Source organism: Niallia oryzisoli (genome assembly GCF_043641075.1).
Taxonomy (GTDB): Bacteria; Bacillota; Bacilli; order Bacillales; family Cytobacillaceae; genus Bacillus_BD; species Bacillus_BD oryzisoli_A.
Map to the genome: position 1 here is coordinate 1,774,076 of NZ_JBHZRC010000001.1, position 107,456 is coordinate 1,881,531.

Annotated in this window: 102 protein-coding genes, 4 tRNA genes and 1 riboswitch (1 of these 107 cut by a window edge); of the genes, 39 read left to right on the forward strand and 67 right to left on the reverse strand. The window is 38.2% G+C overall.

Annotated features, from left to right (window positions below; genetic code table 11):
- From ACHUFV_RS08970 to ACHUFV_RS09045, 16 genes are all read right to left on the reverse strand, one after another.
- Nucleotides 1-69: the 5' portion of a Spo0E family sporulation regulatory protein-aspartic acid phosphatase gene (locus ACHUFV_RS08970; RefSeq protein WP_394233230.1), read on the reverse strand. Its footprint begins 150 nt before the window's first position; only the first 69 of its 219 coding nucleotides appear in the window; its start codon is at nt 67-69; the stop codon falls past the left edge of the window.
- A 127-nt stretch (nt 70-196) separates the two neighbouring features.
- Nucleotides 197-1,030 carry a fumarylacetoacetate hydrolase family protein gene (locus tag ACHUFV_RS08975; protein ID WP_394233231.1) on the reverse strand — a complete coding sequence of 278 codons (834 nt, stop codon included), beginning with the start codon at nt 1,028-1,030 and terminating at the stop codon, nt 197-199.
- A gap of 34 nt (nt 1,031-1,064) precedes the next feature.
- Complete coding sequence (locus tag ACHUFV_RS08980) at nt 1,065-2,531, reverse strand: MmgE/PrpD family protein (RefSeq protein WP_394233232.1); 1,467 nt, start codon at nt 2,529-2,531, stop codon at nt 1,065-1,067.
- Nucleotides 2,497-3,303 (reverse strand): enoyl-CoA hydratase/isomerase family protein, encoded by an 807-nt coding sequence (locus ACHUFV_RS08985; RefSeq protein WP_394233233.1) that lies wholly within the window; start codon nt 3,301-3,303, stop codon nt 2,497-2,499. Before ACHUFV_RS08985 ends, ACHUFV_RS08980 begins: the two co-directional genes overlap by 35 nt.
- A gap of 26 nt (nt 3,304-3,329) precedes the next feature.
- A complete protein-coding gene (locus tag ACHUFV_RS08990; protein ID WP_394233234.1) occupies nt 3,330-4,490 on the reverse strand; it encodes an acyl-CoA dehydrogenase family protein in 1,161 nt (386 codons plus the stop codon).
- Between the two features lie 42 nt (nt 4,491-4,532).
- Nucleotides 4,533-5,501 (reverse strand): hydroxymethylglutaryl-CoA lyase, encoded by a 969-nt coding sequence (locus tag ACHUFV_RS08995; protein WP_394233235.1) that lies wholly within the window; start codon nt 5,499-5,501, stop codon nt 4,533-4,535.
- A 10-nt stretch (nt 5,502-5,511) separates the two neighbouring features.
- Nucleotides 5,512-6,705, reverse strand: a complete 1,194-nt coding sequence (locus tag ACHUFV_RS09000; protein ID WP_394233236.1) for a CaiB/BaiF CoA transferase family protein — start codon at nt 6,703-6,705, stop codon at nt 5,512-5,514.
- A gap of 24 nt (nt 6,706-6,729) precedes the next feature.
- Nucleotides 6,730-7,701 (reverse strand): electron transfer flavoprotein subunit alpha/FixB family protein, encoded by a 972-nt coding sequence (locus ACHUFV_RS09005; protein ID WP_394233237.1) that lies wholly within the window; start codon nt 7,699-7,701, stop codon nt 6,730-6,732.
- Nucleotides 7,702-7,741: 40 nt separating this feature from the next.
- Nucleotides 7,742-8,509, reverse strand: a complete 768-nt coding sequence (locus ACHUFV_RS09010) for an electron transfer flavoprotein subunit beta/FixA family protein (protein WP_394233238.1) — start codon at nt 8,507-8,509, stop codon at nt 7,742-7,744.
- A gap of 169 nt (nt 8,510-8,678) precedes the next feature.
- A complete protein-coding gene (locus ACHUFV_RS09015) occupies nt 8,679-9,860 on the reverse strand; it encodes an MFS transporter (protein WP_394233239.1) in 1,182 nt (393 codons plus the stop codon).
- Between the two features lie 94 nt (nt 9,861-9,954).
- The gene (locus tag ACHUFV_RS09020) at nt 9,955-11,388 is read right to left on the reverse strand and encodes an aldehyde dehydrogenase family protein (protein WP_394233450.1); all 1,434 of its coding nucleotides are present in this window, start codon (nt 11,386-11,388) and stop codon (nt 9,955-9,957) included.
- Between the two features lie 51 nt (nt 11,389-11,439).
- Nucleotides 11,440-12,945, reverse strand: a complete 1,506-nt coding sequence (locus tag ACHUFV_RS09025) for a tripartite tricarboxylate transporter permease (protein WP_394233240.1) — start codon at nt 12,943-12,945, stop codon at nt 11,440-11,442.
- Between the two features lie 12 nt (nt 12,946-12,957).
- A complete protein-coding gene (locus ACHUFV_RS09030; protein ID WP_394233241.1) occupies nt 12,958-13,410 on the reverse strand; it encodes a tripartite tricarboxylate transporter TctB family protein in 453 nt (150 codons plus the stop codon).
- Between the two features lie 92 nt (nt 13,411-13,502).
- Complete coding sequence (locus ACHUFV_RS09035) at nt 13,503-14,522, reverse strand: tripartite tricarboxylate transporter substrate binding protein (protein ID WP_394233242.1); 1,020 nt, start codon at nt 14,520-14,522, stop codon at nt 13,503-13,505.
- Between the two features lie 112 nt (nt 14,523-14,634).
- Nucleotides 14,635-16,401: a thiamine pyrophosphate-requiring protein gene (locus ACHUFV_RS09040; RefSeq protein WP_394233243.1), complete on the reverse strand. Its 1,767-nt coding sequence runs from the start codon at nt 16,399-16,401 to the stop codon at nt 14,635-14,637.
- Nucleotides 16,402-16,423: 22 nt separating this feature from the next.
- Nucleotides 16,424-18,496 (reverse strand): (Fe-S)-binding protein, encoded by a 2,073-nt coding sequence (locus ACHUFV_RS09045; protein WP_394233244.1) that lies wholly within the window; start codon nt 18,494-18,496, stop codon nt 16,424-16,426.
- Nucleotides 18,497-18,775: 279 nt separating this feature from the next.
- On the opposite strand from ACHUFV_RS09045, the gene ACHUFV_RS09050 reads away from it, so the two are divergent.
- Nucleotides 18,776-19,654 carry a LysR family transcriptional regulator gene (locus ACHUFV_RS09050; protein WP_394233245.1) on the forward strand — a complete coding sequence of 293 codons (879 nt, stop codon included), beginning with the start codon at nt 18,776-18,778 and terminating at the stop codon, nt 19,652-19,654.
- Between the two features lie 68 nt (nt 19,655-19,722).
- Here the strand turns inward: ACHUFV_RS09050 and ACHUFV_RS09055 are convergent, their stop codons facing one another.
- The 4 genes from ACHUFV_RS09055 to ACHUFV_RS09070 all read right to left on the reverse strand — a co-directional run bounded on the left by ACHUFV_RS09055 (nt 19,723) and on the right by ACHUFV_RS09070 (nt 23,205).
- Entirely contained in the window at nt 19,723-20,355 is a 633-nt protein-coding gene (locus ACHUFV_RS09055) for a phosphatase PAP2 family protein (protein WP_394233246.1), read from the reverse strand.
- Between the two features lie 103 nt (nt 20,356-20,458).
- Nucleotides 20,459-21,184, reverse strand: a complete 726-nt coding sequence (locus ACHUFV_RS09060; RefSeq protein WP_394233247.1) for an EcsC family protein — start codon at nt 21,182-21,184, stop codon at nt 20,459-20,461.
- 73 nt (nt 21,185-21,257) lie between these two features.
- Nucleotides 21,258-22,472, reverse strand: coding sequence for an ABC transporter permease (locus ACHUFV_RS09065; RefSeq protein WP_394233248.1), 1,215 nt, complete (start codon nt 22,470-22,472; stop codon nt 21,258-21,260).
- Nucleotides 22,465-23,205, reverse strand: coding sequence for an ABC transporter ATP-binding protein (locus ACHUFV_RS09070; protein ID WP_394233249.1), 741 nt, complete (start codon nt 23,203-23,205; stop codon nt 22,465-22,467). Before ACHUFV_RS09070 ends, ACHUFV_RS09065 begins: the two co-directional genes overlap by 8 nt.
- A 1,227-nt stretch (nt 23,206-24,432) precedes the next feature.
- Between ACHUFV_RS09070 and ACHUFV_RS09075 the strand changes: the two genes are divergently transcribed.
- The 3 genes from ACHUFV_RS09075 (at nt 24,433) to ACHUFV_RS09085 (ending at nt 26,746) form a co-directional block, all read left to right on the forward strand.
- Nucleotides 24,433-24,852, forward strand: a complete 420-nt coding sequence (locus ACHUFV_RS09075; protein WP_394233250.1) for an HIT family protein — start codon at nt 24,433-24,435, stop codon at nt 24,850-24,852.
- Nucleotides 24,853-25,018: 166 nt separating this feature from the next.
- Nucleotides 25,019-26,101, forward strand: coding sequence for a 3-phosphoserine/phosphohydroxythreonine transaminase (serC, locus tag ACHUFV_RS09080; RefSeq protein WP_394233251.1), 1,083 nt, complete (start codon nt 25,019-25,021; stop codon nt 26,099-26,101).
- Nucleotides 26,102-26,215: 114 nt separating this feature from the next.
- Nucleotides 26,216-26,746, forward strand: a complete 531-nt coding sequence (locus ACHUFV_RS09085; RefSeq protein WP_394233252.1) for a tryptophan transporter — start codon at nt 26,216-26,218, stop codon at nt 26,744-26,746.
- 48 nt (nt 26,747-26,794) lie between these two features.
- On the opposite strand, the gene ACHUFV_RS09090 is transcribed toward ACHUFV_RS09085, so the two are convergent.
- Nucleotides 26,795-26,974: a hypothetical protein gene (locus ACHUFV_RS09090; protein ID WP_394233253.1), complete on the reverse strand. Its 180-nt coding sequence runs from the start codon at nt 26,972-26,974 to the stop codon at nt 26,795-26,797.
- Between the two features lie 245 nt (nt 26,975-27,219).
- Between ACHUFV_RS09090 and ACHUFV_RS09095 the strand changes: the two genes are divergently transcribed.
- Together ACHUFV_RS09095 and ACHUFV_RS09100 are read left to right on the forward strand one after the other, a co-directional pair.
- Nucleotides 27,220-27,576 (forward strand): YtxH domain-containing protein, encoded by a 357-nt coding sequence (locus ACHUFV_RS09095; RefSeq protein ID WP_394233254.1) that lies wholly within the window; start codon nt 27,220-27,222, stop codon nt 27,574-27,576.
- A 251-nt stretch (nt 27,577-27,827) separates the two neighbouring features.
- Complete coding sequence (locus tag ACHUFV_RS09100) at nt 27,828-28,403, forward strand: HTH-type transcriptional regulator Hpr (protein WP_394233255.1); 576 nt, start codon at nt 27,828-27,830, stop codon at nt 28,401-28,403.
- Nucleotides 28,404-28,406: 3 nt separating this feature from the next.
- Here the strand turns inward: ACHUFV_RS09100 and ACHUFV_RS09105 are convergent, their stop codons facing one another.
- Nucleotides 28,407-28,745: a DUF1878 family protein gene (locus ACHUFV_RS09105; protein WP_394233256.1), complete on the reverse strand. Its 339-nt coding sequence runs from the start codon at nt 28,743-28,745 to the stop codon at nt 28,407-28,409.
- Nucleotides 28,746-28,925: 180 nt separating this feature from the next.
- Between ACHUFV_RS09105 and ACHUFV_RS09110 the strand changes: the two genes are divergently transcribed.
- Both ACHUFV_RS09110 and ACHUFV_RS09115 read left to right on the forward strand, forming a co-directional pair.
- Nucleotides 28,926-29,483, forward strand: a complete 558-nt coding sequence (locus ACHUFV_RS09110; RefSeq protein WP_394233257.1) for a DUF3267 domain-containing protein — start codon at nt 28,926-28,928, stop codon at nt 29,481-29,483.
- A 152-nt stretch (nt 29,484-29,635) separates the two neighbouring features.
- The gene (locus ACHUFV_RS09115; protein WP_394233258.1) at nt 29,636-29,818 is read left to right on the forward strand and encodes a hypothetical protein; all 183 of its coding nucleotides are present in this window, start codon (nt 29,636-29,638) and stop codon (nt 29,816-29,818) included.
- A 119-nt stretch (nt 29,819-29,937) separates the two neighbouring features.
- On the opposite strand, the gene ACHUFV_RS09120 is transcribed toward ACHUFV_RS09115, so the two are convergent.
- Together ACHUFV_RS09120 and ACHUFV_RS09125 are read right to left on the reverse strand one after the other, a co-directional pair.
- Nucleotides 29,938-30,027 carry a YjcZ family sporulation protein gene (locus ACHUFV_RS09120; RefSeq protein WP_044022974.1) on the reverse strand — a complete coding sequence of 30 codons (90 nt, stop codon included), beginning with the start codon at nt 30,025-30,027 and terminating at the stop codon, nt 29,938-29,940.
- Between the two features lie 73 nt (nt 30,028-30,100).
- Complete coding sequence (locus ACHUFV_RS09125; protein ID WP_394233452.1) at nt 30,101-30,184, reverse strand: YjcZ family sporulation protein; 84 nt, start codon at nt 30,182-30,184, stop codon at nt 30,101-30,103.
- Nucleotides 30,185-30,366: 182 nt separating this feature from the next.
- On the opposite strand from ACHUFV_RS09125, the gene ACHUFV_RS09130 reads away from it, so the two are divergent.
- Nucleotides 30,367-31,224, forward strand: a complete 858-nt coding sequence (locus ACHUFV_RS09130) for a peptidylprolyl isomerase (protein WP_394233259.1) — start codon at nt 30,367-30,369, stop codon at nt 31,222-31,224.
- Nucleotides 31,225-31,304: 80 nt separating this feature from the next.
- Here the strand turns inward: ACHUFV_RS09130 and ACHUFV_RS09135 are convergent, their stop codons facing one another.
- Nucleotides 31,305-31,493, reverse strand: coding sequence for a sporulation YhaL family protein (locus ACHUFV_RS09135; protein ID WP_394233454.1), 189 nt, complete (start codon nt 31,491-31,493; stop codon nt 31,305-31,307).
- A gap of 197 nt (nt 31,494-31,690) precedes the next feature.
- Here ACHUFV_RS09135 and ACHUFV_RS09140 point away from each other — a divergent pair, with 197 nt between their 5' ends.
- Nucleotides 31,691-32,923: an HD domain-containing protein gene (locus ACHUFV_RS09140; RefSeq protein WP_394233260.1), complete on the forward strand. Its 1,233-nt coding sequence runs from the start codon at nt 31,691-31,693 to the stop codon at nt 32,921-32,923.
- A 69-nt stretch (nt 32,924-32,992) separates the two neighbouring features.
- On the opposite strand, the gene ACHUFV_RS09145 is transcribed toward ACHUFV_RS09140, so the two are convergent.
- The 8 genes from ACHUFV_RS09145 to ACHUFV_RS09180 form a co-directional block, all read right to left on the reverse strand.
- Nucleotides 32,993-34,174: a NupC/NupG family nucleoside CNT transporter gene (locus tag ACHUFV_RS09145; protein ID WP_394233261.1), complete on the reverse strand. Its 1,182-nt coding sequence runs from the start codon at nt 34,172-34,174 to the stop codon at nt 32,993-32,995.
- Nucleotides 34,175-34,248: 74 nt separating this feature from the next.
- Entirely contained in the window at nt 34,249-34,647 is a 399-nt protein-coding gene (locus ACHUFV_RS09150; RefSeq protein ID WP_394233262.1) for a cytidine deaminase, read from the reverse strand.
- 69 nt (nt 34,648-34,716) lie between these two features.
- Nucleotides 34,717-35,391: a deoxyribose-phosphate aldolase gene (deoC, locus tag ACHUFV_RS09155; RefSeq protein WP_394233263.1), complete on the reverse strand. Its 675-nt coding sequence runs from the start codon at nt 35,389-35,391 to the stop codon at nt 34,717-34,719.
- A gap of 18 nt (nt 35,392-35,409) precedes the next feature.
- On the reverse strand, nt 35,410-36,711 hold the full coding sequence (locus tag ACHUFV_RS09160; protein ID WP_394233264.1) for a pyrimidine-nucleoside phosphorylase: 1,302 nt from the start codon (nt 36,709-36,711) through the stop codon (nt 35,410-35,412).
- Nucleotides 36,712-36,969: 258 nt separating this feature from the next.
- Nucleotides 36,970-39,951, reverse strand: a complete 2,982-nt coding sequence (locus tag ACHUFV_RS09165) for an ATP-binding protein (RefSeq protein WP_394233265.1) — start codon at nt 39,949-39,951, stop codon at nt 36,970-36,972.
- A 14-nt stretch (nt 39,952-39,965) separates the two neighbouring features.
- Nucleotides 39,966-41,183, reverse strand: a complete 1,218-nt coding sequence (locus ACHUFV_RS09170) for a metallophosphoesterase family protein (RefSeq protein ID WP_394233266.1) — start codon at nt 41,181-41,183, stop codon at nt 39,966-39,968.
- 135 nt (nt 41,184-41,318) lie between these two features.
- Complete coding sequence (locus tag ACHUFV_RS09175; RefSeq protein ID WP_394233267.1) at nt 41,319-42,575, reverse strand: ABC transporter permease; 1,257 nt, start codon at nt 42,573-42,575, stop codon at nt 41,319-41,321.
- On the reverse strand, nt 42,568-43,470 hold the full coding sequence (locus ACHUFV_RS09180) for an ABC transporter ATP-binding protein (protein WP_394233268.1): 903 nt from the start codon (nt 43,468-43,470) through the stop codon (nt 42,568-42,570). Before ACHUFV_RS09180 ends, ACHUFV_RS09175 begins: the two co-directional genes overlap by 8 nt.
- A gap of 149 nt (nt 43,471-43,619) precedes the next feature.
- Between ACHUFV_RS09180 and ACHUFV_RS09185 the strand changes: the two genes are divergently transcribed.
- Nucleotides 43,620-43,805: a YhzD family protein gene (locus ACHUFV_RS09185; RefSeq protein WP_394233269.1), complete on the forward strand. Its 186-nt coding sequence runs from the start codon at nt 43,620-43,622 to the stop codon at nt 43,803-43,805.
- Between the two features lie 54 nt (nt 43,806-43,859).
- Here ACHUFV_RS09185 and ACHUFV_RS09190 read toward each other — a convergent pair whose 3' ends face one another.
- The 3 genes from ACHUFV_RS09190 to ACHUFV_RS09200 all read right to left on the reverse strand — a co-directional run bounded on the left by ACHUFV_RS09190 (nt 43,860) and on the right by ACHUFV_RS09200 (nt 46,931).
- Nucleotides 43,860-45,377 (reverse strand): coproporphyrinogen III oxidase, encoded by a 1,518-nt coding sequence (locus ACHUFV_RS09190; protein ID WP_394233270.1) that lies wholly within the window; start codon nt 45,375-45,377, stop codon nt 43,860-43,862.
- Between the two features lie 167 nt (nt 45,378-45,544).
- Complete coding sequence (locus tag ACHUFV_RS09195) at nt 45,545-46,411, reverse strand: Cof-type HAD-IIB family hydrolase (protein ID WP_394233271.1); 867 nt, start codon at nt 46,409-46,411, stop codon at nt 45,545-45,547.
- Nucleotides 46,412-46,577: 166 nt separating this feature from the next.
- The gene (locus tag ACHUFV_RS09200) at nt 46,578-46,931 is read right to left on the reverse strand and encodes a YlbF/YmcA family competence regulator (RefSeq protein WP_394233272.1); all 354 of its coding nucleotides are present in this window, start codon (nt 46,929-46,931) and stop codon (nt 46,578-46,580) included.
- A 176-nt stretch (nt 46,932-47,107) separates the two neighbouring features.
- Between ACHUFV_RS09200 and ACHUFV_RS09205 the strand changes: the two genes are divergently transcribed.
- Nucleotides 47,108-47,305 (forward strand): hypothetical protein, encoded by a 198-nt coding sequence (locus tag ACHUFV_RS09205; RefSeq protein ID WP_394233273.1) that lies wholly within the window; start codon nt 47,108-47,110, stop codon nt 47,303-47,305.
- A 41-nt stretch (nt 47,306-47,346) separates the two neighbouring features.
- Here ACHUFV_RS09205 and ACHUFV_RS09210 read toward each other — a convergent pair whose 3' ends face one another.
- Complete coding sequence (locus tag ACHUFV_RS09210) at nt 47,347-47,589, reverse strand: hypothetical protein (protein WP_394233274.1); 243 nt, start codon at nt 47,587-47,589, stop codon at nt 47,347-47,349.
- A 339-nt stretch (nt 47,590-47,928) separates the two neighbouring features.
- Here ACHUFV_RS09210 and ACHUFV_RS09215 point away from each other — a divergent pair, with 339 nt between their 5' ends.
- The gene (locus ACHUFV_RS09215; protein ID WP_338451316.1) at nt 47,929-48,129 is read left to right on the forward strand and encodes an alpha/beta-type small acid-soluble spore protein; all 201 of its coding nucleotides are present in this window, start codon (nt 47,929-47,931) and stop codon (nt 48,127-48,129) included.
- 326 nt (nt 48,130-48,455) lie between these two features.
- On the opposite strand, the gene ACHUFV_RS09220 is transcribed toward ACHUFV_RS09215, so the two are convergent.
- The 3 genes from ACHUFV_RS09220 to ACHUFV_RS09230 are packed head-to-tail and all read right to left on the reverse strand — an operon-like array spanning nt 48,456 to nt 50,861.
- A complete protein-coding gene (locus tag ACHUFV_RS09220; protein WP_394233275.1) occupies nt 48,456-48,614 on the reverse strand; it encodes a FeoB-associated Cys-rich membrane protein in 159 nt (52 codons plus the stop codon).
- Nucleotides 48,615-48,630: 16 nt separating this feature from the next.
- Nucleotides 48,631-50,637: a ferrous iron transport protein B gene (gene feoB / locus ACHUFV_RS09225; protein WP_394233276.1), complete on the reverse strand. Its 2,007-nt coding sequence runs from the start codon at nt 50,635-50,637 to the stop codon at nt 48,631-48,633.
- Nucleotides 50,637-50,861 (reverse strand): FeoA family protein, encoded by a 225-nt coding sequence (locus ACHUFV_RS09230; RefSeq protein WP_394233277.1) that lies wholly within the window; start codon nt 50,859-50,861, stop codon nt 50,637-50,639. Before ACHUFV_RS09230 ends, feoB begins: the two co-directional genes overlap by 1 nt.
- Nucleotides 50,862-51,286: 425 nt before the next feature.
- Between ACHUFV_RS09230 and ACHUFV_RS09235 the strand changes: the two genes are divergently transcribed.
- Entirely contained in the window at nt 51,287-51,853 is a 567-nt protein-coding gene (locus ACHUFV_RS09235; protein ID WP_394233278.1) for a GNAT family N-acetyltransferase, read from the forward strand.
- 24 nt (nt 51,854-51,877) lie between these two features.
- Here ACHUFV_RS09235 and ACHUFV_RS09240 read toward each other — a convergent pair whose 3' ends face one another.
- Nucleotides 51,878-52,948 carry an ATP-binding protein gene (locus ACHUFV_RS09240; RefSeq protein ID WP_394233279.1) on the reverse strand — a complete coding sequence of 357 codons (1,071 nt, stop codon included), beginning with the start codon at nt 52,946-52,948 and terminating at the stop codon, nt 51,878-51,880.
- 374 nt (nt 52,949-53,322) lie between these two features.
- Here ACHUFV_RS09240 and ACHUFV_RS09245 point away from each other — a divergent pair, with 374 nt between their 5' ends.
- From ACHUFV_RS09245 to cydC, 6 genes are all read left to right on the forward strand, one after another.
- Nucleotides 53,323-53,715, forward strand: a complete 393-nt coding sequence (locus tag ACHUFV_RS09245; protein ID WP_394233455.1) for a MerR family transcriptional regulator — start codon at nt 53,323-53,325, stop codon at nt 53,713-53,715.
- 64 nt (nt 53,716-53,779) lie between these two features.
- Nucleotides 53,780-55,159, forward strand: coding sequence for a hemolysin family protein (locus ACHUFV_RS09250; protein WP_394233280.1), 1,380 nt, complete (start codon nt 53,780-53,782; stop codon nt 55,157-55,159).
- A 296-nt stretch (nt 55,160-55,455) separates the two neighbouring features.
- The gene (locus tag ACHUFV_RS09255; RefSeq protein WP_394233281.1) at nt 55,456-56,859 is read left to right on the forward strand and encodes a cytochrome ubiquinol oxidase subunit I; all 1,404 of its coding nucleotides are present in this window, start codon (nt 55,456-55,458) and stop codon (nt 56,857-56,859) included.
- On the forward strand, nt 56,846-57,859 hold the full coding sequence (gene cydB, locus ACHUFV_RS09260; RefSeq protein WP_394233282.1) for a cytochrome d ubiquinol oxidase subunit II: 1,014 nt from the start codon (nt 56,846-56,848) through the stop codon (nt 57,857-57,859). The genes ACHUFV_RS09255 and cydB overlap by 14 nt, the downstream gene beginning before the upstream one ends.
- Entirely contained in the window at nt 57,859-59,586 is a 1,728-nt protein-coding gene (cydD, locus tag ACHUFV_RS09265; RefSeq protein ID WP_394233283.1) for a thiol reductant ABC exporter subunit CydD, read from the forward strand. The genes cydB and cydD overlap by 1 nt, the downstream gene beginning before the upstream one ends.
- Nucleotides 59,583-61,316, forward strand: coding sequence for a thiol reductant ABC exporter subunit CydC (gene cydC / locus ACHUFV_RS09270; RefSeq protein WP_394233284.1), 1,734 nt, complete (start codon nt 59,583-59,585; stop codon nt 61,314-61,316). Before cydD ends, cydC begins: the two co-directional genes overlap by 4 nt.
- 173 nt (nt 61,317-61,489) lie before the next feature.
- Here the strand turns inward: cydC and ACHUFV_RS09275 are convergent, their stop codons facing one another.
- A complete protein-coding gene (locus ACHUFV_RS09275) occupies nt 61,490-62,785 on the reverse strand; it encodes an NCS2 family permease (RefSeq protein WP_394233285.1) in 1,296 nt (431 codons plus the stop codon).
- 116 nt (nt 62,786-62,901) lie between these two features.
- A riboswitch (purine riboswitch) is annotated at nt 62,902-63,003 on the reverse strand.
- Nucleotides 63,004-63,277: 274 nt separating this feature from the next.
- Here ACHUFV_RS09275 and ACHUFV_RS09280 point away from each other — a divergent pair.
- Nucleotides 63,278-64,162: a YitT family protein gene (locus ACHUFV_RS09280; RefSeq protein WP_394233457.1), complete on the forward strand. Its 885-nt coding sequence runs from the start codon at nt 63,278-63,280 to the stop codon at nt 64,160-64,162.
- A gap of 20 nt (nt 64,163-64,182) precedes the next feature.
- Here ACHUFV_RS09280 and ACHUFV_RS09285 read toward each other — a convergent pair whose 3' ends face one another.
- Nucleotides 64,183-65,217 (reverse strand): AI-2E family transporter, encoded by a 1,035-nt coding sequence (locus ACHUFV_RS09285; RefSeq protein WP_394233286.1) that lies wholly within the window; start codon nt 65,215-65,217, stop codon nt 64,183-64,185.
- A 352-nt stretch (nt 65,218-65,569) separates the two neighbouring features.
- On the opposite strand from ACHUFV_RS09285, the gene ACHUFV_RS09290 reads away from it, so the two are divergent.
- A complete protein-coding gene (locus ACHUFV_RS09290; protein WP_394233287.1) occupies nt 65,570-66,901 on the forward strand; it encodes a hemolysin family protein in 1,332 nt (443 codons plus the stop codon).
- A 101-nt stretch (nt 66,902-67,002) separates the two neighbouring features.
- On the opposite strand, the gene ACHUFV_RS09295 is transcribed toward ACHUFV_RS09290, so the two are convergent.
- Entirely contained in the window at nt 67,003-68,409 is a 1,407-nt protein-coding gene (locus ACHUFV_RS09295; protein WP_394233288.1) for a SpoVR family protein, read from the reverse strand.
- A gap of 212 nt (nt 68,410-68,621) precedes the next feature.
- Between ACHUFV_RS09295 and ACHUFV_RS09300 the strand changes: the two genes are divergently transcribed.
- Complete coding sequence (locus ACHUFV_RS09300; RefSeq protein WP_394233289.1) at nt 68,622-68,876, forward strand: YhdB family protein; 255 nt, start codon at nt 68,622-68,624, stop codon at nt 68,874-68,876.
- A 63-nt stretch (nt 68,877-68,939) separates the two neighbouring features.
- On the opposite strand, the gene ACHUFV_RS09305 is transcribed toward ACHUFV_RS09300, so the two are convergent.
- The gene (locus ACHUFV_RS09305; RefSeq protein WP_394233290.1) at nt 68,940-70,682 is read right to left on the reverse strand and encodes a phospho-sugar mutase; all 1,743 of its coding nucleotides are present in this window, start codon (nt 70,680-70,682) and stop codon (nt 68,940-68,942) included.
- A 229-nt stretch (nt 70,683-70,911) separates the two neighbouring features.
- Here ACHUFV_RS09305 and ACHUFV_RS09310 point away from each other — a divergent pair, with 229 nt between their 5' ends.
- Together ACHUFV_RS09310 and ACHUFV_RS09315 are read left to right on the forward strand one after the other, a co-directional pair.
- On the forward strand, nt 70,912-71,346 hold the full coding sequence (locus ACHUFV_RS09310; protein ID WP_394233291.1) for a disulfide oxidoreductase: 435 nt from the start codon (nt 70,912-70,914) through the stop codon (nt 71,344-71,346).
- A gap of 2 nt (nt 71,347-71,348) precedes the next feature.
- Nucleotides 71,349-71,822 carry a thioredoxin domain-containing protein gene (locus ACHUFV_RS09315; protein ID WP_394233292.1) on the forward strand — a complete coding sequence of 158 codons (474 nt, stop codon included), beginning with the start codon at nt 71,349-71,351 and terminating at the stop codon, nt 71,820-71,822.
- A 33-nt stretch (nt 71,823-71,855) separates the two neighbouring features.
- Here the strand turns inward: ACHUFV_RS09315 and ACHUFV_RS09320 are convergent, their stop codons facing one another.
- Nucleotides 71,856-72,254: a YhcU family protein gene (locus ACHUFV_RS09320; RefSeq protein ID WP_394233293.1), complete on the reverse strand. Its 399-nt coding sequence runs from the start codon at nt 72,252-72,254 to the stop codon at nt 71,856-71,858.
- Between the two features lie 162 nt (nt 72,255-72,416).
- Between ACHUFV_RS09320 and ACHUFV_RS09325 the strand changes: the two genes are divergently transcribed.
- Nucleotides 72,417-73,337 carry an RluA family pseudouridine synthase gene (locus ACHUFV_RS09325; protein ID WP_394233294.1) on the forward strand — a complete coding sequence of 307 codons (921 nt, stop codon included), beginning with the start codon at nt 72,417-72,419 and terminating at the stop codon, nt 73,335-73,337.
- Nucleotides 73,338-73,380: 43 nt separating this feature from the next.
- On the opposite strand, the gene ACHUFV_RS09330 is transcribed toward ACHUFV_RS09325, so the two are convergent.
- Nucleotides 73,381-74,205, reverse strand: a complete 825-nt coding sequence (locus ACHUFV_RS09330) for an aldo/keto reductase (RefSeq protein ID WP_394233295.1) — start codon at nt 74,203-74,205, stop codon at nt 73,381-73,383.
- Between the two features lie 249 nt (nt 74,206-74,454).
- On the opposite strand from ACHUFV_RS09330, the gene ACHUFV_RS09335 reads away from it, so the two are divergent.
- From ACHUFV_RS09335 to ACHUFV_RS09345, 3 genes are all read left to right on the forward strand, one after another.
- Nucleotides 74,455-75,072 carry a DUF47 domain-containing protein gene (locus tag ACHUFV_RS09335; protein WP_394233296.1) on the forward strand — a complete coding sequence of 206 codons (618 nt, stop codon included), beginning with the start codon at nt 74,455-74,457 and terminating at the stop codon, nt 75,070-75,072.
- Between the two features lie 14 nt (nt 75,073-75,086).
- Nucleotides 75,087-76,085, forward strand: a complete 999-nt coding sequence (locus ACHUFV_RS09340; protein WP_394233297.1) for an inorganic phosphate transporter — start codon at nt 75,087-75,089, stop codon at nt 76,083-76,085.
- A gap of 195 nt (nt 76,086-76,280) precedes the next feature.
- Complete coding sequence (locus ACHUFV_RS09345; protein ID WP_394233298.1) at nt 76,281-77,582, forward strand: NCS2 family permease; 1,302 nt, start codon at nt 76,281-76,283, stop codon at nt 77,580-77,582.
- A gap of 76 nt (nt 77,583-77,658) precedes the next feature.
- Here ACHUFV_RS09345 and ACHUFV_RS09350 read toward each other — a convergent pair whose 3' ends face one another.
- Nucleotides 77,659-78,603 (reverse strand): alpha/beta hydrolase family protein, encoded by a 945-nt coding sequence (locus ACHUFV_RS09350; RefSeq protein ID WP_394233299.1) that lies wholly within the window; start codon nt 78,601-78,603, stop codon nt 77,659-77,661.
- Between the two features lie 12 nt (nt 78,604-78,615).
- Nucleotides 78,616-79,149, reverse strand: coding sequence for a helix-turn-helix domain-containing protein (locus ACHUFV_RS09355; RefSeq protein ID WP_394233300.1), 534 nt, complete (start codon nt 79,147-79,149; stop codon nt 78,616-78,618).
- 203 nt (nt 79,150-79,352) lie between these two features.
- On the opposite strand from ACHUFV_RS09355, the gene ACHUFV_RS09360 reads away from it, so the two are divergent.
- On the forward strand, nt 79,353-80,018 hold the full coding sequence (locus ACHUFV_RS09360) for a spore coat protein (protein ID WP_394233458.1): 666 nt from the start codon (nt 79,353-79,355) through the stop codon (nt 80,016-80,018).
- A 45-nt stretch (nt 80,019-80,063) separates the two neighbouring features.
- Here ACHUFV_RS09360 and ACHUFV_RS09365 read toward each other — a convergent pair whose 3' ends face one another.
- Entirely contained in the window at nt 80,064-80,666 is a 603-nt protein-coding gene (locus ACHUFV_RS09365; RefSeq protein ID WP_394233301.1) for a YczE/YyaS/YitT family protein, read from the reverse strand.
- 178 nt (nt 80,667-80,844) lie between these two features.
- Here ACHUFV_RS09365 and ACHUFV_RS09370 point away from each other — a divergent pair, with 178 nt between their 5' ends.
- Nucleotides 80,845-81,879: a lactonase family protein gene (locus ACHUFV_RS09370; RefSeq protein WP_394233302.1), complete on the forward strand. Its 1,035-nt coding sequence runs from the start codon at nt 80,845-80,847 to the stop codon at nt 81,877-81,879.
- A gap of 40 nt (nt 81,880-81,919) precedes the next feature.
- On the opposite strand, the gene yhbH is transcribed toward ACHUFV_RS09370, so the two are convergent.
- From yhbH to queG, 8 genes are all read right to left on the reverse strand, one after another.
- Complete coding sequence (yhbH, locus tag ACHUFV_RS09375; RefSeq protein WP_394233303.1) at nt 81,920-83,092, reverse strand: sporulation protein YhbH; 1,173 nt, start codon at nt 83,090-83,092, stop codon at nt 81,920-81,922.
- 273 nt (nt 83,093-83,365) lie between these two features.
- Nucleotides 83,366-84,391 carry a TRAP transporter substrate-binding protein gene (locus tag ACHUFV_RS09380; protein WP_394233304.1) on the reverse strand — a complete coding sequence of 342 codons (1,026 nt, stop codon included), beginning with the start codon at nt 84,389-84,391 and terminating at the stop codon, nt 83,366-83,368.
- 39 nt (nt 84,392-84,430) lie between these two features.
- Complete coding sequence (locus ACHUFV_RS09385) at nt 84,431-86,122, reverse strand: methyl-accepting chemotaxis protein (protein WP_394233305.1); 1,692 nt, start codon at nt 86,120-86,122, stop codon at nt 84,431-84,433.
- 201 nt (nt 86,123-86,323) lie between these two features.
- Nucleotides 86,324-88,219 (reverse strand): PrkA family serine protein kinase, encoded by a 1,896-nt coding sequence (locus ACHUFV_RS09390; RefSeq protein ID WP_394233306.1) that lies wholly within the window; start codon nt 88,217-88,219, stop codon nt 86,324-86,326.
- Nucleotides 88,220-88,883: 664 nt separating this feature from the next.
- A complete protein-coding gene (nfsA, locus tag ACHUFV_RS09395) occupies nt 88,884-89,633 on the reverse strand; it encodes an oxygen-insensitive NADPH nitroreductase (protein WP_394233307.1) in 750 nt (249 codons plus the stop codon).
- Nucleotides 89,634-89,793: 160 nt separating this feature from the next.
- Nucleotides 89,794-90,267, reverse strand: coding sequence for a tRNA (uridine(34)/cytosine(34)/5-carboxymethylaminomethyluridine(34)-2'-O)-methyltransferase TrmL (trmL, locus tag ACHUFV_RS09400; protein ID WP_394233308.1), 474 nt, complete (start codon nt 90,265-90,267; stop codon nt 89,794-89,796).
- A gap of 66 nt (nt 90,268-90,333) precedes the next feature.
- Nucleotides 90,334-91,227 carry an amidase domain-containing protein gene (locus ACHUFV_RS09405; protein ID WP_394233309.1) on the reverse strand — a complete coding sequence of 298 codons (894 nt, stop codon included), beginning with the start codon at nt 91,225-91,227 and terminating at the stop codon, nt 90,334-90,336.
- A 112-nt stretch (nt 91,228-91,339) separates the two neighbouring features.
- The gene (gene queG / locus ACHUFV_RS09410) at nt 91,340-92,461 is read right to left on the reverse strand and encodes a tRNA epoxyqueuosine(34) reductase QueG (RefSeq protein WP_394233310.1); all 1,122 of its coding nucleotides are present in this window, start codon (nt 92,459-92,461) and stop codon (nt 91,340-91,342) included.
- Between the two features lie 196 nt (nt 92,462-92,657).
- On the opposite strand from queG, the gene ACHUFV_RS09415 reads away from it, so the two are divergent.
- Entirely contained in the window at nt 92,658-93,323 is a 666-nt protein-coding gene (locus ACHUFV_RS09415; RefSeq protein ID WP_394233311.1) for a B3/B4 domain-containing protein, read from the forward strand.
- A gap of 127 nt (nt 93,324-93,450) precedes the next feature.
- Here the strand turns inward: ACHUFV_RS09415 and ACHUFV_RS09420 are convergent.
- Nucleotides 93,451-93,521 (reverse strand) — tRNA-Gly (locus tag ACHUFV_RS09420).
- A gap of 248 nt (nt 93,522-93,769) precedes the next feature.
- Here ACHUFV_RS09420 and ACHUFV_RS09425 point away from each other — a divergent pair.
- The 5 genes from ACHUFV_RS09425 (at nt 93,770) to ACHUFV_RS09445 (ending at nt 99,312) form a co-directional block, all read left to right on the forward strand.
- Nucleotides 93,770-94,864, forward strand: a complete 1,095-nt coding sequence (locus ACHUFV_RS09425; protein ID WP_394233312.1) for a hypothetical protein — start codon at nt 93,770-93,772, stop codon at nt 94,862-94,864.
- 98 nt (nt 94,865-94,962) lie between these two features.
- Nucleotides 94,963-96,081 carry a glycosyltransferase family 4 protein gene (locus tag ACHUFV_RS09430; RefSeq protein WP_394233313.1) on the forward strand — a complete coding sequence of 373 codons (1,119 nt, stop codon included), beginning with the start codon at nt 94,963-94,965 and terminating at the stop codon, nt 96,079-96,081.
- Nucleotides 96,074-96,853 carry a HipA family kinase gene (locus ACHUFV_RS09435; protein ID WP_394233314.1) on the forward strand — a complete coding sequence of 260 codons (780 nt, stop codon included), beginning with the start codon at nt 96,074-96,076 and terminating at the stop codon, nt 96,851-96,853. The genes ACHUFV_RS09430 and ACHUFV_RS09435 overlap by 8 nt, the downstream gene beginning before the upstream one ends.
- 244 nt (nt 96,854-97,097) lie before the next feature.
- Entirely contained in the window at nt 97,098-97,997 is a 900-nt protein-coding gene (galU, locus tag ACHUFV_RS09440; RefSeq protein WP_394233315.1) for a UTP--glucose-1-phosphate uridylyltransferase GalU, read from the forward strand.
- 1 nt (nt 97,998) lies between these two features.
- Nucleotides 97,999-99,312 (forward strand): UDP-glucose dehydrogenase family protein, encoded by a 1,314-nt coding sequence (locus ACHUFV_RS09445; RefSeq protein ID WP_394233316.1) that lies wholly within the window; start codon nt 97,999-98,001, stop codon nt 99,310-99,312.
- Nucleotides 99,313-99,385: 73 nt separating this feature from the next.
- On the opposite strand, the gene ACHUFV_RS09450 is transcribed toward ACHUFV_RS09445, so the two are convergent.
- The 3 genes from ACHUFV_RS09450 to garR all read right to left on the reverse strand — a co-directional run bounded on the left by ACHUFV_RS09450 (nt 99,386) and on the right by garR (nt 103,222).
- Complete coding sequence (locus tag ACHUFV_RS09450; RefSeq protein ID WP_394233317.1) at nt 99,386-100,705, reverse strand: gluconate:H+ symporter; 1,320 nt, start codon at nt 100,703-100,705, stop codon at nt 99,386-99,388.
- Nucleotides 100,706-100,888: 183 nt separating this feature from the next.
- A complete protein-coding gene (locus ACHUFV_RS09455) occupies nt 100,889-102,325 on the reverse strand; it encodes a four-carbon acid sugar kinase family protein (RefSeq protein ID WP_394233318.1) in 1,437 nt (478 codons plus the stop codon).
- 3 nt (nt 102,326-102,328) lie between these two features.
- A complete protein-coding gene (garR, locus tag ACHUFV_RS09460) occupies nt 102,329-103,222 on the reverse strand; it encodes a 2-hydroxy-3-oxopropionate reductase (protein ID WP_394233319.1) in 894 nt (297 codons plus the stop codon).
- Between the two features lie 253 nt (nt 103,223-103,475).
- On the opposite strand from garR, the gene ACHUFV_RS09465 reads away from it, so the two are divergent.
- On the forward strand, nt 103,476-104,099 hold the full coding sequence (locus tag ACHUFV_RS09465; protein ID WP_394233460.1) for a GntR family transcriptional regulator: 624 nt from the start codon (nt 103,476-103,478) through the stop codon (nt 104,097-104,099).
- A 63-nt stretch (nt 104,100-104,162) separates the two neighbouring features.
- Here ACHUFV_RS09465 and ACHUFV_RS09470 read toward each other — a convergent pair whose 3' ends face one another.
- The gene (locus ACHUFV_RS09470) at nt 104,163-104,798 is read right to left on the reverse strand and encodes a class II fructose-bisphosphate aldolase (RefSeq protein WP_394233320.1); all 636 of its coding nucleotides are present in this window, start codon (nt 104,796-104,798) and stop codon (nt 104,163-104,165) included.
- An 8-nt stretch (nt 104,799-104,806) separates the two neighbouring features.
- Nucleotides 104,807-104,998 (reverse strand): class II fructose-bisphosphate aldolase, encoded by a 192-nt coding sequence (locus tag ACHUFV_RS09475; RefSeq protein WP_394233321.1) that lies wholly within the window; start codon nt 104,996-104,998, stop codon nt 104,807-104,809.
- Between the two features lie 308 nt (nt 104,999-105,306).
- On the opposite strand from ACHUFV_RS09475, the gene ahpF reads away from it, so the two are divergent.
- Nucleotides 105,307-106,833 carry an alkyl hydroperoxide reductase subunit F gene (ahpF, locus tag ACHUFV_RS09480; protein ID WP_394233323.1) on the forward strand — a complete coding sequence of 509 codons (1,527 nt, stop codon included), beginning with the start codon at nt 105,307-105,309 and terminating at the stop codon, nt 106,831-106,833.
- Between the two features lie 285 nt (nt 106,834-107,118).
- Here the strand turns inward: ahpF and ACHUFV_RS09485 are convergent.
- The 3 genes from ACHUFV_RS09485 to ACHUFV_RS09495 all read right to left on the reverse strand — a co-directional run bounded on the left by ACHUFV_RS09485 (nt 107,119) and on the right by ACHUFV_RS09495 (nt 107,378).
- Nucleotides 107,119-107,200 (reverse strand) — tRNA-Leu (locus ACHUFV_RS09485).
- A 20-nt stretch (nt 107,201-107,220) separates the two neighbouring features.
- Nucleotides 107,221-107,294: transfer RNA gene (locus ACHUFV_RS09490), tRNA-Cys, on the reverse strand.
- A gap of 9 nt (nt 107,295-107,303) precedes the next feature.
- A tRNA-Gly gene (locus tag ACHUFV_RS09495) sits at nt 107,304-107,378 on the reverse strand.
- Nucleotides 107,379-107,456 lie beyond the last annotated feature (78 nt).

The following is a 107,456-nucleotide window of genomic DNA, read 5'->3' on the forward strand; positions in this document are numbered from 1 at the left end:
TTCTTCTCTCAATTGATTGATCTTATGTTCCAATCTATCCATTTCTGTATATTTCTTTTGAATTTTCATAGTCACCATTCCATTCTGCTATAAATCTATAAAGCTACTAAAAATTTTCTTTTTTACACTTCATTTAGGGTTTTAGAAAATCTTATCTTTTGATTTCAAAATCGATTTCTTTTTGTCTTTATCTCTATTAGATTCCTGGCTTGTAGTCCACCTGTACAGAAAATTCGCCGATTCTTTCGATGTGGATGCGTACGGTATCTCCTTGTGTAATAGGAGCTACGCCTTCAGGTGTTCCTGTTGTAATAATATCTCCCGGAAGCAGGGTCATGACACTGGAAGCCGCCTCAAAGAACTTATAGCAATCATAAATAAGATCACTCGTGTTGGCTGATTGTCTAATTTCATCGTTCACCCACAAATTCATTTGTAATTGATTCGGGTTCTCCACTTCGTCCCCTGTCACAATCCATGGACCGATTGGTGTAAAGGTATCGAAGGATTTGCGCCATGGACGATCTTCCTTACCACGGACCGTAATGTCCATTAAAGCAAGATATCCGAATATGTACTGGGACGCATCCTCTGCTTTGACATCCTTTGCTTCCTTACCAACTACGAAAGCAATTTCCGCTTCATGATCCACTCTTCGGTCTCTGAACGGCAATAGTACCGTTTGGGCCGGTCCAATAATCGAAGAAGGCGACTTAAGGAAAAAGCCCAGACCGTCTACCGTTAACGCGGTATTCATCTCTTGTTTATGCAGAATATAATTGATAGGAGCTGCTACGATTTTACTCGGATTTGGAACAGGGGCACGAAGCGCAACATCAGAAACTTGGTATACAGGACAAGATGCTAGACCCGCCTCAATCTTTGGTTTCAAAGCTTCAAATTCTCCCATCAGCTTGATTAGGGATGCTTGCGGTTCCTCACTGTTCCATGCAGTTAATTCAGTAATATCGATCACACTGCTGCCATCGACAACACCAACAAGATTTTCGTTGAACAATGCAATTTTCATTATGATACTCCTTCCACTTGATTCCCTTATTGAATCAAATCATCTGTTTTGGTTTATAATCATTCAATTGGTTGTGTATCCTGTTAATCCAATCACTAAAGTTTGTGTATGAGTCTATTTTCAAACCTTGGTCATACAGCTCATGAGCGATGTGCTCTATACTGCTATGTTTAAGTGAAGACTGGGCATAGTGGCTCAAGCAGCTGACCCACTTCTCTCGATGCTCTGCTTCACTCAATGGCTTTTCTTTGGAGCCTGGTGCGTGTTGTACCGTTTTTTCATACACTTGCCCATTCGTTGTTTTTATTCTAATTTCTACAGCTAATCTTCGATTAAGCCGCTTGTCTTCATCAGATTCCTGCAATTCCAACACCTTGACTGCAGGCATCAGCTTCTGAATATCTGCACGGAGCACTTGATTGTCCTCAAAGCTGCTCAGTCTCACATATCCGTCGGCTATTGCTGCCAGTACGGTATATTCCGCACTGAACTTTCCTTGTAGTCCAGTTACAGGACGGGAATGAACTAATGGCAATAGACTTCTCGGCTGTGCCTGAAGCACAATTTCTTCTACATCCTCTAAGCTCAACTGATACTCATCCTTGAGATCAAGCGCTCCTTGGATAAAGCGATGCGTACCGAAGCAGCAAGGGAATTTTTTAACGGATAGTCCTTCTAGCATATCGTAGGGCTCTCCGAATACGATGGAGTCCATCGTATTTTGTAGCTCCTCCTCGTCGGCACCGCCGCTAAATGCCATGAAAAAGCCGCGCTTTCCAAAAATATCTTGATTCCCAGTAAAGCCCTGTTCAGCTAAGATGGCCGCTTGAATGCCATGAGAGGCGGATAATCCTACGTGCAGCGACTTTGTCATGGAACCGAAATTCTTCTGCAGCCCGCCTGTCATTGATGCAGCGATGGCAATGGCATGAGAGCATTGCTCTTTATTAAGATGAAGCAAATAGGAGGAAGCTGCCGCCGCTCCAATTGTGCCCAATGTATCGGTTGCATGCCAGCCGAGATTATAATGCCGGATCCCCATCACTTGCCCAATCCGGATCATGACTTCCGTGCCAATGCTGTAGGCCGTAATGACTTCCTTACCCGAGCTTTTAAGCTTCTCGGCAAGAGGTGTTATCGCAGACAGAATCGGAGCGCTAGGATGGATGACGACACCAACAGAAGCATCGTCATAATCCAGCACATGGGAAGCCGTTCCATTAATGATGGCTGCTTTATCGCAATCAGCCTTTACTTGCTCCCCCCAAAGCGAGGAGACACCAGCAAGCCCGCTTTCCTGCGGCGAGACATATACATTTTTAGCTTTTTCTACGGCAGGTTCATTCCACCCGGCTATGGCCACCCCAAGGGTATCAATGATTGCCTTCTTGGCTAATTCCACCATTTCCTCTGGAAGCTTTTCATAGGATGATTCCGTAATAAAGGTAGTAAGCCTTGACATCAAATTATTGATTTTTCCATCTTGGTTTACGCTTTTCATTAAAAGCTGCCACTCCCTCTAACCGGTCTTGTGATGTTACCAACTGGTTGTATGCAGAAATATCCAGAGCATATGCAGTTTGATAATCTGTGTCAGAACCTTTATTGATTGAGACCTTTGCTGCTCTAACGGCCATTGGAGCGGTTTCTGCTATTTTTTCCGCTAATTCCAGTGCAGTTTCCAGCGCCTTTCCTTTGGAGACGACTCGATTGACCATGCCCCATTCATATGCTAATGCCGCATCAATTTTACGGCCTGTGTAGATAAGCTCCTTTGCTCGTCGTACACCAATCGCCCTGGCTAAATTTTGCAGGCCTCCACCACCCGGAAGAATCCCTCTTAATGCTTCTGACAAGCCGAAAACAGCTGTTTCCGAAGCGATGATAAAATCAGTTGACAGTGCCAATTCACATCCACCGGCAAGGGCATAGCCTTCCACTGCAGCGATAACAGGTACCGGAAAATCCCGTGTTAACAGAACTAAGTCCTCAATAATATGATGCTGACGTTTCCAAGTGCCGTCGCTCATTCCGTTGCGTTCCTTTAAATCTCCTCCAGTACTGAACGCTCTCTCTCCTGCACCTGTAATAACAACACATCTTAAATCTTCGTTGTAGGCTTGCTCACGGAAAAGCCTTAGCCTTTCCTCGAGCATTTGAGTATTCATCGCATTCATTACTTCTGGTCTATTTAACGTAACAACCAAAATTTCGTTATTTTCACCCTTATATTCAACCTTCAACATTTCGTAGGATTCTAGCACAATACTCACAAAAGTCGCCCTCCCTTCCTAACTTCTTAATATGATCTTGGCATTTTCAATACGTGCTGACCTACATAGCTTAAAATTAAGTTTGAGGAAATTGGAGCAATCTTCATCATTCTAGCTTGCATCCACTTACGGTTGATGTGGTACTCATTTGCTGCAGCATAGCCGCCGTGCGTTTGCATACACGCTTCAGCTGCATGATAGGCAGCCTCAGAGCACAAGTACTTCGCCATATTTGCTTCTGCACCAGCCTGTAATTTGTTATCGAATCTTGTTGCTGCTTTATACATCAACGCCTCCGCAGCTTGAAGCTCCATATAGGCTTGCGCAATTGGGAACTGAATGCCTTGGTTTTGACCGATAGGGCGGTTAAATACAACACGCTCGTTTGCATACTTGACTGCCTGATCAATAAACCACTTACCGTTACCAAGCGCAGAACCGGATACAAGAATTCTTTCTGCAACCATTCCGTCCATTACGCAATAAAGTCCTCTTCCTTCTTCACCAATTAAGCATTCCTCAGGTACTTCAAGGTCGTTGAAGAACAACTGATTCGTATCCCCGCCTAGCATTGTAGAAATTTTCGTTGATTCAATCCCGTTTCCAACTTCACGGGTATCAATCAGGAACAAGCTGATGCCATGTGTTCTCTTTTCTACTTTGTCGAGCGGTGTTGTACGAGCAAGAAGCAGCATCAAATCTGTGTTGTTAAAACGGGAGATGAAGATTTTTTGACCGTTAATAATATAACGATCTCCCTTTTTCTCAGCAAAGGTTTTAATTTTAGTAGTGTCCGTACCAGCATCTGGCTCAGTAACAGCAAACGTTTGCAATCTTAAGGAACCATCTGCAATTTGCGGTAAATATTTACGCTTTTGTTCCTCACTTCCGTGTCTTAGAAGAGCACCCATTGTATACATTTGGGCATGAACTTGGTTGGAATTTCCACCAGAACGGTTAACTTCTTCTAAGATAATAGCCCCCTCAGTAAAACCTAACCCAGAACCACCGTACTCTTCCGGAATTAATGCACCTAACCAGCCTGCGTCACTCATAGCTTTTACAAATTCTGTCGGATAGGTATGTTCCTCATGGGATTGTCTCCAATAATCTAAATCAAACCGAGAACAAACTTCTCTCACTCCCGCGCGAATATCATTTTGTAGGTCAGTAAATTCAAAATCCATCTTTCGTTCCTCCATGTTCTATGATTATATTTTTCTAGTAGTTTATGATCCTTGTACCTGCATCCACGAATGCGGTCTAATACCTGAGAGTACACCGCCTTTTGACAGATGCCCAGGGAGCTCTCGTCCTACAATCTCTTCAGCCATTTTGGCGCATTCAACCAAGGATTCTAAGTTAAGTCCTGTATCAATGCCCATTTGTTCGCATAAAAATGCAACATCCTCTGTAGAAATATTCCCTGGTGCACCCTTTACTGCAGCAAAGGGACATCCTCCAAGTCCTGCAACTGCCGTATCGAATTCCCACAGGCCTTCCTGTAGCGCGGCGTAAACGTTTGCAAGTCCCAGCCCGCGTGTATCATGCAGATGTAAATGTATATTTAGTTCCGGCCATTTATCTTGTATCGCACGAACGGTTCGCTTAATCTGTTCCGGGTTGGCCCAGCCCATCGTATCAGCTAATTTAACTTTCTGAATCCGTTCTCCATAGCTTTCCGCTAAGGAAATAACCTTGCCCATAATGTCTAACAAATGATCCAAATGAATATATCCTTCAAAGTTACAGCCAAAGGAGGCCATAAATCCCATCTGTTTTACAGGAATATTTGCCTTTTGATAGGCCTCAATCCATTCTGGCAGTGTTTCGAGCATGTCACTTGTCGATTTATTCATATTCCGCTTCGAAAAGGCATCGCTAGCGGATAGAACTAGACTTCCGTCTAATGTAACATTGTTGGCTAGCGCACGCTCAAGTCCTTTCAAATTTAAATATGCCGCCCGATAGGCCACCCCTGGCACTCTATCAATCCTTGTCAGCACCATTTCTGCATCTGCCATCTGCGGTACCCATTTCGGACTGACAAAGGATGTAGCCTCAATGTTTCTAAGTCCCGCATGGCTCAATGCGTTAATCAATGCTATCTTGTCCTCCGTCGGAATCGTGTTTGCTTCCGATTGAAAGCCTTCTCTTGGCCCTACCTCATACAATTCAACGCGTTGGGGTAAATTCATCGTCTGCCTCCTAACCAATAATGCTCTTGCTCTTGAGCTGCTCCAAAACTTCTTTTGAGTAATTTAAAGAGCTAAGAATTTCATCCGTATGCTCCCCTAGCAGCGGCGGCAGTGATTGAAGGTTACCTCTTTCTTCATTGATTCGGAATGGAAGATCAACCATTCGGAAATCAGAAACTCGAAAATCTTCAACAGGTTTAATCAGTGAAAGAGCATTTATTTGTTCATCGCGGAGTACCCGATCCAATGTATTGATTGGTGAGCTTGGTACATTGTATTCCGCCATTAAGTTGACAAGTTCATCTACCTCATAGCCTAAGGTGACTTCTTCTATTAATCGATGTAGCTCTTTACGGTTTTGGACCCTTGTTGAATTGGATTCAAATCTAGGGTCCTCGACTAGCTCAGGCATTTGAAGCGCTGCACATAAATTTTTGAACAGTCGATTATTACCAGCCGCAATGATTGCCCATTGATCACCCTTCGTTTTAAAAGCCTCATAAGGTGCCGTCGTCGCCATTCCCGTTCCCATCTTCTTCGGTAGATTTCCAGAAGCCATGAACGTAGAAAGCTGTAATGTAACCCATGCAACTCCCGTTTCTAACAGACTGTTTGCTACTTTGCAGCCTTTTCCAGTTTCATTACGTTGGTGAAGGGCGCTTAGTATACCAATCAAAGACCACATACCTGTTGCCATATCCACAATCGATACGCCAACGCGTGCTGGGTCATCCCCTTCATTCCCTGTCAAACTCATAATGCCGCTGTACGCTTGTATAAGCGGGTCATAGCCTGGCTTGTTTTTCATTTTCCCTTTATCACCGAACGCACTAATTGCAGCGTATATTAAGGAAGGATTGATTTCAGATAGTGTCTCATAGCCAAGTCCGCGAGAGTCTTCACTCCCTGGCTTCAAGCTATGGATAAATATGTCTGCCTTTTCGACTAATTCATGAACAATTTTCTGTCCGTCTGGATGATTAAGATCAACGCAAAGGCTTTTCTTATTGCGATTTAACGCTAGAAATGTGGAGGATTCTCCTCCCCATAACGGCGGATGCCAATGCCTCGTATCATCTCCATGTCCCGGACGTTCAATCTTGATAACTGTTGCTCCTAAATCACCTAGCATTTGTGAACAAAACGGACCTGCCACGTTTTGCGTAATATCTACAACTGTAAGACCCGAAAGAATATTAGCCATCTGTTTTCTCCTCTCTCTTTCTCTTTATACCGGAACCTTTTTGAACTCTTCGGTTAACATTGGTACTACTTCGAATAAATCTCCGACTATTCCATAATCAGCCACTTTGAAAATAGGGGCTTCCGGATCCTTATTGATCGCTACGATAATTTTGGAATTAGACATCCCAGCCAAGTGCTGAACTGCACCGGATATGCCGCATGCAATATATAAATCAGGTGTTACGACTTTCCCTGTTTGACCAACCTGCATCGAGTAATCACAATAGCCTGCGTCACAAGCCGCACGGGATGCACCAACAGCCGCCCCCAGTACATCCGCTAGCTCTTTAATCGGGTTGAAGCCTTCTGCGCTTTTCACTCCGCGTCCACCTGAAACAATAATTTTAGCCTCTGTTAAATCAATGGTACCTGCTGTTTTTCTTACAACATCTTTAATAATAGTGCGAATATCCTTTATGTCCGCTTTATATTCAATCGTGTCTGCTGTACGCCCCGCATCCGGTTCACCTTTGGCAATATTATTCGAACGAATCGTAGCAAAAATGATTCCGTCCGTTATTTTTTTCTTTTGGAACGCTTTACCTGCATAAATTGGGCGAACAAAAACTACTTCATCCCCATTCACTTCAACATCTGTACAATCGGATACTAAGCCAAGTCCAAGACGAGCAGCTACTCTTGGTGCCAAATCACGCCCCAAAGCTGTGTGACCGAGCAGTATGGCATCCGGATTTACGTTATGAAATACCTCTGTAAACGCTTGCGAGAATGCATCCGTTGAATAAGTATTCAGTTCCTCGTTGGTAACCAGGTAGACTTGATCTGCTCCATATTGCGCCAGCTGCCCCGCATCACTGTGATCTCCCTGGCCAAATAATACCGCCGTCACTTTCCCGCCGTCCGCTATTTTTTTGGCAGCAGCAAGTGCTTCAAATGATACATTTCTCAAACCACCGTTTCGTTTTTCTGCAACAACTAACACATCTTTACTCATTGATGCCTTTCCCCCTTAATTGTTTATTATCCCGATTTGATTACACGACTTTTGCTTCAAAGCGAAGCGCTTCTATGAGCACAGAGACCTGTTCAGGAAGTTCACCTTGGAGAATTTTCCCTGCCGTTTTTTGCTGTGGTAAATATTGTTCAAGTACTTCTGTCTTCGAAGAAATCTCTTCAATGTTTAAACCTAAGTCAGTTGCAGTAAGCCGTTCGATTGGTTTTTTCTTTGCCTTCATAATTCCCGGAAGTGAAGGGTAACGCGGTTCATTTAAGCCCTGCTGTGCAGTGACCAGTACAGGCATGCTTACTTCAATGATTTCCACATCGCCTTCCACATCTTTATCCACTTTTACAACGGCTCCATCCACTTCCATATTTGTAATGGTAGAAATATGTGCGATCCCCAGCTCTTCGGCTAAGCGTGGGCCAACCTGTGCAGCTCCATCATCAACCGCCATATATCCGCCTAATATCAAATCATAGGTATCTCTTTTTGCCACAGCCGCTAATACTTTAGAAATCATATATTCATCACCGAAAACAGATTCATCATCCACGATAATTGCTTTATCAGCTCCCATCGCCAAAGCTGTACGTAATGCAGCCTCGGCGCGTGACGGGCCAATTGTCACAACCGTTACTTCTCCACCGTGTTTTTCCTTAATAGCCACTGCCTCCTCGACAGCGTATTCATCATAAGGATTGATGACGTATTTCACTCCGTCTTCACTTACTTTTCCATTGGAGAGTACAATTTTCTCTTCTGTGTCAAATGTTTGCTTAAGCAGCACCAAAATATTCATGTGAACCTCCTGAAAGTAAAATTATCATTATTCGCTTAGAAAAAAACATTTTTGAATAATCTGTATATTTAAAATTTAACACACGATCACACATATTACTAATATCTATAAAATAGTCTTCCCATATGATTTATATATGGTTTTTTCAGCAGTTTATCGATCATAAAAACTATAAATGCTGTCTCTGATTCTTAGGCTTATCGACAGGCACAGGCAAGGGGCGCGTTATATACCCAAAGGCCGTAAGAACAAGCCCACTGCCCCAAAAAATAGCGGAAACGCCAAGCAATCCGCCCAGTCCTCCAAAGATGACCGGAATAGCAAATTGGGAGACGCGATTAATCATCATCTGAACGCCTAGTACTTCTCCATGACGTTCGGGTAAGGTTCCTTCCAGAAGTGCCGCAGTGCTAAGCGGCTGTGCAAGACCTAGACCTGCTCCTAAAATACCAACCAACACAAAAAGAACGACAATCCAAGGGAAAAAAGGAGTGACAAGATAAATCATACTAGTAACGAGAAGAGACCATGTAAGAATTCTCATCCGGCCAAAAGAGCGAACGAGAGACGCTTGGGTAAATCGAATAACGAGCATGGCCAGACCGCTGAATGAGAGGAGAGCCCCTGTCATAGTAGGACTGATGCCCATATTGCCGGCAAGCAAAGGAAAGTACACAGTAAACAGCTCTCGATATGAAAAAATCAATCCTCCAATAATAATTGCATTCCTTATATCACGGTTTTGCATAAGGATCCAAATCGATTCGCTGCTCTGTAAATTTGCTTGTTGGCTTTCAACTGTTTTTTGTAAGTTCTCTTTATCTAAATTCCTCATTCCCACCTCGCTGCACAAAGCGATGGCAATGAGCAGCATATTAAAAAAGATACAGATATGATACCCGTAGTAATCATACAGAAAGGAACTCATAATGGGGCCAATCATTGCCCCAAGAGAGCCAAACAGACTGTAGTTGGCTACCACCCGATCGATGTCGCCTCCTAAGTTGCCAATTCTCTTTTGCAAGGCAAGCATTAGGCAGGTAGAAGCAACCCCAACCATAGCCAACTGGATTAAAAAAATGAAAAAGGATGGGAACATGATACTTAACAATAAGGCAATCAAATACATGATATTCCCTATGATCACCATGAGACGTGTTCCAATTTGATCTACCCATTTGCCAATCAGTAAGGCCAATAAGGCTGGAAAGATTGCAGAGCTAGCGATGATCATACTGATTTCTTGAGGGGAAAGACCTAAGGAATAGGCGTATAGAGAAACAACAGGCTTAATCCCCGTAATCGTAGTAATAAGGATCGTATTCATTAGGATAATAATGTAATAATTCAATAGATTCACCGCCAGAATATAAGTACAAGCTAAAAAAAATAGTAAATAAAAAAGGACTCCCCAAATCTGGAGAGCTTTTATTAACTAGCAATCATTATCTTTTTTTATGATAATTAATCCCATGATACTCAATAAATTCATCAAAAACCTCGATGGACTTTTCTCTTCCAATTCCACTTTGCTTGATCCCGCCGAACGGAATGTATTTTGAACCTAATGGTGTTTGTCCATGGCCATTAATGAAGGTCATTCCTGCTTCAATTTGGTTCGCAACGCTCAATGCCCGATCAAAATCCGAAGACCATATGGATGAACCTAAACCGAATTCTGAATAGTTGGCCATATGAATAACCTCTTCTTCCGTATGATATGGAATCAATGGGAGCACTGGACCAAATTGCTCACAGGTTACAATCTCCGCGTTTGGATCAACATCTCGTACGATCACTGGTTGAAGATAATATCCATTATCCCAATTTTCAGGTTCTAACTGCTTGCCTAACTTGACTAAATTGGCCCCGCTTTGCTCTAGTCTTTTGATGAGCTCACTAATCCTTTGATATTGAAGCTGGTTATTAATTGGCCCCATTGTCGCTTCTTCGTTTAATTGATGACCGATTTTATAGGAGTCAGTCAATTCACAAGCCCTTTCATAAAACTTATCATATAGATCATAAGGGACGTAAACGCGCTTAATCGCAAAGCAGAATTGACCTGTTCTTCGGAATGCGCCTTCTACAATTTTTGGAACAACTTCATTCAAATCGGCGTCGGCTAGTACAATGGCTGGATCGTTACCCCCTAGTTCAAAGTGAACCCCTTTGAGTGTGTCGGCAGCAGATTTCATGATCGCCACGGCCGTATTCCCACCGCCAGTAAAGGAAATTTTACGAACAAGATGATGAGAGGTTAAAGCACTTCCTACATCACCGCCTCCAAGAACAACATTAATGACTCCAGGAGGGAAGGCTTTCGCCATTGTTCTTAATATCGTAACTACACCCATTGAAGCAGTTGGGGACGGTTTTAATACAATTGTATTGCCCGCAAGAAGGATGGGCGTTATTTTTTGTAAGGTTAGTATTATAGGTGCATTCCAAGGAACGATACAAGCAATCACACCCATCGGTCTTTTCACTACGCTGACCCAACCGCTTTCATCCTCTATGATCCGTTGTTGAAAGGCAGAAGGCGCCAATTCTATCATATTTCTCATATCCATCAACCCTAACTTGACTTCATCAACAGTTCTGCTAAGCAGGATGCCGTTTTCTTTAGCGGTTACGCTGGCGATGGAAGACGCATTTCTCTCAATCTCTTCAGCAGATTTCAATAGGATAGACATTCTTTCATCAAGTGTAGTTTGGCGCCAGGAGTGGAAGGCTCGATGTGCAGCCTGTACTGCACGATCGATATGGGTTGCGTCACCTTTAGCGATATAGCCAACAACTTCACTTAATCTACCTGGGTCCCTCACTTCATCATAATGTTCTGTTGTCACATCTTCATTGTTAATAAACAAGTTCACCTTCAAGTACATTCACCTCGTTGTTTCCGATTCAATTCATTCTTTCCTATATTACATTTCAACATCGTCTGCCAAATTCCCACGTTTATTTTTCACTCCGCTATAGATGCTAATGGCAAATATAATGAGGGCAATGCTCATGATAACAGCTGAAATTGGCTGCGTAAAAAAGATAAGAAAACCATCAGTTGATATAGAGAGGGATTGCAGCATTGAGGTTTCTAATTGTGATCCCAATATAAAGGTTACAATCATCGCGGACATCGGAATATCCAATTTCTTTAAAATATAGCCAATAACCCCAAATATCAGCATCAGCCCGACATCCCAAAGGCTGCCATTTAGACTGTAGGTTCCAACCAAAATGACCATCAGGATAATTGGAAACAATAATTTATACGGGATCATCGCAATTTTAGCCCACATACCAACTAAAGGCATGTTCATAATTAGTAATAAAACGTTTCCAATAAACATACTAGCAATTAGGCCCCATACAAAGTCCGGATTCTTCGTAAACAGGGCTGGCCCTGGCGTTAATCCGTGCATAATGAACGCCCCTAAAATGACCGCCATGGTAGGAGAGCTTGGCAGTCCTAAGGAAAATAAAGGAATTAAGGCTGCACCGCTGTGAGCGTTATTCGCCGTTTCAGGTCCGGCTACCCCCTCGATCGCTCCCTTTCCAAAGCGAGATGGATCCTTTGCAACCTTTTTTTCTAAAATATAGGAAAAGGTTGACGCAATAATGGAGTTTGCACCAGGAATAACTCCTAGAAGCATTCCAATACCAGTTCCCCTTCCGACAGATTTAAGAGTTGGTCCCCATTCTTCCCGTTTAGGAAGAAGACCTTTGACCTTTTCTGGTTTGGTCACTTTTGCGGGATTTTCCGCATTAAGCAAGATTTCAGAAATTCCAAACAGACCCATGGCCATGACCGCAAAATCGATTCCATCCATCAGCTCTATAGAGCCAAATGTGAAACGAAATTCTCCAGTGACCATGTCTTGTCCTACCATAGCCAGCAATAAACCTAGGACAGCAGCAATTAATCCCCTGACCAACGATTTTCCCATTAATGCCACGATCATCAGCATGCCAAGCAGCATAATCGCAAAGAATTCCGGAGGACCAAATTTCAACGCAAATTTAGACAGAGCAGGACCTACAAATGTTAGCGCCGTTACAGCAACAACCCCACCGATAAACGAACCAATGGCAGACACCCCAAGGGCCGCTCCCGCACGCCCCTTCTTCGTCATTTCGTACCCGTCAATACATGTAATAACCGATGCTGCCTCACCTGGTACGTTCACTAATACAGATGTAATGGTTCCTCCATACATCGATCCGTAAAAAATTCCGGAAAGCATGATAATAGCAGAGACCGGCTCCATCCCGAAAGTAATGGGAATAAGCAAAGCAGTTCCTGATACGGGACCAAGACCAGGGAGTACGCCGATGACCATCCCAAGCATTACCCCAATAAGGCAGTAGAGAAGATTCGACCAAGTCAGTGCCGTTTCAAATCCCTGCATAAGCAAAAAGAATGAATCCATTTAACCGTCCTCCTAAAATAGAATCCCACTTAATGGTAAGTACACCTTTAATATCGAATTAAACAGCCAGTAAATGAATACTGTTATCCCGCCCGACATTAATATGGTGGTGTACCATCTATACTCTTTGTAGAACAAAATAGCTAGAAAGATAAATCCAGCTATGAGGAATCCGAAAAAAGTAAAGAGAATGATAAAGAGGACCAAACTGATAATGATAAACAAAATATGCTTTAAAGAACGTCCAGTTGGCCACGATTCACCGCTTACATTTTTCCCTTTCACGCTTTCATAGATATACCAAATCGAGAGGGCCATCAGGATACCGCTCAACCAAGTAGGAAAAAAGCCCGGCCCAGGTCCAAGAACACCGGAATAGCTATATCCTAAGGACAGTACAAACAAGAAAAGAGCTAGAAGGAAAATGACTGCCCCAGCCCAAATTCCTGACCTGTATTTACTCATGATAGAAATTCATCCCCTTCCACAAACCAATTGATAATGGTGGGCATTCAGGAGTTAACCCGAATACCCAATGATATTTCAATGATGCGGTTTTATTTAATTAAACCGAGTTCTTTTAACATTTTTCCAAATCTCACATTCTCGTCATTAACCTCTTTTTGTACAGCCTCAGGACCACCATAATTTGTCTGTAGAGAGGCTTTCTCGAATTCTGCTAATACTTCAGGGTCTTCCATTGTTTTCTTAAGTGCTTCTTCTAGCTTCGTAACGATTTCTTCTGGCACACCCTTCGGTGCGAAAAGAGAAGTATTGCTGTCAATTGCAACATCAAAGCCATTATCCTTCAATAGAGGAATATCTGGAAAATAAGGGACAGGTACGCTTGCAACATTAAATAATCCACGAAGCTCGCCAGATTCAATTAGCGACTTTGCATCACTCGGTTGTACCATGGCTCCCTGAACATGACCGCCTAAAACTGCTGTGATGGCTGGAGGCGTGCCTTCAAATGATACTGCCTTTGCCTCAAAGCCTGCTTGCTTTTCCAATTCTGCCACCGGTATATGAGCACCTGATCCAAGTCCCCCAGCTACTCCGTATGAAAACTTACCAGGATTTTTCTTCACATAATCAAGCCATTCTTCAAATGTTTCCCATGGAGCATCTGCTTTCACAATCATAATTTGCTGGTTGCCGAATACTTTTGCGATTGGTTGAAAACTGTCATGGGAGTATTTCACATTCCCATACAATGGCTGCATAGAAATCGCACGGTGTGTAGACATCGCAAGGGTATATCCATCAGGCTTGGAGTTAAACAAATCCGTGATCGCAATCGATCCTGCTCCACCTGGTTTATTTACAATCACTAGCTGGGCACCAGGCAAATATTTAGGAAGGTATTTTTCTAGAATTCTGGCTCCAATGTCTGTGGAGCCACCCGCAGCAAACGGTACAATCACTTCAATTGGTTTTGTCGGATACTCAATTTTGGACTGTTTTTCGCTACCTGCTGCTGCAGTTTCCTTCGATCCTGTTGATTGTGAAGATTGAGAACAACCTGCCAATACAATAAGTAAAACTGACAAAAATAGCATAACGAATTTTTTCATTTTCCAATTTTCCCCCTACCTATTAATTTCACAGCTTCACAGTCTTAAAATAATTCAATTATCTATCCGTTCATCACCTCCCAATGAAATCAAACACATCGAAAATAGTAAATTAATAATCTATCTGATTCGATATGTTAGCTAGGCGGACATCCACTACAGCTGATTTTCCACTTTTCACTTCATCCATAGCCTGCTGTAATACTTCAGGTAATTCTCTTGGATCTGTTACCGTCCTGGCGTATGCTCCACCTGCCGCCTCAGCAATTTTTGCTAGATCGGCAGATTGATCAAAATTCACCCAGTAACTGTCCGTTTGTTTGGCGATACCATTTGGATAGCGCTTTAATAGATTCATCTTCGTTGCATTCCAGCCCTCATTGTTGTAGATGACGGTTAAGAATGGAGCTTGATATCTGCGCGACATCCAGTGAACGGATGACGGAACGCTGAATAAGTATGAACCGTCACCGGTTAAGGTCACAACCGTTTTTGTTGGATCAGCAAGCTTGATACCAATAGCTGCACCTCCATTCCAACCTAAGGATGTACCCCCACTTCCAAACATGGTTCCTGCCTTGGAGCGCGGTAAGTGTTTGGCAACTGTCATGGTATTCGTAATCGTCTCATCTAATATGATCGTTTCATCATCCACAACATTTCGCAAACAAGCTGTCAGCCATTCCGGCGTGATCGTGTTCCCTTCCACCTTTTCTTCCTGCTTCCAGGCTGCACGCTGCTCCACATGATGCTTGGCTAAACAGTGATAACGTTCTTGCACTAGCTCCTCATTAATATCCCTCTTGGCTAGAGCATCATTTAATTGAACTAAGGAGGCATAGGCATCAGCACGATAATTCTTAACCGCGGAGATATGCCACAATGGGATTTCTTCCTTTATTGGATCTAAATCTATAAAGTAGACTTTACATTCTTCCTTTGGCTGAACTTGTGTAGTGACCCAAGGGACATCTGTATCAATCGCAATAATGCAGTCCGCATCAGGAATAAATGGATTGGGGTCATATCCTAGATGCAAAGAGTGGTCTCTCGGAAAATTTACATAAGTAGGAATTTGCTCTACCACAGGAATAGCTAATTTTTCACAAAATTCAATCAATTTGGAAGCTGCTTTCGTCTTTCTGCCTAAATAAGAAGTGATCAACAATGGATTTCGGGCTTCTAATAAAGCACTTACAATTTCTTCAACCCCCCATGGAGGCAAGGAGGACGATTCAATTGACGCCCATTCCCCCCAAGAGTCCGGTAGCTTTTCCACATTTTCCTCTAGAACCTCTCTCGCACCTGTCAAATAAACCGGTCCGGCCGGGTCGCTTTTAGCCATCTGCATCGCACGGTAAATAAGCTGTTTCACGTTCTTCCCTGTTCTAATATCTGCTTCCCATTTGACATAGGACCTTAGAATCCCACGCTGATCGTATACATTTTGCAGGTAATTCACATAGGAATTACGACTGCCCGGAAGTTCTCCATCCATTGTGAACGGTGTTTCTCCAGCGAAAATGAACACCGGAACACGAGCGCGGAATGCATTATGAACTGCACCTCCTAGATTTTGAGTTCCTACATCTGTATGAATGATAACGCCTTGTGCCTGACCGGACAGCATTGCATACCCTTGAGCTGCAGATAAAGCGACACTCTCATGCGGACAAATGATAGCTTTAGGAAGCTCTTTCCCTTCCACCTTAGCCTTTGCCATGGCCTCAATCATCGAGGGATGATCGCTGCCCAGATTGCAAAACAAGTAGGAAATGCCGACTTCCTGCAGCGCCTCCATTAATGCGTCAGACGTCGTGTAGCTTTCGACTAAAGTGTCCGACGTTCTGTAACCTTCAACCTTGTAGACATCTTTCATGAGTTCCTCTCCTTCATACCTTTTAAAATTCAATTGATTTTTCAATGATTTCAGCAATATCGAGCGTCCGCACCTGTTCCTCGACTTCCTTGGCCTTTGTCCCATCGGAAAGCATTGTCAAACAATATGGACAGTTGCTTCCAATAACAGTTGGATTTACTTGCAGCGCCATTTCAGTACGAGCAATATTGACCCGTGTCCCTTCACGCTCTTCCATCCACATTCTGCCTCCACCGGCACCACAGCAGAGAGCATTTGCCCGATTTCGTTCCATCTCGAGCAGCTCCATTCCCGGAATCGCACGGAGGATATCCCTTGGCGAACCATAGATATCGTTGTAGCGTCCAATGTAGCATGAATCATGGTAGGCAACTTTCTCTTCAACCCTCTTAGTTGGCTTGAGCTTTCCTTCCTTTAATAAATTAGCTAAAAGTTGGGTATGGTGAACGACCTCCGCTTCCAGCCCAAATTCAGGATATTCATTTTTAAAGGTATTGAATGCATGCGGGTCAATCGTCACAATTTTGCGCACTCCATACGTCTTAAAAATCTCAATGTTTTCTGTACATAGTTCCTGGAATAAGTACTCATTCCCCAGCCTGCGCGCCGTGTCACCCGAGTTCTTCTCTTCATTGCCAAGAATCGCAAACCTCACCCCAGCCTTGTCCATGAGACGGGCAAAGGATCGGGCAATCTTCTGGCTGCGCATGTCAAAGGAGCCCATTGAACCAACCCAGAATAAAACATCGAATTCAGGGGTTTCTTCAACAGTCTTGATAATATCCTCCATGCCTTCCCGCCATTTGATACGTTCATTACGGTTTGAGCCCCAAGGGTTTCCCTGTCTCTCAATATTATGGAAATAGCGTGAAGCCTCAGCCGGCATCTCACCCTGCGTCATAACCAAATACCTGCGCATATCGATTATTTTGTCGACATGCTCATTCATCACCGGACATTGATCCTCACAGTTACGGCATGTGGTACACGCCCATAGTTCATCCTCTGTAATGACATCCCCGATTAGATTTGGCATCTCTACAGCCGCAGCCACCTCGGAATTTCCACCCATACCTTGTAATGCCAATTGATTGGCTCGCGCATCCTTAAACGCGAAGACCGGCATCCAAGGCGTACGTGATGTGATTGAAGCTCCCTTTTCCGTCAGGTGATTTCGCATTTTTAATATAAGCTCCATTGGTGAAAGCATCTTTCCTGTTCCGGAGGCAGGACACATATTTGTACATCTTCCGCATTCTGCACAGGCATACAAATCAATTAGCTGCTGTTGGGTAAAATTCTCAATCTTTCCAACACCAAATTCTTCAGCCTCCTCATCCTCGAAATCTACCTTTCTCAATTTCCCAACAGGGCCAACCTTCTTGAAAAACAAGTTAAACAACGCGAATAGCTCATGTGCTTGCTTCGACTGAGGGACAAAAACCATAAAGGATAACACGGTCAGAAGGTGCAGCCACCAAAAAATGAAGAAAAATACAGTTGCTGTCGTTTTACCAATGCCGGAGAACACCGTCGCTATTACCCCGGAGAATGGAGCATAGACGAAATTTGGATCATGGCCAAGCATCACGGTTTCAAACCCCAGCGTAAACAGGATGGACAATGTTAATGTGGTCAGTGCAATGTAGACAACAGCAGCTTTGACATCTCTTCTTAACTGCAAACGCTTTAGTTTTTCACCGTAACGACGATAAAGAGCATACAATATACCGCATAGCATGAGGAAGGTTGTCCATTCCTGCATCAGGCTGAAGTATTTATGAATGGTACCAAGGGGGAATTCGTATCCTATGATAAATCCCTTAATGATAATTTCGATAAGCCCTATTTGAATAATGAAAAAACCATAGAACAAGATGAAATGCATCAGACCGCTTTTCTTATCTTTAAATAATTTTCTTTGACCAAACCCATTGACTAAAACACTATTCAATCTCTCTTTAAGGTTCAGTTCAAATTCGGGCTTCTTGCCGAGCTTCACAAACAAATATCGACTATATACGATTTGAAAAAATAAATAAAATGCATATCCTGTCACAGCTAGAACAGCTGCCAAATTCAAATATATAAGCACCGATCCACTTCCTTTCCTAATTCATTTATATCTGAAGCATCCACCAATCATTTGCTTTACACGTCGGATTGTATGGGCTTTGTTCCCTTCAATCTTCATACTTCTTGCATTTGAAACCATGCGCACGGTCTCTTGCTAGATTACCTCCAGCAACGGTTGTTTGAATTTTTATTATTCTGAATATTATTTATTTAAATAGTATCATTTGGTATACTAATACTTCAAATATCTATTTAATAGATTTGCGATATGATAAAAATATGGATAGGTGATTAGCAGATGGATATACGTCAATTACGTTACTTTGTGACCGTATCAGATGAAGGTCAAATTACACGAGCTGCAAAAAAGTTAAATATGGCTCAGCCACCCTTAAGCCAACAGTTAAAGCTAATCGAAGAAGAGCTCGGGACCGCTTTGTTTATTCGAAACAGCAGGAGCGTCGAATTAACGGAGGCTGGAATGTTACTCTACCAACGTGCAGTTAGTATTCTAACTCAAATCGATGACACGGTAATGGAAGTGAAAGAAACGGGAGATGGTTTGCGGGGGCAGCTCTCAATCGGTACAGCCAAAACCTGTGCCGTGGCCTATTTACCGGAAAGAATTCAAGCTTTCCATAAACAATTTCCACTCGTTACATTTCGTATAGAGGACGGCCATCCTCATGAAGTGGTCAAGTTTTTAGAGGATAGATTAGTAGAATTAGCAGTCGTTCGCTTCGTTTCAGATCTGCATTTAGGTTATGAATCAAAAACCTTACTCGTTGAGCCTTATGTATTATTCATTCCAAGTAAATGGGAGTGGAATGCATCTAGAACCTCCATCCAGATGAAGGATCTTGAAGACATTCCGCTTATCATGTTCGTACGAGAAAACAAGTTTGGTAAATACACCGCCTTCCAAGATGCCTGTATAAAACAAGGCATCAAACCGAACATCATTTGTGAATCACATGATGCCGGCATTATTTTTTCCTTTGTCGCAACCGGGATGGGTGCGGCTGTTATGCCAAAATCAACCTTTTCCATTCACCCGTCAGATGATATTAAAATTGTTGAAATAGAGGATTGTCCTCTTCGGAATAAAATCTCTCTCATTTGGGACCAAAATCGTCCCCTATCAAAAGGTGCCCAGCGGTTTATCGAGATGTTTTGATTGAACTATTTATTAGAGATTACACCCATTACCTGAGGCACAATGATAAAAAAGAAGCTAACCTGTTGTTAGCTTCTTTTTTTAGGAAATCGTTTATATAACCATTCATATAGGAGAATCCATAGCATACTCCAAGTAATCCCAATCGTAAATCCGCCTAGTACATCTGTTGGAAAATGGTCTTGAAGGACAATCCTGCTTAGGCCGATTAAAAGGATAAGGATAACCGTAATCAACCCTATTACCCATTTAAGGCTGGCTGTTCTTATACTCCTATTTACTAGATAGGCGGCAAGCATATAGAGTATCAGTCCTACCATGGCATGTCCGCTGGGGAAGCTCAATGAATCTGCATCTATAGCGGTAACTGGTCTCTCTCTCCCCACAAGCTCTTTTATCCATTTATTTAATTCGTTGCCCAATGCAACTGCAAATACTAATACTGCCATTCCGAAATAATCACGTTTTTTGATCCATAGCCAAAGAACCATAGTTAAGACAATAATACCGATTCCAATTTTATCTCCCAGCTCTGTTACAGCCTTGAAAAAAGGATAGGTTTGTCCTTTAAAAATACCTGTTACCCCTTCACTTACTATACTGTCCAGAAATAATGGTCCATTACTTTTGACCGCAATGACAAAATAGATGGATGCCAAAATGGCTATCCCAAAGATTATTAATCCTGCTTTTGTTTTCAATATTCCAACTCCCTATCAATACAATGAACAGGAAAATTATACTATATATTAGTTTTTAATAGGGGAAATTGTTTTAATGTTTTCTCCCTTACAAAAAACCCCCCTAATGGTCTTTAGGGGGCTGTGTTAACAAACGAAGACGATAGCAATTTTGTGCTGTTTCTCCCAGCTGATCTAGTAGATTATAATTGGCAAAGGCACCAACAACGGCACCAATCCCAGGTACGAGCTGGAGCATTTTGACAAAATCGATGTGGTCACGGTATTCCTGCTGGAACTCCTGCCAATTCAATTCAATAAGCTCAGCTTTTCTGTCTTCCCAATTCTCAATAATTTTCATGGTTTCGGCTCTTTTTTCAGCACTGGAAAAAGCCAGCTGAAAGACCTGCAGCATAAAAATTCGTTCTTCATATTCCTTCGTATCAAAGCCATAAATTGTTGCAGCTTCAAATAAAAATTTCATTTTAATGGATAACAGGAGCGGAAAGTCAGCCAATCCCAATAATATGCCTCCTGCCCCAGTTCCTGCTCCTTCAATAACCGCTGTCCTTCGATATGTGGAAAGTTTCTCATTCAATAGCCTATCCCGCTCCTCAAGTGACCGGTGGGACTCCTCACTCTTTCTCGTCATAAACTGTGAACCGGTTAAGGTCATTTTCACAAAGTTTTTAATCGCATCTGTTATGACTTCATGTGCTTTATCTGGAATTTTTTCATTAATTTTGATTTGAACCTGTTTGGTCAAGCGCTGAACCATTTTTGGACGTTTCAACAGCTTATGTTTCCAAGCCTGGATTTCCTGATAGGCCTGATTTTCATACCTATTCATTCTTACCACTCCTTCACATAACAACTACGTATGAAAAGACAGATAGGTTTCATAGGATGTACAGGCCATTCAATTATGAACCTTGTATTTTTCTTTTACTGTAGTAGGAAACAAAATAAACACTAAAAACAAACCCCGCTGCCAATGAACCAAGTGCAAACATAAAATCACCCTTGATTACTAAGACAAGCGATAAAAGAACGGATTGTGTCCATAAAACATTACGGAGGAAATCTAAAAATGATTTCTCCTTTACCTTTCCATTAATCGGATATAATTCCAGGAGTGAATGATTTTGATGATGCTTCCATAACGGGAGCAGCTGGAATCCTGTTAAATAGATAAATAATACGACCAGAACAATCTGACCAATCCCCCAGGTTAAGAAATAAATTCCGACTACACCAATTAACGTCAAACGGACAAATAATCCCCAATAATCGCCAGACCTCAAAAATGTTCTCATGAATAAAAAGGTAAAGGATGCACCTTGGCGAAATGGAATTCGAAGTAAAAGGCCATCAAGCCATTCTCTTCTTTTAATTCGATTTTTTAGCTTTGGTACGTCAGTGAATAAATTCGCCAGTCGATAAAAGGATGTCATCCTTCTCTCATCCTGTTCAATCAAGTATTCCCATTTTAGACCTTTCCCTTTTGCCTGCATCTTATAATAACCGCTTAAACCAATTAATATGAGCACACAGACCAGGACTAGGTAAAGAACGGCATTGGAAAATAATAGGTATAGGAAAACCAGGTTTACAAAAAACCTTATTAGTGAATCAGCTCGATGCACAGACGTTTCGCGATAATATTGAACGTACCATCTTGCCACTAAGTTAATTCCCTTCATAATAAGAATGAACGCCAAGAAAGGAATAAAGGTATTAAACTTTCCTTCATTTTCCGCTGCATACATTGGCATAAAAACCGCCAGGCCGATAATCAGTAAATATATCTGCCCAAAAAAGCTGATGATCAATGATTTTCGAAAGTAACCAGTCAGCTTGGTTTCAAGCGGCAGCAAAAAGATACGGTCTGCGTCTGACATAAAGGTAAAAATCGGGCTGTAGGTTAATAGAAAAGCAAGACATAGCGCCATAATCAAGGCAGATGGAAATGCATCCGGTATTGTTTTTAACCACTCCTGGTAATAGTAAGCAGCCGTTCCAATTAAAAAGACAAACACAATTACAAGATGCCCATTAAATATATAGCGCAGGTATCGGGAAAACTCCTTGCTTGTACGGCCGAACCGTTCCTTCCACAATAACTTTTCGTCAAACATTTTCTTCTTCCTTTGTTAACTGAATATAAAGGTCATCAAGAGTTGCCCCCGGCATAGCAAACTCCTGGCGTAATTGTTCAAGTGTTCCATGTGCACGCACTTTACCTTCATGTAATATAACAAAGCGGTCACAGTAGCGTTCGGCAGTAGCTAAAATATGGGTAGACATCAAAATTCCTGCACCATTTTCTTTCATCTGCTTCATTAAATCTAATAAGGACTGTATACCAAGCGGGTCTAGCCCTACAAATGGTTCATCCACAATATAGAGAGACGGCTGGACTAGAAAGGCACACATAATCATCACTTTCTGCTTCATTCCCTTTGAGAAATGAGCAGGAAACCATTTCAGCCTTTTGGCCATTCGAAACTCCTCTAATAAGCCTTTAATCCGTTCACGATAGATTGATTCTTCAAGGCCGTAAGCCATTGCAGTTAACCTCAAATGTTCATCAAGTGTTAACTCTTCGTACAGAACAGGTGTCTCAGGAACAAACGTAAACTGTCTTCTATAGCCTTCACGATCATCTTCAAATTTTGTTCCATTGATGGTAATCTCTCCGCGATGCGGCTCCATCAATCCAATAATATGTTTAATCGTTGTACTTTTTCCGGCACCATTTAATCCAATTAAGCCGACAAGTTCACCTTTATTCACGGTAAAGGAAACGTCCTTCAACACAGGGTTCCTTGTGTAGCCACCTGTAATATTATTAATTTCTAACAAAGACATGTAAAACGTCCTTCCTATACTATTATCGAAGCATGAAATGATCCTCATACTTCCCTTCTCTACATATTGTAAGAAATCGGTTTATATGTTGTCCAGTTTAGAGAAGTGAGTTACCTTTAACTTATGCTGCGTTCAGATAGGTTTATTTAATTTTTCGGAATCACTGTGTATATATTTTTCAACTGCGGACATTCTAATCTATGTAGGGGAAAGCAATTGATGATTTAACATCAACCAATTGAAATGAGGTGTCTGTCAAAGACAATGTCATTCAATAAAACCCATATGCACTAACGTTTCTATAAGGGGATGGTTGTAATGCACAAGTTGTATGAAAACCAAGATGATCTTTTGCACCGATAATTTCAAACCTATTTGAAAATGAGGTGTTTATCAAAGGCCAGTCAACCGAATTTTTATATGTTTATTAAAACTATAAAAAATAGGGGATGGTTAGCTTGAACAAAGGATCTGTTTTCTAAATAAACACAAACATTTAACTTATAAATGAGGTGTTTACGGCAGAAAAGTACCTGTAATAGAACGTTGTATATGACTAGTGATTGTTTATCATCAACCAATTGAAATGAGGTGTCTGTTAAAGACAATGTCATTCAATAAACCCATATGCAATGAAACGTTCCTATAAGGGGATGGTTGTAATGCACAAGTTGTATGAAAACCAAGATGATCTTTTGCACCGATAATTTCAAATTGAAAATGAGGTGTTTATCAAAGACCAGACAACCGAATTTTTATATGTTTGAAAAAACTATAAAAAATAGGGGATGGTTAGCTTGAACAAAGGATCTGTTTTCTAAATAAACACAAACATTTAACTTATAAATGAGGTGTTTACGGCAGAAAATGGTTGAATGCACAAAAAATTGTATAAAAACCAAATGATCTTTTGCACCAATCATTTCAAACCATTTGAAGATGAGGTGTTTATCAAAGACCAGACAACCAACTTTTTATATGTTTGAAAAAACTATAAAAAATAGGGGATGGTTAGCTTGAACAAAGGATCAGTTTCTAAATAAACACAAACATTTATCCTATAAATGAGGTGTTTACGGCAGAAAAGTACCTGTAATAGAACGTTGTATATGAATATTCCCCTGCAATCGGGCGGGATTCCTTGCGAATCCTGCCCTTTTCTTTTGTAAAGCTTTGAGCTATGTTACAATATTAGGAAATCCACTACTTTTGAAAGGGTTGAAAAAAATGAGTGATTGTATTTTCTGTAAAATTGTCAATGGAGAAATTCCATCTGCAAAGGTTTTTGAAAATGAACATGTCGTTGCCTTTCTTGATATCAGCCAGGTGACAAAAGGTCATACATTAATTATTCCGAAAATACATAAAGAAAATCTTTTTGAATTAACACCTGAGATCGCAAAGAATATTTTTGAGGTTGCACCACAAATTGCAAATGCATTGAAAACAGCCTATAACCCAGTTGGATTAAATGCAGTAAATAACAACGGTGAAAAAGCCGGTCAATCTGTGTTTCATTTTCATCTGCACCTAATTCCTCGTTACGGTGAAGGTGATGGATTTGGAGCCGTTTGGAAAAACAATCAAAGTGATTACAGTTCCTTTGATTTACAGCAAATGGCCGAAAACATCAGCAGTCATTTGTAAAATTCTCCTTTTGGGAGAATTTTTTTGCCCTAATTCTAAATATTTAAAATCAGTTTTACATTTCGACAATTTCTGATAATATTAAATAAAAATATTTCCCTTACTGTATGCTCTCGTGAATGAACGAACATAATACAGTAATAGAAAACTTAGGAGGAATTTCTTGATGAACCGCGCACTAAATTTTAATGCTGGTCCAGCCGCCCTTCCAGAATGGGCGCTGAAGGAAGCTCAAAATGACTTATTAAACTTTAGAAATACCGGCATGTCTGTTATGGAGCTTAGTCATAGAAGTAAGGATTATGAGGCTGTTCATAATGAAGCCCAAAGCCTATTACGTTCTTTACTTTCAATCCCTGATCAGTATGAAATTCTTTTTTTACAAGGCGGTGCAAGCCTTCAATTTTCAATGATTCCAATGAATCTGCTTACAGAAGGAAAGACAGCTTATTATGCATTGACTGGCTCTTGGTCTGAAAAAGCATTAAAAGAAGCCGTTAAGGTTGGTAAAACAGAGATTGCTGTCTCCAGCAAGGACAATAATTACAAAAACATTCCTGTTCTTGATGCTTCTTCCATCCCGAGCGATGCTGCTTATGTACACATTACAAGCAATAATACCATTTATGGTACTCAATGGAAGCAGTTCCCAACAGGATTAAAAGCGCCGCTAATCGCTGATATGTCCAGTGATATCCTATGCAAGCCATTAAATATGGAACAATTTGACCTTATTTATGCCGGTGCACAGAAAAATCTAGGACCATCAGGCGTTACGGTAGTCATCATGAAGAAAGAGCTATTAGAGCGTTCAAGCGATAGCCTTCCAACCATGTTAAACTATACTACCCATGCAAAAAATAATTCCTTATACAACACACCGCCAACCTTTGGTATTTATTTATTATCACTTGTCTTAAAATGGGTTACTGAAGAAGGTGGACTTGAAGCGATCGAGAAGAAAAATGAACGTAAAGCTTCCCTTCTCTATAATGAAATTGATAATAGTAACGGCTTTTATAATGGTCATGCAGCGCTTGACAGCAGATCAACAATGAATGTTACGTTTACATTAAATTCAGAAGATGCAACGAAAAGCTTTTTAGCACAAGCGAAGGAAGCAGGCTTTGTTGGCTTAAACGGACACCGCTCTGTCGGCGGATGCCGTGCATCCATTTACAATGCAGTACCATTTGAGAATGTTGAACGACTTGCCCAATTTATGAGTGACTTTAGAAAAAATTATTAATCTAACAATAAATGATTTAATATGCTATAATAATAGCAACTTTTCGCTGCAGGCAATGAGTGCACTGCAGGAGAAGAAATACATTAGCTTAGTTTAGAAGAGGAGAGATTAGAATTGAATACAAAAAACCTTGTGGCACTTGCCCTATTGGTAGGAATGGGAACTGTTCTGCACGCTGTTGTTCCAGGATTTTTTCTTGGCATGAAACCAGATATGATGTTAGTGATGATGTTTTTAGGAATTGTTTTATTCCCTGATAAGAAAAGTGTTTTGCTTCTTGGTCTTGCCACTGGTATTATTTCCGGCATTACTACCACTTTTCCGGGAGGTTTGTTTCCTAATATTATCGACAAGTTTGTTACATCATTCGTATTTTTTGCTTTGTTCCTTGCGTTCAGCAAATTCAGCAGATCAATCATTTCGACTGCAATCTTAACAGCTGTCGGTACAATTATTTCAGGCATTGTCTTTTTAGGATCTGCCTTTCTAATTGTCGGTCTTCCAGGACCATTTGCGGCCCTTTTTGCTACGGTGGTATTACCTGCTGCAGCCGTTAATACAATCGTTATGATAGTCCTGTACCCTGTTGCCACATCAATTCTTAAGAGAACAAAGATTACAAATCAGCAGACAATCAGTCAATAAGACATGATTAAACCCGTCCATCCGACGGGTTTTTTTCTGCATTCGTAATCAATGAAAAAGGCTGATGATACATCCAATAAGAAAAAAGAGCAGGCCTCCTGCCGCCATTGTTGCTGAACGTCTTTTCAATATATATTTTGGCGGGTAAACTCCTGGTTTTTTAATCGATGTTACAAAATAAATACTTGCTAAAAAGGACAGAATGCTTAAGGAAAAAAATAGTTTCATCATACGATAGCGACTGCACTCCTTTTAAAAGACAAGGGTTAACTAATTGTATGCTAGTTACTTTGAAGATATAACGAACCCTTTGAAGCAGGTCGAATAAACAGCTGCTATACCAGCATAGTTCAGTACCATCACTAAAAAAGGCTATTCTTTTCTTAACAATTAAATAAAAATAATGATTTTGAAAAGGATTCTATTTCATTTATATAGAAGTAATGTTTATAAAATAAGATGAGGTGGTTTTGATGAAAGGAAAGTCTTTCTTAATCGGCTTTTTGATAGGCGGTGTCTCTGCAGGTATCAGCACGCTGCTTACAGCACCAAAATCAGGAGAGGAAACTCGAAACAGCCTTAAAGAATCCAAGGAAGCGGTCCTTAAACAACTTAGTGAACTGAAGGATAATCTTAAAGAATTAAATCGAGGGATAAAAGCAGCATCTTCAGAAGGAACTGAAACGCTAAAGGATTTTGTATTAGATATTAAGCATACTGTTTCTAATTGGCAAGAAGAAATAAAGCCACATCAACGGGAATTGCAAAAGGAACTTGCCGAAATTGAAAGGAATATTCAAGAACTTGAATCAGAATTAAGTAAAAAATAAGACTATTTTGAATAAATTTTCAAAAAATTTAAAAAATCCTTTTTAAAAAGAAGGATTTTTTTATTTTTGAATCGAAAACAAATATATTATAAAAATAGTGATAAAAATCAACATGTTTAAAATGGCCTTCAAACAGCTATTCTACACAAGAATTTAAGGATATTCTAAAAATTTGGTAAATTTATATCTTTATTAATCTTTATTTTATTGGCATAATGAATATACAGATAAAAAAAAGGGTGATTAAGAGGATGGAAGAAAAAGAGTATACAATAAAGGAAGCTCTGTTATTTAGTCAAAGAATTGGTCAACTTAGTAAGGCACTGTGGAAATCAATCGAAAAGGATTGGCAGCAATGGATCAAGCCATATGATCTAAATATTAACGAGCACCATATTTTATGGATTGCTTACCATTTAAATGGAGCATCTATTTCGGATGTTGCTAAATTTGGGGTTATGCATGTTTCAACAGCGTTTAATTTTTCGAAAAAATTAGAAGAACGCGGTTTTCTGCAATTTTCTAAAAAAGAAAACGACAAGCGAAATACTTACATTCAGCTTACTGAAAAAGGGGAAAATATCTTTCTAGAAATTATGGAAGCATATGATCCTTCTCAAAATGCAGCATATTCTGCCTCACTGCCTTTAAAGGATATTTATGGGAAGTTCCCAGAAATGCTGGAGGTAATGGCTATCGTCCGTAATATTTATGGCGATGACTTCATGGAAATTTTCGAAAAGTCTTTTAATAATATTGATAAAGAATTTATGGAATCAGAAGGAAAACTTCAACAGAAACTCCCGCAAAAGACAGAGCTAATCTAAACTTTATAGATACTTTTTTAGCTCTGTCATCAGCGGGAGATATAATTCCTGGGTTATACAGGCAGCAATGACATCCTCAGCATGTAGCCCGCAGGTTTGCAATTTCATAGAAAATTTATTGAAAAGCGGATGAAAATTCAAAAAACCCTCCGCTTTCTGTTCTTTCAATTCCTTGCTCAACTCATCACAAAGATTGTATAATTTTTGTACTTCTCTTTCCCCTATTCCTTTTTCAATAATTAATTTATAAAATGCAAACTTTGTTGTTTGATTCATTTCCAACAGTAAGGACTGATGGAATTCAAGTCGTTTAATCCTCTCTAATAATGCTCCTAAATCCATTTTCTTTCCCCTCTTTGTTTATCTATGTTTTCAACGGACAACCTACTCCTTATTTTGGGCAGAAAGTCGATATAATACTGTGAAAAGAAGCAATTGTTTTTCCTATTGATTTTTTTTTGCTTTCATCGTACATTAACTTAGTAAGTTCATAACCACTTGCTCCTGCTGGAGGCTGATAGAATGAATTGCTGGAAGGAGATAAATCTCAATAAGAAATACAACACACAACGTGTATGTATCCTATCCATCTTAACCATGCTATTCACTTTTATTTTTTTATATGTACCTGCAACCTATTTATTCGTACCGTCTTCATTAGGTGATAAATATTTCTTATTATTGATTGTTGGGTTGTTGCTTATGTATCCAATCCATAAAATTATACACTTTTTCTCACTTGTACATTTAAAAAATAAAATAAAAACAACTATATCAATTAAATATTTCATTTTTCCTATCATTCAAATTCGAATTATTGAACCCATCTTAAAGTGGCAATATATAATGACTTTAATTGCTCCTTTTATTATCATTAACGGATCCTTGTTTGCAGCTTGCTGGGTAATAAATAATTATGTTCATTATTTTACCATTTTACTAGCTTTTCATATAGGCTTATGTGTTTCCGATTTTATTTATATCAAAAATGTTTTAATGGCACCTAATCAAGCATATATTGAAGAGAATGAGAATGGCTTCGAAATATTAGTCAATCCCTCCATCTATAAAAATAACTAATCCCTCCTTAATGAGGGTATTTTCAACGCAAATAAATTTTTACATTAAATTAACCTATCTTTTTTTGAATTTTTTTGCTAATGTAAATATCATACTATTCCATTTAGGTAGCTTTTAAGTATAATCTGCCTCTCAAAAGGAGGAAAACATTAATGATCTACATTTTTATCCTATTTGCTTGCTTTATATTATTTAATATTAATAGGATGACAAATACTCTTTGTTTGCAAAAAGAGATTCCTGAGGAAAGACAAGCAACTGTCTTCCATACAATTAATATTCTTGTGACAATCTTATTAATTTCTTCCTACGTTGAACTTCTGTTTACGGTTTAGAATTTCAGCAACCATATTTTTCATGACCAAAAAGCGGTGAGATGATTCTCACCGCTGCTTTTTTTTACATAAGTTAGAGACTGTTAATCTTTTGCTATACTCATCGGACTAAGAATGGCTTATAGCCAAGCTGCACCAACGATGATTAAAAGGATGAATAGAACAACGATTAACGCAAATCCTCCACCATATCCGTAAGAACCACCCATGGTATCACCTCCTTTAAATCAAAAAATCAGTTAGTAACGCTAGGCTGTATTTGCACCAATATTTTATTTAGACTTAATAAAAGGAAGCCCCTACAATAATCAATAAAATGAACAAAACAACAATTAACGCGAATCCATTGCTATACTGTCCCATCATCTTACCTCCTTTCGCTTTCGTTTTATCATATGTACGAATGGCGAAGTCGGGATGGTCAAATACCCATTTTTATAAAAATATCCATCGTTAAAGGACTGTAATAATTTGTTCTGCATCCAATTTATGTTATAGTAATGTTTGTTGAATCAATTGAATCATACTAATTTTAGGAGTGTTTATACGTGAAAAAATGGATAATAGCCACAACGCTTGCAGCAGGAATACTTACTTTAAGTGCATGTAACGGAGGATCTGATTCAGTTGCTGAATCGAAGGCAGGCAATATAACAAAGGACGAGTTTTATGAAGCAATGAAGGACAAGCAAGGAGAAATGGTGCTCCAGCAGCTTCTATACACAAAAGTCCTTTCTGACAAATATGAAGTGACAGATAAAGACTTAGATGCAAAGGTTAAAGAATACAAGGAGCAGCTAGGTGATACATTCTACCAGCAATACGGATTTGCGGATGAAGCGGCTTTTAAAAAGGATGAAAATGTAAAATTAGAGGTTCTTATTGAAAAAGCGGTATTGAAGGATGTAAAAGAAGCGGATATTAAAAAATACTACGAAGAAAATTACAAACCAGAAATTAAGGCCCGTCATATTCTTGTAGCAGATGAAGAAACAGCTAAAGAAGTAAAGTCAAAGCTTGATGCAGGCGGAAAATTTGAGGATTTGGCTAAAGAATACTCTACAGATGGTTCTAAAGATCAAGGTGGAGACCTTGGCTGGTTTGGACCTGGTGCAATGGTACCGGAATTTGAAGAGGCTGCCTATGCTTTAGATGTCAATGAAATAAGCGAACCTGTTAAATCACAGTTTGGTTATCATATCATTCAAGTGACAGAGAAAAAGGAAGCAGAGCCGTTTGATAAAGTGAAGGATGAAATGGAAACAAAATACAAGGCAACGAAAATGACACAGGAAAATATCATGAGTGTCATCAATAAAGAAATGAAAGCTGCAGACGTTAAAATTAATGATAAAGACCTAAAAGGAATTTTAGCAGATGATACTGCAAAAAAAGAAGAAAAATAATACGATATAACACAACCTTTTTCGTGTGAAAAAGCCCAGTTTTCTAATGACGAAAACTGGGCTTTTCTTCTATTCCACTCTCAACCAGCTGAATTTTGTGTTTTCTTTTTATCTTCCCTCTCCTTCTCTAATCGCTCCATATAGATTTCTCCTTCTCTCTCTATTATTTCCTCTTCCATCTGCCTTTCCTCTCTTCCAGTCCGAATAACCATATAGGCACTTAGAATAATCCCTGCGACAACAAAGTAAATCCAAAATGGAATATCGATATTTTTCACCTCTTTACCCTTCGTTAATTTGGATAATCTATTATATGTACAGCAGCATATCGTTATGACCAATTAGAAACTATAGGAAATAAATCAATTTAATCGCAAAAGCATCATGAAGTGAGTTAAAATGATAACTAGATTACTATATTAAATAACTTATCAGTTACTGGTTTATAAATGTAGGGGTGATATACGTGACTAATGAAGCCACATATTTTTATGATTTTATTCCGGTTCGATTTGAGGCCTCTGAAATGGAACGGGAGCAAATACTAAAGGAATTTCCTCCACCGCTCTTACCTGCAGGAGAAGAAATGTTTCAATTACAGGATGAAGTAAGCGGAAATACAGTGCGCGTTCGATTGCTCCTTAATGATTATAGTGTTGAAACAACGAAAACAGGTAAACAATTTTTAAAAGTTAGATTTAGCAATAATGCAGGTACGATTAATGCAAAAATGTGGGATAATCAAGGTGCTGTGGAGACAACCGTACCGCTGCTTGATGAATTTTCTCTATTTGATGTGGAAGCAAAGATAGAGGATTATAAGGGTCATAAATCCTTAACCATTAACAAGATTAAACCATGTAAAGAAGATATTAATCCCTTTACATTACTAGCTTACACAAAGCAAAGTATCGACGATTTGACAGTTGAACTATTTTCCTATTTGAATGAGCTTGAATCACCTTTTAAGGATATTTCCTTAGCAGCCATGCACAGGTTTTGGGATCAATTTTGCCTTCGCCCCGCCGCAAAGGGATATCATCATAATTATTTAGGTGGTTTACTTAAGCATACAGTCGGTTTAATGAGATTTGCTAGATTTATTTTAAAATTTGAAGAAAATCACTACCAGGCCGTCATGAAACTTATCAATCATGTTGAGAAGGCTCACAAAAGGGACTTATGGAACCAAATACAATCGGCAAGCGTTAATCCACAGCAGCTGGTCTGGAAAGACACGATTGATCATTTGTATACGATGTTCTATGGCATGATGAACCATATTGAAAAGAAACCTAATTATGACCTAATCATGACAAGTATTCTATTTCATGACATCGGCAAATTGCTTGAATATGATCATGCAGGAAAGAAGTATGAGGAATTTAAATTTTTATTTCCAACCGCAGATCATGCTGCAATTGAAAATCGCAAGCAAACAGGAATTATTATGGATGACTTAGGCGTTATGATTGGACATATTCCTTACGGCGTCCTCATGCTGTCTAAAATTATTGAAACAGAAGGTATTTCAATCACATTAGAGGATATCCATCATATGTCACATTGTATTTTATGTCATCATGGTCTTCCTGAATGGGGCTCCTGTATTCGAAGCCCTCAAACAATTGAAGGATACATTATTCATATTGTAGACTACCTCGACAGTAGATATGAAAATACAGAGGAAATTAAGTAAATAATATGGAAGTGAAGGCTGCCCCATAAGGCAGCCTCTACTTTTGGTAAATAGTAAAGCCAAAATGGCTTACAGAACCATGCTAACGACAACTGCCGATAGGACACTTACTAATGAAGCTCCGTATAGTAGCTTCAAACCAAATTTTGCTACAATGTTTCCTTTTTTCTCATGCAAGCTTTTAACAGCTCCTGCAATAATACCAATGGAAGAAAAGTTAGCAAATGAGACCAGGAATACAGAAATAATCCCCAATGTACGCGGGCTGAAGGATTCGGTCATTTTTGCTAAATCAATCATCGCTACAAACTCATTTGTCACTAGCTTTGTCGCCATAATTCCACCCGCTGCAACCATTTCTGAAGCTGGAACTCCCATGATGAAGGCAATAGGTGCAAAGATATATCCTAAAATTTGCTGAAATGAAATTCCAATTGCAAGGTCGAAAAGATTATTAATCGCATCCATTAACGCCACAAATCCGATTAACATAGCTCCTACAATGACTGCCACCTTGAAGCCGTCAAGGATATACTCTCCCAGCATCTCAAAAAAGCTCTGTTTTTCACCCTCTTGGATATCTAGAATATCTTCCTTAGGATCAACCGTATATGGATTAATAATCGAAGCTATGATAAACCCGCCAAATAAGTTAATTACAAGTGCTGTCACTACATATTTAGGTTCAATCATTGTCATATAGGCTCCTACAATTGACATCGATACTGTTGACATTGCCGAAGCACACAGTGTATATAATCGATTTTCTGGTAAATGGCCCAGCTGTTTTTTAACCGTAATGAATACCTCTGATTGTCCAATCATGGCCGATGCAACCGCGTTGTAAGACTCCAGCTTTCCCATTCCATTCACTTTACTCAGCAGTAGACCAATCCCTCTCATAAAAAACGGCAGGATTTTCACATACTGCAAGATACCAATTAATACTGAAACAAACACAATTGGCAGCAATACATTAATAAAGAATGGCGATTCCCCTTCATTAGCGAGTCCTCCAAATACAAAGGAAATTCCACTGCCGGCAAATTCTAATATCTTAGTAAAAACGCTCGCTATTCCTTTTATCAATACTAAGCCTAATGTTGTATTTAATAAGAGGATGGATAAAATGACTTGAATAACAACCATCAGAATGATAGGTTTCAATTTAATATTTTTCTTATTGGTACTTGCTAGATAGGCTAATCCAAAGACAACAAGAAGTCCGATGATGGCAATGATGTATTTCATTAGATGCTCCTCCAGAAGTTGCTGATTCTAATTTCTATAACTGCTGCTGTACTTGCTCATCATTTGTATTTTAATTAATTCGATAAATCCTTAGATGAAAACGATCCTGGCAATAATTGAGTGATCGTTGTTTCAACCTGGTCGCCTTTTAAATTGGTTAAAATAATTTTTGTGCTGTCATTACAAAATTCAGATATCACCTGACGACAGGCACCACATGGAGCAATAGGCCCTTCTGTATCACCGATAACAACCAGTGCTTCAATTTCTGTTTCACCTTCTGAAACTGCTTTAAAAATAGCCGTTCTTTCCGCACAGTTGGTAAGTCCATAAGAAGCATTTTCAATATTGCAGCCGGTAAAGACTTGTTTATTCTTTGTCATCAAGGCTGCACCCACCTTAAACTTTGAGTACGGAGTATAGGCCTTAGTTCTCGCTTCTTTCGCTTGATCAATCAACAGTTGAATACCCACGTTTCATTCTCCATTCTTGATTTATTTATTCATCTATCAGCTGACCTAGGAGGCCAGCTAATTTAAGCTTTAATATGATGAAGTAGATTGCTGACCATTGATAATTTGAACTCCAGAGCTTGCACCGATTCGATTAGCACCTGCATTCACTACTGCTTCTGCATCCTTTAAGCTTCTCACCCCGCCAGAAGCCTTTACACCAACCTCTGAACCAACTGTTTTGCGCATTAGCGCAACGTCTTCAACAGTCGCACCGCCAGTTGAAAAACCAGTTGATGTTTTTACAAAATCTGCACCAGCAGATACAGCTAACTGACATGCTTTCACTTTTTCTTCATCTGATAGTAGACATGTTTCGATAATAACCTTTGTTAATGCTTTGCCCTTAGCTGCTTCAACCACCGCTTTTATATCCTTCTCTACTAGATCATATTGCTGGTCCTTTAAAGCGCCAATATTAATTACCATATCCACTTCATCTGCACCGTGTTCTATCGCATTTTTCGTTTCAAATGCTTTTACTTCAGACGTTGTTGCACCTAGAGGGAAGCCAATAACCGTACATACCTTCACTTCCGGTGTATCCTGTAAAAATTCTGAAGCTGTTTTTACCCATGTTGGATTCACACATACTGATGCAAATTTATGCTCTTTTGCTTCTTGGAGCAATTTCATTACCTCTGCCTTTACAGCATTTGCCTTTAATAATGTATGATCAATCATTCCTGCTAAATTTGTTGTCATATTTTCTCTTCCTTTCCTTTAATGAATCTCTGTATAGATAAGTGTAGGTTTAGCAATCTCTGTATCGTCTAGTCTATAAGCCGAGTATATTTTTTCAATTACTTCTGGAACGTTTTCCTGGCTGCTATGAATGGTCACTAGAGATTCGCCGGCCTGGACGTAATCTCCTACCTTTTTGTTAAGCATGACACCCACGGCTAAATCAATAACTGAATCCTTTGTTGCGCGTCCTGCACCAAGCATCATTGCAGCAACACCAATAACCTCAGCTGTAATTTCTGCCACATAACCCGAAGCTTTTGCTGGTACCTCAATTGTAAATGGAGCTGTCGGAAGCTTCTCTGGATTATCAACAACAGAGGAATCCCCGCCTTGAGCAGCTAAGAATGCTTTAAAGGATTCCAATGCCTTCCCGTTATGCATGACTTCCTCTAACATTTTTCGTGCTTCCTCATTATTTGCTGCTTTCTCAGCTAATACGACCATATGGCTTCCAAGCGTTAAACATAGTTCATGCAAATCTTCGGGACCCTGTCCTTTTAATGTATCAATCGCTTCTTTCACTTCCAATGCATTACCGACAGCAAATCCAAGCGGCTGGCTCATATCTGAGATGATTGCCTTTGTTTTTCGGCCGACACCATTTCCAATATCCACCATCGTTTGAGCCAATTCTTTTGCATCATCGAGGTTTTTCATAAATGCTCCGCTTCCTGTTTTAACATCAAGCACAATCGCATCTGCGCCTGCGGCAATTTTTTTACTCATAATTGAGCTTGCTATAAGCGGAATTGAATCTACAGTCGCGGTTACATCCCTTAAAGCATAAAGCTTTTTATCTGCAGGCGTCAGGTTTGCACTTTGACCAATAACCGCAATGTGATTTTGGTTTACTAATCGGATAAACTCTTCATTCGAGATTTCAACATGAAACCCCTCGACAGATTCCAATTTATCTATTGTACCGCCAGTATGGCCAAGCCCCCTGCCGGACATTTTGGCCACCGGTACTCCCACAGAGGCAACTAGCGGTGCTAATACAAGTGTTGTTGTATCACCAACACCACCTGTACTGTGCTTGTCAACCTTAATTCCCTTTATCTCAGATAAATCAATTTGATCCCCTGATTGAACCATTGCCTCAGTTAAATAAACGCGTTCTTCCTTTGTCATACCTTGGAAAAATACAGCCATTGAAAAAGCGGACATTTGATAATCAGGTATGTCTCCACTAGTAAAACCACTAATGATAAATTGTATTTCTTCTTTTGTTAATTGGAATCCATTACGCTTTTTCTCTATCAGATCGACCATTCTCATTATGTTGACCTCCTTAAATTGCAAAATGCAAAATACTAAAAGCTTTTTTATATTGAAATTATATTAATGAAAAGTAAATCTTTAAACTTATTTTCTTCTTTATACTTTTCATATAATGGACATATTCATTTTAAAAAATGCTAAAAAATGAATGATATTGTATTACATACATCCTTGAGTACATTTAATCCTGCATGTAATAGGCAAAAAAACTGACCCAAAAGAGCGTTATTCAATAACCTTTCGAGTCAGTCTAAGTTATTTTGTAGAGACCGAATTCTGTTTATTTAGATGTGTTATTTCAGCCTCTGGGTAATAGTCAAGCAAATGCTCATGACAAGTAAAAAATAAAATTTGATAGTCTGTTAGTTGCTTTAATAATTCTGTGACTCTGCTCGTCCTGTGACTGTCAAAATTTACGAAGCTGTCATCAATGATAATCGGAAATTTATATTTTTCGTATACGGTAAGGGCAAGCGCAAGACGCAATGATATATATATTTGTTCTGTCGTTGCTTGACTGAGCTCGTTTGCCTCATAAAGGAGATGGTCACTGCTCTCTATTAAAAAGCCGCTCCCTTCCTGTTTCGGGATTATCCGATAATATCTTCCTTCTGTTAAAAATTCTAAATAACCTTCTGCAAGGATGAGCATTTTAGGTAATCGTTCTTGTTTGTATTTATTAACTGTTTTCTGAAGCAGCTCTTTTGCCACGGCAAAACGAGCCCATTCTCTAGCTTCCTCTTCAAATTCAGTATTTAATTGTTTAAAGCGGTGGAGGAGTTCGGCATAGCTTCCTCCATCCTCCAGAGTTTGAATATCATATTTTATTGCCGCTAATTCGTCTTGTAATAGGGTTAATTCCGCTTCCTGTTTTTCTCTTTTATCCAAGATCTCTTGAATAGCTATTTCCACCGGTCTCCGAGAAAGCTGTTTCGCTTCCTCTTCTTTAAATGAGGACAGCTTTAACTGAAACTGGAGCTGGTTCAAGCTTTCCATGAGCTTTGATTTCTGATTCCCCTTTTTGGCAAGCTCCCTGAAATGCAGTTCATCCCTTGCAGAAGCAGCGGAAAAAAGATTAGAAATTTCGGAAGAGATTCTTTTCCATTCAAGCTGATAGACTTGATATTCATCCTGAAGAACCGATAGCAAGTCATTCTTTTCTTGATATTTTACCTGCTTATTCAGCTCCTCTCGTAATGACCGCTTCAGCAATAGTGCTGCTTCTTGAAGCGGAAGATTGTCATCTAGTAGAAATTGCTGGATTAGATTTCGTAACGGCTTCACTATTTCCTGAATAGCTGATTGATTTGAATCATATTGTGCGATTAAATACTCACGATCCTGATAATGTTTCTTTAACCCATCTATTAATTCAAAGGAATCATATAGATATTTAGTAGCAATCTCCCTTGGAATCCGAAGCTCTTCGCCGGCCATTACGATTTCCTTGTCTAGCTGCAATGAGTCCCTTTCCCATGCTTCAAAGCGATCAATCACTTGATCATACATTTCTTGCTGCCTATCTAGCATACTTTTCACTTGCATAAGTTGTTCTCTAAACTTTGTATCTCTATTAAGCTTTTGTTCCATCAGCTCTATATGTTCTTTTGGCTGCCTCATAGCTGTCTCTACATCAAGCTTTTTCTTCTGAAGTTGCTGAATTTCAATTTGTATCATAGAATCTGAGGCTCTTCTTATTCTTAGATACGAAATAATGGCAAATAGCATTCCCACACCACCTGCTATTATCAGCATGAGTGAATCAGCATATACCCCCCACCCACAAAGGATCAAAAATAATCCAGCAAAAATCATATATTGCAGCTTATCACTTTTTACTTTAGAGGATGATTTCTGTTCGGAAGCTTTTAATAGTGCCAATCGATTCTTTATTTCTTCATATTTATCCGCTAGATTTCGATTTGAATCAAAACGGGACAGTTGTTCCTGGAGGCTTTTTCTTTCCATTTCTGGCAACAGTTCGCCCTTAAGGGAGTATTCCTTTGCTTCCAGCTCCTCCAATTGCCTTTTTTCCTCTTTAAAATCATCATCAAGCTCAAGCTTTTTTTCTGCTAATCGTTTTTGCTTCGCCTGTAATTCCGCTGCTTTTTCCTTCATAAATATACTTGTGTTGATTGATAGAATCTCCTTAGCTTCAAGTGGCAGATGCATTTTATTCTTTATAAGCAAGATATCCTCATCCAGCTTTTTCATTTTAACCTGTAACTGAATATTTTCCTGCTTCCACTTCTCTAAAAGTGATATACTTTCAACGGCCTTCATTAACTCATTTTCTTTATCAATAAGCTCGGAATTAGGCATTAAAGAATGAAGCTCATCCTTTACGTGCTCGATACGCTGCTTTAATGTGTCTCGTTTCCGCTCAAGCTCCAGCTGATATTGCTTTAGTCTCTCAAACTCCTCTAGTCCCTTATCCGGAAACACAAGCTCTTCATAATGTGACAGCTCATCTAGCAGCTGCTTTTCTTTTTGAATAAGAGGAAATACCTTTTTCCATTCCTCTAAACGAGTCAACTCAACAGATACCATCATAGACTCTGATCTAAGTGCTTTTATTTTTGTTTCAAGCAATTCCCTTTTTTTCAGCAGACTTATGTATTGGTCATTATTTTCTTCCGCTCTTCGCAATTCATTTCTTAGTCCGCGCAGATCCTTCAGCTTACTATTCAGTTTCGGATTCCTGCCATTTGGCTTAAAGCGGTTTTCTAATTCCTTCGTAAGCTCATTCTCTGCCTTCAGCAGACGATCTGTACCAATCGTTCCCGTCGAAAATAAAAAGCGACCAAGATCCTCACCCTTCATTTGATGGACATTTTGCAGGCCATGCAGGTTAAAGGAAAAGATAGCTTGAAATACCTGTTTATCAATCGATGAAAGCAGCTCCTTTAACAGCTCTTCCCCTCCGATTATTCCATTTTCCAGCCTCACCACGACATCCCCAGTCGCTTTGCCTTTGACTCTCTCGATAACCGCTGTACCTTTATCAGGAAATAGAACAGTCATCTGACCACCATATTTTGCTCCTTTTTTTGGTTCATAGCGCAGCTCGGATTGCTGTTTGGTTGGGAAACCAAATAAAATACTATGAATAAACGCCATAATGGTAGATTTCCCTGCTTCATTTTCACCGAAGAATACCTGTTGATCTTGAATATTGGAGAATTTTCGATTTTCAAATTTTCCATATCCATATATGTATATCTCTTTTATTTTCAAACCATTTCACCTCCTTAATTCTTATGTAATAGACCTAATAGTGTATGAAGTGCTTGCTGCTTTAGCTCTTGTTTTTCTGTTTCAGAAAGTTGCGGTAAGAATTTTGCAGCAGTAGGATGTTCAAATAATGGTGAAATGCTCTCCTGTATATCTTCAACATCATCTGCTGTTCGAAATAGCTCGAAGTAAAAATCAGATTCCTGCTCTAGCTGGCTTCTTACCCATGTATAGGACTGCTCAACCTCTATTTTAGTCGGCCATACAAAAGAATCTTCTTCCTTTTCTTCCTCCTGAAGTGCCTGCAGGAGATCTCCGTTGAGCACGCTGGTTAATTCTTTTTCATCAAACCTAATATTTTGTAATGTAATAGATAAAAATACGCCTTTTCTGTGCAGCCTCTTTTCCTCGATTGCCTTTTGACAGTAAACGTAGAGCTCTTGAAAATGATTGATATCCTGCCCATTAAGCAGAAGCTGCTCCCATTGAATCACGGCTGTATCAATGAATTCAAGCTTTGTCTCTTCCTGGTTCAATCTAACTAGATAACAGCCTTTTTTACCTGTTTCTTTCTTATTTCGACCCTGAATATTTCCCGGGTAAACAACATAGGGGTTCTCATGTACTATGGTTCTTTTATGAATATGACCTAATGCCCAATAGTCAAACCTTTTCTCAATCAGCTCTTTTAAACGAAAGGGTGCATACTTCCTGTGATCACTTGCCCCCTCATGGTGCCCATGCAGAATTCCAATATGAAAGTCGGCCCCGTCCTTTTTGCTATATTCGGCTAATCTATTTTCAACGACATGCCTTTTGTCATAACTAAATCCATACAAATGGGTGACTACATTTTGCTTAATCAAAGTTTTTACTTCTACCTGTTCGCTAAAAACATGTACATTCTCCGGCATATCTAAATGAACCCATGTCCCATTCAAATGATCATGATTTCCATGAACGACATAAACTTGGATTTGATGTGCCTCAAGCCTTACCATTTCTTTACGCAATCTCGTTTGAGCACGTACACTTCTATCCTGCTCGTCAAATAAATCTCCTGCAAGTATGACAAAATCAACATGATGTTGAATAGCAGCATCCGTGATTTTTCTTAATGCAGCAAATGTACTATCCTTCAGCCGTTCAAAAATATCCTTTGGCAGATGTGATAGACCTGTCATAGGACTGTCTAAATGCAAATCTGCTGCATGGATAAAAGTAATTTCCTTCATAAAGACCATTCTCCACTTCGTTATTCTTTCTGTTAACTATTTTACCATTTCCAAAAGGCGAATGCACGTTCTGTACAATATTCTAAAAAAGACCAGCTTTTTGCTCCAAAAAAGACTGGTCTTTATAATTACGACTTATTCATTTTTAGTTAATTGAATGGCCTTTTTGATATCCTTGAATGAATTTGATTTACCGTACATGAGTACACCGCCTTTATATACTTTTGCCCCAAATACAGCTAGGAGGGTGATGGATACAAGCAGGATAGCGATCCCCAGGATTGGCTCCCAGACTGGTATCGTTAGCATTCCGACACGCATAAACATCAGCATTGGTGTAAAAAACGGTATATAGGATGTAATCGTTATAAATGTTGTATCCGGTTGATTTAACCCGAACATAGCAATCATAAAGCCTGCTGCAATAATAAAGGTCATTGGCGTAATCATCTGCTGTACGTCTTCGATTCTGCTGACAAGCGAACCTAGGAATGCCGCAAGTGTGGCATACAGAAAATAGCCGAGCAAAAAGAACACAAGCGCATAAATAATCGTTGATAAAGGAATGTTTTGAAAGCCAAGGAATTCGAAAAAGCCTCCCTGTAAGGATTGAAGATTTCGCTTAATAAAATAGTAACCGACCACTAAGAGAACAGCCATTTGTGTCAGACTTAACAATGCAATTCCGAGAATTTTTCCAAACATTTGCTTAATCGGAGATACGCTTGAGATTAATATTTCCATAACCCTTGATGACTTCTCTGTCGCCACTTCCATTGCAATCATATTGGCGTACATGATAACAGCAAAATAGATAACAAATAGTATGACATAGACAAGACCACGTGCCTGACTTAATTCCTCTTGTGTTTTAGCATTCTCCTTTAAGGCAACCCGTTCAAAGGATATCGGCTCAGATAATTTAGCAAGCTGATCCGGCGTTAATTGTAATTGAGAGGCAGCAATCTGCGCCTTTATCTGTTGAATCGTAAACTCTAAATCACCTGGAATTTGATTATCTGCTATACTCAAGGATTTATAGACAGCTGCCGGAAGCTGGTCTTTGTTAAACTTGAGGATTAATAGTCCCCTGTACTTCTCCGCCTCTACCTCCCCTTCAGCCTTTTCCTCTGATTTGGTATAAGCCTCCAGTTCCAGTTCATCATTGACCGTTTTAAGCTGTGCTGTAACTAATGGGAATAATTCTCCCGTTTCATCAATAACAGCAATTTTCTCGTTCTCATCATTCCCCTTATTAAAATAATCGATGATATTTGTCATATTCGTTAAACCAACTAAGATGAGTGCAGTAACGATGGTGGTTATAATAAATGATTTGGTTTTCAGCTTGCTTAAATAGGTATGGAATAGAATAATCCAAAATCTATTCATAGGAAGCACCTACCTTTTCAATAAAAATATCATTCAGCGAAGGTTCCTCCAGAACAAATTTAGAAATGAAGCCCTTATCATAAATGCTTTCCAGTATACGCGGTGCTGTTACTTCCTCATCGGTAATTTGTAATGAAATTCCTTCAGGTGTCATCCTCGCATCCGTCACGCCCGGAAACGTATTTAACTCTTCAAGATTAAAATCAGCATGGATTACCAGGTTCTTTTTCCCATAGGCTCTTTTAATATCACGTAAGCTACCCTGAACAACCGTTTTACCTTTGTGCAAAATGCAGAGATGCTCGCACATTTCCTCTACATGCTCCATTCGATGACTTGAAAAAACAATTGTTGTCCCACTTTCTTTTAATTCAAGGACTGCTTCCTTCAGCTGCTCAACATTGACAGGATCCAACCCGCTGAAGGGTTCATCCAATATTAATAATTTTGGTTTATGAATGACCGAAGCAATAAACTGGATTTTTTGCTGATTCCCCTTTGAAAGCTCTTCAACCTTCTTATCAGCATATTCAGGTACTTTAAAGCGGGAAAGCCAATAATCTAATTCCCTCAGGGCATCGTTTTTGGCCATGCCGCGCAATCTTGCCAAATAGACCATTTGATCTCGTACCTTCAGCTTTGGATACAATCCTCTTTCCTCAGGCAAATAACCGATTATAGGGCTTGTAGAATAATCAATTGTCTTTCCGTCCCATGTAACCGAACCGCTGCTGGCATTTAAAATACCAAGAATCATCCGAAATGTGGTTGTTTTTCCAGCACCATTTGCGCCAAGAAAACCATACATTTCTTTTTCAGGAATCGTTAAGGATAATTGATCAACTGCGGTAAAATTTCCAAATTTCTTCGTAACATTATGTAGCTGTAATACCATCCAGTCTCCCTCCTTTTTCTATCTTTATTACGATTATATCGAATAAAAGTTTCGTTTTACTAAATTTTACAAACATTCACGTATTTGCCTTTTTCTAACCACTATGAGAAAATTTTATTAACTGAATATTTAGATAAGAGGTGTATTTTATGAAAATGTATAAATTAACTGCATTTTCCCCTTCAGGTGAAAAACTTCTTGATGAAACATTTGAAGCAGCAGACGATGTAAAGGCAAAATTGCACGCTGAACAGCTGCTAAAAGAAAAAAATTTAAATGATACAACACATCGTTGTACTTCATCGACCGGTAAATTACTTTTATTTCACGCATAAAAGAAAAGCATTAACACATGAATGAGCCAGATCCATAAGAAAAACAACCTTTGCCTAATTAGCAAAGGTTGTTTTTACTTGAAAAAGCTCTGAAAGCATCTTAATTTTTTCTGTTGTATAGGTTTGATAATTTTCGTTATAGGTTTTTGGATCCTTTGGGTTTGCAAAGCGGGTTATTTTCCCAGTTTTAGGGTCAACTAATTTACTCGATGCCCCGCAGCCTAGTCCAATGATGGATTGCTGCTCTTCCATAATCATGATGTTATATATGCTTTCCTGTCCTTTTGTGCTATACCCAACATTTTCTAAGTTACCCAAAATATTTTTTTGTCTATATAAGTAGTATGGATGGTACTGATGGGCTTTCGTCCAATCTTCCGCGAGCTCCATCATTTGACTAATTTCCTGGCGGTCTGCTACTTTATATCTTTCCTTGTTTTTGGTCATCTCTGAAGCTCGCTTAAACGACAGCGTATGGACTGTTAATGATTCTGGCAGCAGCTTTTCTGTTTCGTTCAAGGTATGTGTAAATTCAGCAATCCCTTCCCCTGGAAGACCTATGATTAAATCCATATTAATATTTTTCATTTCCATTGAGCGGGCCAAATGGAATTTTTCAATCGTCTCCTCAACAGTATGATGACGGCCAATCGCTTTAAGTGTTTCCTGAATATACGATTGAGGATTAATACTAATTCGATCTATTTTCCACTTTTTCAAAACGTCAAGCTTCTCTTTTGTGATGGTATCCGGTCTCCCCGCTTCTACCGTGATTTCTCTTATCAGGTTGACATTTGGGAAGGACGAATACATTTCTTCATATAACATATCCATTTCTTCTGCCGTAATACTTGTTGGTGTACCTCCGCCAAAATAAACAGTTGTCACATTAATATTGTGGTCCTTTAACCATTGCCCAACCTCTCTCATTTCATAATGAAGTCCACCCAGAAAAGAATCGACAGAGCCCTGACGCCCATTTATCGCATAAGCTGGAAATGTACAATAGGCGCATTTGGTCGGACAGAAGGGAATTCCAATATATATACTTACTTCATTTCGTAAATCATATAAATCAGGTACAACCGCCAACTGCCTCTCAACAATTTGCTGCATAAGCTGGATTTTTTCTTCCGTTATTAAATATTCTTCCTGAAGCTGCTTATGAGCCAATTCAGTTGGAATCTGTTCTTGTAGCTTGCGGTGTAGGAGCTTTGTCGGTCTAACCCCTGTCAAAATACCCCATTTTTGAATGATACCTGTCCAATTTTGAAGCATGGTTAAATAGGTATGCGAAACGGCATTTTTTATTTGCTTAAACTGTTCCTTTTTTGTTTCATAATTGGAAAACTCCTTTTCGTACTCCGCGCTTTCCTGATTGCCGGCTTTATCGAGCAGCTTTCCTTTTACATATACTGAGTTATCTTTTATTTCAAGCGCGAAATGAATAATCAAATCGCTGTTATCCTCTTTATCGAAAGAAACAGTTGTTTCCTCAAAAAATAAATTCGCTATTAATTCCAGCGGTCGAATAAACCGCTCATCATCTAAACCCTTAATGGCTATATACAATAAAATCACCTTTACATTTTATATTCGAACGTTAAAGACTTGAAAACTACTGCTGAATGAAGTTAAACTGCTTTAAGTGTACAGAATTGGTATTGCAAGGTCAAGAACGGAAAAACTTGTTAAAATATCAAAAAAGCTTGGATCTCCCAAGCTTTTCCACTTTGCATTTATTTAATAATATTCATTTTCCTTAGGAACTCAATTGGCTGCTGTTTTCGGAAGTGCTCTTTTACCATATATGCAACCCCTTGCTGGTTTTGTGAACGGGTAATCCAATCTGCTGCGCGTTTTACTTCTACGGAGGCATTCCCCATTGCCACGCCAAGACCAACCGCTTCAATCATATCGATATCATCAAACTCATCACCAATACAAACAATTTCGTTTCTGGAAATTCCCAAACGTTCAGCTAAATATAATAGTCCATTCAGTTTTGAAACCCCCGATGGGACAATATCAAGTCTTAGTTCATTTAAAGCCATGCAATCTACTTCAGTAAACATCTTTTCGATTGCCTTCTGAACATCAGTTAGGTCATCCTTGTATTCAAAGTATACTTCAATACTTGATGGATTTGCCGGTTCATCTATAATCGTATCACCAATCGAATCAACGAACTGCTGCGAATAAAAAACAGGATCACCTGTAGTAAACACTGTTTTGGCAAGTAGATTATGATTGAGCTTATACTTATTTGCCAATGAATAATTTTCATGCACAAGTCTTATTTGACAAGGAAACCCTTCTAATAATCGAACTAAATCATAGGTAATATTTTCTTGTACCCTTGCGGCATGAATAGGTTTCCCTATTTCCTTAGCAATGTATGCCCCCCTATGGGTAATTAATATACTATCAAGTTTTAATGCCTTTGCTACTTTTTTGGCTGAGGCAAAGGTTCGTGAGGTAACAAGGGTTACATAGATACCTTTTTGCTGTACATACTCAATCGCTTCTTTTGTTGATTTATGGATTTTTCCATTACTCTGAAGCACTGTTCCATCAATATTAAGTGCAAGCATTCGGTAGATCATATTCATGGCCCCCTATTCTTGGTGAAATATCCCTTTACTTAAAATTATGAAAAAAGCAAAGGAATAGAACTAAGCCAGACCATATTCAGCAAAGACCTCTAGGAAAGCAAGGTTAAGCAAAAAAAGAAGATCATATTTAACATGATCTTCTTTTTCTGCTTAAGGCTTATTGATTAACAGAACCATAAAGTTCTTCTAATGGTTTGATAATGATTTGATTTAGTTCGGTTACAATTTGACTCATGCGCTGCTCAGCGTCCATAAGCTTTGAAATCTTCTCGTTCTTCTGAACATCTGAAACAACAATCTGAGCCTGTGCAATCTCTTCCTGTGAAATATCCTGACCCATCATTTGTTTTTGCTGCATCTCTATCTGCATATTACGGAACTTACCAAACAATTCGTTTGATGTTGGGTCCGCATTCACTTCATCATATAAACCTTTTAATGTTTTATATTCATCGCTATTTCTAAGTGCTTTTTCTAATTCATAGGCGCTATCATGTAAATTTACAGCCATGTTTCCACTCCTTTATTTTAACAATTACTTAACTATACCAAAATATACAGTAAATCACCAACCTGAAACCCGTTTTTTTCCTTTTGGCGGAATATTAAAACAGCTTGATTTCTTGTATGACTTTAATTAGATACAGGGAACCTATTGATAGGCTACGCAAGGAGGATATAAAACGAATGAAAAATACAAATAGGTTTAAAGAGGATAGCCATTTCGAGGGAAAGGATAGAGCATATATAGATATAGACCGAATGATAAATGAAGGCCTTTCCGGTGGATCAGTGGATATGATTAGCAAGGAGACTAATATTGAAGAAGCACATGACTTTAATCAAGAAACCCCGCCATACAAATCAAAGTCTACCCCTCATTAAAAAATGCGCCTGGCACACTCTTGTGTCAGGCACTTTTTTTCCTATTCTTGTATGAAATAAGCTGTCTCAAATCCACAATGCTCACACTTTACGTAATGTGGACATTGTTCTTTTGCTAAATCATCCCTGTACCCATCTTCCAGTTTCATTTGGTCGATTGGCATATATGCGCTATAATCGTCATAGAAATCCATCATTCTTCCCCTGTCAGTCGCGTGAGCTCCACATGTTGGACATTCTATATTCAGTTCTTCAAATCCATTACACACTGGGCAAATTCCCATGTTCTTCACCCTCCGAAGATGTTGATTGCTTCCTATTTTTTGCTTTGTCCTCTACTCTTAATTTGTGTGTGTATTTCCTTGGTATTCATTAAATAAATATACATAAAAAAAGGGAATAATTACCTCTGTTTTATTACGAATAGCTTTTTAACTTTTAACCATAATAATGATTACAAAGCAACACACCGCAACAAAAAAGCTACTTCAATAGCTTAACCAATCAATTATCATTTATGAAATAAAATAATGGACTATGCTTGGCAGCTTGATTCTATGATCAATTTGGTGCAAATCCAAAATAGTCCACCAAAAAAAACTTACTGAAGGAGAGTGCACATCGTGGCAAACAACAATTCTTCAAACCAATTATTAGTTCCTGGAGTACAACAAGCTTTAGATCAAATGAAGTACGAGATCGCTAATGAGTTTGGCGTTAACCTTGGAGCAGACACAACTTCTCGTGCTAACGGTTCTGTTGGAGGAGAAATTACAAAACGTCTTGTTCAAATGGCTGAACAACAATTAGGCGGTATTCGATAAGAGGAAAGTTCTTTTAAGAACAATTGAATAATAATGGATGAGGACCCCCTTTCTAAAAGGGGGTTCTTTAATTTGATAATTAAGCCTTTTTAGCAATCATATTGCCAATAAAATAAACTAATACCATAACACTTGCAATTGATAAAGTGATTGAGAACTGTTCCATTTTTCTCCCCCCAATTACAAAATTAATAATTAACACTCTCAAAATAACACAAATAATCCCATTTTTTATAAAATTAATTCATTTATATTTGTCGAAAATTCGAACTTTTCGTGACTAACATCACCGCGAGCAAAATAAAAAACCCGGGGGACCCCAGGTCTTATTTAAATGTAGCTTTGATTTCACTTGAACAGCTGGAGCAAGACATTTTTGAACTACATGTGCCACATTCGCCCTCTTTAGATTTTTTCAAATGTCGTATGAAAGCCCAGCCCGCATATCCAAATATAGCTATACCAATTACTATGTTTGCAATCATTTTTCCGCCTCTTTTCTTATACTAAACCAAGCAGGTGCCCACCTTGGTAAATGACGAGCGTCACTATATAAGCTAATAAAAGTGCATACCCTATCGAAAAAGCAGTCCATTTCTTTGATTCAGTTTCTTTATAGATGGTGGACGCCGTTGCTAAGCAAGGAATATAAAGCAAAATAAAGACCATAAAGCTAATGGCAGAAAGCGGTGTAAATTGTACTGCCAGCAGCCCTTGCAATGAAGCCTCATCTGGAACAAAGTAAATGATATTCATCGTTGAGATAATTGCTTCCTTTGCTAGAAAACCAGTCAATAATGATGCCCCTGCCTGCCATGTTCCGAAACCAACGGGAGCCAAAAGCGGGGCAAATATTCCGCCAATCACAGCTAAAAAGCTTTGATCCATGTCAACATTAAATCCGCCTGGGCCCAAATAGGATAAAAGCCAAATTAGAACGGAGCCTGCAAAAATAAATGTACCTGCTTTACGAATAAACCCTTTACCCTTTTCCCATGTACTTCTCCATAGCGTTTGTCCCTGCGGCATGCGATATGGTGGCAATTCAATAACAAATAAAGTATTTTCTCCTTTTAAAATTGTTTTGGAGAATAGCATAGCTAAACTTAAGGCTAACACAATACCAAGTACATATAATCCCAGCACCACTGCTGCCTTATTTTTCACAAAAAAGGCACCTACAAACAAAGCATATACCGGCAGTCGTGCTGAACAGGACATTAATGGCGTTAACAGAATTGTTAATAGTCTTTCCTTTGGAGTTTCTATTGTTCTTGCTGCCATAACGCCTGGAACATTACAGCCAAACCCAATGATCATCGGAATAAATGCCTTTCCATTTAATCCGACCGACTCCATAATACGATCCATAACAAGGGCAACTCTAGCCATATAACCGGAATCTTCTAAAAGGGAGATAAAAAAGAACAAAATAAAAATTTGTGGAACAAACACTAGAACCCCGCCAACACCAGCAACAATTCCATCGATAATTAAATCATGAATGAATGCAGAAACACCCATAAGAGATAACAATGATTCAATTCCTTCTGTTATGGGACCCGAGATAAATCGATCAAGCAAATCCGACAAAGGGAAGCCAAGCCAATCAAATGTCAGCATGAACATGAGATACATCAATAGCAGAAAGATAGGGATTCCCAAAATTCGATTGGTAATAATCCGGTCCACCTTATCCGTTAAATGAACTTTATTCTCATTAGAGCTTACAGTAGCTTCAGCGAGAATTTCTTCGATATACTCACTGCGTTTTAGATAAATGTATTGCTCTACCGATTTTTGTCCATAGCTTTTATAAAGTTCCTCCTCGACTTCACGAACGATTTCGTTTATTTCTTCCAGTTGAATAAATTCTGCTAAATATGATTTCACATACTGATTTCCCTCAAGCAGCTGAAGCGCCAGCCATCTAGATGAAAGCGCTTTATTTCCCTTAAGCATTTTTTTAATTTTCAAGACTGCCCTATCAATTTCCTTCCCATATTCAACCGGTGTTCTTTCCGAATAGAAAGAGTTTTGGGATATAACAGAGTTAGCCAGTTCATTACAACCTTTACCAGAACGTGCAACAATCGGTATAATCGGAACTCCAAGTAAAGCTGATAATCGATTCACATCCACATGTATGCCCCGCTGCTTAGCAACATCCATCATATTTAAACCGATTGTTATTGGCTTTCCATACTCCAAAATTTGCAGTGTAAGATGAAGATTTCTTTTTAATTGTGATGCATCAAGGATATTTAGAATCTGATCTGTATGATCATGCAGGAAAAAATTCGTTACCACTCCTTCATCCCTTGAGAGAGGCACCATTGTATAAATTCCTGGCAAATCAATTAACTTGTCTGTTTTATTTTTTAACACACCCACCTTTTTTTCAACTGTTACACCGCTCCAATTTCCAACATATTCATAGGAGCCTGTAAGGTGGTTAAATAGCGATGTTTTCCCAGTATTTGGATTACCTAAAAGAGCTACTTCCATTATATTCTCTCCACTTTTATCAGTAAGGCTTCTCTTCTGCGAATACCGACACATTGACCATAGGATTCAAGCATAAATGGTCCTCCAAAGGGCATAATACCTTTAATCATTACTTCTGTTCCCTCCGTGATACCAAGATCCAGCAGTCTTCTTCTAACTAACCGATCTGCCTTCGATAAATCTGCTATTTTACCTTTTTCACCAATTTTCAATTTTCCCAGCATCGTTATCACCTATATTATTTTTCTGGTTTTATTTTACCATATTTAATTGAGAATGATTATCCTTTCTAAGACAAAATTATGAAATTTTATAGAACAATAGAAAACGATTGATTTTTTGCATATATTATACTTTGATCTTTCATAACGGAACTTTTTTCTATTAATCCAATAGACATGAAAGGATACAAGATGTTTCTGTAGTCCCACTACTTCTTTATTTGATAATCTTTTAGTAAGATAGAATAATAACCAGTATCCATACTGCAGGTGTGTCATTTAAAGTCATGAAACTTTAGAAACAATTGAAAAACAGCTAAAAGATGAGCATCATGAGAGAAGATCCTTAATACACATTGAACCATATCAATATGTTAAAGAGAAAGTAGTTAACTAAGGGGAAACCGCAATAAAAGGAGTTTGGGGATATGTTCACTTTAAAGGTAAATGATGATATTGAACTGAGATTACTTCAACTTCATGATAGTTCACAATTATTCCAGCTTGTAGACAATAATCGAAAGCATCTAAGACAATGGCTGCCGTGGGTTGACAACATATACTCACCGCTGCAATACCATACCATTATTCCTTCATGGCTAAAACAGTTTGCTGATCATAACGGCTTCCATGCAGGGATCCGTTACAAAAACAAACTGGCCGGAGTCATCAGTCTTCATTCCATCGATTGGTTTAATAAACAAACAAGCATTGGCTACTACTTGGGAGAGGGCTTCGAAGGAAAAGGAATCATGACAAAATCAGTTCAGGCTGTTCTCAATTATATTTTCTTCCATCTTCATCTTCACCGTATCGAAATACGCTGTGGTGAATATAATCTGAAGAGCCGTGCAATCCCGGAAAGACTTGGTTTCAAACGAGAAGGGCTGATACGGGATGGAGAATTTCTAAATGACCACTACCACGATTTGGTTGTTTATGGAATACTCTACAATGAATGGCTGCAACGTAAAGAATATTCGCCACAAATCTAAAAAAAAGCTGCTTCGCAGCTTTTTTTAGTCTTGTACCATCGGAATCGTAACGGTGAACGTAGTTCCTTGCATTTGTGTTGATTGGACTGAAATGGTTCCGCCGTGCTCGGAAATTATTTTCTGGCAAATCATCAATCCCAATCCATTTCCGGTTGCTTTTGTGGAAAAAAAAGGCTTTCCTAAATGGTCTAAGTACTCCTCAGGAATGCCGCATCCCTCATCAATCACAGAAACCAGTGCATTCTTTTCATTTTTAGACATATGAATCGTTATAACTCCCTGCTCCATTGCTTCAATGGCATTCTTCAAGATATTAATCAGAACTTGTTTCACTTTATGAATATCACATAAAATCATTAGCTTCTGCTCTTCAATGACACTTTTAATTTGAATATTCTTTTTTACTGCCTCTGCTTCTAATAAAAGGATTACTTCCTTAACTATTCTTGTTAAATCTTGAACACTCAATTTATGTTTATGTGGTTTTGCAAGAACCAACAGTTCATTCGAAATAATATCAAGTCTGTGAATTTCATCTTCCATTATATCTAAGTACTTTTTATTCGGATTTTCCTCTGCCTTCATCAGTTGAATAAACCCTTTAATACTTGTAAGCGGATTCTTAATCTCATGTGCAATTCCAGCTGCCAATTGTCCGGCAACCTTTAGTTTTTCAATTTCGACCATGATATTTTCAGCTTCACTTCTATCAAATGCAATATCCCTTATAAAGCAAATAATCCCCTCAGGGATTTCCAGTTCAGAATGACTGATGAGTGAAGTTGTGGATTCTGCCGTTAGATACCTCCCATCCTTTTTTTTCATTCTATATGACAAATTACTTATTTCTTCCTTCCTGCTTGCCCATTCGTTAGTTACCCTTTGATAATCTTCCTGATGCATGATTTCACTAATGTGGGTTCCGATTAACTCCCGCTGCTCGTATCCCAGCATCATATTTACATTTTTGGTTATGTAAGTAATAATGCCGTCTAAAGAAAGTTTAACAATGAAATGTGATTTCTCATTCACCCTATTTTGTCCAGTTTTTTCCTCGACGAAATGGTTTGACTTCCCTGCTTTCGGTACTCCCAATCATCACCCCTCCTTACACATCATGCTTAAGTAAATTTTACAGAATATTCACATAAAAAACAATCATATTTTCTACTATTTTAATAGGTAATATGCCTTAGATGTTTGTCAGAATAGATGGTATTTTTATCTATATCATAGTTACGCTGAAAGGCGTTTAAAATATACGTTTCCCTTTTATAAGCCAAAAATCCTGTATGACAACATATACTTCAAAGCCCTTTATAATAAAAAATTCATAAGTCCGCTGTCAACAACATATAATTTGTATAAAACCCTTAAAAACCGTAACGTTTGACTGTATAGTTTGGGTTACCGTATAATTAATAAAATAATAAAATGAACTGGGGTGGTATGATGGGGCAGTTTATCGGATTGGAGAATTAGCAAATTTAGCAAATGTTTCTAAAAGAACAATTGACTATTATACTAGCTTAGGTTTGTTGCATGCACAACGTTCTAACAGTAATTACAGATTTTATCCAGAAGAGGCATTACACGATCTTAAGATTATCGAAGAATACAAGAAAATGCATCTGCCACTTCATGAGATTAAGAGAAAATTAGAACTAAATAAACACACCGAGCTGCAAGACAGGGATGTAGAAATACAAGTGGAGACCGTTACGAATCAAATCAAACAACTGAAAAAGGACCTTTCCGTACTTTTACCGATTATCAGTAAGTACAAACAAGATCCTATTTCAAAGAAGTTGAATGAAGAAGGTTCCGCTCTAATTGAATCCCTGATGAGAATAACAAGTTAAAACCAATTTTTGAGTTATCAGGAGGTGACTCCTTTCCTGTTTACTACAGGATAAGGAAATCTATTTGGACATATTAAACTTGGTTATTATAGCCATTTTGATTGCTTTGACGGCATTTTTTGTTACTTCTGAATTTGCTATTGTTAAAGTGAGAAGTTCCAGAATTGATCAGTTAATTGAAGAGGGAAATAAGAACGCTATTGCAGCGAAAAGGATCATTACAAATTTGGATGAGTACTTATCTGCCTGCCAATTAGGGATAACCATGACTGCTCTTGGTATTGGTGCCCTGGGAGAACCAACATTTGAGCATATCCTTCATCCGGTATTAGCCTTTTTTAATATTCCAGAATCTTTAACTTCAATTCTTTCAATCGCCCTAGCCTTTGCGATTATGACCTTTTTGCACGTAGTGGTTGGAGAACTTGCACCTAAAACGGTTGCCATTCAGAAAGCGGAATGGGTTGCGTTACTGACTGCAAAACCACTTATCCTGTTCTACCGTATCATGTTCCCTTTTATCTGGATCTTAAATGGGTCTGCCCGTTTGATCACAGGTATTTTCGGACTAAAGCGTGTATCAGAACATGAATTAGCACATTCAGAAGAAGAACTGCGAATAATTTTGTCAGAAAGCTATAAAAATGGCGAAATCAACCAATCTGAGTTTAAGTATGTAAATAAAATATTTGAATTCGATGATCGGATTGCAAAAGAAATCATGGTTCCTAGAACCGAAATTGTTTCTTTATCAAAGGATCAAACATTAGAAGAATTTCTTTCTATCATTCATGTAGAAAAGTTCACACGTTATCCGATTATGGAAAACGACAAAGATCATATTGTTGGAATGATTAATCTAAAAGAGCTTATGACTGATATTTTGGAATTCAAGGATTTAAATACCAAAACCCTTGAAGCTTATATTCGACCGATTATCAAAGTAATTGAAACAGCTCCAATTCATGATTTACTTGTTAAAATGCAGAAAGAGCGAATCCACATGGCCATCTTAATGGATGAATATGGCGGAACATCAGGCTTGGTAACGGTTGAAGATATCATTGAGGAAATTGTTGGTGAAATCCGCGATGAATTTGATACAGATGAAATTCCAGAAATAAGAAAACTTGAAGATGATCATTTTATCATTGATTCCAAAGTACTTGTAAGTGAAGTAAATGACCTTCTTGGAATTGACATTGATGATGAAGATATTGATACAATCGGCGGCTGGATTTTAACTGAAAATTACGAGGCCAAACAGGGCGATATCATGAACTTTGATTCATATGCCTTTAAAATCATTGATATGGAGGATCACCATATCAAATATGTAGAAGTGACAAAAATTCAAATGCTTGAGGATAATGAAACCTTAAAATATGAAGATAGAGAACTTCATTCTTCTGTCCCATTGACAAAATCGGAAGCATTATACTAAACATTTATTAAAAGTTCATAATTTTTGTTCACAAACCATTCAACATTTATAATTAATAACTATAATTACTATATTGATATATATATAACCTTCTCTTTTTTTTGAAAAGAGAAGGTTTTTTTTGTCCATTTTATACCGCTTTCCCTTTGTTTCAGGTTTTGTCAATTATTATGGTCACTATTGTATCGAATTACCAAATTTGTAAAAATATATTCCCAAAATGTTCACAAAGTCACATTCCCTTTTTGCTATAGTAAAGATAGAAAATGAAAATATTGGTAGGAGGGAAAAAAGTAATGGAGGCGCTTGTACTCGCTCGTATACAGTTTGCTGCAACAACAGTTTTTCACTTTATTTTTGTGCCATTATCTATAGGTCTTGCTTTCGTAATTGCCGTCATGCAAACAATGTATTTAGTAAAGAAAAAAGACGTCTACAAAAAGATGACGCAATTTTGGGGCAAATTCTTTCTCATCAACTTTGCCATCGGAATTGTAACAGGTATTATTCAAGAATTCCAATTTGGGATGAACTGGTCCAGCTATTCACGGTTCATGGGAGACGTGTTTGGTGCTCCACTAGCCATTGAAGCACTGCTCGCATTCTTCATTGAATCTACATTTATTGGGCTTTGGATTTTCGGATGGGATAAATTACCGAAAAAGGTTCACCTAGCATCTATCTGGCTTGTTTCTATCTCAACAATGATATCAGCTTTTTGGATACTTACTGCAAACTCATTCATGCAAAATCCTGTTGGCTATGCCATCAAAAATGGACGTGCTGAAACAACTGATTTCTTAGCAGTGATTACTAATCCAAAAGTCTTAGTTGCTTTTCCGCATGTTATCTTTGGTGCTTTAGCAACCGGTGCCTTCTTTGTTGTCGGTATCAGCGCATACTACTTCTTGAAAAAAAAGGACCTGGATTTCTTTAGACGTTCGGTAACAATTGGACTTGTCATTGGATTAGTATCCAGCCTTGGTATTGCTTTCAGCGGTCACTCACAATCTCAATATTTAATGGGTGCACAGCCAATGAAAATGGCTGCAGCAGAAGGACTTTGGGAGGACAGCGGGGATCCAGCAGCATGGACAGTCGTAGCTAATATTGATACAGAGAATAAAGAAACAAAAATGAGTCTTGAAATCCCATATGCATTAAGCTTCCTGGCATACGGTGATTTTAAAGGAAAAGTTGAAGGTATGAATACCCTTCAAGCTAAGTATGAGAAATTATATGGAGCAGGAAATTATATACCACCTGTCAAAACAACCTTCTGGAATTTCAGAATAATGGCAGGTCTTGGCGGAGTGCTTGTTCTTTTAAGCTTAATGGGCTTGTATATGAGACGCCGCGGCACACTTGAAAACAAAACTTGGTTTTTAAAGATATTGGTTGCAACGCTTTTCTTCCCGTTTATTGCAAATACTTCAGGGTGGATTATGTCAGAAATAGGACGTCAGCCATGGATTGTAAATGGCTTAATGAGAACTTCTGATGCTGTTTCACCAACTGTATCTGCCGGCTCAGTATTATTTTCACTAGTGTCCTTTACATTGGTGTATACATTGTTAGCAGTTGCAATGGTCGTTTTATTTTTAAGAATCATTAAACAAGGACCACATGAAAAACAAATGGATGATATTAGAGACTCAGATCCTTTCAGTGAAGGAGGTATATCACATGCAACTAAGTGAGATATGGTTCTTACTTATCGGAGTTTTGTTTGTTGGATTTGTCTTTTTAGAAGGATTTGACTTTGGAGTTGGAATGAGTACAAAATTTCTCGCCAAAAACGAGGTAGAAAAACGTGTGCTGATTAATACGATTGGGCCTTTTTGGGATGCCAATGAAGTTTGGTTGATTACCGGTGGCGGCGCGATGTTTGCTGCTTTCCCGCACTGGTATGCCACTTTATTCAGCGGTTACTACCTGCCATTTGTCGTATTACTTTTGGCTTTAATTGCACGCGGTGTTGCTTTTGAATTCAGGGGAAAAATGAACTCAGTTAAATGGAAAAAAACATGGGATTGGTCGATATTCCTAGGCAGTATTTTACCACCGTTTTTGTTAGGAGTTTTGTTTACAAGCTTAATAAAAGGTGTGCCAATCGATAAGGAAATGAATATGACAGCCGGATTCTTTGACATTGTTAATATCTATACGGTTGTTGGCGGAGTTGCATTTGTATTATTAACCTATATGCACGGCTTAATGTTCATCACATTAAAAACAACCGATTCGATTCGGGAACGTGCACGTGAACAAGCAAGAAAATTATTCCTAGCATGCGCAGTAGTCGTTGTATTATTCGTCGCCCTTACCGGGGTCTATACAAATGCATTTGCTGACAGAGGCTCTGTGCTTATTCCATTATATGCACTTGCCATTGTTCTTTATTTGGCCCTTTATCCATTATTAAAAAACAAGAAAGAAGGCTTCAGCTTCGTAACAACCGGCTTACTATTAATTCTTGTTATGGCTTCCTTCTTTATTGCATTATTCCCGAATGTGATGATTAGTTCTACGGATATTGCAAATAACTTAACAGTATATAATTCAGCATCCGGTGAATATTCTCTTAAGCTAATGACTATCATTGCGTTTACAATGGTACCAATTGTTCTGGCGTACACAGTTTGGAGCTATTATGTATTCCGCAAACGAGTAACTGATAAGGAGCATCTAGAATATTAATGGATAAAAATCTTTTCAGCTATAAAGGCAGTAAAGCCCATATGCTCATAATCACTTTACTAACTATCTGCCAAGGGGTTACAACTATTTTTCAAGCTGTATTTTTAGCCACTGCAATCACAAAAATGTTTAATGGGACAGCAGCAACAGCTGTCCTTCCCTTTTTTGCTGGCTTTGCCATTACCTTTGTTTTACGACACTTTATTCAATGGATCAAAGGAAGACTTTCCTTTAGGTTTGCCGAAAGAACCTCCTCTGACATTCAGTCACTTCTCATTCGTAAGCTATTTGAATTAGGGCCGCGCGGGATCGGAACAAACGGATCAGGAAATATGATTACGTTAACGTTGGAAGGCATTCCAAATTTCCGTACATATTTAGAACTTTTTATCCCTCGTGCAATAGCCATGTTTTGTATACCTGTCGTTCTCCTTATTTATGTCTTTCGCTCAGACTTAATTTCAGGTATTGTTCTTACGTTAACCATGCCCATTATGATTGCCTTTTTGGTTTTATTAGGACTAGTTGCAAAGAAACATGCACAAGCACAATGGAGCAGCTATCAATTACTGTCTAGGCATTTTGTGGATTCTTTAAGAGGACTTTTAACTTTAAAATTCTTGGGAAAAAGCAAATCTCATCAGCAAGCGATCGAAAGTGTCAGCAATAAATATCGAATTGCCACAAACCGATCATTACGAATTGCCTTTTTGTCTACCTTTTCTTTAGATTTCTTCTCTAGTCTGTCCGTTGCAGTTGTCGCTGTAGAGCTTGGACTGAGATTGATTGATGGAATCATGGGACTGCAAACTGCATTAACCCTGTTAATACTGGCCCCTGAATACTTTCAGCCAATACGTGACCTAGGAAATGACTACCATGCCACTATGGATGGAAAGGATGCAGGCAAACAAATTCATAACCTTTTAGCTGTAAAGAATTCAAAGGAACAGATGATTTCGACATCTGTTCCAAAGTGGAATGCTGAAAGCTTACTCACAGTCAGCCATTTGAATAAAAGGTCAGAGACGGAAGATAAAGAAATCCTGAAGGATATAAGCTTTCAAGTAAAAGGCTTTCAAAAAGTTGGAATTATTGGGGCTTCTGGTGCCGGTAAATCAACGTTCATTGATTTATTATCCGGGTTCTCCTTACCAACAAGCGGTTCCATTACAGTGCAGAATACTAAAATAGAGGATTTCTCTACACACGGCTGGCAGGAACAGCTGATATATATTCCACAACATCCATATATCTTTTCTGGAACGGTTGCAGAAAACATCAGCTTATACGCACCTAATACAGCAAAGGAAAAAATTGAAGAAGCCATTACTTTCACAGGTTTGAATGAATTAATTAAGCGTCTCCCCAATGGATTAGATGAAAGAATTGGCCAAGGCGGACGGATTTTGAGCGGAGGTGAGGAACAAAGGATTGCCTTGACACGCTCGTTACTACAGGAGAGACCAATCATGCTTTTTGATGAGCCGACTGCTCATTTAGATATTGAAACAGAGCATGAAATTAAAGAAATGATCGTACCACTTCTAACTAACAAACTTGTCTTTTTTGCTACCCACCGTCTACATTGGATGCGTGAAATGGACGTTATTTTTGTCATAGAGGACGGGAGAATCGTTGAAGCGGGTACACACGAGGAATTATATAAACATCAAGGTGCTTATTTTCACCTTATACAAGCACAGAGAGGAGGTAACCTTGAGTGAGGCTTTTTCAAATCTATATCATTCCGTATGTAAAACAATTTAAACAATCTATCCTGTTGGCTATTCTCTTTGGTGTCTTAACCGTAATCGGAGCCTCCATGCTCACCTTTACTTCCGGATACTTGATTTCACGTGCCGCACAAAGACCAGAAAATATTTTACTAGTCTATGTGCCTGTAGTATTGGTCCGCACGTTTGGAATATCCCGTGCTGTTACCCATTATATTCAACGGCTAATCGGACATGATGCCGTATTAAAAATTCTTTCGCAAATGCGTGTTAAGCTTTATGGAATATTAGAACCACAGGCCCTTTTTATCCGAACCCGATTTCAAACAGGTGATTTACTAGGAACTTTAGCAGATGATATAGAACATCTGCAGGATGTGTATATTCGAACAATCCTGCCAACCTTTATTGGATTGTTTTTATTTGTTGCATCCATTATCTCACTAGCATTATTTGATTGGATTTTCGCCTTGTGGATTACTTTTTGTTTAAGTATTATCGTAATCCTGTACCCTCTCTTTTCACTTTATTTACTGAAAAAACGTCAAATTGAGCAAAAGAAAATTCGCAGTCGACTCTATCAATCATTAACAGATGCTGTTTTCGGACTGGGAGATTGGATTATTAGTGGACAAAAGGAACGGTTTTTCTCTCAATTTTCTGCTTTACTGCAGGCAAATAATAAGATAGATAGGAAGCTTCGTCATTGGAATCAAACACGCACCTTCCAATTGCAGTTCATCACAGCCCTTATTCTTATTTCTGTTGGAGTTTGGGCAGGTAATCAAGCACAGGCCGGAGTAATCGCGCCTACCTATATTGCGGCGTTTACACTTGTGACACTGCCAATCGTGGAAGGATTAGTTCCCATTTCACACGCTATTGAACGGATCCCAACTTATCTTGAATCGATGCAGAGGCTTGAGTCAATTAATAAGTATGTTCCTGCTGCTAGTCATGCTTTGGACGCTGCTCCTATTTCTGATACAGCGTATGTGGAACTAAAGGATGTTTATTATCGATATGAGAATGAACAAAAGGATGCACTCCAGAAGATTTCTTTTTCAATTCCACAAGGAGAGAAAATAGCACTCTTAGGAAAAAGCGGAGCAGGAAAGTCAACGTTAATCCAATTATTACTCGGTGCCATTTCCCCTTCTGCAGGGAGTATAAAAATCAATGAAAGCAATCCAGAAAACTACGGTGAGAATATTTTTGAAATGATTAGTGTCTTAAATCAGAAGCCTTATTTATTTGCAACCAGCGTGAAGAATAATATTCGGCTGGGAAACCAAATGGCGACAGATGAAGAAATCGAAAACGTGATAAAGCAGGTTCAACTTGATGAGTATATTCATTCCCTTTCAAATGGTTTAGATACACAAATGGAAGAAACCGGACAACGTTTCTCCGGCGGTGAGCGGCAACGGATTGCTTTAGCTAGAATACTTTTAAAAAATACACCTATCGTCATATTAGATGAACCAACAGTCGGACTCGATCCACAAACGGAAAGTCTATTACTTGATACTATTTTTACTGCACTTAAGGATAAAACGGTGATTTGGGTTACCCACCATTTAATTGGAATTGAAAAAATGAATCAAGTATTTTTTATTGATAAAGGAGCCATTACAATGAATGGTTCCCATGAAGAATTAATAAAAACAAATGACCGCTACCGGCAGCTCTATTTATTGGATCGAGGACACTTAGAGTAACTTTGTAACAGCAAAAAAAGGGTGGAATTACGTATCTATGGATACTGTAATTCCGCCCTTTTTTTACTTGACTGTGTATAGGCAGTGATAGTAACTGTTAGCTTGATTGAAGTGCCTGGAAGGGAAATCAACAAATCAGATTTACAGACTCTTTTATTTAACAGACTGCAAAATTAAACTAAATAGATAAAGTAGCATATGAATGCAGCACATAGGCAGTACATGATTGGATGTATCTCACGGGCCTTTCCAAGTGCAATATTTGTAATCGGATAAAGAATAAAACCTAAAGCAATTCCAGTCGCCACACTATAGGTAAGTGGCATCATCAAAATAGTAATAAACACCGGGATGGCAATTTCAAGCTTATTCCATTCTATTTGCTTAACTTCCATTGACATTAAAGCACCAACAATAATTAGTGCAGGAGCTGTTACACCTGCTGTTACGACTGATAATAATGGTGAAAACAGTAACGCAACGGCAAAACAAAGCGAAATAACAATAGATGTAAAGCCTGTTCTCCCCCCCGCAGCAATTCCAGAGCTGGATTCAATCATGGATGCAGTTGTTGAAGTCCCTAGTACAGCCCCAAAAACAGTTGATGCAGCATCAGCCAACAGAGCCTTTCCTGCATTCGGAATTTCATTATTTTTCACTAACCCTGCTTGGCTGGCAATAGCAATAAGTGCACCCGCTGTATCAAAGAAGGCAACAAATAAAAATGTGAAAATAACAGCAAGCATGTCCGGTGTAAAAATTTGATCAAGATGACGGAAAACTTCTCCGAATGTTGGTGTCAGGCTTGGTACAGCCCCAATGATTTGCTTAGGTGTATCAATAATGCCAAACACCATACCAACAATTGTTGATATAACCATTCCATAAAATATTGCTCCTTTAACCCCGCGAACAAGGAGAATAACCGTTAATACAAAACAAAAAATCGTTAACAAGGTTGCCGTTGATTTAAGATCGCCAATGGAAACAAAGGTTGCCTCATTAGCAACAATTAATCCCCCATTTTTCAATCCAATAAAAGCAATAAAAAAGCCAATTCCCGCTGCAATGGCATGTTTTAAATCCTTTGGAATAATATTAATAATTTTTTCCCGTATCTTTAATAAACTTAATATGACAAATAATATCCCTGACACAAAAACTCCAGTTAAAGCTGTTTGCCAGGGAATATTCATGCTAATACAGACTGAGAATGTGAAAAATGAATTCAATCCCATACTTGGTGCAATGCCGATGGGATAATTTGCAATAATCCCAATTAATAAAGAGCCAATAATAGCGGATAATGCAGTTGCCGTAAATACAGCACCCTGATCCATCCCGGATTGACTAAGAATGATCGGATTAACAACTAATATGTATGCCATTGATAAAAATGTTGTAAGTCCTGCTATCGTCTCTTGACGATAATTCGTATTTCTACTGACAAACTGAAAATACTCTTTCATGCTGTCTCCTCCAATGATGAATGAATAAATGAAATAAATAATACTTGCAGGCCAATAAAAAAAGCCACACATATTATGCGCAGCTGCAGATGAAAGGAAATTTAATCAGATAGCATTATCAGAATAAATTTCCTTGTAGTCTAGCTATTTACGGCAGCTTGGTAGAAACATTCAGACCTTATTTCTGAATATATACAAGGAATAGTAAGCAGAAGCGGCTTGTTTAGCCTCTTCAAACTTAAGTTTGATAGGTATAATTTCGTTCATTCTAGCAGACACATATTAAGCCAGTCAATTCTTTAATGTATTCAGGATATTATAATAAATTTCAATTATCTAACAGATGTTTACCAACCAAAATACATTGGTAATAAACTCCTTTCAAGGCTTCTCTTTATTATTATGTATGAATTTATGATAAAATATGAATAAATGAAAATAGTTGCAATAGAGACTTTTTACATAAATGAAGGGGGAAATTGGATGGAGTCAATGCCACAAGATGTAATTGCAGAAATAAACCATAAGAAGTTAACCGCTGTACAAATTGTCAAAAGAGCCTTTTTTATTATTATCGGGGCAGTATTAATGGGCGTAGGCCTTGAGGAATTTCTTGTCCCCAACAAAATCCTTGACGGAGGAATTGTTGGAATCTCGATTATTTTATCCCATTTAACTGGCTTTAAATTGGGACTCTTTATTTTCATCTTAAATATTCCATTTTTTTATATTGGCTATAAACAAATTGGAAAAACCTTCGCATTATCTACTCTTTTAGGAATTACCATTCTATCATTCACAACCTCATTACTTCATGAAGTACCTGTTTTCACAAATGACCCTTTGCTGGCAACCGTTTTTGGAGGAATTGTATTAGGAGCGGGCGTCGGAACAGTTATCCGCTTCGGAGGATCTTTGGACGGTACTGAAATTATGGCCATCCTTGTCAATAAAAAGCTGCCATTTTCCGTTGGAGAAGTCGTCATGTTCTTTAATATTTTCATTTTCGGTATTGCAGGCTTCGTATTTGGCTGGGATCGAGCCATGTACTCTCTAATTGCTTATTTCATCGCTTATAAAGTTATCGATATTATGATCATAGGATTCGATGAATCAAAATCAGCTTGGATTATCAGTGATGATCATAAAAACCTAGGGGATGCTATTTTAGCCCGTTTAGGTCGTGGTGTTACGTATCTAACTGGTGAAGGAGCCTACACAGGCGACGACAAAAAGGTCATTTTCTGTGTTATCACAAGATTAGAGGAAGCAAAGCTAAAGTCCATAGTAGAAGAAATTGATCCCTCTGCATTCCTCGCAGTCGCAAACATTTCAGAAGTCCGCGGAGGAAGATTCAAAAAACGTGCAATCCACTAAAAAAAGCTGAGATCATCCACTCAGCTTTTTTCTGTATGATTCATGACATCCTTTTCTTCGCGATTTGTAACCTCAAACACATCAAGGAAGAAAACAAAAATCGGAATACCAATAATCAATCCCCAAACTCCAAAGAAATGCTCAGAGAAGATTAACACAATAAATGTATAAAAAATAGGAAGATCTGTTTTTGAACTCATAAGCTTTGGATTTAAAATATACGCCTCAATTGCGTGGATAATTGCAACGGTGATTAAAATATATACAACCTGGATAAATCCGCCGATTGTATAAGCAATAAGGCTAAGCGGGATAAGTGAGATAATTACCCCTGCAACGGGAATTAATCCAAGGAAGAAAATCATAATCGCTAATCCAAACAATTGTGGGAAGTCCATGATTGAAAGTGCAATTATAGATAGAACGCAATTTACAATCGCAATAATAAACTGTGCTTCAATAACCTTCCCAAACGTACGGGCAAATTTCCCGCCAAAATATGCAATCTCTTTATAAAAGGCAGCCAGCTTGCTATGCTGAAATTTCTGTGTAAAAGTGATCAGCCTTGGTTTTTCTAATAAAAAGAATAAACTAAGCAGCAACGCTAGAAATACCTGTAAGGCCAATTGACTGAAATTAGTGAAATAGCTAATGACAAAGGTCAGTCCCTGCTCTAAATATTGAGAAATTTGGTTTTTCTCTAAAAGACTTACTAGGTAGTTCATAATAGCATTCTCTTGCGGTTGTTTATAAAAGGCCGTAACCTGTTTGATCAGTTCTGTAATTTCATAAAGTACAATTGGTAAATATTTCACAATTCCATATGATAGCAATCCAACAATAAGCGTATAGGAGACTAATACCGTTAACTTCCTATTGATGGGGAGTATTTTGGTAACAAAAGTTACTAAACGATCCATTAAAAAGGAGAAAATAAATGTCAGCAGAATAAAATTTATCATGCTTTTCATGCTGTATAAAATCAGAACGATAAGAACAAAAATGAAAATCCTTTTTATTCCTTTATTTTGTAATAATTTCGTAAGTTCGTTCATAATTCATCCCCTTTTTCTAATACCTTACAGGTTCTGATCTTCAACATAAGTTAGAGCAATCTTGTTATATTAATATTAGCTGATTTTCATTCATACGTATAGGCAAATTAAAGAAAACCACTTCCGTTTTTCTCTGCCCCATACTATTCAACATGAAAATGTCAGTATGCTATAATGAATCAATAAGAAAATAAATAATGGGTATAGTTTTATACTATATATTCTACTTGAAATCATTAAATAAAGACATAATATTACACGTATTCATATGAAAATTACTTGATGAAGATATTCACAGTAGATAATCTGTTTATTATTAGGAGGTGTATGCCTTACCCTGGTAAGGCTGCTATTGATCACGATTAACCTACTTTTAATCGCTGTTTTAATCGCGTTAACTGCTTTTTTCGTTGCAACTGAATTTGCCATTGTCAAAGTAAGAAGCTCACGTATTAATCAATTAATTGAGGAAAATAAAGCTGGTGCGAAAGCAGCAAAACATGTTATTACGCATCTTGATGATTATTTATCCGCCTGTCAGCTTGGGATTACCATTACAGCTCTTGGTTTGGGCTGGCTTGGTGAGCCGACTGTTGAGAAAATTCTACACCCTATCTTCATTCAAATGCATTTGAATGAATCCTTATCACATCTATTGTCTTTTCTCATTGCCTTCAGCTTCGTTACGTTTATTCATGTTGTTGTAGGTGAATTAGCACCGAAGACCATTGCTATTCAAAAGGCAGAAGAAATCACATTAGCCTTTGCAAAACCAATCATTTGGTTTTATAAGATTATGTTCCCTTTTATTTGGGTACTGAATGGATCTGCCAGACTGCTTACTGGTTTGTTTGGACTTAAGCCGGTCTCTGAGAATGAGTTAGCGCACTCAGAAGAAGAACTGCGAATTATTTTGTCTGAGAGCTATAAAAGCGGGGAAATTAATAAATCTGAACTAATTTATGTAAACAATATCTTTGAATTTGACAATCGTATTGCAAAAGAAATAATGGTGCCTCGTACAGAAATAGTCGGGATTCCATTGGAAGCAACTAAAGATGAAGTCCTCGCTATCATTAAGGAGGAAAAATATACACGATACCCAGTCATAAACGGTGATAAAGATAATATTGAAGGAATAGTCAATATTAAAGAGCTGTTAACAGCCTCCTTTAATCACTCCTTTACTGATTCAAACAGCCCGATCATTCCATTTATCAAACCCGTTATTCGTGTCATTGAAACCGTCCCGATACATGACCTTTTACTAAAAATGCAGAAGGAACGCTCACACTTGGCTATTTTACATGATGAGTACGGTGGAACTGCAGGTCTCGTCACAGTTGAGGATATTATTGAGGAAATTGTTGGAGAAATACGTGATGAATTTGATACGGATGAAGTGGCAGATATTCAAAAAATCGCAGAACATCATTATATTATTAGCGGCAAAGTATTGATGGAGGATGTAAATGATTTACTGGGTACAACCCTTTTGGAAGAAGATATCGATACATTAGGCGGCTGGTTTCTTTCTCAGCAATTTGACGTCCAATTAGGTAATCAAATATCTGCAGAGGGATTTACATTCACTGTCACTGAAATTGACGGTCACCATATCCAATTTATTGAAGTAAAAAAAATAACCGAATTAGAAATGAATCAAAAGGCTGACTCTGAATAAAAGAGCAGCCTTTTTTAAGCTTTGATAGTAAGCAATGCTAATAAAATCAACAGCGTTCATCAATTAGTTATTATATATTAAAAAGTTGCTAATACCAGATCTTAAATAAATTTTCGTTGAATATTTTTCCCATCATACGTAAATAGGATATGCCTTTCCTCGCTTACCGTTTCCAAATGGACTGCTCTTCCCCATAATTGATGAACATATGGAAGAACCTTTTCTAGGTAACGTAGATCTAATTCAATTCCTTCGTACCAATGCTTTAAATAGAGCTCTCCACTCTTCATATAATCGCCGTCATTCACCGTGAGATAAGGAAAACCGCCATTAACTCGCATGTTTACAAGCTGGTCACGGACTTGTTCCCATTCCTTTCCGACAATCTTATATTCCTTTCCTTGCTTTTGGAAAAGATACATATCTTCACGCATGACTAAGTCCTTTGTTAAATAATTTCGTAAAAAGGAAATGTCTGATTCAATTTCACGAACCTCAAACATTTTTTCTCGCCCTGAACCAGCTACAACACCTCTTTTTTTCATTTCTTCTGTAGGGTTGTTAAAACGCTCTTCAATATCCTCATAAATTTTCAAACCTAAGTAATAGGGATTAATGCTTGTACGGGAAGGCTGTACAACGCCTGCATTTAGCTTGGCGAACTCCAGCGCCTCAGCACTTGTTAAATCCATTTCCCGCAAAATTCGCTGATGCCAATAGGAAGCCCATCCCTCATTCATAATTTTTGTTTCCATTTGCGGCCAAAAATACAGCATTTCCTCCCGCATCATTGTTAGGATATCCCGCTGCCAATCGGTTAGTTCACGACTGTACGATTCAATAAACAATAATAAATCCTTTTCAGGCCGCGGTGGGAATTGCCTTTGCTTCTTCTTATCCGAAGTTTGTGGCTTTGCTTCATCCAGTGACCATAAATCATCATACTGTGAAGGTTTTTTAACTTCTTCAAACTCAACATCCTCCAAATCCCACGAAAGCTTTGGCCGAATTAATGATGGATCTATGTGTTCTTCAATAGCAAGCACTGCGTCTAGAAATAGCTCTACCTCCTGTTTTCCATGAAGAATTTCATATTTTCTTATTCGATCAGCCGTTGCCGCCATACTCTCGACCATTTCCCTCTTTGTATTTTGGAAGCGAACATTATTCTTAAAGAAATCACAGTGTGCTAATACGTGAGCAACAATCAGTTTATTTTGAATAAGCGAGTTTGAATCAAGTAAAAAGGCATAGCAGGGATCTGAATTTATCACAAGCTCATAAATTTTAGATAAGCCAAGGTCATAATGAAGCTTCATTTTATGAAATTGCTTTCCAAAGCTCCAGTGTGAAAAACGCGTAGGCATACCGTATGCCCCGAAAGTATAAATAATATCTGCTGGACATATTTCATAACGCATCGGATAGAAATCAAGCCCAAAACCCGTTGCGATCTCAGTTATCTCACCTATTGCATATTCAAGTTCTTTCCTTTCTGCTTCGTTCATCCCACTCTCTCCCTTCATGCTTCCATATCTCAATGTATGAGGTAAAAAGCTGAAAGATGAATGTTTGTGTCAAGCAATTAAAGAAAAGCATGGGTGCCTTGCCAATCGGAAAGTTTGTTTATTCTTATCCGTCCAACATTTACACTGTAATATTTTCGCCTTCCTTCATACACTAATACTAACTCCTTAGAACAAAAGGAGGAGGAGAGGATTTGATGACTATGGACTATGACCGAGCATTATATTACACACACCGCTCGGAATGGGATAACTTATTAATCCTTATGGTAAGAACGTCTGATAATTTTTTGGCAAAGAAAATTGAACATTTTCTTCATGCCTATAATTTTGAAAAGGATTATTCCATTATCGAAAAACATTTATATTCTTTACTAAGATATATTGATCATGCTCTTGAATTACATGATCGTGATATAGCAGACGAAACATTATACATGCTGAAATGAGTTCGTAGCAGTAAGAAAAACAAAAAAACACGGATTCTTCAAGAATCCGTGTTTTTAAAAGGATTATTTAGACAAGTCAGCCATTTTTTGTTCCACAAGCTCCATAAATTGTTTTTCCATTTCGGCAAGCTTTTGTTTACTCTCATTTAAATCAGAGCCAGACACACTAAAGTAAAATTTCACTTTCGGCTCTGTTCCAGATGGTCTTAAGCAAATCCAGGTTCCATCTTCAAAGTAATATTTAATCACATTTGATTTTGGCAAGGAAATAACCTTTTCTGTTCCATCCGCTTCAGTCCTAGAACCGGTTAAATAATCTTCAACGGCAGAAACTTTTAGACCATCTAGCTCTTGAATCGGGTTAGCGCGGAAAGAGGCTAGTGTTTTTTGAATTAATTCAGCCCCGTCCTTCCCTTTCAATGTTAAGGACCGAAGTCCTTCTTGGAAAAAGCCGTATTGATTAAAGATAGAAATAAGTGCATCATGTAAGCTCATGCCTTTCTTTTTATAGAAAGCACTTACCTCTGTTGCCAAGAGGGCAGCTTGAACAGCATCTTTATCCCTTACAAAATCACCGATTAAATAACCGTAGCTTTCCTCATAGCCGAACAAAAACTTATATTCACCAGTCGTTTCATATTCTTTTATTTTTTCACCGATAAACTTAAATCCAGTTAAGACATCCAGCGTTGTTACACCAAAGGATTCAGCAATTTTTCTTCCTAATTCACTTGTGACAATCGTTTTAATCATCACACCGTTCTTTGGCATTGTTCCCTTTGCCTGCTTCTCAGACAAAATATAATGTAAGAGGATTGCACCTGTTTGGTTTCCAGTCAGGACAACATATTCACCCTTCTCATTTTTAACAGCAATGCCTAACCGATCAGCATCTGGATCAGTTGCAATCAAAAGATCTGCTCCAATTCTGTTTCCTTCCTCTATCGCCAATGTAAAGGCAGCATGCTCTTCCGGATTCGGACTTTTTACTGTTGAAAATTCAGGGTCAGGTAATTCCTGTTCTTTCACGACTGACACATGTTGATATTTTAAGGCCTTTAAACCGTCTCTAACTGGGATATTTCCCGTACCGTGAAGCGGTGTAAATACCACTTTTACATCAACTTCGTCCGCCATATTAGGGTTCTCCGAAATGGTCATGAGCTTCTCATTGTATGCTTGATCGATTTCTTGACCAATCATTGTGATTAAACCTTTATCCATTAAGGACTGTTGGTCCTCTACCTGAATTAATAATTCATTCTCAATTTCATTGATTTTTGCAATGATGACATCTGCTCCTTCAGGAGGGAGCTGCCCGCCATCTGGTCCGTAGACCTTATATCCATTATATTCAGGAGGATTATGACTAGCCGTTATCACAATCCCAGAAAATGCATGCAGGTGGCGGACAGCAAATGATAACTCCGGCGTTGGACGCAAAGCGTCAAACACATACGACCGGATGTCTCTTGTAGACAAGGTTTTAGCCGCCTCCATGGCAAATTCAGGAGAAAAATGACGTGAATCATAAGCAATAACAACGCCTCTTTTTTTAGCCTCCAGCCCATTTGCTTCAATATATGCAGCGAGTCCGGCAGAAGCCTTTCGAATCGTGTAGAGGTTCATACGATTCGTTCCAGCTCCAATCTCACCTCTCATACCTCCTGTTCCAAATTCTAAATCCTTATAAAAAGCCTCTTCAAGGCTTCTATCGTCTTTTTTTATCTTATCTAATTGTTCTTTAACAACAGTATCTAAACCCTCGAATTGCAACCATCTTTCAGCCTTTTGCTTCCAATCCATATGTAACCCTCCTAAATCAATCCATCTTTATCACATTATGTTAGTAATGAGGTACTCTATAAAATATACAGGAAATATACTAATTAATAAAGAAGTGTTCCAAACCATCTAACCGAAAAAAAACAACAATTTTTGCTTTTTATTTTACAGTATTTCTAGTTCCCATATATAATTCATAATAGATGGAATAATTTGTACAAGCCATCATTATTGTTTTAGGGAGGCCATAATGGAAAAAAGTCAAAAAGATAAACGGGAATCACTCCTTTTCATAGCATGGGCAGCCTCAGTTATAGCCATGTTTGGCAGCTTGTACTTTTCGGAGATTCGTCAATTCGAGCCCTGTACACTGTGCTGGTATCAGCGTATTGTTATGTATCCCTTTACAATCCTTTTAGGAATTGCTTATGTTAAAAAGGATTATAAAATGTCCCTGTATTCGATGATATTATCAGCGGTCGGTGGAAGCATCTCCATTTATCACTATTCATTACAAAAGCTAAGCTTTCTTGCCGATTTTGCACCAGCCTGTGGCAGAATTCCTTGTACAGGTCAATACATAAATTGGTTTGGATTTATCTCTATCCCATTTTTAGCACTAATCGCCTTTATTATTATCTTCATTTGCAGTATTCTCATCTGGAAACATTCAAAGGAGGACTAAAGATGAAAAAAGTACTGATATTTTTAGCCATTATTATTGTGTTGTTTATCGGAGTTGCCGTACTAACGAATATGCAAAACAACGAAAAAGTGGAAGATAATCCATATAAGAAGGATACGCTTCATCCAGAGACTGCAGCATTATTAGATAATGAAAATTATCAAAACATCATCTTACCGGATGAACTGGATCAAAAGTTGAATGACAAAGAAGATATGACTGTTTACTTTTTTCAATCAACATGTGAATACTGTAAACAAGCTACCCCCATTCTTTCTCCATTAGCTGAAGAAATGGAAATAAATCTTGTCCAATATAATCTGCTTGAATTTGAGCAAGGATGGGATGATTATGGAATTCAAGAAACACCAACAATTGTTCAATATAAAGATGGAAAAGAAACAGCGAGGATTACCGGATTAACAAGTGAAGAGGAATACAGACAATGGTTTACTGAAAATAGTCAAAAAAAATAAAAGTCTGCACTAGCAGCCTTTTATTTTTTTTTGCTAAACTAACAATTCATTAGCAGCTCTAGAATATATACTTAATTCGCTATTTCCTGATAGTTTCAAGTCTGCAAATTGTTGAAATTCAAAAGGAAAATTCAAACCATATTGTTCAAGAATAGAAATATTTTTATAATAAGTTTCAATATACTGCTCATCCAAACTGTCACTTTCAAGGATGGAAATGATTGTTTGTAAGCTTGTAATGACTTGAAAAGCATCCTTTAACGTATCCAGCTGTTCAAAATGACTTGACGAAATATATAATACGTTAAGCCTTTCAAACTTTGCAATCTCTTCATCAGAAAAATAATTCGGAAATACATCTGAATACAATTGCCTAATCAACTCCGTAATTTTTTCTTGCTGATCCGGAGTCGAAGCAAAAACCACCTTCACAAAAAACCCCCACCTTTTAACTGCTCTATAATCATCACTGTTAGATATACATAGAATAACATATTATCGTGTGATATTATGGTGGTAATTCACACCACAAGCAAAAGAAAATGGATAACAAGGAAAGCTAAGAGATTACTGTCTGTAAAAGGAGATTTTCTTATGATTAAAACAAGCCGAAAAGGAGAATGGCTGGAAATTATTATCCCGGAAGAATGGGATGGCACATCTGTGCAGGATTTATTCCGAACCATTTGGAATGCACCTAAAAAACTAACTCATTCTTTAAGAATGGAAAAAGGCGTAAGAATAAATGGACAAGGTGCAGATTGGACAGTTTCTCTAAATCAAAACGACCGGCTTGATATTCGGCTTTTTTCCGAGCAGGATTTTGGTATACAGCCGTCCTATCATGATATAGCCATACTATATGAAGATGATCATCTACTGGTTGTCAATAAACCCTCTAATATGGATACACATCCTAATTCTCCTGAGGAAACGAACACATTGGCAAATGCAACAGCCTATCATCTGCTTTCTCAAGGTGAATATAGACAGGTTAAACATGTTCACAGGCTTGATCGAGATACAACCGGAGCTGTACTATTTGCTAAGCATTCCTTCATTGGTTCTATTCTTGATCACATGCTTGAAAAGCGAGAAATCAAACGAACCTATCTTGCTCTTGTTGAGGGAATTCTAAAAGTCAAAAAGGGTTCCATCACCGAACCAATCGGACGTGACCGTCATCATGCGACGAGAAGAAGAGTTTCTCCATCAGGCCAAAAGGCTGTAACCTATTTTGAGGTTTTGAAAACAGATCACAAGCAAAATCTTACCCTGGTAAAATGCTTCCTTGAAACTGGACGCACCCATCAAATTCGGGTCCATTTCAGTCATATAGGCCATCCACTTGCAGGTGACCTTTTATATGGCGGCAAACCAACATTTTCACGACAAGCATTACATGCAGTAAAACTGGAATTGACCCACCCTTTTACAGAAGAAAAGATTATTTGTCATGCCCCCTTCCTTGATAAACAAAATATTTTCACGGGAATTGACCCCTATTCAATATAAAAAATCCTGCAAATAGCTTTGCAGGATTTCCTTGTTTATTATTTTAAAAATCATCTGGATTTGGTCCAAATCGCTTATTTTCATTTAAGCCATTGATTTTTTCCATATCCTCATCTGTTAATTCAAAATGAAAGATATCAGCATTTTCTTTAATTCTAGAAGGTGTGACTGATTTAGGAATCACAATGACATTATTTTGCAGATGCCATCTTAAGATTACTTGTGTACTTGTCTTTTCATACTTTTCTGCGATTGACAGTAGGGTAGGATCATCAACTAATTTTCCTCTTGCTATCGGTGACCATGCTTCAACAGCAATATCATTTTCTTTACAAAATGCCCTTACCTTCTCCTGTGTCAGCAAAGGGTGTAGTTCAATTTGATTCAAGACGGGCTTTTCATTCGCATGGGTGAATAAATCCTCCAGATGATGTATCTGAAAGTTACTAACACCTATTGCCTTTATAGTGCCCTCTTGGTAAAGCTTCTCTAACGCTTTCCAAGTATCTATATATTTACCCTTTACAGGCCAATGTACTAAATACATATCAAGATAATCCAAACCAAGCCTTTTTCGGCTTTTTTCAAAAGCAGCAAGTGTTTCTTCATAGCCCTGGTCTGTATTCCAAACCTTTGTTGTAACAAAGATTTCCTCCCTTGGGATCCCGCTTTCCTTCAGTGCTTGACCGACTCCCTCTTCATTATCATAGAAAGCAGCCGTATCAATTGAACGATACCCCAAGCTTAATGCCGTTTTTACTGTATCAACCGCAACACCGCCAGCCTCTACTTTGTATACACCAAGGCCAAACTGCGGCATCTCTACTCCGTTATGTAAACGAATCGTATGATTTATGCTAATAACCATATTTGCACCTCCATTGCCTAATTTAACCATATCTTAACACTAAAATAAAAGACAGTGAATAAAATACACACATAAATCCTTTAGACAGACAAATATTAAAAATAGAAAATTTATTTATAAAGACCGCAAGAGGATTAATATTAAGATTATGTAAATTTTTCGCGAAATAACTTTAACATTCGACATTTTTTTTATAAAATTATCTAGGCTTGTTTGGCAAGATTGGATAAATAATTGGGGGTAACAAAAATGGTATTTAAAAAGAAGGATAAATTCTCTACTTTACTGAACAATATTTCCACAAATTTGAAGGAAGCAGCAAACTATTTTTATGATTATAAATTAAAGAATGTCAGTGATTTAAAAGTCTTCTCCGAAACAATGAAAGAATATGAAACTAAAGGAGATACATACATCCATGATGTGATTAAGGAATTGAATAATGCCTTTATCACTCCAATCGAAAGGGAAGATATTCTTGCCCTAGCGATGAGTATGGATGATGTATTAGACGGATTAGAACACTGTTCTGCTCTATTTGAAATGTACTCAATCACAGAAGCAGATGATTTCATGCTGAAATTTGTCGATGCCATTAAAAATTGTTCTCATGAAATTCAAGATTCAATCGATCTTCTTTCAACGAAAAAGCTTCCACAGATTCGTGACCATGCGATTAAAATTAAGGATTATGAATCAAAATGTGACGGTATACGTCGACAATCCATTAAACATTTATTTTCTGTTGAAAAGGATCCAATTAAAATCATTCAATACAAGGAAATTTATGAAAATCTTGAAGATATAGCTGATTACTGTCAAAATGTTGCCAATACATTAGAAACAATAATAATGAAGAATGCGTAAGGAGTAGTAACTACATGGATGGACTTATTATTTTAACGGCCCTTATTGTCATTTGTGCCTTAGCATTTGATTTCATTAATGGATTTCATGACACGGCAAATGCAATTGCAACTGCTGTTTCAACTAAAGCGCTTAGACCTCGGCATGCGATTCTATTAGCAGCGGTTATGAACTTTGTTGGGGCCATGACCTTTACGGGTGTAGCAAAAGCGATAACAAAGGATATTGTAGATCCCTTTACATTGGAAAATGGCTCTATTGTTATTTTAGCGGCTTTGCTTGCAGCTATCTTTTGGAATCTGCTTACTTGGTATTACGGAATCCCTAGCAGCTCGTCACATGCCATTATCGGTTCAATTGCAGGCGCTGCTATCGCTGCAGCTGGATTTAATGCACTGAATTATAGCGGGTTTATTAAAATTATCCAGGCACTTATCATTTCACCAATACTAGCCTTTATCGTAGGCTATATTGTATATAGTATTTTTAAAGTGATATTTAAAGAAAATAATTTAGCAAAAACAAACAAAGGCTTCCGGGTAATTCAAATTTTCACGGCTGCTTTGCAAGCATACTCACATGGAACAAATGATGCACAGAAAGCAATGGGAATTATCACTATGGCCTTAATTTCTGCCGGACAGCTTTCTACTGACGATGTTCCATTCTGGGTTCAACTATCCTGTGCGCTAGCCATGGGTCTTGGTACTTCTGTCGGCGGTTGGAAAATTATTAAAACAGTCGGCGGTAATATCATGAAAATTCGCCCTGTTAACGGCGTTGCTGCCGATTTAACCGGTGCCATGATTATTTTCGGTGCTACTTATATTCATTTACCCGTAAGTACAACGCATGTTATTTCCTCATCAATTATGGGCGTTGGAGCTTCTCATCGATTAAAGGGTGTTAAATGGGGAACTGCACAACGAATGCTTATCACATGGGTAATCACTTTACCGATTTCAGCTACCGTTGCAGGTATTTTCTACTATATATTAAATATATTCTTTTAAGATTAATTGGTTCGTAAAGGGTAAGAATCTATTCTTGGATTCTTACCCTTTCCTATTTTAGTATTGCTTTTATTAATTTCAGAAGCATCTATTTTTGTTTTTTACTCATACTAAGAAAAAACTTGAATTACATCATATAAACGAATATTATAGAAGATGTGATTGTAAATTGTTCGTACTTTTTGGAGGGCAACTATGTTTAAACTTAAGGAAAATAACACAACTGTGAAAACAGAAATTATGGCTGGTATTACCACCTTTTTAACGATGGTTTATATTGTCGTTGTAAACCCAATTATCTTATCCGATGCAGGTGTTCCTTTTGATCAAGTTTTTATGGCTACAATTATTGCATCTGCTGTCGGAACTTTATGGATGGCATTGTTCGCCAATTATCCAATCGCAGTTGCTCCTGGAATGGGCATGAATGCCTATTTCGCCTACTCTGTTGTTGGTTCGCATGGTAATATCGATTATCAAACTGCCTTTGCAGCTGTATTTATTGCAGGTATTATTTTTGTTATTTTATCTTTAACCCGTTTTCGTGAGGTATTAATTGAAGCGATACCCGAAAATCTAAAGCACGGAATTAGTGCTGGGATAGGCTTATTTATTGCCTTTATCGGCCTCCGCTTAACTGGCTTAGTGACAAGCCATCCGTCCAATCTCGTGGCATTAGGTGATCTTCACTCGCCGTCAGCCCTTTTGGCATTATTCGGCCTAGCTGTTACCTTAATTCTCATGACATTAGGAGTGAACGGTGCATTATTTATCGGAATGGTCGTTACCGCTCTAGTCGCTTTCCTTTTCGGTCAGCTTTCATTTAATGAGGGTTTTGTTGCACTGCCTAGTATTCCTGAAGGACTTATCATCGCTAACCCAATTACTGCCTTCGGTGAGGTCATTCAGCACAGCCTTTATGCAGTTGTATTTTCATTCTTATTAGTAACCATTTTTGATACGACAGGTACAATGGTTGCTGTTGCACAGCAGGCAGGCCTGATGAAGGATAAAAAAATGCCCCGTGCCCGTGAAGCATTGCTGTCAGATTCGATTGCTACTACGATCGGGTCGATGTTTGGTACTAGTCCTACCTCTGCTTTTATCGAATCCTCTACAGGTGTTGCTGCCGGAGGGAGAACAGGATTAACAACCCTAACTGTTGGTATTTTATTTATTGTTTCAGCGTTCTTCGGACCGCTTGTCAGTGCGGTATCAGGATTATCTGCTATTACAGCCCCTGCATTAATAATTGTCGGCAGTTTAATGATGGGGAATGTGGTTCATATCAACTGGCATGACTTTGAAGAGGCCTTTCCAGCCTTTCTAATCATCCTAAGTATGCCATTAACATCAAGCATCGCAACTGGAATTGCACTTGGATTTATCTCATACCCGCTGCTTAAACTAGTAAAAGGAAAATGGCGCGAAGTTCATCCAATCGTATTTGTATTCGCCATCCTTTTCTTCTATCAGCTCGCGTTTCTGCCACATTAATAAGTAATGGTGTCAGGCACCGCATAAAGACAAAGTAAGTAGTTTTGTCCATATGTGGTGCCTGACACCATTTTTGTTAGTGAAGGTAATATTCTTTTAGCCATTTCTCCATTATGTCGAAAAGGTCCGTATCGATTGGCTGGTCAAATAGTGTTTTATATTCCTTTATTAAAGTAAGCATTTTATGCTCTTTCGTATATTTACGTAGAATATGATTCATATCATGAATGATATGCCACTCTGATTCTCCTTTTACCATTCCTGCTATTTTTTCTGCATGGTCTGGTGGTACTTGTATATCTTTATCCCCTGTAATAGCGAGCGTAGGACAGGTTACTTTCTGTAAGTACTCGCAGACATCATAATCGTATTGCTCCCGCATCCATTTCGCGTTTATTTTCGTACCTTTAATTTTTAACGTATCTTCCGTAGAATTCAGGATTTTAGCCATTACTGCATCCTGCTGTTTCTGTGCTTTTGCAGCTACTTTCAAAAGTTTAAATAACCAGCCTTTAAAGCCCCTTGTTTCTTTAATCTCTTTCATCGCCATTTCAAACTGTTTTGGCAATAAAGCCTTTGAGGAATCTGCGGCTCCAGCCAACAGCATTAATCCTGCAGCCGGCTCCTGATCATGGACTGCGGGTGCAAGCAAGGCACCCTCACTATGTCCTAATAGTATGACTGAATTGGGATCTACACGATGATCCATTTTTAAAAACCTAACACATGCTGCAGCGTCATCAATGAGGTCCTTTACACCTGCTGTGTAATAATCACCGCCGCTTTCATGTGTACCCCTTTTATCATAACGAAGAGTAATAAAACCATTGGATGTAAAGAACTCTGCTAAATCCTTATAAATGTTGATTACTATTCCTTTGTCATTACCGTCTCTGTTCGTCGTCCCTGTCCCAGGAATAATCAAAATAGCCGGATTTTTTTCTTTTAAGTCGGTTGGAATGGTTAACGTGCCCTTTAGCGTATATTGACCTTCAATCGTAACATCTATATTTTGGCTCATGTTTACATCCTCCTAATCGGCTTCCGGAATAATGATTGTTGAAATATAACGTTTCTTTCTTTCAGGACTTGGCTTATTGGCAGAGGCCTTTTGAAAAATCTTTGCCATTTCAATAAAAAAGTCCTGAAATTCCTCATCACTTAAATAAAAGGCTGTCTGCCTATACGCTACTCCATCACGCTCTAAATCAATTTTTTCCTGCTCCAGATAACTCTCAAATTGAGCTAATAAATGCGTTGTAAATAACATAAAATACTGGATGTGCTCTTCTTTAGACACATTGTTTACATCCTTTGTCGTGATACTTGCTTCAAGCGGATTTAAGGAATAAACCTTTTCTATTGTTCCTCTAATTGGTTTTTCGTCGCTAATAATTAATATATTTGCTTTTACAAGTGTATCTAGCTGGCGGTAAAGAGTTGCTTGAGCGATTTCCGGCAAGAGCTGTGCAAGCTCCTTGGCAGTTCTTACATCACCACCAAGAAACTTTTGAATAATTCTTAAACGGACAGGATGCAGTAATATATCAATTTTTCGTTCTTTCATGTTAAATCACCTTTTTATTATTTATATTGATTATATTATCATATTTGATAACATAATGTCAAAAATAGAAAGTGTTTTTTATGTAAGGATGAAATTACTATCTATTGGTGATTATCCCTTACATGATTATAGACATTTTTAACACAATAATCATGTATGGCATATAAGCCTGCAACTATGAAGTGGAGGTCATTCATAAGATGATGAATAATCAACAGCTAGGAATGATGAATAATCAACAACAAGGAATGAATCAACAGCCTGTGCTTAACAACCAAGCAATGATGCAAAATATGCAGCGGCAATCAGATACGAAACACGGTGGACATGAAATGATGGATGTTCATGAAGTTTTAAGCTGTACTATTTCGACATTGGATCAATATTTACTCTATAAGCAGCATGTAAAGGATCCTGAATTATTGGATATCATTAACCGTCAGCACCAATTTATGCTGACTACCTACAATATCTTAACGGAATGCTTCAAATCCGGTATGAACCCATCACAGCCTACTTCCAGTTATAAAATGACACAATCAAACGACGTGGCTTACGGCTTAACTCCAAGTCAGCCAAGAAAGCCGAAAATGGATCCATCCGAAATTGGAGATCGCTGTATTTCAAATTATATGCTGGGATTAATTAAGGCTGATGCAAATGGACTTACACGAGCAGCACTTGAAGTTACAAACCCTGTGGTCCGAAGGGTAATGGCCGATTCTGTACCAAACTATATCGAGATGGCGTATGAAATATTCCAGTATCAGAACAAGCATCAATACTACCAAGTAGCACAGTTGTCAGAACAAGATATGCAGCTAGTATTAAACAGCTATACAACGACCACCGGTCAAACTCTTCAATAATGAAAAAGTCCAGGTACTAATAAATGCTCTCCTATAGGAGAGCATTTAACTGATTGTGTAAAGCTTATGCGATAACTGATTAAAAAATTGAATGATCGTTCCGATACAAACCACCAACACAATCGTACCGGCTCCAATTTTACCACCGACTATGATTCCAATGATAATAAAGGTAATCTCAAGGATCGTTCTTGATACCATTAAGCTTAATTGAAACCTTTCACATAAAGCAACCATCATGCCATCATATGGCATCCTTGGCAAATTAGGCGTTAAATAAATCCCTACTCCAATTCCTATTAATAATACACCTAACAGAAAACACGACCACCTTAATATAGGGGTACTTAAGAATAATTCTAAGTCAGAAAATATTATTTCCATCCAAAAATCAACAACTAGGCCCCAAAATACCATTGTAATAACGGACTCAAACTCCGGCCTCTTCTTTAAGAGGAATGAATTAAATAATAAGAACAATCCCTGTGAAATAATAACCCATGTTCCAAAGGTAAAACCTGACTTTTCTGCTAAAACCATTAACACTACATCCTGAGGACCAGCTCCCGCATTAGACTTCAGGATAAACGTAACACCCAAACAAGCGATGCTGATGCCAATCACATAAAATAATATTTTTTTCCCCATGTCTCTCCCCTCTGCACATTATTTCGAATCTATTTATTGTTATAAACTATACAGCTTTTCCATTATTTATTCCGATTAACTGGCTGACTCCGTTTTTTGTATATGCCTCCACTCGCATATTGAATTCCGATTATGATAAGATTCTCTGTAGATATATTTGTTACAGGAGGAAATGTAAATGACAAAGTTTCGCGGATTTATTGGTACATATACAAAAGGCAGCAGTGAAGGAATTTATACTTTCACCTTTAATACAGAATCTACAAAGGTTGAGGATATCAAGGTTGCAGCTAAAATAGAAAATCCTACTTATCTAACCATCAGTTCTGACCATCAGTATTTATATTCTGTTGCCAAGGACGGTGAAAACGGAGGAGTAGCATCCTTTTCTCTTAACAATATTACGGGTGAATTACAATTTCTAAATCAACAAACCGAAAAAGGGTCTCCCCCTTGTCATGTTAGCGTGAATCGAGATAACCACTATCTTTTATCAGGAAATTATCATAAGGGAACGGTAGAGGCATACATAATCGATCAAGAAAATGGAACAATTAATCCAGCTCCTTCTAAAATTCAGCATCAAGGAAGAAATACCGAGCAAATACCACATACACATTATGCGGCATTCACTCCGGATGAAAAATTTATATCAGTGATCGATTTAGGAATTGATCAGCTGATTACCTATCAGTTACAAAATGGACAATTGACAGTAGTTAATCATATCGCCTTTCCAGCAGGAAGCGGTCCTCGTCATCTTGCCTTTCATCCAAATGGAAGGTTTGCCTATATAATGACCGAATTCAGTTCAGAGGTTATTGTCCTACAATATGATGCAAATAATGGAGCATTTAAAGAAATACAAACCATATCTGCTATACCTGCTGATTTTACAGAGAATAATCAAGGCAGTGCCATCCAGCTTTCTTCTGACGGCCGATTCATATATGCAGGCAATCGCGGACATAACAGTATTGCCTTGTTCAGCATTGACCCTGAGACGTATAAGCTGACCTTTGTGGAGCACATCTCAACAGCAGGAGACTGGCCACGTGACTTTTCACTGGACCCGACGGAAGAATTTATGATTGCTTCAAATCAAGAGTCGAGTAATCTAGCTGTATTTAAAAGAAACACTGACACTGGGAGACTGACATTGCTTCAATCCGATATTACTGTTCCACACCCAGTGTGTGTAAAGTTTATCTAAAATTAAAATCGGCAGGTGCTCTTAGCACTGCCGATTTTTTCTATGCATACTGCTTTGTCTCTCCTTCGTTTTTAAAGAAGCTCTTCATAGCATGAAAGACATCTGCCTTTTGCTTGAGGATATAATATTTGAAGTGTTCATTTTTGATGTTTTTGTAGGCGGACATAAGAGTTGAATGTCGATTATACTGATTAACTTCACCATATCCGAACATACTCGATACCTTAATTAATTCCTCTACAAGCTTTACACAACGAGCATTATCAGAGGTCAAGTTATCTCCATCAGAAAAATGAAATGGATAGATATTATACCGGTTTGGATGATATTTTTCCTCAATCAACTCAAGTGCTTTTCGATATGCAGATGAACAAATGGTTCCACCGCTTTCTCCTCTTGAAAAGAAATCCTCTTCTGAAACAACCTTTGCCTCCGTATGGTGAGCAATAAACTCAATTTCTACAGTTTCATATTTTGAACGCAAAAACCTGGTCATCCAAAAGAAAAAGCTTCTGGCCATGTACTTCTCCCATATTCCCATACTGCCGCTCGTATCCATCATAGCTAGAACCACTGCTTTTGAATCTGGTTTTACAATTTCGTTCCAGGTTTTAAACTTCAAATCCTCTTTATATATTGGATGAAATTTAGGTGTTCCTTTCATAGCATTTCGTTTAAAGGCAGACATCATCGTTCTTTTCTTATCGATATTACCCATTAATCCTGTCTTTCGAATATCATTAAATTCAATATCTTCAACAATATTCTCCTGTAACTCTTTCTTCTTTAAATTAGGAAGCTCTAATTGTTTAAATAATGCCTCTTCTAATTCCATTAAGGAAACCTCTGCCTCAAAATAATCTTCTCCAGGCTGGTCTCCTGCGCCCTGTCCTTTGCCAGGTCCCTTCTTTCCATCTGAACCATCACGTGCAACTACATCTCCTACTTTGCTATCCCCGTCGCCTTGACCCACATGTTTATTCTTATCATAGTTATAGCGGATCTTATATTCGTCAAGAGAACGAATCGGTATTTTTACAACTTCTCGGCCGTTTGACATAATAATACTCTCTTCTGTAATTAAATCGGGGAGATTATTACGTATCGCTTCTTGAACTTTTTCTTGATGCCGCTGTTGGTCATCGTGGCCTTTGCGATGGAGGGACCAATCTTCTTTGGAGATCACAAATTGATGGTTATCTTTATCGCTCATTTCAACCCCTCCTTAAAAAATAGTTGCTTTCATTTGCACATATTTACCTTTCACACATACAATATCCCGAGTGAAAATTTCAGATAAATCGGTGGATTACTCTATCATATGCGGAAAGACAAAATAATTTACAAGTAATTTCATTATTGGATGAATTGCCTGAAGAAAAAGACAAGTTTTTTATAGCGCAGTGATTCTTATCTCTTCTGTTAAAATCCTAAGCAAAAACCCGATGAACAATTTCACCGGGTTTTTATCAATTATTATACTTTCTTATTTTGAGGTTTCATTCATTAATTTATTAAATAATTCTTCCCCAACATCGCTTTTTACATCAGAATATATACTGCTCATAGCATTTTTAAATTCTTGTTTTTGCTCATCCGTATACTCTATAACTTCCATACCTTGTTCTTTTAACAACTGAAGCGCCGTTTCTTCATCTTCCCTCGATAACTGCCTATTATACTCACGAGTTTCGTAAGCTGCATCACGAACCACCTGCTGCAGGTCTTCAGGAAGACTATCAAAAAACTCTTTATTAATAACCACTGGCCACGGTGAATATGTATGGCCTGTTAACGATAAATATTTTTGTACTTCATAAAATTTCATTGAATACATAAGGGATAGTGGTGTTTCCTGTGCATCTACAGTATGACTCTCCAGAGCACTATATAATTCTGTAAAGGCAATTGGTGTTGCATTCGCTCCTGCTAAATCCCATGCCTTAATTTGCATGGGATTTTCTAATGTCCGCATATTAATACCCGCTAGATCTGAAACATTTGCAATAGGTCTAATATTATTTGTTAAGTGCCGGAAACCGTTTTCCCAATAAGCCAGTCCAACTAATCCTTTATCCGCCATCGAATCAAGAACTTCCTGACCTACTTCACCATCTAATACTCTATGAGCTGTTTCTGAATCATTAAATAAATAAGGCAAATCCCAAACCGCCATGCTTTTAGTTACTGCATCCAAAGGCGCAGAAGCAGGAGCCATCATCGTTATTTCACCGAGCAGAAGCTTCTCCACCATTTCTCTTTCACCGCCAAGCTCGCCATTCGGATGAACTTCCACCTTAATTCTCCCATTACTATTTTTTTCAACCAGTTCTTTAAACTTTTCAAATGACTTTTGTCCAAAATGTTCCTTTGCAGCAGCATGCCCTGCAATAATCAAATAGGTATCTTTCTCATCTGCATCTTTACCTTTATTAGAAGAAGATTGACCACATGCAGCTAAAACCATTGCTATGCCCAAAATTAATACCAGCATGAATTTCCTTTTTCTCATGGAATGATACTCCCTTTGTCATCAGACTTTCTTCTACTTTTATAGCTTAAATTTAGAAATAATAAATAGAAGATCCTCCGCCATTTTAGATAGAAATTGTGCCGATGCAGCCACTTCCTCCATTGCGGCAAACTGTTCTTGCGTCGCTGCAGCACTCTCTTGACTGTTATGGGAACTTTTCTCAGCAATCTCTGTCGCTTTTTCTATTGATTCCTTAATCCGGCTGCTTGCCCTTATCATCGTTTCTACAGACGAACTAACTTCAACAACCTTTTCTGTCACTTTTCCCATTGCCTGAGAAATAGATTTGAATGCATGATAGGCCTCTTCTGTTTCTTTCAGACCCTGATCAACCTGCGTATTTTCCTGTTCCATCATTTGAACAGATTCCATTGTTTCAAGCTGGATATGGTGTATCATTTTTGTTATTTGACCTGCTGAACGTTTCGATTCCTCGGCCAGCTTTCTAACCTCTTCGGCAACAACGGCGAAACCTCTTCCATGTTCACCCGCTCTTGCAGCTTCAATAGCTGCATTTAAGGCAAGTAAATTCGTCTGTTCAGCAACACCTGTAATGATTTCAATAATTTGGCTTATTTCATTTGAGCGCTCTCTTAATGAATGGATGGAATTGCTCGCCTTTGATACAGTTTGTTGGATTTGATTCATTTGTCCTACAACATGGTCAATATACTTTTCTCCTTCACCAGTTAAATCGCTTGTCTTTTTCGTTAAATTCAGCATCTCCTCACTATTTTCTGCTACCTGTTGAATGCCGTTATTCATATCATTGATTAAACTAGATAATGCTTTATATTGAATTAATTGCTGTTCGATGCCTTCCGCGCTGTCCTGCGTCATTCTCGATACCTGCTCGGCAGCAGAAGTGCTCTCTGCTGCACTAGCAGCCAATTCTTCACTACTTGACGCAACACTTGTCGATGATTCCTGAATTTGCCCTACCACCATTCGCAAATCCTGTACCATTTTATTGTAGGAATCGTAAAGATCTCCCACCTCGTCATTTGATTTTTTCTTCAGCTTTTTGATATGTAAGTCTCCTTCTGCAACCTTATGAAGAACCTCTGCAGCCTGTTTTATCGGCTTTGATATTGAACGGCTCATTAGTATCGATAGAGCGACACCTAAACATACACTTACGATCCCTATTACTAGGACAAAAAGCTTTGTACTAGAAACTAAATCTGATGCTTCTTTAATCCCGCTAAATACAATTTTCTCCTGTCCTTTATCGAGTTCTGCAATTTTTTTCTGGAAGACGTTTGAAATTGTTTTTCCTGATGTGTTCATTAAATTTTTATATCCGATTTCATCGCCTGCATTTTTCAGCTTTATTTCCTTTTGAACAATCTCATCGTTTCTTATCTGAAAAGCAGATAGTTGTTTAATAATCTCTATATCCTTCTCATTGTTGTATGCTTTTAGCATGTTTTTGAGGGTTTCTTTTGCCTGGGCCAGGTACTCATCATATTGTGCTACATATGTTTTATCACCTGTTAATAAGTAATTTTTTATTGCATTGGATTGATCAAAATAAAGGATCTGTAAATCTTTCGCAAACATTGCATTTTCTACGTTTTCTTCAATAAGCTGTTTGTAGGTATGCTCTGTAAAACTTATTCTATTAATTGAAATGAAACTGCCAATCACTAATAATAAAAGAATAAACAAAAATCCTGCTAATAGTTTTTTGCCTATTGTTAGTCCCATAACAAGTTCCCCTTTTATATTAATAAGGCAATTTTAACGCATCCGATATGTTATGGTCTGTGAGAAAAATAACAATTATCAGTCAAAATAAAACTTTTGACCTATTTCGATGCAGCCACTTTATTACGGAGGCCCATATGTACATAAAAAGGCTACCCGTCATAGAAACGGATAGCCTTTCAGCAATTATATATGGTCCTATTAACGATTTAATAAGCTGCCGACATAGCGCAGTAATTCATTAGCAGAAGTAGAATTATAACCATGTTCATCAATTAGACGTGCAACCACTTCATTTACCTTTTTCAGCTGCTGCTCATCCGGCGTTTTCGTAGATGTCGTAATTTTCACTACATCCTTTAAATCAGCAAATAGCTTTTTCTGAATAGCCTCACGCAGGCGGTCATGTGAGTTATAATCAAATCGTTTCCCTTTACGTGCATAGGCTGAAATTCTAATTAATATCTCCTCACGGAAAGCTTTTTTAGCATTTTCAGAAATTCCAATCTGTTCCTCAATCGAACGCATTAGTTTTTCATCTGGATTAATTTCCTCACCTGTGAGCGGGTCACGAAGCTTGATTTTATTGCAGTAGGCCTCGACATTATCTAAATAGTTATCCATCAATGTTTTCGCAGATTCCTCATAGGAATAAACAAATGCCTTTTGTACCTCTTTTTTCGCAATATCATCATATTCTTTTCGTGCAAGTGAGATATAATTTAAATAGCGTTCACGTAATTCCGCTGTAATGGATGGATGCTGATCCAAGCCTTCCTTCAAGGAACGGAGTACATCCAATGCATTGATGCTTGTCATTTCTTTACGGATGATCGTGGAGGAAATCCTGTTGATGACATAACGAGGGTCAATACCGCTCATTCCTTCATCTACATATTCCTTTTTCAGCTCCTCTACATCCGCTCGATTATAGCCTTCGACATTTTCTCCATCATAAAGGCGCATTTTCTTCACTAAATCAATATCACCTTTTTTAGGTTCCTTTAATCTAGTTAGAATCGTAAACATTGCCGCTACCTTCAATGTATGTGGGGCAATGTGTACATCAGACACATCGCTTTCGCGGATCATTTTTTCATAGATTTTCTCTTCTTCCGTCACTTTTAAATTGTACGGAATTGGCATCACAATAATCCTAGAATGTAGTGCTTCATTTTTCTTATTTGAAATAAAGGAACGATATTCCGTTTCATTGGTATGAGCCACAATTAATTCATCAGCACTTATGAGTGCAAACCTTCCTGCTTTGAAATTCCCCTCCTGCGTTAGTGATAATAAATGCCAGAGGAATTTTTCATCACATTTTAGCATTTCCTGGAACTCCATCATACCACGGTTTGCTTTATTTAATTCACCGTCAAATCGATATGCCCGTGGGTCAGACTCCGAACCATACTCCGCAATCGTTGAAAAGTCAATACTTCCTGTTAAATCTGCAATGTCCTGCGATTTTGGATCAGATGGACTAAATGTACCAATTCCAACCCGACGGTCCTCTGAGAAAAATACTCTTTCAACCATTACATCTTCGATTCGTCCATCATACTCCTGCTCCAAGCGCATTAAATTTAGTGGTGAAAGATTCCCTTCAATTCGAATTCCATATTCATCGTAAAAATCCTTACGTAAATGATGCGGAATTAGATGAAGCGGATCTTCATGCATTGGGCAGCCCTTGATACCATAGACAGCTCCCCTGTCAGATAATGAATATCCCTCTAAACCTCTTTTTAGCATCGTTACTAAAGTAGATTTACCGCCGCTAACAGGACCCATTAACAGTAAAATCCGTTTCCTAACATCCAGCCGCTTAGCTGAAGGATGGAAATATTCTTCTACTAATCTTTCTAATGCTTCTTCTAAACCGAACAGCTGGTTTGAGAAAAACTTATATCGTTTATGACCATTGACTTCTTCTACACCAGAATCCTTAATCATATTGTAGACCCTTGAATGAGCAGACTGTGCCACCCATGGCTTTTCTTTAATAATCTCTAAGTATTCTCCGAATGTACCTTCCCATTTAAGCATTTCCTCTTCTTTACGATATAGCTCAATCTTTTTTAATATATCCATATGGACCTCCCCTGTCGCATTATCCCAGTTTACTGGCCAAAAGAATTTCTGCCTGTAATAGTCCGAGCTAGTACCAACCACCAAATGTAACACGTATGATTTGACACTATCATCACTAAAGGAAAGCACCCTGCAGCGATGAAAGTTTCACTTTATTCCAAGCTGATTAATACAATGTATGCTTAGTTTAGAGCCAACATGCCTAAAAAGGAGAATCAACTTGGCCTAGAAAGAAAAGGTATAGTTCTTTATTTATGCTAGAAATGAAAAATAATGATTACTATATCAAATTCTTCTAAAAGAATTTTACAAAATCATTCTGATCGATTTTACCTGCCACTTTAAATACTAATTATTTCATTAGTTAAAAATTTTCTAACATTGCATTCACAGACTTTTTAGAATAAGCTATAATGAAACTGTCTATTTATATTATGATTTTCATAACTTATAGAAGGAGGCCTACATACCAATGGGGATGATCCTTGTTCTTGGCGTAATGGTAACTTTCCTCGCTGCCATCTTTACAGCAGGCTATAACGACAAACCGAAAATTACTAAGTAATAATGAAATGTCCAAGGCTCCTTATCGGCTGGACCAAAAGCTGATCGTTTCTTGAGCTAGACTTCTAAAAAAGAAAAGGCCGCAATTTGCGGCCTTTTCTCATTTTAGATTTAATCCATGTTTTTTTATAAATTCATGCATATACATTCTTGACTTACCACTAAGCATTCCTATCATCTGGCCAGTCCAGGTATCGTCCCGTTTTCCTTTCGTACGTTCATTGTAATAACGAGAAATTTCCTTATTATATTCCCCGAGCTGCTGCTTGTAGACCTCTTCATCCTGCTCATATTCATTCTCATGGTAAATATGTGCTAATGGAAGTCTTGGCTTTTTATCCGTTAATTGTTCTGGATATCCTACTGCCATACCAAACAGCGGTATCACTCTTTTCGGTGTGTTTAAAAGCTCGCATACTTCATCAAGGTGATTTCGAACTCCTCCAATATAGCAGATACCTAAGCCAAGTGACTCAGCAGCAATGGCTGCATTTTGTGCAGCTAATGCTGTATCAATTAACATCACCATAAACTTTTCTGTACTCTCTAATGAATCCATAACTTCTTTATTCTCCATGCTGCCGGCAATTTCAAGACGATGGAGATCACCGCAAAAAACAAAGAAATGACCATTCTTCTCTACATAGCTCTGATTACCGGCAAGCTCCGCCAATCTCCTCTTCTTATCCGGGTCTGTAATGCCAATAATAGAGTAAGCCTGAATATAGCTTGATGTTGACGCTGCCTGCGCACTTGCAACAATCAATTCAATTTGCTCTTTAGTTAGGGGTTTGTCCTGAAGTCGACGTATCGAGCGGTGAGCCAGCAGGGTTTCAATAATTTGATTCATAATAACCATCCTTTATATTGTATTGATACTCTTATGATAACGAAATTAACTAATAAATTAAAATAATACCGACAGAATTTTTTAAAAACAAACTTGGTTAGCGAACCATGCTAATAAAGCAGTCAAAATGAAAAAGGAACCCGTCTTAGGTTCCTTTTACTTATTTCAAATGGATATAGTCCTGCTGTCGCAATGCTTCATACACAAGAATAGCTGCTGTATTAGAAAGATTTAAGGAGCGCACGTTATCAGTCATTGGAACTCTTAATGTACGCTCACGATTATTTTCAATAATATCATCTGGAAGACCGTTCGTCTCTCTTCCAAAAATAAAATAATAATCCTTTTCCTTGTCACTATAATCAAAGGAGGAATGGGGCTTTTTGCCATACTTCGTTAAAAATAAGAACTCACCGCCTGTATTCTGCACAAAAAACTCCTCTATCGAATCATAATAAACAATTGTAACAAACTCCCAATAATCCAATCCGGCACGTTTAAGCATCTTATCATCAGTAGAAAAACCAAGAGGACGGATTAAATGTAAAGTCGTATCTGTAGCCGCACAAGTACGTGCTATATTCCCTGTATTTGCAGGAATTTCTGGTTGGAATAAAACTACATGCAATGCCAATATTTTCACCTCTAAAATAAACTCTATTTCATATTATACCACTCTCCATTAAGGAGACAAGACGGGTCAAGCTTTAATCCCTTTATCATCAATAATAGTTAAAAACTTATAGTTAATATTTGGCGTATACGCGGTTGAATCTTCGTATGCCCAATAACGCATACGACTATTAAAGGTATGAGCATTCACAAGCGGCATCCCTTCAGCATCCCGTCCAGTTACGATTGTCGTATGATTAAACCTTCCATCCCCTTCAAAGTCATAGCAGATGACATCACCTAATAATAGTTCATCAGGACTTGATACTTCCCTGGCTCTTAAGCCGATTTTAGAATTAGGCAAATACCACCTTAATGAATTGGCAACAGTCCAGCTGTAGCTCCAATTCTGATTCTGCATCCACCAGCCATTGCCTCGTCCTGGGTAACCCCTCATTGGTGCACCACCTGCATGCAAGCATTGAGAAATATAATTCGTGCAGTCTACATCAAATTTTTCATAGGCCGGATTAAACTCATTCCACCATCTTTCAGCATATTGAACCGCCCTTAGACGATCATATTGATAGACTATTCTATCTTCACGTTCATCCATCTCGATAACGGGTACAGCATCAATATTTACTTCATTTGATTGAAATGGATTCAACTCCTCATCATAAATAAGTGCCCCTTTATAGAATTGTGCTTGTCTTTTTTCAACCTCTTCTTCCAAATAGAGCCGCTTTTTTTGCTTAATTAGATAGCGAAAATGCACTTGATACTGAACGTTTTCTACTTCATCTTCTGTCCTGATCTCATTAATCATCCCTTTTGCATTCACTTTCATCATTTCAGCCATTCGACGGTTTAATGAGACTCTTTTCCGCTCAATTTTTTCACATATTCCATTCAAATTCCTTTTACTTGTCACGCATTGCTGAACCCGCTCTTGAAGCAATTCATATAACTGCTGCCGCATACCCTTCACCCCTTTCTCTTTATGTATATGAAAGGAGTTTGATATCTTGAATAAAGAATAATGTATGAGAGTCGAGTAAATATCTAATAAAAAAAGGAGGTTATCCCTCCTTCTAGCTTAGAGCCTTATAAATTCCCTGTCTCACAGCCTCGTCAGTCTCTTTCTCCAAGGCTTTTTCCAGGGCAGGTCTTGAGCCTTTACCGTCAATCTTTCCAATTGCCCAGGCAGCAGTTTCACGCATCATAGGTCGCTGATCATGTAACAGGATATCAATTAAATCTTCAAGAGCTGTTTTATCCTTAAAATGTGCAAGTGCAATAATGGCATTCCGTTGAATCGGATTTTTCCCCCGCCACGCACCAGAAACATGCCCAAAGGCTTCTTTAAATTGACGATTGCTCAAGCCTAGAAGTGGTTGTAAGAGAGGCTTTGCAATATCCGGCTCTGCTTCTACCTCCTCATGGTGGTGAAAATCCTTTCCTTTATTAACGGGGCAGGCTGTTTGGCATGAATCACAGCCATAAAGACGATTCCCTATTCTTTCGCGAAACTCCTCTGGTATCGTTTCTTTTGTCTGCGTTAAAAAAGAAATACATCGTTGGGCATTAATTTGCCCCCCTGTTACGAGTGCTCCAGTCGGGCACGCTTCGATGCATTTATTACAGGTACCGCATTGATCTTCCATTGGTGTATCTGGTTCAAACGGAATATTTGTTATCATCTCACCCAAATAGACATATGAGCCAAATTCAGGCGTAATAATCGCACAATTTTTACCGCTCCAACCGATGCCAGCACGCTCCGCAACAGCTCTGTCCACTAATTCGCCAGTATCAACCATTGATTTAAGCTGTGCTTTCGGCACATTTTTGAGAATAAATTCCTCAAGCTTCTTTAACCGATCTCTTAATACGATATGATAATCAAGGCCCCAGGAGGCACGTGAAAAAATCCCTCGCCTCTCTCCTTCTTTACTCACGACTCGATTTCTCATTTTGGAAGGATAGGCCACAGCTATTGAAATCATTGAGTGCGCACCAGACATTAGAAGCCCTGGATTTGTTCTCTTATCAATATCCTTTTCTTCAAAGCCTGATTGAAAGTTTAATTCCCTCTGCCGTACGAGCCGGTTTTTTAATTCATTAAAAGGAGAAGCGGTTGTAAATCCAATTTTATCAATCCCAATCGTTTTACTGTATTCAATAATTTCTTCTTTTAATTGAGAGTAATTCAATCTAAGCCCTCCTCCCATTTTATTATATTTTACAATAAAGCTCTGTTAATCTTAGTTGTTGATTTCCGTTCAAGAAACTTCAATCAACCTGCTAACATAGATAAAAATCATAATGTTCTTTAACATAGCTCAAAATTAATAAGAATAATGCTATTCTATGATAAACTATTTTACGAAGAATTTGGAGGTGGAAACTATGGAAATGGCAATTGCCACAGATTTAAAAGACCTTATCCCGCATTTCAAAATTGGATTTATCCAATATCAGGATATTTGTGTTAGTGAATCACCACAAATGGTAAAGGGGCGGCTGCAGCTCTTTCAAGAATCACTTTTTTTTGAATTTGAAGACAAGAAAGTAACAGATTTTCCAGGAATTCAGGAATGGAGACAGATCTTTAAAAAAACAGGTAAGGACCCTAATCGTTACCGTCATTCTGCCGAAGCCTTATATAGGCGTGTGCAAAAACAAAACTATCTGACGCCTATTAATAGTGCAATCGACTTAAATAATTTCTTCTCATTACAATATCAGATTCCCATTGGAGCATATGACAGTAATAAACTGAATGGACCTATTTCCATTAGACTAGGACATGAGGAAGAAGAATATCTTGGCTTAAACGGCAGGATGAATTCCTTGCATCGATTAATCCTATCTGCTGATAACGAATCAGCCTTTGGCAGCCCATTCGTTGATTCAGAGAAAACAGCTGTTACGGAAGCGACAAAAAATGCCATTCAAATAGTTTACCTTCAACCATCACTTGAAACAGAAAAGGCTGAAAAAATGACTGCTTCATTAGCCAATATGTTTACTCAGATACATGGCGGCACTGCAGAATGGAAAGTATCGGAATAAAAGCCTTAAGGGACTTCAACGATGAAGTCCCTTTTTAGTGCATGCGGCATTTTTATGCATATTAAAAACGCAATACTTCGTTCTCTTTTGGAAACGAAATACTGCGTTGTTATCATGTAATATAGAGAGCGGGTGATGGGAATCGAACCCACGACAACAGCTTGGAAGGCTGTAGTTTTACCACTAAACTACACCCGCGTGGCATCAACAAAGATTATATTAACAAACAATTCATGATAATGCAACAAGAAAATTAAAAAAATAATAAGATAATGATGAATTTTGTCGATTCTCGTCAGAAAACAGCGTTTTTTTTAACGAATACTTTACATTAGAAAGGGTACATTTTTTATTTATTAGGTACATACCCTTCCACTTCTCCATGTAAATGACTACATATATAAGAGGATGTATTTCAAGTCTATCCAGGAAGCGGGAGGAAGTAAATGGATAAAAATGAATTTGAGAAGTATGTCGATAAAATAAAGGTTACGAATTTGGAAAACGAAGACGTTGAAGTCATTAATTATTCCCCTTTAGAATTGATGGGGAAAGGACGTCAGGGGGCCGTTTTTAAATATTCAGATGATATTTGTATAAAGGTATTTGGAAATGAAGAAGATTGTGAGCGTGAATATTATGCTCTATCTTTAGGACAAAATACCAATCTATTTCCAAAGGTTTATGGAAAGGGTCCTTTATATATCGCAATGGAAATTATCTATGGTGTGGATCTACGCGAATACTTGCAATCACAGCCATTAACAGAAGAGCTTTCCTTGAAGTTAATTGATATGTTAATCACCTTCAAAGAAATTGGTTATGAACGGATAGACCATCATAAAAGACAGATTTTCATTTTACCTGAAGGAAATCTAAAGGTAATCGATGTAGCAAGGACTGTTTGGCGTGATCGTGTTTATCCATATCCTCGGAAATTACTAACATCGTTAGGACAGGAAAATAAAGAGATCTTTTTATCTCATGTACAAGCACTTCATCCAGAGCTATATTCAGAATGGACGCATTACATTGAAATGGAAGAACAATCACGGCAAATTTGTCAAAAAATAATGACTGAATCCACAGATAAAGAGCCTCTAAAAGAGAAAAGTAAAAAGCTATTGACAACAAATGAAGAAAAACTATATGCCAGTCAATTAGAAAGCTTAGTACACAAAGTATTTAAAGAAGAATGGGTTAAAGCAATGCTGGTACAAGGTTATGATCCGGATAAAGTTATGGATGCTATTGAACAGCATATGGAAAATTTAACCTCAAAAGTAAAAGAAAAACAAACAGAAAGTAAAGATTCTAGCACCGAAGAAACCGTACAAGATGTTAAGAGTAAGAACAATAAAAAAAGCCGATATTCTGATAAAGATGAATTATTTGGATACCGGGATAAAGATAGATCTTCAGAACATGACCGATTCTATGGATTTAGAAATGAAAGATATCGTACGTATCCCATCAAAGAAAAAGAAGACACAGGTAAAGGTAAAAACTATGGAAGAAAAGGCAAAAAATATCGGCGTTAGTTATTTCATTAACACTTTCATTACAGGTGAAATAAAATGATATGGCTACTTGAAAGAAAATGAGGAGGTTCCCTAAAATTTAGTGAGGAGTGACCTTTATGAAAGTACTAATTATCTGGCGGCTGCTCACTGTTGGTGGAGTGAATGCCGGATGGAGAAATCGCGCAATCTATTTCAAAAAACATGGCATAGATACTGAATTCTTATATACAACTGACCATGGAGGACTTCATATTATGGAGGATGTTGCTCCAGTCTATTTGACAAAGGACAAGAAGGAAATTGTAAAAATTATTAAACAAGGTTCCTATGATGCAATTATTGTTGTAGATACAGCTGCTGCTTATAAGTGGATCCAAAAGGCAAACTATCAAGGTCCTGTCTTAATCGAGGCCCGTACACCCGAGCTAATCAAACTAATACCCCACTTGAAATCCTTTGAAGGAATAAATCCATTAACAATCATTGTACCATCACATTATCAAAAACGATTAGTTTCCATATTAACGGATTCCATCCCACGTAATGTTATTTACAATGGTGTGGATACATCTTTCTTCCGACCATTACCTGCTGAAGAAGTGGATGTTAAAAGCAAGCCAACGCTGACTGACGGCAAAAAAGTAATTGGATGGATTGGTAGATTAGATAAACGGAAAAATTGGCCAATGCTAGTCGAGATTGCCAAACAGATAAAAAATGAACGTAGTGATATTGAATTTTGGGTAATAGGCGGAGCACAAAGCATTCAACGCGAGGAATTTGCAAAAACCTGGGAGGAGGAGCAGCTTTCCGATATTATCAAGTGGTTCCCTGTCATTCCTTATCAGCAGATGCCTCATGTTTATGCAAAAATTCGCTCATCAGGTGGATGCACGTTAGCAACAACGAGGTCAGAATCCTTCGGAAACACCTTTATTGAATCAATGGTTTGCGGTGTGCCGGTTGTTGCCTCTAATATGATGCCTGTCACAGAGCTGGTTATTCATGGAGAAACCGGTCTTCTCTTTCGAGGACAAAATGTGCAGGATGCGATTAAACAAATCTATACTATTGTAGATAGCCCCCAACTACATCAAAGATTGTCCAATACGGCCATACAGCACACTCAGGAAAAGTTTGATATCCAAGTAGTGGCTGATCAATATATCAATCTATTGAAAAGTTTAGTACCGGTCAATCATAAGAGTATTGGCGAGGTGGATAACCATGATTGAACCAATTGCCTATCAGAAACAATTAGAGGGTAAATCCAATGCCCATTTAATTTCATTTAGTGATGGAAAGGATTATGTCGTTAAATATTTTCAACAGGGGTTCGAAAAAACATTACCTAATGAATGGATCTCTTATTGCCTGGCACGTTACCTTGGTTTGCCTATCCCATTTGCACGAATAATAGACATTCCGCAAAGCTTCTCTTCACAAATACCTGAACTGGCAGCAATGAACCACACCCCCCATCAATTTGCACTAACCTATATTCCTGATTGTTTAGATGGACACCAAGTTCTCAGAATACCCGAGATAACCAATTCAAATGAGCTGGCAAGTATCATTGTATTTGATTATTGGCTATATAACAGCGACAGAACGCGAAAAAATATCCTATTACAGGGTGAATCGGAAAATGCGTTCCGATTGTGGGCTATTGACCACGCAGAAGTATTCGGAACCTATAACTGGCAGCAGGATGAGCTTGAAAATCTGCCGACTGGCTTAATTAAAAGTGCTACGCATCAAATCATGGCTTCTTTTATTCCAGATGAGAAACAATTATTTGAACAAATAAATATTATCCAAACCATTCCAACCTTTTTAATTGAAGAGATTGTGTCCATGATCCCTGACGAATGGATGGTTTCAAAAGAAGAAAAAAAAGCAATGGTCAATTCATTGCTCGTTCGTCGAAAAAAAATCCTCCCAGACCTCATTCAAAAATTTGTTGATAAAATATATAGACCAATGCAGAATAATAATCCTTCATAAAAAGTGATGTATACTCAGGGTTTTCGATGGTTATTTTGCTATTAGAAAACCCTCTACTTCATAATCGCTTCAATTGTTACAACAAAAAGTACAGCTCGGGACTATATCTTGTTTACCATTTTTCGGACAAGTCCTCTCGTAAATCTAGATATCTTTCAAAATTTAGCATGATAGGCTACTAACGTGACCGGTACTTGTCTGAATGCATATAAAGGAATAAGGAATATAGAAATGGGGGCAGCTTATGAAAATTAAAAAAGCGATTATTCCAGCTGCTGGTCTTGGAACTCGTTTTTTACCGGCCACAAAGGCTCAGCCTAAAGAAATGCTGCCGATTGTTGATAAGCCTACTATTCAATATATCGTAGAAGAGGCGGTGGCTTCAGGAATAGAAGAAATTGTTATCATCATCGGCAGAGGAAAAAGATCCATCGAGGATCATTTTGATAAATCCTATGAGCTTGAAGATGCCTTATTAAAGAAAAAGCAGCTTGCTAGATTAGAAGAAGTACAAAAAATTTCAAACCTGGCTAATATTTATTATGTCCGCCAAAAAGAAGCAAAAGGCCTAGGCCATGCCATTTTATGCGCAAAAAGCTTTATTGGTGATGAGCCCTTCGCCGTATTGCTTGGCGATGATATAGTCAAGTCTGAAACACCGTGTTTAAAGCAAATGATTAATGTATTTGAATACTGTAACAGCTCATGTATTGCTGTCCAGGAAGTACCGGAAAACCAAGTTCATAAATATGGCATTATTAAGCCAAAGGGGACAAATATTGATCCAAATCTCTTCTACATTGATTCATTAGTAGAAAAACCTCAAAGAGAAGCTGCACCCTCCAATTATGCGATTATGGGAAGATATGTATTAAGACCTGAAATCTTTGATATCTTGTCAAAGCTGCCAATCGGATATAATAATGAGCTGCAGCTAACAGATGCCATTAATGAACTGAATAAACAACAGGCTGTATTAGCCTATAACTTCGAAGGTTCACGCTATGATGTTGGTGATAAAATCGGGTTTATTAAAGCAACATTGGATTTCGCTTTACAGCGTGATGACATTAAGGAAGAAGTTCTTTCCTATTTAAAAATGATTGCTGAAAAAGAGAATATGCTAAAGAAAGAGACTGATTGAAATGAAAATAGCCGTTTTGGGTACTGGTTATGTCGGTCTGTCAACTGGTGTTTGTTTATCGGAAATTGGCCATCATGTTATGTGCATCGATATTGATGAACAAAAAATTAACAAGCTCCGTCAAGGAATTTCCCCTATATATGAACCTGGACTGGAGAGTCTGCTTTCAAAAAACAATGCCGCGGGAACACTGCAATTTACGACCTCCCATCAAGAAGGAATAAAAAACGCAGAAATCATCATCATTGCCGTAGGAACACCACAGGGGGATGATGGTTCTGCTGACTTATCCTTTCTGGTGCAAGCTGCAAAAGACATTTCACCCCTTCTCAAACATGATGCCATAGTCGTGATCAAAAGTACCGTTCCGGTTGGTACAAATGATCTTGTCAAAAGCATAATTAGTAGTCATACAAACACCCCTTTTAAAATGGTTTCTAACCCTGAATTTTTAAGACAGGGTTCGGCTATAAAGGATACCATGAAGGCTGATCGAATTATCATCGGTGCTGAAGATAGTGCAGCCGCCTTGAAAATAAAAGAAATGTATCGTCCATTAAACGTTCCTATCCTTATGACCAATGTTAGAAGCGCAGAAATGATAAAATATGCTTCTAATGCATTTTTAGCAACTAAGATAAGCTTTATTAACGAAGTAGCGAATTTATGTGAAGCCGTAGGTGCAAATATTATCGATGTAGCTAATGGAATGGGGAAGGATAAACGTATCGGAGAAGCTTTTCTACAAGCGGGTATCGGATATGGCGGCTCCTGCTTTCCAAAGGATGTGAAAGCCTTGCTTCATACAGCAGGCTTACATGGAGTCAATTTTTCCCTATTAAAAGAAACAATTGCCATCAATGATGCACAGCAAAAGCTACTATTCACAAAAGCCCGCATCAGACTAAATCAACTAAAAGATAAAAAAATTGCTATGCTCGGCCTTTCATTTAAGCCTGAAACAGATGATATGAGAGAAGCTCCTTCCATCAAAATCGCCCGTCTATTGAGTCAAGAGAAAGCAAAGGTTGTTGCTTATGACCCGGTAGCGAAGGAAAATGCGAGGAGAATTTTAGGAGACACGATTGAATATGCTCGTTCAGTGGGTGAGGCAGTCGAAAATGCAGATGCAGTCTTTATTGTGACTGAGTGGAGTGAATTTAAGCAATTGGATTTGTCAGAAGTCACAAAACAAATGAAGCAGCCGATTATTTTTGACGGCAGAAATTGCTTTAATGAGGATCAAATTAGAGCGTGTTCAAAGATTGAATATTACCCTGTTGGAAAGCCGTCTATTGTGATTGGGTTAGAATAGAATTTAACTAATCATATAGTTATAAAAGCGAATCGTTCAATAAGAACGGTTCGCTTTTTTTATTGATAAAGTATTAAATAAACATATCAAGTATCAATACACCAGCAAGTCCAACTAGGGAAATAATCGTTACCATGATGGACCATGTTTTAATCGTTTTTCCAATTGTAAGATTAAAATATTCTTTATAAATCCAGAAACCAGCATCATTAACATGTGAAAAGGTAACGCTTCCAGCACCGGCCGCTAAAACCATTAGCTCTGGACTTGCACCAGTAGCTGCTACAAGAGGTGCAGCAATCCCTGCTGCTGTCATCCCTGCTACTGTTGCAGAACCGACTGCGATCCTTAGAATTGCAGCAATCAACCAGGTAAGTAACAACGGCGAAAGAGACGAGCCTGCCATGATATCGGAAATATATTTATCAATATGGCTGTCAATTAGTACTTGTTTGAACGCACCACCAGCCGCAATGATTAATAGTATCATTGCAATTCCACTTACAGCCTCACTAAGAGAATTCATAATTTCCGGCATTTTTTTACCAAGATTTAAACCAAAGGTAAAAATAGCTACTAAAACTGAAATGACAAGAGCCACATTCGCATTACCAATAAAATTAGTCACCGACGCAATTGCTGATTCAGGAGCAAATATTTCTACAATTGCCTGTATGGCGATTAAAATGACAGGTAAAAGAGCAGTTAAAAGACTGATTCCGAACTTTGGCAGTTCTTCTTCTTTAAACTCCTTAGGATTAAATAGGCCTTTTGGAATTTCAATTTCCAATGCTTCTTTCTTAAAAATCTTTGTATATACTGGACCCGCAAGAATAAATGCAGGAATAGCAATGATGATTCCTAAGATCATTGTTAAACCAATATTTGCACCAAACACATCTGCAACTGCAGTTGGACCCGGGTGCGGAGGTACAAATCCGTGCATCGTAATTAGAGCAGCAATTACCGGCATCCCGATATATAGTACGGGTACTCCAGCTGCTGTAGCAATTGTAAACACTAATGGAATTAAAACAACAACCCCAGTTTCAAAGAATAAAGCAATTCCAACAACAGCAGCAGTGATAACTGCAGCCAGTTGAATTCTTTTTTCTCCAAATGCTTTTATCAATGTTGTCGCGATACGCTGTGCACCGCCAGAATCGGTCATTAACTTACCTAGTATAGCACCAAAAATAATGATCATCGTAAGATGGCCAAGTGTTCCGCCTAAACCAGCTTCAACTGAATCAATTGCCTCAATGGGTGTCATTCCTTCTAGAATTCCTACCACTAAAGCAACGAGAATTAATGATACGAAAGCGTTTAATTTAAATCCCATCATTAACACTAACAATATAGCAACGCCTATTGTGACTGAGATAATTGGCATAGTAATCCTCTTCCTCTTTTAATATAAATAGAATAGATGATACGGCTAACCCCTATTGGTGTCTGACTCCAATAAAGAAATTTTCATCTTGAAGCTAGGTAATGTCCATGCTGTAAATTTTCTTTGAGCTCAAGACACCCTCAAAGGGTTAGCCGTTTTTCCCCAGATATGACGAAATCGTGTTTATTTCTTGCTTAACATTTCAACTACTTCTCTTAAATCTGTCTTTGTTCCTACATTCCCTGGAAAAATCACATAGGCCATACCAGGAAATTTGCTTTCAGTTCCAGTGGTCCAAACTGGAATTCCGGGTCTGACTTGTCCTGCTACTGTTGCTCTTTGAACTTCTAGTCCCTTTGTTCCGATATCGCTTGATGTAATTCCACCTTTGGCGATAATAAAGTTTGGTTTTACCTCTAATCTCTGCACGATGCTTGTTACAGCATCAGAAATTTGAACGGATAACTTTAATTCTTCTTCCTTCTTATTTTCGCCAAGGTCAAGTCTTTCACGTCTTGTATAAACTGCTACGTTCTTGCCTTCGCAAATCAAACCATTCGTTTCTTGAACAACTCTATCAAGTTCATGTTCGAACGCTTGAGGGTCTAATACGAGATGTACATTAAACTCAATAAACTCAAGGGCATCGGATTTTTTCAGTTCTTCTAATTGTTCTGTTGTTTTTTTAACGTGTGACCCAACAATGACTAAACCACCATGATTGGAATCTTCACTTACAAGCTCTTCTCTTGTTAATAATGCCTTGTCCGTAACACCGCCAATTACTTTCGTAAGTGCTGCTGCGCTTCGGAACATAAAGTTCTTTCCTTTATTCATAGCCCTAACTAAAGCAATGACAAATATTTTCACATCCACATAGTCCACTGCGTTCACAATGACTTTATTAAAGTTTTCCACTTCTAGTAATTGTTGTTCAATTGTTTCAATATCAAGGTTACGCAGACTTTCAAGTGTGATGTATGTCATGTCCGCTGCTTTATATTCACCCTGTGATTTTTCTTCTGCATATTCCCCCAAGTGGGATCTTGTATATCCAAACGTACGGTCCTTAGCAAATTCAGTCTCACCTGCAGGAACTAAATACTCATCCATTTGTACATAATGTACATTATCAATTGTGAAGCGGCCCCCTTCTTTAAAGAAAGGAATAATGACTTCACCGTCAAACCTATTATTTGAGCTTGCTTCAACTGTTTCCTTCAAAACCTTAGTTTCAAGTGGATAGTGTCCTCTTAAGGTAGAATCCCCACGGCTGATGATAGTGAAATCCTGATTGTTTTTCTTAGCTACTCTCACGATATTGGCTGCTATTTCCTGGTGTGCCTTTTCTGTCTCATCAGTAGTAAACCCGCGGGAGTTTGTCAAAATAAAAAACATGGAGTTTTCCTCAGCAAATCCTTTCTCAAGACTGTCCTCAGACCAATCAGTATATACGGAAATACCATGAACAGTTTGGACTCCTGTTGGGTCATCATCAAGTACAATAATCTTTTTATTAAGAGCCTGAAGCTGTTTTTCAATCAATTGATCTACTTCACTTATTTCCACAGGCTTTATATGACTAAATGCTTCTTCAATTAATCTTTTATTTTCATTCATCGCTTAGGCCTTCTTTACTTCAACATTCGCTAGTTTTTCATAATATTGAACAATGCCGCCATGATCATCCATAATTTTCCCATCAGCCTTTAGTGCATGGAAAATTTCAAGAAGATGACTTGATAATGGAAGCGGAACATCAATATCATGTGCGGTATCCATAACATTCGTAATATCCTTCATATTGATTGCCATTGTACCGCCTGGAACAAAGTTTCTTTCCAAAATTAGTGGTACCTTCGCATCAAGAACAGCACTTCCAGCAAGTCCGCCTCTAATAGCTTCATACATTTTTTCAATATTGATTCCTGCCTTTGCCGCTAATACTAATGCTTCAGACATTGCAGCAATGTTAAGGTTTACAATAATTTGATTGGCTAATTTTGCTGTAACACCGCAGCCGCTGTCACCAACTAATGTAACGGCCTTCCCCATATCATATAGCACAGGCTTCGCACTTTCGAAAAACTCTTCCTTACCGCCAACCATAATGGCCAATGTTCCGTTGATGGCTCCTGGCTCTCCTCCGCTTACAGGTGCATCTAAGAATCCAACGCCCTTTTTCGCTGCTTCTTCAGCTAGTTGTTTTGAAACGGTTGGTGTGATTGAACTCATATCAATAATGATAGAACCCTCTTTTGCACCTGCTAAAATACCATTTTCATCTAAAACAACGCTTTGTACATGCTTTGATGCAGGTAGCATTGTAATGATTATTTCACTATTTTCAGCTACTTCCTTAGCCGTTTGAGCAGCTGTTGCACCGGCTTCTACCAATGTCTTTACTGCTTCCTGATTTAGGTCAGTAACCGTTAATATATGCCCAGCCTTAATAAGATTTAATGACATAGGTTTCCCCATAATTCCTAGTCCGATAAAGCCTATTTTTCTTGCCATGTTGTTTCCCCCTAGCTAGTTAAATAGATTAATGTTTTAAGAGTTGGACCGCCTTAGAAAGCTATCCAATATTTTATAATTTCTGTAAGCAATCGCTTACAACTTGTTTACAAAAATTATTGTATACTAATTTTTATTTTTTGTATACATTTTTTCGTATTTTTGTATACATTTTTTATTATTTTGTACTCGGGTGTATTTTTTCTGTTTATTTGGTACTATATAGATTAGGATGAATATTGAGGTGAATTTTGTGCTTGAAAGTAATGGCTCCCGTCCAGCTTACCATCAATGCTATGAAGTCCTTAGGGATCGAATATTAACAGGTGAAATTCCGGGCGGTACAAAAATTGTAGAAGAAAAGCTTGCAGCTGAATTAGGTGTAAGCAGAACCCCCATACGGGAATCTATACGGAAATTAGAAAATGAAGGATTAATCGTAAAGAAAAAAGTCGTTAAGCCAACTGAAAAGGATTTACGCAATATGTTCCAGGTTCGGATTCTCCTTGAAGGGTATTCGGCAAAATGTGCTGCCACCTTCTTAAAAGATAAAGAAATAGAGAAGCTCTATGAATATGTTAAGATTGGAAAAACTGGAACAAAAGAAGAAATCATGAATGCTAACGAGCGTTTCCATAATGACATTGTAAGTGCCAGCAATAACCCCGTTATGATCGATATTATTGATCGAATGCAGGCCATAATTTATCTATTTAGAAAAACAGTTGTTATTTATAATCGCCCTCATTTGATCGAAGAGCATGAAGAAATTTATCATGCTATTCTTGCGAGGGATGGTGAAACAGCAGAATCACTGATGAAAAAGCATTTGGAGACTGATTTAAACTTTTACCTTCATGTCATTAGTAACCAATAATTACGTTAAATTTTTATAAAAAAAATGCACAGGAGATTTCATAAGAAGTCGCCTGTGCATTTTTTATTTTCCAGATAATAAACGAACGAATTTTGTCATTACTGGCTCCATTGCCAACTGCATTTCTGACATGATAGTAGAAAGATGTGCCATTTGCTTTTTCTCAATAGATTTCATTAAAAAAGAAACAGCAGCCATCGAAACCTCTGTATTTACATTTACTTTGCATATTCCCAACTGTATAGCTTTCTTTAAAATGTCTTCCGGCGTTCCAGATCCTCCATGAAGTACTAGAGGGATATTAACTGCTGTACGAATTTCATCTAAAAGCGCAAGGTCAATCTTTGCTTCACCTTGATACATTCCGTGAACAGTCCCAATAGCGGCTGCCAAAAAGTCAACGCCTGTAGCAGCAACAAATTCTTTAGCTGATTGCGGGTCTGTCAATGTTCCATTCCCTTCTTCCTCATCCGAGAATGCCCCCCTAGCGACAGATCCAATCTCAGCTTCGACTGAGACTCCCGCCATATGTGCAATTTCTACAATCTCTTTTGTATAGGCTATATTTTCCTCAAGTTCAAATTTTGAACCATCATACATAACAGATGTAAAACCGCATCGAATCGCACGAATAATGGATTCTTTTTCATAAGCATGGTCCAAATGAAGGGCAACTGGAATGTGTGCTTTATCGGCCATTGCTTTAACTAATGCAGCAAACCCTTCAACGCTACTGTAGAAAAGTATCTTTCACCTAAAGCAATAATGACAGGCTGACCTTCCTTTTCTGCAGCCGTAATTGCAGCTTGAACTGTTTCTAAGTTATAAACGTTAAATGCTGCCACTGCATATTTATTCTTTTGAGCATTATGTAAAATTTCTTTAGTATTCACTAGCATTTTTATTAGCTCCTTTAATTGATAAGATTGCGCTAGAATAATTGTATACAATTTTTTATTTTTTGTATACATTTTATTTTTTAACATACATAATCAATTTTAACGAAAATTGAGTTGTAGCTTTACAAAACCGAATTTTAAATTATAATAAATTTAATTTAATAATTATTATAAATAAAACCTCTAGTCTATTGACTAATTAATGAAACAACTGAGAAAGAAACTCAATTTGTTCACACTCATTCAAATATTGTACGCCATTAAAATAGTATAATAAGGTTATTAACAAATAAAGGAGGACTATATTCATGATATTAGATGGAGAAATCAAAACACAATTATCTCAATATCTTCAGCTTATGGAAGGTGAAGTACATATTAAAGTAAGTGTAGGAGCGGATGATGTTTCACGGGATATGACAGCGTTAGCAGATGAACTAGCGGCTATGTCTACAAATATAAAGGTAGAGAAAGCAGAATTAGAAAGAACACCTAGTTTTAGTGTGAATCGCCCTGGTGAAGACACTGGAATCACATTTGCCGGCATCCCGCTTGGTCATGAGTTTACTTCATTAGTATTAGCCCTGCTGCAAGTGAGCGGCAGAGCCCCAAAAGTGGATCAGAAGGTCATTGATCAAATAAAAGCAATCAAGGGTGAATATCATTTTGAAACCTATGCCAGCTTAAGCTGCCATAATTGTCCTGATGTTGTTCAAGCCCTTAACGTGATGAGTCTCCTTAATCCAAGCATCACTCATACGATGATTGATGGTGCTGTATATAGAGAGGAAGTCGAAGCAAAGGATATTATGGCTGTACCTACTGTACATTTAAATGGGGAATTCTTTAACAGTGGCCGTATGTCACTGGAAGAAATTCTTGTAAAGCTTGGCAGCGGACCAGATGCTTCGGAGTTTGCGAATAAAGAACCTTATGATGTTCTCATTGTCGGGGGCGGACCTGCAGGCGCGAGTGCTGCCATTTATTCAGCACGTAAAGGAATCCGTACTGGGATTGTTGCAGACCGTTTTGGAGGACAAGTATTAGATACAGTAGGAATTGAAAACCTAATAACAGTAAACTACACAGAAGGCCCAAAACTAGCAGCTACTTTAGAAGAACATGTGAAACAGTATAATGTGGATATTATGAATTTACAGCGTGCTAAAGGTTTAGAAAAGAAAGACTTTATTGAAGTTGAGTTAGAAAATGGCGCAGTTCTTAAAAGCAAAACAGTTATCCTTTCTACAGGTGCCCGCTGGCGTACTGCCGATGTACCTGGAGAAGCAGAGTACAGAAATAAAGGGGTTGCTTATTGTGCACACTGTGATGGTCCATTGTTTGCTGGGAAACATGTTGTCGTTATTGGGGGCGGAAATTCCGGGGTTGAAGCAGCGATTGATTTAGCAGGTATCGTTAAGCACGTTACTCTACTGGCTAGATCTGAAGTGAAAGCAGACCCTGTACTGCAGGATCGCGTGCGTAGTCTTCCTAATGTGACGATTATCGAGCAAGCCCAAATTAAAGAAATCACCGGTGAGGACAAAGTAAATGGTGCTACCTACATCGACCGTAAGACTGGTGAAGAACATCATATTGAGCTACAAGGAGTATTTGTTCAAATTGGTACGATACCAAATACTGAATGGCTCCGTGGTACCGTTGAACTTAATCGTATGGGTGAAGTGATTGTAGATAAATCTGGTTCAACGAATATTCCTGGTGTATATGCAGCAGGAGATTGTACAGATACTAAATTTAAACAAATCATTATTTCAATGGGATCAGGGGCAACAGCCGCCTTGGGAGCCTTTGAATATTTGATTAGAAACTAATTTTAGAGGCCACTCTTCATTTATTATAGAATAGATGAAGAGTGGCTTATTTCATTATTATTTGTTGCCAAAAGGTGCAATGATTCCTTGGTACCCAAAATAAATAATCAAGCAACAAGGATGTCCCATACAGTCATGCCTAAAAAAATCATACTGCTATAGATTAAAAACATCTCCGTTAGATCAATACAAATTGAACTTTTTAATTCCATAAAAAAACACTCTTATTGTTGTTGTGTCAACATTAAGAGTGTTTTATATTCTGATATATGTAATATCTAAGGATACCGGTGGTCGGGGTCGAACCGACACTCCAGAAGGAACACGATTTTGAGTCGTGCGCGTCTGCCAATTCCGCCACACCGGCCTAATTTATGATGATAAAAATGGAGGCGGCAACCGGATTCGAACCGGTGGTAAAGGTTTTGCAGACCTCTGCCTTACCACTTGGCTATGCCGCCAAAAATAAATGGAGCGGAAGACGGGATTCGAACCCGCGACCCCCACCTTGGCAAGGTGGTGTTCTACCACTGAACTACTTCCGCGAAATGGCTGGGCTAGCTGGATTCGAACCAACGAATGACGGAGTCAAAGTCCGTTGCCTTACCGCTTGGCTATAGCCC

Bases quoted from the DNA above. Each gene is read 5' to 3' on its own strand.
- ACHUFV_RS08975 (WP_394233231.1), bottom strand. From the start codon at position 1,030: ATGAAAATTGCATTGTTCAACGAAAATCTTGTTGGTGTTGTCGATGGC.
- ACHUFV_RS08980 (WP_394233232.1), bottom strand. From the start codon at position 2,531: ATGAAAAGCGTAAACCAAGATGGAAAAATCAATAATTTGATGTCAAGG.
- ACHUFV_RS08990 (WP_394233234.1), bottom strand. From the start codon at position 4,490: ATGGATTTTGAATTTACTGACCTACAAAATGATATTCGCGCGGGAGTG.
- ACHUFV_RS08995 (WP_394233235.1), bottom strand. From the start codon at position 5,501: ATGAATTTACCCCAACGCGTTGAATTGTATGAGGTAGGGCCAAGAGAA.
- ACHUFV_RS09000 (WP_394233236.1), bottom strand. From the start codon at position 6,705: ATGGCTAATATTCTTTCGGGTCTTACAGTTGTAGATATTACGCAAAAC.
- ACHUFV_RS09005 (WP_394233237.1), bottom strand. From the start codon at position 7,701: ATGAGTAAAGATGTGTTAGTTGTTGCAGAAAAACGAAACGGTGGTTTG.
- ACHUFV_RS09010 (WP_394233238.1), bottom strand. From the start codon at position 8,509: ATGAATATTTTGGTGCTGCTTAAGCAAACATTTGACACAGAAGAGAAA.
- ACHUFV_RS09025 (WP_394233240.1), bottom strand. From the start codon at position 12,945: ATGGATTCATTCTTTTTGCTTATGCAGGGATTTGAAACGGCACTGACT.
- ACHUFV_RS09030 (WP_394233241.1), bottom strand. From the start codon at position 13,410: ATGAGTAAATACAGGTCAGGAATTTGGGCTGGGGCAGTCATTTTCCTT.
- ACHUFV_RS09035 (WP_394233242.1), bottom strand. From the start codon at position 14,522: ATGAAAAAATTCGTTATGCTATTTTTGTCAGTTTTACTTATTGTATTG.
- ACHUFV_RS09040 (WP_394233243.1), bottom strand. From the start codon at position 16,401: ATGAAAGATGTCTACAAGGTTGAAGGTTACAGAACGTCGGACACTTTA.
- ACHUFV_RS09050 (WP_394233245.1), top strand. From the start codon at position 18,776: ATGGATATACGTCAATTACGTTACTTTGTGACCGTATCAGATGAAGGT.
- ACHUFV_RS09060 (WP_394233247.1), bottom strand. From the start codon at position 21,184: ATGAATAGGTATGAAAATCAGGCCTATCAGGAAATCCAGGCTTGGAAA.
- ACHUFV_RS09065 (WP_394233248.1), bottom strand. From the start codon at position 22,472: ATGTTTGACGAAAAGTTATTGTGGAAGGAACGGTTCGGCCGTACAAGC.
- ACHUFV_RS09070 (WP_394233249.1), bottom strand. From the start codon at position 23,205: ATGTCTTTGTTAGAAATTAATAATATTACAGGTGGCTACACAAGGAAC.
- ACHUFV_RS09075 (WP_394233250.1), top strand. From the start codon at position 24,433: ATGAGTGATTGTATTTTCTGTAAAATTGTCAATGGAGAAATTCCATCT.
- serC (WP_394233251.1), top strand. From the start codon at position 25,019: ATGAACCGCGCACTAAATTTTAATGCTGGTCCAGCCGCCCTTCCAGAA.
- ACHUFV_RS09090 (WP_394233253.1), bottom strand. From the start codon at position 26,974: ATGAAACTATTTTTTTCCTTAAGCATTCTGTCCTTTTTAGCAAGTATT.
- ACHUFV_RS09095 (WP_394233254.1), top strand. From the start codon at position 27,220: ATGAAAGGAAAGTCTTTCTTAATCGGCTTTTTGATAGGCGGTGTCTCT.
- ACHUFV_RS09100 (WP_394233255.1), top strand. From the start codon at position 27,828: ATGGAAGAAAAAGAGTATACAATAAAGGAAGCTCTGTTATTTAGTCAA.
- ACHUFV_RS09105 (WP_394233256.1), bottom strand. From the start codon at position 28,745: ATGGATTTAGGAGCATTATTAGAGAGGATTAAACGACTTGAATTCCAT.
- ACHUFV_RS09110 (WP_394233257.1), top strand. From the start codon at position 28,926: ATGAATTGCTGGAAGGAGATAAATCTCAATAAGAAATACAACACACAA.
- ACHUFV_RS09115 (WP_394233258.1), top strand. From the start codon at position 29,636: ATGATCTACATTTTTATCCTATTTGCTTGCTTTATATTATTTAATATT.
- ACHUFV_RS09120 (WP_044022974.1), bottom strand. From the start codon at position 30,027: ATGGGTGGTTCTTACGGATATGGTGGAGGATTTGCGTTAATCGTTGTT.
- ACHUFV_RS09125 (WP_394233452.1), bottom strand. From the start codon at position 30,184: ATGATGGGACAGTATAGCAATGGATTCGCGTTAATTGTTGTTTTGTTC.
- ACHUFV_RS09145 (WP_394233261.1), bottom strand. From the start codon at position 34,174: ATGAAATACATCATTGCCATCATCGGACTTCTTGTTGTCTTTGGATTA.
- deoC (WP_394233263.1), bottom strand. From the start codon at position 35,391: ATGACAACAAATTTAGCAGGAATGATTGATCATACATTATTAAAGGCA.
- ACHUFV_RS09160 (WP_394233264.1), bottom strand. From the start codon at position 36,711: ATGAGAATGGTCGATCTGATAGAGAAAAAGCGTAATGGATTCCAATTA.
- ACHUFV_RS09170 (WP_394233266.1), bottom strand. From the start codon at position 41,183: ATGAAGGAAATTACTTTTATCCATGCAGCAGATTTGCATTTAGACAGT.
- ACHUFV_RS09175 (WP_394233267.1), bottom strand. From the start codon at position 42,575: ATGAATAGATTTTGGATTATTCTATTCCATACCTATTTAAGCAAGCTG.
- ACHUFV_RS09180 (WP_394233268.1), bottom strand. From the start codon at position 43,470: ATGGTATTACAGCTACATAATGTTACGAAGAAATTTGGAAATTTTACC.
- ACHUFV_RS09185 (WP_394233269.1), top strand. From the start codon at position 43,620: ATGAAAATGTATAAATTAACTGCATTTTCCCCTTCAGGTGAAAAACTT.
- ACHUFV_RS09195 (WP_394233271.1), bottom strand. From the start codon at position 46,411: ATGATCTACCGAATGCTTGCACTTAATATTGATGGAACAGTGCTTCAG.
- ACHUFV_RS09200 (WP_394233272.1), bottom strand. From the start codon at position 46,931: ATGGCTGTAAATTTACATGATAGCGCCTATGAATTAGAAAAAGCACTT.
- ACHUFV_RS09205 (WP_394233273.1), top strand. From the start codon at position 47,108: ATGAAAAATACAAATAGGTTTAAAGAGGATAGCCATTTCGAGGGAAAG.
- ACHUFV_RS09210 (WP_394233274.1), bottom strand. From the start codon at position 47,589: ATGGGAATTTGCCCAGTGTGTAATGGATTTGAAGAACTGAATATAGAA.
- ACHUFV_RS09220 (WP_394233275.1), bottom strand. From the start codon at position 48,614: ATGATTGCAAACATAGTAATTGGTATAGCTATATTTGGATATGCGGGC.
- feoB (WP_394233276.1), bottom strand. From the start codon at position 50,637: ATGGAAGTAGCTCTTTTAGGTAATCCAAATACTGGGAAAACATCGCTA.
- ACHUFV_RS09230 (WP_394233277.1), bottom strand. From the start codon at position 50,861: ATGCTGGGAAAATTGAAAATTGGTGAAAAAGGTAAAATAGCAGATTTA.
- ACHUFV_RS09235 (WP_394233278.1), top strand. From the start codon at position 51,287: ATGTTCACTTTAAAGGTAAATGATGATATTGAACTGAGATTACTTCAA.
- ACHUFV_RS09255 (WP_394233281.1), top strand. From the start codon at position 55,456: ATGGAGGCGCTTGTACTCGCTCGTATACAGTTTGCTGCAACAACAGTT.
- cydB (WP_394233282.1), top strand. From the start codon at position 56,846: ATGCAACTAAGTGAGATATGGTTCTTACTTATCGGAGTTTTGTTTGTT.
- cydD (WP_394233283.1), top strand. From the start codon at position 57,859: ATGGATAAAAATCTTTTCAGCTATAAAGGCAGTAAAGCCCATATGCTC.
- ACHUFV_RS09275 (WP_394233285.1), bottom strand. From the start codon at position 62,785: ATGAAAGAGTATTTTCAGTTTGTCAGTAGAAATACGAATTATCGTCAA.
- ACHUFV_RS09280 (WP_394233457.1), top strand. From the start codon at position 63,278: ATGCCACAAGATGTAATTGCAGAAATAAACCATAAGAAGTTAACCGCT.
- ACHUFV_RS09285 (WP_394233286.1), bottom strand. From the start codon at position 65,217: ATGAACGAACTTACGAAATTATTACAAAATAAAGGAATAAAAAGGATT.
- ACHUFV_RS09295 (WP_394233288.1), bottom strand. From the start codon at position 68,409: ATGAACGAAGCAGAAAGGAAAGAACTTGAATATGCAATAGGTGAGATA.
- ACHUFV_RS09305 (WP_394233290.1), bottom strand. From the start codon at position 70,682: ATGGATTGGAAGCAAAAGGCTGAAAGATGGTTGCAATTCGAGGGTTTA.
- ACHUFV_RS09310 (WP_394233291.1), top strand. From the start codon at position 70,912: ATGGAAAAAAGTCAAAAAGATAAACGGGAATCACTCCTTTTCATAGCA.
- ACHUFV_RS09315 (WP_394233292.1), top strand. From the start codon at position 71,349: ATGAAAAAAGTACTGATATTTTTAGCCATTATTATTGTGTTGTTTATC.
- ACHUFV_RS09325 (WP_394233294.1), top strand. From the start codon at position 72,417: ATGATTAAAACAAGCCGAAAAGGAGAATGGCTGGAAATTATTATCCCG.
- ACHUFV_RS09330 (WP_394233295.1), bottom strand. From the start codon at position 74,205: ATGGTTATTAGCATAAATCATACGATTCGTTTACATAACGGAGTAGAG.
- ACHUFV_RS09335 (WP_394233296.1), top strand. From the start codon at position 74,455: ATGGTATTTAAAAAGAAGGATAAATTCTCTACTTTACTGAACAATATT.
- ACHUFV_RS09340 (WP_394233297.1), top strand. From the start codon at position 75,087: ATGGATGGACTTATTATTTTAACGGCCCTTATTGTCATTTGTGCCTTA.
- ACHUFV_RS09345 (WP_394233298.1), top strand. From the start codon at position 76,281: ATGTTTAAACTTAAGGAAAATAACACAACTGTGAAAACAGAAATTATG.
- ACHUFV_RS09350 (WP_394233299.1), bottom strand. From the start codon at position 78,603: ATGAGCCAAAATATAGATGTTACGATTGAAGGTCAATATACGCTAAAG.
- ACHUFV_RS09355 (WP_394233300.1), bottom strand. From the start codon at position 79,149: ATGAAAGAACGAAAAATTGATATATTACTGCATCCTGTCCGTTTAAGA.
- ACHUFV_RS09360 (WP_394233458.1), top strand. From the start codon at position 79,353: ATGAATAATCAACAGCTAGGAATGATGAATAATCAACAACAAGGAATG.
- ACHUFV_RS09365 (WP_394233301.1), bottom strand. From the start codon at position 80,666: ATGGGGAAAAAAATATTATTTTATGTGATTGGCATCAGCATCGCTTGT.
- ACHUFV_RS09370 (WP_394233302.1), top strand. From the start codon at position 80,845: ATGACAAAGTTTCGCGGATTTATTGGTACATATACAAAAGGCAGCAGT.
- yhbH (WP_394233303.1), bottom strand. From the start codon at position 83,092: ATGAGCGATAAAGATAACCATCAATTTGTGATCTCCAAAGAAGATTGG.
- ACHUFV_RS09380 (WP_394233304.1), bottom strand. From the start codon at position 84,391: ATGAGAAAAAGGAAATTCATGCTGGTATTAATTTTGGGCATAGCAATG.
- ACHUFV_RS09385 (WP_394233305.1), bottom strand. From the start codon at position 86,122: ATGGGACTAACAATAGGCAAAAAACTATTAGCAGGATTTTTGTTTATT.
- ACHUFV_RS09390 (WP_394233306.1), bottom strand. From the start codon at position 88,219: ATGGATATATTAAAAAAGATTGAGCTATATCGTAAAGAAGAGGAAATG.
- nfsA (WP_394233307.1), bottom strand. From the start codon at position 89,633: ATGAATCAAATTATTGAAACCCTGCTGGCTCACCGCTCGATACGTCGA.
- ACHUFV_RS09405 (WP_394233309.1), bottom strand. From the start codon at position 91,227: ATGCGGCAGCAGTTATATGAATTGCTTCAAGAGCGGGTTCAGCAATGC.
- ACHUFV_RS09415 (WP_394233311.1), top strand. From the start codon at position 92,658: ATGGAAATGGCAATTGCCACAGATTTAAAAGACCTTATCCCGCATTTC.
- ACHUFV_RS09425 (WP_394233312.1), top strand. From the start codon at position 93,770: ATGGATAAAAATGAATTTGAGAAGTATGTCGATAAAATAAAGGTTACG.
- ACHUFV_RS09430 (WP_394233313.1), top strand. From the start codon at position 94,963: ATGAAAGTACTAATTATCTGGCGGCTGCTCACTGTTGGTGGAGTGAAT.
- ACHUFV_RS09435 (WP_394233314.1), top strand. From the start codon at position 96,074: ATGATTGAACCAATTGCCTATCAGAAACAATTAGAGGGTAAATCCAAT.
- galU (WP_394233315.1), top strand. From the start codon at position 97,098: ATGAAAATTAAAAAAGCGATTATTCCAGCTGCTGGTCTTGGAACTCGT.
- ACHUFV_RS09445 (WP_394233316.1), top strand. From the start codon at position 97,999: ATGAAAATAGCCGTTTTGGGTACTGGTTATGTCGGTCTGTCAACTGGT.
- ACHUFV_RS09450 (WP_394233317.1), bottom strand. From the start codon at position 100,705: ATGCCAATTATCTCAGTCACAATAGGCGTTGCTATATTGTTAGTGTTA.
- ACHUFV_RS09455 (WP_394233318.1), bottom strand. From the start codon at position 102,325: ATGAATGAAAATAAAAGATTAATTGAAGAAGCATTTAGTCATATAAAG.
- garR (WP_394233319.1), bottom strand. From the start codon at position 103,222: ATGGCAAGAAAAATAGGCTTTATCGGACTAGGAATTATGGGGAAACCT.
- ACHUFV_RS09470 (WP_394233320.1), bottom strand. From the start codon at position 104,798: ATGGCCGATAAAGCACACATTCCAGTTGCCCTTCATTTGGACCATGCT.
- ACHUFV_RS09475 (WP_394233321.1), bottom strand. From the start codon at position 104,998: ATGCTAGTGAATACTAAAGAAATTTTACATAATGCTCAAAAGAATAAA.
- ahpF (WP_394233323.1), top strand. From the start codon at position 105,307: ATGATATTAGATGGAGAAATCAAAACACAATTATCTCAATATCTTCAG.